Origin of the sequence: Corynebacterium auriscanis, from assembly GCF_030408435.1 — a bacterium.
GTDB lineage: Bacteria > Actinomycetota > Actinomycetes > Mycobacteriales > Mycobacteriaceae > Corynebacterium > Corynebacterium auriscanis.
Window position 1 is genome coordinate 979,211 of sequence record NZ_CP047046.1, and the last position, 115,343, is coordinate 1,094,553.

Consider the following 115,343-nt stretch of genomic DNA (forward strand, 5'->3'; position numbering starts at 1 on the left):
ATGCGGGTGGATGCGGGGCTCAGCAAGCTTTTGGGCCTATCCCGTACGGTGGTAGCGCAGCTTGCCGCAGACAATGACGTACTCATGGACGGAGTGTCTGTTGGCAAATCGGATCGTTTGGTGCCCGGTGCATGGTTGGATATCAACTTGCCGGAGCCTCCCCGGGATTTGGCCAACGAGCCACCACAGTTGGTGGAGGGCATGGACATTTTGTATGCCGACGACGATGTGATTGTGGTCGACAAGCCCGTGGGTGTTGCGGCTCACCCCACCTTGGGTTGGGAGGGGCCCACGGTCACTGCGGGGTTGGCCGCAGCGGGGTTCCGAATTTCTACTTCCGGACCGCCGGAGCGCAAAGGCATCGTGCAGCGTTTGGATGTGGGAACCTCCGGGGCCATGGTCGTGGCAGCTAGTGAACGGGGATACTCCCTTCTGAAACGGGCATTCCGCGATCGTGAAGTGGATAAGACCTATCACGCGCTAGTACAAGGGCACCCGGATCCCACCACGGGCACGATTGATGCTCCCATCGCTAGGCACCCCAGCGCGGGGTGGCGCTTTGCCGTTCGTGATGATGGCAAGCACGCGATCACACACTACGACACGCTAGAGGCGCATCGCCAGGCCAGCTTGCTGAAAATCAAGCTGGAGACAGGGCGCACGCACCAAATTCGTGTGCACTTTTCCTCGTTGCATCATCCCTTGGTGGGGGATCCAATGTACGGATCGGATCCCAAGTTGGCCGAAAGGCTTGGGTTGATCCGCCAGTGGTTGCACGCGGTTGAACTTGGTTTCCCACACCCGTCGGGGCAGTGGATGACCATCCAGTCTCCGTATCCGCAGGACCTAGCAACTGCTTTGGATCGATTGCGAGATGCCAATGACGCATAAACCCGGCAGCCAGGATGCCTATCACTGGCGCCGGTCGCAAGCCATTGTGGTGAATAAGCGCCGTCGCAGGCAGTTGGATTGGGAGGACACGCGTAAACCCGCGTGGGTAGCGTGGCTTTCGGGGGTGTGCACCATCGCGTTGTTGCTGACCTTGTTGGCCTTGGGTGCAACGGAGGATTCCACCGCGCCGATTGCCAACGGGGACCGACTAGGGCCTTTTGATACGTCCCGGATGCAGTACAAACACCAAGCCCAACAAAGGCTGGCTGAAGCACAGGGCGACGAACCCCGCTGGGCCTTGGTCTTGGCAGATAAACCGTGGACGTCCGATTCCATGGCCAAGCTGCTCTCGGATGTTGAAACCTCCCATCAGCGCTTGCGCGTGAGCACTGTGTATGCCGCCGGCTCTGGGTTGTTGGCCGAGGCGGTGGGGGAACCCGCCATTGGACACACGAGGGCAGATGTTTTCGCCAACGTCGCCTTGGACTTAGCCGGTGAGAACCTCCGCGTCGCCAAGCGGGTGGTTTTCGATGCGATGCTGGTCTACGGCAAACCCGACACGCTGCGGGCGTTATCCCAACGAGTGTTCTCCGTGGAGCCGGCGCCAGTGGACGCTGTCTACGGCAAGATCGGGGTGCGTACGCAGGCACTAGATCAGTAGCCGTACGGTAGAACGTAGGTGGGCGTGGTGCTAGAGCCGAGGAGAAGGCTGCAGCCCCGGAGCTTGGAAGATGGTGCCCTGCGGTGAAACGCGATCGGGTGCAGCTACGGGCGCTGAGGAGAAGGCTCCAGCCCCGGAGCTAGGAAGATGGTGCCCTACGGTGAAACGCGATCGGGTGCAGCTACGGGCGCTGAGGACAAGCCGCCAGCCCCGGAGCTTGGAAGATGGTGCCCTGCGGTGAAACGCGATCGGGTGCAGCTACGGGCGTCGGGACGAAAAATAGGGCGCACCGAACAAACAGTGAACTAAACAACGCGGGCAGGGGCCTGCGGTGGGAAAAGGGAGAAGCAACGATGGTGTGGGGATTTGGAGCGTACCTGCTGTGGGGTGTGTTCCCGGCGTTTTTCCCGCTGTTGAAACCCGCGGCGCCGGTGGAGATCTTGGCGCACCGGTTTATCTGGACGCTGGTGTTCATGTCGATCGTGGTGGTGGCCGTGGGTGCGATGAAATCCATGCGGCACATTTCGCGGGACCAGTGGCTGAAGGTCACGTTGGCGGCAGTGTTGATCTCACTGAACTGGGGCTTGTACATCTACGCCGTGAATACCAATCATGTGGCCGATGCAGCACTGGGGTACTTCATCAATCCGCTGGTCACGGTCATGTTGGCCGTGGTTGTGCTGCGGGAATCGCTGCGGCCGATGCAGCTTGTGAGTGTGGCTATCGCCTCGGTGGCGGTGATTATTCTGACTGTGGCTCTGGGCCAGCCTCCGATTATCGCCCTGGGGTTGGCGTTGAGCTTTGGGTTGTATGGTCTAGTCAAGAAGCAGGTGAAACTCAGCCCAATCCAGTCCCTGACCGCGGAAACCCTAGTGTTGGCTCCGGTTGGTTTGGGGTACATCGTTTACTTGCAGTCCCAGGGGCAGAACACATTCGTGCAACACGGCCCAGGGCACGCGGCGCTGTTAATGACTGCCGGAGTGGTGACGGCGGTGCCGCTGCTGCTTTTCTCCAAAGCTGCTCAGGTATTGAGTTTGACTAGTTTAGGCATGATCCAATACATCACCCCGGTGATGCAGATGCTGTGGGCGGTATTCGTCAATCAGGAAGCCATTCCCGCGGCCCGATGGGTGGGCTTTTGCATCATTTGGGTGGCGGTCATCATCTTCATCGTGGATATGATTCGGCACCGCCCACCACGCATTCGGCACCAGCGGATTGCTCGCGGATTGTCACAGGGTAGCGCTGACTGAGCGGGCCTATGCGCCCGTGACGGCACCGCCCACCACGCATTCGGCACCTGTGAATTGTCACAGTTTAGACGAAGCTCTTGCCCTCGCCACGGTACGTCAGCCACGTATCGATAATTTCCCCATTGGAGACCACGAGTACTTGATCCGTCCACTCGCACTGCTCGCCACCTTTGGCGTGGCGCATCCACACGTGGGACCCCAATTGTAGGTTGCGTGCCGCAGGCCCCGTCAGCGGAGTTTGTACTTCGCCAGGCCCCTCCAGCGCTGCCATCTTCAGGTCGCGCGGCCAATCAACTACCGGCAGACGGTCTTTGCCTGTTGGTCCCGACGCCACGCGCCCCCCACCCGCGACCGTGACGGTGTTCGGGCCGGGCCGGCGCACGACGGGCACTACGAACCACTCGGCCGGGGTGGGAGTAAACGTCTTGTAGTTATCGAACAACGCGGGGCCGACCACGCCCGAACCCGCGCCGATTTCCGTTATGACTTCTTCGGAACGGGTGGTTTCGATTGAACCCGTTCCTCCGCCATTGACGAATTCCAGCGCGGGGCGGCCGGTGGCACGCAGTTCCTCTTGGACGATGCGGATCAGAACCTCGCGGCGCTTGGCTAGCTCCTTGACCGACACGGACTTCATGACCGCTACGGCCGGGGAAGTATCGGTGGTTCCAGCGATCTGGCCTTCGTATGCCATCACACCCACGATGTCGAAACCTTGGCGGGCCAAGATGCTGCGTACGAAGGAACGCAGGTGATCGGCAGATCGGATCGGGGAGCGTAGGGCACCGATATGGACGGGGCCGACTTCCAGCGAGGCGTCGAGATCAATACACACCCGCACCGAGCCACGCTCTTGGGGTGGGACTACGGCATCGATGAAGTTGAGGTGCTCCACGGAATCAACCATCAAGGTGATGCAATCGCGAAAGTGCACGTCGCAGAGCAGACGGTGGAGGGATTCCCGGTTGGCGCTGGGGTAGGCCACCAGCACGTCGTCGCACGTACCGCTTTCCACCAGCCACATGGCCTCGTCCAGATTGAACGCTAAGATTCCCTGGTATCCCGGGAGCTCCAACACGCGCCGGATCAGTTCGCGGATACGGATGGACTTGCTGGCCAGGCGGATAGGGGTGCCTTCTGCACGCCGAGTCATGGATTGGGCATTTTCAATGGCCGCATCCAGATCGAGGACTGAAAAAGGGGCGTCCAAGTGGGTAACTGCGGCACGTACGTCTGCTCTCATGACTTTAAGGGTATATCCCTTTACGAGCCGAAATGGGGCGATGGGGAAATTGAAAACGAACGCGCTAGTATGGCCTACCATGAGCGGTTCTTCTTTCGTACATCTGCACAATCACACCGAGTACTCCATGCTCGACGGAATGGCGAAAGTGGACATGCTGGCGGCGGAAGCGAAACGTCAGGGTATGCCCGCTGTCGGTATGACAGACCACGGAAACATGTTCGGCGCCGATGCGTTTTACCGCGCTATGACAGCCGCAGACATCAAGCCCATCATTGGCATTGAGGCCTACATCGCACCGGAATCCCGCTTCAACCAAAGCCGTGTGCGGTGGGGTAGCCCCGAACAAAAGTCCGATGATGTTTCGGCTTCGGGTGCGTACCTGCACCAGACGATGATTGCGGAGAACGCCACGGGTTTGCGAAACCTCTTCTACTTGAGCTCCATGGCCTCTTACGAGGGCCAACTGGGTAAGTGGCCCCGCATGGATGCCGAGCTGATCGCCGAGCACGCCGAGGGCATCATCGCCACCACCGGATGCCCCTCCGGTGACGTGCAAACCCGCCTGCGCCTGGGGCAGTTCGATAAGGCCCTAGAAGCAGCCGCGATGTGGCAGGACATTTATGGGAAGGACAATTTCTTCCTAGAGCTCATGGATCACGGCCTGGAGATTGAGCGCCGCGTGCGCGACGATCTGTTGGAGATCGGGCGCCGCTTGGAGCTGCCGCCACTGGTGACCAATGACTGCCACTACGTGTTGGAATCCCAGGCCGCGGCCCACGAAGTGATGTTGTGCGTGCAGACGGGCTCCACCCTAGACGAACCCACCCTCGATGAAGGCGGTAAGCGCTTTGCCTTCTCGGGTTCCGGGTACTACCTGCGGACCGCGGAGGATCTGCGCGCGCAATGGGACAAAGAAGTGCCTAAGGGCTGCGACAACACCTTGTGGGTTGCTGAGCGCGTGCAGGATTACAGTGAGGTCTGGGACGAACACCCCTTCGATCGCATGCCGATTGCAGATGTGCCAGAGGGTGAAACTCCCACCACCTGGCTGACGCACGAGGTGATGAAGGGCTTGGAAGAACGCTTTCCAGGCAAGCCGGTGCCTACCGATTACATTGACCGCGCGAAGTACGAAATCGAAGTTATCGATATGAAGGGCTACCCTTCGTACTTCCTTATTGTGGCGGAGCTCATCAAGTACGCCCGCAGTGTGGGCATTCGCGTGGGACCTGGCCGTGGTTCTGCTGCGGGTTCCCTAGTGGCATATGCCTTGACGATTACCAATATCGACCCGATGGAACACGGCCTGTTGTTCGAGCGCTTCTTGAACCCGGAGCGCCCATCGGCACCGGATATCGATATCGACTTCGACGATCGTCGCCGTGGCGAGATGATTCGCTATGCCTCGGAACGCTGGGGTGAGGACAAGATCGCGCAGGTGATCACGTTCGGAACGGTGAAGACCAAACAGGCGATTAAGGATTCCGCTCGCGCGCACTATGGGCAAGCCGGTTTCCAGATGGCTGACCGCATTACGAAAACTCTGCCACCGGCAATTATGGCCAAGGATATTCCGCTGTCTGGCATCATGGATCCAGAGCACGAGCGGTATAACGAGGCTGCTGAGGTACGAAGCCTCATCGAAACCGACCCGGACGTCAACAAGATCTATCAAGACGCCCGCGGTTTGGAAGGCGTGGTCCGCCAAGCGGGCGTGCACGCCTGTGCAGTGATTATGTCCAGCGTGCCCCTGCTGGACTGCATCCCCATGTGGAAGCGCAAGCAGGACGGTGCACTGATCACCGGTTGGCCGTATCCAGCGTGCGAGGCCATTGGCTTGCTGAAGATGGACTTCCTGGGTCTGCGCAACCTCACGGTCATTGGCGATGCCTTGGACAACATCAAGTCCAACCGGGATTTCGATCTGGATTTGGAAAACCTATCCACGGAAGACGACCCGACATACGAACTTCTGGCCCGTGGCGAAACCCTCGGCGTGTTCCAGCTGGATTCCGGCGGCATGCAGGAACTGCTCAAGCGGATGAAGCCCACCGGGTTTAATGACATCGTGGCCGCACTGGCGCTGTACCGTCCAGGCCCGATGGGCGTCGGTGCACACTGGGAATACGCCGATCGAAAAAACGGTCGTAAACCCATTGTGCCGATTCACCCGGAGCTGGAAGAACCGCTTAAGGAAATCCTCGAAGAGACTTACGGTCTGATCGTGTACCAGGAGCAGATCATGAAGATCTCCCAGAAAGTCGCGAACTACACCGCCGGTCAAGCAGATGGATTCCGCAAGGCCATGGGTAAAAAGAAGCCTGAGGTGCTGGAAAAGGAGTTCGTGAACTTCGAATCCGGAATGAAAGACAATGGCTTTTCCGATGCCGCCATCAAAACCTTGTGGGATACGATCCTGCCGTTCGCGGGTTACGCGTTCAACAAGTCCCACGCCGCTGGTTACGGGTTGGTGAGTTTCTGGACCGCCTACTTGAAGGCTAATTACGCGCCGGAATACATGGCCGCGCTGTTGACTTCGGTGGCGGACAAGAAAGACAAATCCGCGATCTACCTAGCGGATTGCCGTCACCTGGGGATTCGGGTGCTATCACCGGATGTCAACGAATCCGCGTACACCTTCCAGTCGGTGGGTGCGGACATCCGCTTTGGTCTGGGCGCGGTGCGTAATGTGGGCGAAGAAGTAGTGGAATCCATCATCCGTTCCCGCGAGGATAAAGGCGCATTCAAGGACTTCTCCGACTATTTGGACAAGATTGAGATCGCAGCGGCTTCTAAGCGCGTGACCGAGTCCCTCATTAAGGCCGGTGCCTTCGATTCCCTCGGCCATCCCCGCAAGGGCTTGGTGCTGGTGCACGAGGATGCGGTGGATGCGGTGATCTCTACGAAGAAGGCCGCGGCGAAGGGGCAGTTCGACCTGTTCGCGGGCTTTGGGGATGACGAAACCGTGGGGGATGTCTTCCGTGTGGACGTGCCCGATCAGAACTGGGAGCGCAAACACGAGCTGGCGATGGAACGCGACATGCTGGGCCTGTACGTTTCGGGCCACCCGCTGGATGGCTTCGAGGATGCTCTAGATGCTCAGGTTGATACCCCCATGACCGCGGTGATCTCCGGTGAGTTGCCGCACAACCGGGAGGTCAAGATCGGCGGCATTATTTCCTCGGTGGAGCGACGTGTTGACCGCAACGGTAACCCGTGGGTGATTTGCACGCTGGAAGATCAGCACGGTGCGCAGGCGGAACTATTGGTGTTTGCCAAGACCTACCAAATGGTTGCCCCGCAGATCGTGGAGGACAACATTGTCCTAGCTAAGGCACGAATCTCTTACAAGGATGACCGCATGAGCCTGTTCTGCGAGGATCTCAAATCCGCGGAGCTGTCTGTCGGCGCGGGCAGCGGCGTGCCCCTGCGCTTGAGTATCCGCGTGCACCAGGCAACTCCTGACAACATGGCACGCCTCAAGCGTGTGCTGCGACAGAACAAGGGTGATTCGGACGTGTACCTCACGCTCATCGATGGGGAACAGGAAGTTCAGTTCCTGCTGGGCCCCGAAATGCGCGTAAACAAATGCCCCGCCCTCATGGGCGATCTCAAGGCCACCACGTGGGAGGGAATCTTCGCCTAGACCCTCGGTGATGACAGCTTGGGGAGCGCGGGGGTGTGTGCAGGGGTGTGCTACGTTCCGCGCCGCATGATCCCGCAGGTTCGGGGGAGGTGAGGACGAGGAGCCGCTTAGCGTGCGGCTTCCCCTTCGCCTTCATCTCTTCCGGCTTCCTCATCGCCCCCATAGTTCTCGCCTTCAGCATCGCGTGCATCCACGTCGATGCGCACCTCCCATGGTCCTAATTCTGGACCGTCGGTGGGCAGGCGCGTGGCGTCGGATAAATTGGCCGATACTGTGACCACATAAGCCTCGGTTGCATACCCCATGCGCACCCAGCCTTCGCCGTGAGCGGCCTCGACCACCTCGGCATCGACGATCCCCAGCTGCGCGCGCATGGCAATCAGGTCGCGGTAAGCCTCGGCGATGCGGGCATGGTCGCCGTCGAGCCGTTCTTCCCACTTCAGTTTCGACGCCTCGAAAGTCTCCACCGCCGCGGGATCCGGCACCTCCTCGGGGGCCCAGCCCATACGTGCAAACTCGCGGAGCCGCCCGGCGCGGGTAGCATCGTTGAGTTCCAGGTTTTCATGGTTGACGAAGAACGCGAAAGGCGTGGAGGCGCCCCATTCTTCACCCATGAACAGCATGGGGGTGTATGGGCTGATCAACACGAGAGCGGCCTTGAGAACCTGCTGTGGTCCGGTGAGGTTCATGCTAGGCCGATCGCCTCGGGCACGATTACCGGTTTGGTCGTGAGTGGTGGTGTAGGTCACCAGCTGGTGGCGCTGCACGACCTCAGTATTGCTTTCATGAGTATTGCTTTCATGCTCGGTGGTTTCCCCATCCCCAAAGTGAAGAGCCCGGCCATGCGTGCGTCCGCGGAACGTGGAGTACTTGCCGTCGTGCCAGAACCCGTTCTTCAGGGTTTCCGCCACCACTTCCGCGCTGCCGAAATCTGCGTAGTAGCCATGGGTCTCTCCAGATACCGCTGCGTGGATAGCATGGTGAATATCGTCATCCCACTGGGCAATACCGAACTGCTGGGTGTACTTCGGATCGTTTTGATCGGTTTCTGCAATAACAAAACTCGGCGCCGCGGCATCACGGATCTGTTCGGTGATGCTGTAAGCTCCCGTGTCATCAAACGCATGCACTGCGTCCAACCGCAATCCGTCGATACCGAAATCCTGTGTCCATTGGCGCACAGCTTCCAAGATGTATTTACGTACACCATCGGATCCGTGACCCTGCAGGTTCACGACTTCGCCCCATCCGGTCGAACCACCCGCGGTGTATGGTCCAAACAGGTTCCCGTATGCCCCGTCCGGTCCAAAGTGGTTGTATACGACATCCAAGATGACGGCGAGGCCACGGTCGTGCGCGGCGTCGACAAACCGAACCAGTGCGTCCGGCCCACCGTAAACCTCCGAGACGGCGTGCCAGTAAACCCCGTCGTAACCCCAGTTCCGTGCGCCACCAAACGGCTGCACGGGCATCAACTCCACGGCAGTAACGCCCAACTCGGCCAGGTAATCCAGCTTCTCAATCGCAGAATCCAATGTGCCATCGGGTGTGAACGTGCCCACGTGGAGTTCGTATAGTACCTGCCCGGCCAGTTTGGTGTTGATCGGGGAGCGTGGCTGATCGATCTCCCAATGCTCCGACAACCCGTGAATACCGTCGGGCTGGCGGCGCGAGCATGGATCACCAATGGGATCCCCACCGTCGATACTGAATCCGTAGTGATCACCCACCTGTGGCGCAACGTCGCTGGTGAACCATTCCCCGTCACGGGTCATGGGGTGTTTTTCCCCGTTGACCACCAGCTGCATTTCACCTGCGCGGGGAGCCCATACGCAGTAGGTGTTCTTGTTTGCTGGGGTATCGTGCACGCCTGCAATCATGGCTTCGTCCATAACCCCAACCCTAACTGCGATAATGATTCCATGCCGACCAATACCGAAGACTACCTTTGCCCTGCTGCGCACTCGGGTGACGTGGCTGCGCAGGCCGAGATCGAAATCAAACGCTCCCAATTCATCGGTTTGGCCGCCCGCACACCGACGGAAGAGGCCGCCCGCGATTTCATTGCGCATATACGCTCGCAATACCCCGACGCCCGCCATCATTGCAGCGCGTACATCATTCACCAGGAGGGCGCTCAGCCGGTAGAGCGTTCCAGCGATGATGGCGAACCCTCGGGTACCGCGGGCAAGCCGATGCTCGAGGTCTTGCGCGGTATCGAGGACATCACGGTGGTTGTGGTGCGCTACTTCGGTGGTGTGCTGCTGGGCACCGGCGGGCTTGTTCGTGCGTATCAGGACGGCACTCGGCGGGCTCTCGGGGAGCTTTCTTTGGTTCGACGCCGCCAGCGTCAGCTCTTCCGATTCCAACTCGGCCACGCGGATGCCGGCCGAGTGGAAGCCGATATCCGCGCTGCGGGGTTTGACGTGAAAGACGTGGAGTATGGGACCGAGGTCACCATGTCCGTGGCTTCGGATGACGGAGACGGGTTGGCCAGCAGGGTAGCGGCGCTCACTGGTGGCCAAGTCGAGGTCGAACACCTCGGTTCGGTGTGGGTAGAATCGCCCCATGCTCAATAATCAAAACAACGGTGATATCGTTTCCCAGCGCAAGGCAGAGGTCCGGCAGCGAACCCGCAGCATTCAGATTGCCGGTGGTGTGGTTGTCGCCAGTACTTTAGCGGGTATTTTCCTTGTGAAAACTCCGCTGCTGACGTTCGTCATTCCCCTGCTTGGTCTGCTGTTTGTGCTGTACAACATGTACAAGGTTCGCGAGATCGTGAACCACAAGGATCAGTGGTAAACCGTTGCCGTTGACTGCCGATACGGAAGCGCCCAAGAAGGTGCGCATCGATGCTTGGGTGTGGTCAGTGCGTTTATTTAAGACCCGCTCGCAGGCAGCACAAGCGTGTCGCGCTGGGCACGTAAAGATTAATGGTGAAGCGGTGAAGCCCGCCCAGGCGGTAGAGGTGGGCGATGATGTGCGCGTGTGGGTGAACCACCGGGAGCGGATCGTGAGAGTACGCACACTATCGGCCAAAAGGGTGGGGGCGGATGTCGCTCGTGAGGCCTATGAGGACCACACACCGGAGCAGGTTACGCCCATGATGCCGCGCCGCGATCGGGGTGCGGGGCGGCCAACTAAACGCGAGCGACGTCAGTTGGAGCGCTTTAAGCGGGGGATGCTGTAACTTCTCCGCCCACGGGATCCGGTAAATCCCTTAACAACCGGGCTAATTCTGTGGTTTCTTGTCTTGGGCGCCAATGGAATTACCCGGTAGTGTTTTCTGATCCAGCTTCTGCCAGCGACTACCCAGCCGCCCTGGGCGCGAACCCGCGTTTTCTCCAATGTGTACAGTCTTGCGAATGTGATCCCGACCAAAGGTGTACAGCAACATATCGTCGATGAGGCGCACTTGTCCCGGACGGTACGGGTAATTCATCGCCGCCTGTAGCTTGTCCAAGTTGCGCATCAACGCGCGTAGCTGTTTATAGGTGGTAATTCCGTGGGCGTGCAGCATGTCCACCGCGTAGTTGTAGTACTCCACGCGACTGGTGGGGTACTTATCTCCGGCTATGAGGGTGAGCTCGCGAGGCAAGGTATCAGCGGTGATCTTGTCCTCTTCGCCCTTGGTATCCGTTTGCACGCCACTTTCCATGAATTCGGCAATCTTGTCGAATTGCTCATCCGCTAATTCGATTAATCCCGCCGCCAGCGTGAACGCTCGGTCGACTTCCGGATCGTTGACGTGGTTCTTGTAGCGAATGTCGTGTTCGAACTCTGCCCACGCGTGCTGCAGCACCGTGCGCAGCTGAATCTCCACCAGGCTGTTCCCATCGCGGGCGATCAAGTGCTGCGAGGCATAACCAAACCGGCCTGCACGCGCCGTTTCCGCGGCCTTATCCACTTCTTGCTCAATGGTGAAAACTTCACCGAGAGCTTGCTTGAGCTGGGGGATCTCCGAAGAGTGATAGGCAATCACGCGTACGCCGAGAATGTCGTATGCACTATCCAAATCCACGTATTCGGGATATGCGGAGTTGCGAAGCTTGGCTGCGAAGCTATCCCGGTCTTTCACTCGAACGGCTACCTGGTCAAAGGCCAAGCCGGCATCATCGAGGGCGTCAATAACCTTTTCCCGCAACTTGTTGGCGGCATAGGGGTTATTTAACCGCCATGAGTCGTAGGCAGCGAGGGTTGAATCGTCGTTGCGCTGTGACAAGTGGTTAACCTTTCTGCCCGGGAAACATCACGGTGAACAATGAAACCTCCCCGCGCGTTAACTACCCGCGCGCGTGAGGATCGCCTGCGGGCGGGTTTTAAATAACGTTGATAGCTTCACCGTACCTTCAAACATTCCGCCGCCAAGTTGCTCCTCCCACATACCCTCCGGCAGGGTGACGGTGGTATCCGCCCAATCCGGCAGCGTGCGTGGGCGACGAGTCACCAGTACCATGACGTCTTCACCGCGGAGCATGCCCAATAAATGGCGCTCATACTGGCCCGCGGCCATCACGGGCAGATACTTGGCGTGATCCACTTGGAACTGTTTGCGCACACGTAGTGCGGTCGTCACCAGGTGCATCCGTTCATCATCACGGGAGCGAATATCCCCGCGGCCCACGCGCTCCAGCGCGTCTTCCAATGCACGGAAGTCCACGGGGCGACGGTTATCGGGATCCACCAGGTGATCGGTGAGGATCTCGGTACCTTGGTAAATATCCGGAATGCCGGGGGCCAGCAACTGGAGCACTTTTTTGCTGTTGGCGATGGTGATGGAGGCTTCGTCGATCAGCTCCGCGAATTCTCCTAGTTCATCCGCATAGTTGTCGCATACGTCGTCGATCCACGCATGAATGGAATCCTCGAATTCCTCGTTCACGTCGTACCACGTGGTGTGCACACCAGCTTCCCGCATAGCCTTCATGGCGTAATCGTGTAACCGGGAACGCAGCTGGTCCGTAACCTCCCCGGTGGCAGGCCACACACCGATCATGTTCTGCAAGAGGAAGTGGCAGGTCACACCGTCTGTATAAGGGATTTTTTTCACCAGCGCTGCGAATTCCTCGGGGAATTCGGTCAAGCTACTAATCCGGCTTCGCACGTCCTCACCACGTTTTGTATCGTGCGTGGTCAGCGTGGTCATCGCCTGTGGCCACAACCGTGCACGTTCGGCCTGCAACAAATGGAACTCCGCGGGCGACACTCCGAAACGACCCGGCGCGCCGCCTACTTCCTGCAAGCTAACCAGGCGCGAACCGCGATAAAACGCAGTATCCTCCACACCCTTGGCCATCACAGCGCCACACACCTGCGCGAAGCGCGTGTTTGCCTCGGAGCGGGAAATCAGGGCGGTAGCAACCAGATCCAGGGCATCTTGCCATTCAGGGCGCTGCATCATTTTTTCCGCGATAACTGTGCTGGTGACCCGCGATAAGGATTCGTAATCCGCGCGGTATACCGGCATCGCGGCGATCAACTCTACGAGGACTTCCTGCAGTTCCTCATCCGATACGCTCTCACCCGCGGTGGACCAGTTGTCGGTGCGCACAGCCGCCGCCAAGCGCCGGATTTCCGCTCCCAACTCGTCTGTTGCCGCGACTTTTTTCAGCTGGTTTTCGGCAGCGGCAAAATCTTCGGCATTCCACCTGGTGCCCGTGTGCTGCTCGGCAAGGTCACCCAAGATGGCTTCGGAGGGGCGGTGGACGAACACGCCATCGAATTCCCGCAACGCATCATAGCCCGTGGTGCCATCGACCGTCAGGCGCGGATCCAAGGGCTCATCAACGCCCAGGATTTTCTCCACCAACAACCAGCGGTCTTTCCCGATGAGCTTGCGCAGCTTCTTTAAATACTGGAACGGATTGGCCAAACCATCAGGGTGATCCACGCGCACACCGTCCACCAAGTCGGCAGCCAGCAACTGATTGAGAATGCGGTGCCAGTGCTCGAAGACCACTGGATCTTCCTGTCGGATTCCGGCTAGGCCATTGATACTGAAAAAGCGACGGTAGCTGATGATGCCATCGCGCCAGAACATCAGCTTGTAGTGTTGTCGATCGTGGATGTCCTGCGGCGTGCCGTAGTTCGTGCCCTCAGCGATGGGGAACCGGTGGTCATAATAAACCAGCTCATCACCTTCCACCTGCAGTGCTGCCACATCTTGCGCGCTTCCCAATACGGGCAGACCAATTCGACCGTCGGCGCCATTATCGGCGGAGAAATCGATATCGAAGTAGTTGGCAAACTCGGAATTCTTTCCACGCGCCAGTACATCCCACCACCACGGGTTCAACCGTGGTGTATCCACCCCAACGTGGTTCGGCACGATGTCGATCAGCACCTTCAGGCCCGCGCCGTGGGCTGTCTCAGCCAGTTCGCGGAAGCCCTCTATCCCACCGAGCTCCGGGTTGATCTGCGTGGGATCCGTGACGTCATAGCCGTGGGTCGATTCCACGGGGGCTGTCATGATCGGTGACAGGTACAGGTGAGTCACCCCTAATCGGGCGAGGTAGGGGACGCACGCGGTGGCGTCGGCAAAAGTAAAGGCCTCGGCAGGAGAGTTCCCGGGGCCACGAAGTTGAAGGCGGTAAGTCGCGGACATGTCCCCAAGTCTAGGTGAGTGGTGCGGTGCTCACCGGCCGACAAAACCCCTGAGATAGGGCCAGTGGGCCAATCCAACCGTCTACAGTGGTGGCCAATCGCTGGGGGCACGCACGAATGTCACTGCCGTGAACGTAAAACACGCTGGGCTCGCCGAACAACGTGGAGATAGCGCGGTCTAGATGTTGCGACAGGCTGGGATGAGCCAGCATGACGGACATTGGCATGGGCGTCTGCACGACCCGCAGCTCGATAAGGGCATCATCGACCCACCGATATTGCAGACGCGCCCCGCGTGCAGCCAAAACGTCCTCCAGTTGCGCTTCTACAATCGCGGCGGCTTTGATCCAGCGCTGACTGACGGGTTCGGCCCCTTCCGGCACTTCCACGCTTAAACCCCCGCCGAGTGTCACACGAACAGGGGGAGGAGTAACAGTTGCTGGGTTTCGTCGTGACTTTCAACATGCCTCATTAGACCGGTTAGCCACGCAAAAGGTTCCCCGTGGGAGATTGCGGGGCCACTATCACCGACTGCCCCAGCATGCACGCCCTCGCAGCTACTCAGCACCCACCATCGTCAGGAACTCCTTCAGGGAAACCAGCTGAATCTCTTGGCCCTTGCCAATCAATTCGCGCGCCCGCTTTTCCTTACTGGTTGTCGTCGCCCACTCGCCGATGATCAGCATCGTGGTTTTCTTCGTCACATTCTTGCCGACCTCGCCACCGGCCCCGGCAATCATGTCCCAAATCTGGCCCTTGTCGTATGGCTCCACGTCGCCAGTGACACACACGACCTGGCCGTACACAGGATTGTCGATATCGGCCTGCTCGTTAGTCTCCGGCACTTCATCCGGGGTAGCCACCGCGGCCCACGGTGCCGGTCCGCGTTTGGCTCCACCCGACTTTCCGGACCCCTGCACTGCCGCCTCATCCGCGCCACCGTCGATGTCGAATGCCAACTGCCCCTGCCCGGCTTCTGTCACCCAATCTGCATCGCTGATGGTCGGAGACTGGGCCTGTTGCTCAGGCTTGTCGCTACTCGCTGGATTTTTGTCCGACGCCGCCCCGGACTCCCCAGCCCCTCCGTCCAAGGGGTACCCGGCTTGCACGTTCGTGAGAGCGCGGTCGATGTCCACGAAATCCTGCTCATCGGCGGGAGAAAAATTCAGCGTGGTGGCGTCGGTAAAAAGACCATCCTTACCCACCAGCAATTCGATGAAACCAGGGGAGGTGCCATCGGGGGCTTGCCTGTTCCATCCCAGCAGGTCCTCCACCGCAATGGTTTCGTCCTGCCACAAGCTGGCGCCCAATGGCGAGCGCGTGATGGAGATGCGCTGGGTATCAATGGAAACGTCGGCGCCGCGGGCATGCATGATGGGAAGTCCTTCGCTGGATAGGGGAATTCAACTCAAAGGCAATACCGCTAACCCTAGTGGGTGCCAGCTCCTTCGGGCAGGAGGGGATCGGTCAACGGGCGCTGCAACACGACGATGCTTCGGGCTGCGACCTCCAGATCATCTCCGGGCTGCAAGGTGGTCAGTTCGGGACGACCACCTGCGTCCTCCGCGGTATCGATGACCACGGTCCACACCTGCTCTTCAGCCGGTTCCACGTGCATCACGTTGTGGCGGCGCGGCAAGGTGAACGTAATGGACTCATGGTGCGCGTTGAAGCACAGCAGGAACGAATCGTCTTCCACTTTGCGCCCGTGCTTATCCGGTTCCGCGATGGCCTGACCGTTGAGGTGCACCATGAGGGACTTACCGAACTCCGTGGACCAATCCTCTTCATTCATCAGGCGACCGTCCGGGGTTAACCACGCAATATCGCGTTCGGCTACATCCATACCCAGCGGGCCACCGGCCAGGAAACGACGGCGGCGGAAGACGGGGTGTGCTGCGCGCAACTTGGTGAGGAAACGAGTGAAAGCATGCAGATTCTCATCTGCGTTGTCCCAATCCATCCATGAAATCTCGTTGTCTTGGCAGTACACGTTGTTATTGCCGCCCTGCGTGCGGCCCAGCTCGTCACCGTGAGACAACATGGGGGTTCCCTGGGAAAGAAGCAGGGTTGTCAAAAAGTTCCGCCGCTGCTGATCGCGTAGCTTCAGGATCTCCAGATCATCTGTCTCACCCTCCACACCGCAATTCCAGCTGCGGTTGTGGCTTTCCCCGTCGCGGTTATCTTCCCCGTTGGCCTCGTTGTGTTTCTCGTTATAGGACACAAGGTCGCGCAACGTGAAACCGTCGTGGGCGGTAACGAAGTTGATAGACGCCGAGGGGCGACGACCCGCGTACAGGTCCGACGATCCTGTCAGTCGGGAGGCGAACTCACCCAGCGTGGCCGGCTCACCGCGCCAGAAATCGCGCACCGTATCGCGGTACTTTCCGTTCCACTCTTTCCACAACGCAGGGAAGTTACCAACCTGGTAGCCACCCTCGCCCACATCCCAAGGCTCAGCAATCAGCTTGACCTGGGAAACAGTGGGATCCTGCTGCACCAGATCGAAGAAGGCCGACAGGCGATCCACATCGTGGAATTCGCGCGCCAATGTCGAGGCCAAATCGAAACGGAAACCATCAACATGCATTTCCGTTACCCAGTAGCGCAGCGAATCCATGATCAACTGCAGGGTGTACGGGTGACGTACATTCAATGAGTTTCCGGTGCCCGTGTAGTCCATGTAGTGCGCTTCATCGCCATCGACCAACCGGTAGTACGCCTGGTTATCAATGCCACGGAAAATTTGTGTCGGGCCTTGGTGGTTGCCCTCCGAGGTGTGGTTGTACACCACATCCAAAATGATCTCCATGCCCGCATCGTGGTAACTGCGTACCATCTGCTTAAACTCCGCCACCGCGCCCTCTGCGGAATTGGAAGCTGCATAATCACGGTGCGGCGCGAAGTAACCAAGGGTGTTGTAACCCCAGTAGTTGCGCAGGCCCTCATCCTTGAGGTGGTCATCGTGGACGAACTGGTGAACCGGCATCAGTTCCACCGTGGTGATGCCCAAATCTTTCAGATACTGGATCACACTGTGGTGACCCAACCCGGCGTAGGTGCCACGCAAGTGATCGGGAACATCCGGGTGGGTCATCGTCAGACCCTTCACGTGGGTTTCGTAAATCACCGTATCCGTATCGGCAATATTCGGCCGACGGTCATTGGACCAGTCAAACCATGGGTTGATCACCACGCTGCGCATGGCATGCGGTGCCGAGTCCTCCTGGTTGCGCTCCTCCGGATTGTTGAGGTCATAGCTGAACAGCGAAGGGTGCCCGTCGAACTCCCCATCAAAAGACTTGCCGTAAGGATCCATCAACAACTTCGACGGATCGCAACGTTGCCCCCGTGCGGGATCCCAGGGGCCGTGCACGCGGTAACCATAGCGCTGGCCCGGAACAATGCCAGGCAGGAAGCAGTGCCAAATTCCGGCATCCTGCTCCACCAAACGAATCCGGGTTTCACTGCCGGCATCATCGAACAAGCACAGGTCAACTGCAGTGGCGACCTCACTGAAGAGCGCGAAATTCGTGCCATTTCCGTCGAAGGTCGCGCCGAGGGGGTAGGCCTTACCAGGCCACACTACGAGTGGATCGCCCGGCGCACGCAGACCACTTTTATTTGACAGGCTTAAAGACATGTCTATGAGTCTAACTGCTTGAGACCGTTTAGCACGGCGGAGACATTAACCCCTACATCCTCAGTTTTAATATCAAATTCCACATCCGTAATCCCCGCCTGCAGTGCCGCCTGCCGCGCCTGCAACTCTAAGGCGCAACCCATCACGTAGTGAAAACACACACTGGCTGCCTGCGCTCCCACCAAACTGGAGAGCTCATCGTGGATGTCCCTATCCAATGTTTCCGACGCCACCGCGGCCAGCGTGATCTCTGCCCCATCGCGCACACTGGTCACAGCCTGAAAAAGCTCTTCGCAATACATCCGAGCATCGCCGTGCGCTTCAGGGGTGGAAACCTCGGAGACCAACCGTTGAGCAATTCCACCCAGCAGCGCTTGCTTGTTAGGAAAGTGCCAGTACAGCGCGCCGGGTGCAACTCCTAGCACGGTGGCTAATCGCCGCATGGAAAGATCAGGTAGGCCGTAGGTGCCCAGAATTTCCTCGGCGGCGTTCAGGATCACGTTGCGGTTGAGTTGCACGGTTTTCAGGGTAGTCTTTCTTTTCATGAAGTATCGAAAGTCCCTACTTGCCCTAACATGCGCTCTACCGCTTGTCCTGACGGCCTGTGGTAAAGACGAGGGCGGTAACGACAATGGCGCTGCCACGAACGCTGCTGAGGATTCGTCGGCAGCGGACCCTTCGGCATCCACACCCGGCGGCGATAAGCCGGCAGAATCTAGCGATTCCTCTGGCTCCGCGAAAGCCGATGATAAGGCTGATAAAGACAAAGGACAGCAGGGCCAGGGGAGCGATGCCGATTCCACGAAGGGCGATCGCGATGGGGCCGATAAGCCTGCAGAGGGTAATCGTCCACCGGCACCTGCGGGGGACCGCAATGAAGGTGGCCGGGAGCAGAAGCAGGGAAATCGCGCGTCAGGTGGGGCAAACGGTGGCGATACCCAGGCAATCACCACTTTGGTGCAAGGCATGGGCAAGCAGCGCTCGGCCTACGACTTCCTCAATTACAGCCTGAATAACTCGTGCAAGGCTTATATCGATTCCCAGGGCGGGGAAAAGACCATCCGGTCCAACAACGACACGATTAAGGCCATGGGGCCCGAGGGCAACAAGGCCATTCCGGTACCTAAAATTAGCTCGGTGAAAGAGGTCAACGTCAACGGTGATCGGGCTACAGCTCGCGTGACTGCCAGCTACGGCACCAAGGCACCGCAGACCGAATCGATGAGCTTCGCACGCGAAAACGGTAAGTGGACTCTGTGCCCGAACTAAAACGCGCACGAAAGCTAGCTCCCACGCACAAGCGAAACGTCATCCCCCGAGGCGTAGGCGATGCCGCCCTGGTGGTCGTGGTCTGCTTGCTGACATACACCATCGCCGCGGTGGTGTGGGGATGGACGGTGCCCACTTTGGCTATTGAGGTCATGCCGGACCTCAGCGCTGAAAGTGTTCCCGGGACCGAGGATGCGAAGTTCGAGGCGTTCGGGCGGGCAATCCTTACCACATCGTGCATCGCCTTTGTAGCCTCTATCTGGGCTTTTGCCACCCGGGTGCGCAGTCTGTCCATGATGTTGTGGTTGGGTCTTGTCACGGGCTTTGGATCGTTATGGTTCGTAGTCCTGGGAAACACCGTGGCTCGCGCCACGCATCCCACGCCCGCATCTCACCCAGAACCCGGGCAAACCATCGAGGCATTGAGCCCCATTAGTTTGTCACCGGCCCTCTTGCTGGCGCCAACATTAGCGCTGTTGTTCTACTGGGTGGCATCCAGCTTCGTAGATAGTCGCAAGTTTTAAGCCACCGCACCCCGGGTGGCTACTCACCGGGGCTGGCTGCTCGCTCGCGAACCCGAGCTGCCCACATCTCGGCTTCCTCGGTATCGCCTCGCTCCAGCGCGCAATTGCCCAGCACCGTCAGTAGGTTCTGCTGTGCGTCACCATTCGGCATCTGGTCACACGCGGCCAGTGCGCGCGTGGCCAATTGCGCGGCGAAATCGATCTGCCCTGCCGAAAACGCCGCCCAGCTGGCCGAGGCCGCCCGCTGTAGAGCAATAACTGGGGCGCCGTGCTTGGACACAATGTCAAAACACATGGCGAAATGCCGTGTGATGTCGGGTTCATCAACAGCCATTAACGCAAAATTGCCCAGCATATCGTGGCCCTCGAAGCGTGCGATCTCATCACCGGTCTCCGTTCCCAGCGCAATGACCTGGTGCGCCATGGCTTGTGCCCCCGCGAAATCGCCTGCACCGTGAGCCTGCTGCGCCCGCCACAACAACCGGTCGGCCTGGGTGGGATTGTGCGAGCCGTATGCTTCGGCAATTTCCACATACAACGTCAGCCGGTCGCTGTTCGGGGTCTGCGTCCCCACCTCCACCGTATGCCCCAGCATCGCAGTGGACGCGATGAGTGAGGCGTCGGTCGAAGGTACAGTGCGAAAGCTACCGCCACGCCAGCGTTCCAACCGCTCGGCCAGGTGCGCCAGAGCCTCTTCGCCCGGTTGCAAAAAGCTCAAGCTGGCCCACGCAAGATCGGCCCGTGCAATGTCCTTCGTGCTGGTCCTGGCGCTATTGGGCCCATTCGCTACAGCACTGTCCCCGCGTTCCAGTAATTGCGAGTACGCCACGGCGGCCTCGTAAGTACACCCGGTGTTTTCAGCCACCGCCGCGCGCATCAGCCAGTAGTCGCCCACAACATCGTTGGGCAGCTGTTTTACCACCGCGGCAAGGTAATCGGGGTCCGCCACCCAATGCTTCAGCGCGAACTCATTTGTCAGTTGCCACGTCCGCATCGTGAGATTCTCCGCGGAGGCCGCAGCGCTCGCACGGAGCAGTGATTCTAGGTCTGCACCCATCGGCTAAACTCCTGTTTATCAATCTTTCCAGTTGAAAGTACCAACTCTGTCCATTTCCAACCCCATGGAGGAGGGCCTCCACGCCATGACCTCGCTGAAACTTTCGCGCCTCGACCTTCGCGGAACAACCCCCACAACGGCCTCCCTCCGCCATAGCCTCCCACGTGGTGGGACGGATGTGGATTCAGTGCTACCGGCAGTCGCGCCGGTCGTCGAGGATATCCGCGCTCACGGTGCCGCTGCCGCCCTGCGGTACGGGGAGAAGTTCGACGGTGTAGTGCCTCCTGCGGTGAAGGTCCCCGCTTCAGTTATCGACGCCGCCACGGACGAGCTCGACGAAGCCGTCATGGGGGCGCTGGTGGAAGCGATCCGGCGTGTGCGTGCTTTTCATGCCACCCAAGTTCCCGCCGATCACGAGGAGGAAATCGCCCCCGGCGGAATCGTTGGAGAGCGCTACATTCCAATCCGTCGCGTGGGTCTATACGTGCCCGGCGGCAAAGCTGTGTACCCATCCAGCGTGATCATGAACGTTGTCCCCGCCCAGGAGGCGGGGGTGGAATCGCTCGTGGTGGCGTCCCCCCCACAAGAAACCGGCTGGCCGCACACAACCGTACTCGCCGCGTGCAAGCTGTTGGGAGTAGAAGAAGTGTGGGCTGTCGGTGGAGCCCAGGCCGTGGCCCTCATGGCGTACGGCGATGATGCCGAGCAGTTGGAGCCCGTGGACATGATCACGGGGCCGGGCAACATCTTCGTGACCGCCGCCAAGCGACTGGTACGCAGTGTCGTGGGTATCGATTCGGAGGCGGGACCTACGGAAATCGCCATCGTGGCCGATGACAGCGCGGATGCGGTGGAGGTGGCCTATGACCTGATCAGCCAAGCCGAGCATGACCCTATGGCAGCCAGCGTGCTGATCACCGACTCGCCCCAGCTGGCGGATGCGGTGGAAAAGGAAATCGCACAGCGCTACTCGGTGACGTTGAACGCAGACCGCGTGCGCGAGGCCCTGGAGGGTCAGCAATCCGGCATCGTTGTCGTCGACGATCTTGACATGGCAATTCAGGTAGCCGATGCCTACGCGGCCGAGCATTTGGAGATTCACACTCGCGATGCCGAATCCGTAGCTGCGCGTATCACCAATGCCGGCGCGATCTTCATCGGTCGTTACAGTCCCGTGCCTTTAGGCGACTATGCAGCGGGCTCCAACCACGTGTTGCCGACCTCCGGAACCGCCCGCCACGCATCGGGTTTGTCCACGCACACGTTCCTCAAGGCCGTGCACGTGGTGAACTATTCCAAGCAGGCGCTGGAAGAGGTGGCGGGTACCGTTATCACACTGGCCAATGCCGAGCGATTGCCAGCCCACGGTGAAGCCATCAAAGCGCGCCTGAATTCGAATGCAACCGGGCCGACAATTCCCCAGGGAGTGAACTAAAAGCGCATGACCGATTACCAGCTGTCCGATCTGCCGCTGCGCGACGAACTACGTGGAAAAAGCGCCTATGGTGCGCCGCAGTTGACGGTGACCAACCAGTTGAACACCAACGAGAACCCATATCCACCGGGACCGGCCATCGTGGAGGACCTGGTGGAGGAGGTCCGGAAGCTTTCCGGTTCTCTTAACCGTTACCCTGAGCGCGATGCTCACGACTTGCGGGTGGACTTGGCGCGGTACGTCTCGGCACAAACCGGCGTGGAGGTCACTTACGAGCAGTTATGGGCCGCCAACGGTTCCAACGAGGTGCTACAGCAATTGTTGCAGGCCTTCGGCGGGCCAGGCCGCAAGGCGATGGGTTTTACTCCGAGTTATTCCATGCACCCCATTTTGTGCGCCGGAACCCAGACGGAATTCATCGCCGTGGAGCGCCCCGAGGCCCTAGATTTCGCCATCGACGTGGAGGCCGCTGCCGCAGCCATTGCGGAACACTCGCCGGACGTTATTTTTATTACGACGCCCAACAATCCCACCGGCAACATCACCACCTTGGGTGACATTGACACCTTGGTTCGACTGGCCCCTGGGATCGTCATCGTCGATGAGGCTTACGCGGAATTCTCGCACGAACCCAGCGCCGTGCAACTGCTGCAGAAATACCCTACCAAGCTGGTGGTTTCCCGCACGATGAGCAAAGCCTTCGACTTCGCGGGTGGCCGGCTGGGATACTTTGTGGCGCACCCCGCGTTCGTAGAAGCCGTGATGCTGGTGCGCCTGCCGTATCACCTGTCCACCCTGGGACAGGCGGCCGCGCGGGTGGCGCTGCGCCACAGTGACGACACCCTCGCCACTGTGGAACTGTTGCGTCAACAGCGCGAAGTTGTGGTCGCCGGGCTACGGGAATTGGGGTTGCGCGTCATCGAATCACATTCGAACTTCGTGTTCTTCGGAGTGTTCCAGGACAGCCACGCCACGTGGCAGGAATTCCTGGATCGCGACGTGCTGATCCGCGACGTAGGCGTACCTGGCTGGCTGCGCGCCACCATTGGCCTGCCCGAAGAGAACCAGGCGTTCCTCGAAGCAGCCCGCGAGGTCGTGGAGCAGCGTGGCGTCGAGAATAAAGACCCCCAAGGAGTACAACCATGACACAACGAATTGGCACGGCAAGCCGCACCACCCGCGAGTCGGACATCACAGTCGAATGGAATCTGGACGGAACGGGGAAGACCGATATCTCCACCGGTTTGCCATTCTTCGACCACATGCTGACGGCCCTGGGTGCGCACGGCAGCTTCGACTTGAAGGTGCACGCGACCGGAGACGTGGAAATCGATGCCCACCACACGGTGGAGGACACGGCAATCGTCATGGGCCAAGCCTTGCAGCAAGCCCTGGGGGATAAAGCCGGCATCCGGCGGTTCGGTGATGCATTCATCCCCATGGACGAGTGCTTGGCACATGCGGCAGTAGACGTTTCCGGTCGGCCGTATTACGTTGGCACAGGCGAACCCGAAACCATGGTGACGGCCGTCATCGGCGGGCACTACGCCACGGTCATCAATCAGCACTTCTTTGAATCGCTGGCGTTTAACGCGCGCATTGCACTGCACGTGCGCTGCCTCTACGGGCGCGATCCGCACCACATCACAGAGGCCGAGTTCAAAGCCGTGGCTCGCGCACTACGCGAAGCCGTGGAAGCTGATCCACGCACCACCGGCATCCCATCGACCAAGGGTGCTCTGTAAACAACTCTTAAGGAAAGGACGCGATACCTGTGGCTTTGCTGGCCCGACCCGAAGGCTTATCACCGGAGGACATGGACAAGCTGGATTCGGTGTTCAAAGCTCCAGGTCTGGTCGCTACCCTCATTTCCGTCTTCTGTGCCTTCGGCGGGTGGGCTTTGCTGCTGCCGGTGGTGCCGCTTGCTGTTATCGACGCGGGCGGGTCGGATTCCCTCGCCGGCCTTTCCACCGGTGTGTTCATGGTGGCTACCGTGGTCACGCAGGCTTTCACCCCAGCGATTTTGCGCCGGGTGGGGCACATGCCAGTGATGGCGCTGGCCTCGTTGCTGCTGGGTGCGCCGGCGGCGTTGTATGCGTTGGATATGTCACCGGCAATGGTCTTGGGGGTGGCTGTTGTCCGTGGCATTGGTTTCGGCGCCGTGACGGTCGCCGAGGCTGCGCTGATCGCAGAGTTAGTTCCGCCGCGTTTGGTTGGTCGATCCTCGGGTGTGTTCGGCGCCACGGTGGGGGTAACGCAGCTGGTGGCCTTCCCGTTGGGTATGTGGCTGTACTCCACGGCGGGGTCTTTAGTGTTCGTACTGGCCTTGGTCTATTCGGTCGTGGGGGCGATGGCAGCGATTGGGCTTCCTATTTTGCGACGCCACACGGATCCCGCCGTCGATTCCGAGTCCTTGGACTTCACCCCGCCCGAGCCACGCGCTGCCACGTGGAAGCTGGCCACGGTCCCCGGTTTGTGCATCGCTGTGGCCGCGGCGGGATTCGCAGCCTTCAGCACGTTCATGGCCCCCGCGATCGGGGAGCTCGATGCCGGGGCGGCAGCCACGATCGCGGGCCTGACGTTGTCCGTGATGGGGGGCATGCAGATCATCACGCGTTTGGGGTCCGGCTGGTGGGCTGACCGCGTGGGTGAACCCGGCCACCTGATGGTCGCGGGCCTAGTGTTGTCTTTGCTGGGGCTGGTGGTCGCTGGAGTGGCGATCTCCTGGGAACTGACCGGCTGGAAGATCCTCGTTTCTGCCTTGGGTGCAGCTGCGTTGTTCGGCGCTGGTTTTGGGGTTGCGCAGACGGAGGCACTGTTGATGATGTTCCATCGCCTACCGCGCGAAAAATCCGCGCTGGCCAGTGCGTTATGGAACATGACCTTTGATTCCGGTACGGGTATCGGTGCCACCGTGCTGGGTGTAGTCGCTGGAACTTTCGCTTACCAGGGGGCTTTTTTCGTTGCGGCCGCATTCGTCGTGGTGGGCATCGTGGTGGCCGTGTTGGATCACGTCGTTGGTCGCCACCGAGTCACTGACCACGGCAATGTCCGAGAGCGGTTGCGGCGTGTGGTTCGCCGCTCAGTATCATAAACACCATGACACACCCTGGTTCCCCCGAATCCGCGGCCACTGAGTCCACCGCAGTCCCCACGGTGGCGTTGCTCGATTACGGCAGTGGCAACGTTCGCTCGGCACAACGCGCGGTAGAACGCGCCGGCGCAACGGTATCTGTCACGCGGGACCCGTACGAGGTTCTCGAAGCAGACGGGTTGCTGGTCCCAGGGGTCGGAGCCTTCTCTGCCTGCATGCGCCAGCTCAAGGAAGTCAACGGCGACCGGATGATCGGCCAGCGGCTGGCCGGTGGGCGGCCCGTTCTTGGCATCTGCGTTGGCATGCAAATTCTCTTCGACGCCGGCGTGGAATTCGCCGACCACTCCGACCACGGCAGCACTCCGGGTATGGGCGAGTGGCCCGGCATGGTGACCAAGCTCGAAGCGCGTGTCCTGCCACACATGGGGTGGAACACGGTGCAGGTGGATGACGACAGCCAGATGTTCGCCGGAGGCTTGGATCACGAGCACTTTTATTTTGTGCACTCCTACGCGGCACGCGATTGGGAGCTGTTCACCGATGGGCGCACTGAAGCTCCCAAGGTGCACTGGGCGGAACACGACGGGTGCCGTTTCGTCGCTGCTGTGGAAAACGGGCCGCTGTGGGCTACGCAATTCCATCCGGAGAAATCCGGCGATGCCGGCCTAGGGCTACTCCGGAATTGGGTCGCCACTCTATGAAATATCCATAAATAGATAAGAATCAGATTTTTACACGTTAGGATCACTCCATGTCACAAAACGCGAATACCAAGTTGACCCTGTTGCCCGCTGTCGATGTTGCCGAGGGCCAGGCGGTGCGCCTGACCCAAGGTGCTGCGGGAACCGAAACCAGTTACGGTTCCCCCTTAGAGGCCGCCTTGGAGTGGCAGAATGCCGGCGCCGATTGGATCCACTTGGTGGACTTGGATGCTGCGTTTGGGCGTGGATCCAACTTCGACATCCTCAACGAGGTCACCGGTGCGCTCGATATCGACGTGGAGCTGTCCGGCGGAATCCGCGATGACGAGTCCCTCGAGCGTGCCCTGTCCACCGGGTGCCGGCGCGTCAACATTGGTACCGCAGCCCTCGAGAATCCGCAGTGGTGCGAGGAGATTATTCAGAAGTACGGCGATCGGGTAGCCATCGGCCTGGATACCCGCGAGATTGATGGCGAGTGGCGCCTGCGCGGTCGCGGATGGACGTCCGATGGTGGTGACTTGTGGGAGGTCCTAGAGCGTTTGGATTCCCAAGGTGTCAGCCGCGTAGTGGTTACCGATGTCAGTCGCGACGGTATGCTCAACGGACCGAATATCGACCTTCTGCGCGACGTTTCCGCTGCTACGCAAGCCCCTGTTGTTGCCTCCGGCGGTATCTCCAGCTTGGACGACCTGCGGGCGCTGCGCCAGATCGTGGCGGAGGGCGTGGATTCTGCCATCGTCGGTAAGGCCCTATACGCCGGCAAGTTCACACTGGCTGAGGCGCTGGAGGTCGCTGGGCAATGAGTGGGCTAGATACCCGCGCACTGTTGGCGGTAGCAGAAGCTGCCGTCGACGAAGCGGAATCCACCTTCACCGCCGCAGTCGGTGCTGAACCGGAGATCATTAAATCCCCAGGGGATTTCGCCACGGAGGCCGACCTCACCGTGGAGCGACAGCTGCGCACTCTTTTGACGCAATACACCGGCCTTCCCGTGCACGGTGAAGAATACGGCACAGTACTGCCAGGGGAGCAACCCGTAGAACGTATCCCAGCAGACGATATGGCTGATGGATTGGACGGTCCGCGTCGGCGTCGGAAGAATCACAACGGCACCGAAGAGTTACCGGAAACCTACTGGGTGGTCGACCCGATCGACGGCACGGCCAACTACGCAGTCGGCAACCCGTTTGCCTGCATTTTGGTTTCACTGATCCACCACGGTGATATTCAACTATCTGTGACTGAAATGCCCCTGCTGGGCAAGCGCATTACCGCCCGCCGCGGGCACGGCCTGTTCGTCGATGGTCACCCAGCCCGGTCGATGCCACCCTCCGATCCCGGGGTGACCCAGATTAGTTTCGGTTCTATCTTGTCCCAACGCCGCGGTAACTTGCCCATTTCCTATCGCCAGGACATGCTCAACGAGATCGGAAAGTCCTACCCACGGATGCGCGTGACGGGCTCAGTGGGTATTGACTTGGCCTTCACCGCCGCCGGTGTGTTCGGCGGAACGGTAACTTTCAGCCCGAACCTGTGGGATAACGCCGCGGGCATCCTAGCCGTGCAGGAAAACGGGGGAGTGGCCACCGACTTCGCTGGAAATCCGTGGCGCCCCGGGGTTTCAGGCTTGGTAGCCGGCGAGCCCGAGGTGCATGCCACCCTGATCCAACACATTCAATCCGTTCCCATCGGCACTGCGGCCCGTACGGCCCAGGATGTCATGGACCGAGGAGGCATTCGATGACGTTGACCACCCGCGTGATTCCCTGTCTGGACGTCGACAACGGCCGCGTTGTCAAGGGCGTGAATTTCCAGGGGCTGCGCGATGCCGGCGATCCCGTTGAGCTCGCCGCGCGCTACGACCGCGAGGGAGCCGATGAACTGACGTTTCTGGATGTCTCCGCGTCGAAGGACGGTCGGGGCACCATGTTGGAGGTGGTGCGTCGCACTGCCGAGCAGGTGTTCATTCCGCTAACCGTTGGCGGTGGCGTGCGTTCGGCCGAGGACGTGGACGCACTACTGCGTGCGGGAGCCGATAAAGTCTCGGTCAATTCCTCTGCGGTCGCACGCCCCGAACTGCTCCGCGAGCTGTCCGAGCGCTTCGGTGCTCAGTGCATCGTCTTGTCGGTCGATGCGCGCCGAACTGCTGATGGTTCCTTCGAAGTCACCACCCATGGAGGTACCAAGTCCGCGGGCCTGGATGCCCTGGAATGGGCGAAGAAGGGTGAGGCGTTGGGCGTCGGTGAAATCCTGTTGAACTCCATGGATGGCGATGGCACCAAGTCCGGATTCGATCTCGAGCTGATTGAGGCAGTGCGGGCTCAGGTGAGCATCCCCGTCATCGCCTCCGGCGGCGCAGGCAAGGCCGAGCACTTCCCGCCGGCAGTGCACGCTGGAGCCGATGCTGTACTGGCTGCGTCCATCTTCCACTTCGGAGAGGTCTCCATTCCCGAGGTGAAATCCGCCATGGCAGCAGCGGGGTTGGAGGTTCGACAGTGAGCGACGACTACTCGCTCGACCCCGTGATCGCAGCACGGTTAAAGCGCAACGACGCGGGCCTAGTCCCGGCCGTGGTTCAAGACGTATCCACCGGCGATGTTCTGATGATGGCTTGGATGAACGATACGGCTCTGGCCCGCACACTGGCCACACGCGAAGCCACCTATTGGTCACGCTCCCGCCAGGAATTGTGGATCAAGGGCGCCACCAGTGGCCACACCCAGCTCGTGCACGAAGTTCGTTTGGACTGCGACGGAGACACGGTCTTGTTGAAGGTAGACCAGGTCGGCGCGGCCTGCCATACCGGCGACTGGACTTGTTTCGACGCCGCCCGTCTTGACCAACCCCAAAACCCCGCAGGCGAAAACCAATAGGGCACAATAGACTTCCATGAGCACCAGCACCCACGTGACCAGCCGCGAGCAATTCCGGGTATTGGCGAAAAGCCACCGTGTGGTCCCGGTAGCGCGGAAAGTTCTCGCCGACCAAGACACAGCCCTGTCGGTGTACCGGAAACTCGCCGCGGATCGACCCGGCACGTTCTTGCTGGAATCCGCTGCACACGGGCAGTCGTGGTCGCGTTATTCGTTCATCGGCACGGGCTCGCGTTGTGCGCTGTCGGCGAAAAACGGTGTGGTGCGGTGGCTGGGGGAGCCACCGGTGGACCTGGCCGTGGATGTGGACATAAACCCACTGACAGCCGTTGCGGATGTGCTGCAAGCGCTGCACACTAACCCGCCAGCCGGATTGCCCCCGCTGACGTCCGGTTTGGTGGGTTATATGGGTTACGACATGGTCCGTTACATCGAGGACCTGCCCGATACCTGCACTGATGACCTAAATCTGCCCGATATGGTCCAGTTGCTGGTTGAGGATATGGCCGTCGTGGATCACCACGAGGGCTCGGTGTGGCTCATCGCCAACGTCATCAATTGGGATAACTCCGATAACCGGGTGGATGACGCCTACGACGAAGCCATAGCGCGCATCAACGCAATGACCAGTCGGCTCGCTGGTGGGGTAGAGCGGGGCGTCGATACATTTTCGACGCCTACCCCCTCCCCACGAAGGCAGCGCAACCAGAGCGACCACTTTGCGCGGATCGAGCAGTGCAAGGAACACATCCGGGCAGGTGATGCCTTCCAGATTGTGCTGTCCCAGCGGTTCGAGATGCAAACAACTGTGGCGCCACTGGATGTGTACCGCATGCTGCGCGTGGCTAACCCCAGCCCGTACATGTTCTTGGTCAACGTGCCGAATGACGAATTCACGCAGACAGCTTTCACGATCGTGGGTTCCTCGCCGGAATCCCTAGTGCGCGTGCAAGGCCGCGAGGTGACCACGTTCCCCATTGCGGGTTCGCGACCACGTGGGGCGACGGTGGAGCAGGATATTCAGTACGAAAAGGACCTGGTCAACGACGAAAAGGAGAACTCCGAGCACCTCATGTTGGTGGACTTGGGGCGCAATGACTTGGGCAGGGTGTGTGAACCCGGATCGGTGGAGGTTCACGACTTCCGCCACGTTGAGCGCTACAGCGCGATCATGCACTTGGTCTCCGGTGTGAGCGGTCAGCTGGCTGCGGGAAAAACTGCCGTCGATGCTTTCGCAGCTACGTTCCCAGCGGGCACGTTGTCCGGGGCGCCCAAACCCTCGGCGCTGAGCATCATTGACCGGTTGGAGCAGACGCGTCGTGGTGTGTATGGCGGCACTGTTGGCTACTTTGACTTCACGGGCAATACGGATCAGGCGATTGCCATCCGCACGGGTGTATATAAGGACGGCACGGTGTACGTGCAGGCGGGCGGTGGAATCGTCGCGGATTCGGATCCCTTAGCCGAGGACGAGGAAACTCAAAACAAGGCGGCCGCGGTGCTGCGTGCGGTGGCGGCGGCCGGGACACTCAGCACGGCCGGGACACTCAGCACGGCCGGGACAGCCCAGGCCGAAGAGGGAGACTAGAACACATGAAAAAGAATCGTGCGGCCCTTGTGCTCGTCGGGCTGAGCGCCATCGGATTGTGGGTGGCGGGGCGTCTGAAGTTCCTCACAGCTACGGTCTCCGACGACAAGGCCGGGGATTCCGTGAAAACTCTCGTTGGTTCCGTGTGGGATCCGGCGATGGTTCCGCTGGCGTTGGCGATGATCGCCGCGGTCATCCTAACCCTCGCCGTGGAGCCCGTGATTCGGCGATTTCTCGGTGGTGTGGTCGCGGTACTGGCGGCGGTGGCCAGCTTCCGTTCGGTGACTTTGTTGACTTCCGACGTCGACCTCGCTCGTGCCCGGAACATTCTCGCGTCGGGTTCTGCTACGCAGCGGGCCACGAAGCCCGTGCAAATCTCGGAATGGGCGCAGGTCACCGACGCACAGGTGCATACCATGCCCGTCGTCGTGGCATTGGTGGCCGCCACATTGGGTGTGATCGGTGGTGTGCTGTTGTTGATGCAACCGGGCAAGGCTTCGAAGGGGCACTCCCGGTACGAAACTCCGGAAAACCGCCGTGCGGGGGCGAAGGAAGATCTAGCGGAGAACCCCAATAATTCACGCGCTCTGTGGGATGTCATGGATACGGGGGTGGACCCCACCGACGATGATTCTGACGATTTCACCCCGCCTACGCGAGGTCGATAAGCTATCCCCAGGCTCAAGTAGCTATTAGTAGTAATTCTCGCCACATTTTCATCCGAAGGACGGGGTGACCCACATGTCGACGGTTTTGGATCAGATCATCGCCGGAGTGCTGGAGGATCAGGCCGCCCGCGAGGCCAAGGTGCCATACGCCGAGATCAAAGCTCAGTCTCTAAACGCACCTGCGCCAATTGATGCGTATGCAGCGCTATCGGGTCGCAGCGTGAAGGTCATCGCAGAGGTCAAGCGCGCGAGCCCCTCTAAGGGCAACCTCGCAGACATTCCGGAGCCCGAGGTGCTGGCCAAGGCCTATGCCGATAATGGGGCCGCAGTCATTTCCTGCCTCACGGAAGAGCGCCGTTTTAAAGGCTCACTTGCTGATTTCGATGCCGTTCGAAGCGCAGTTGATATCCCCCTTCTGCGCAAGGACTTCATCGTCAACCCGTATCAGATCCACGAGGCTCGCGCCCACGGTGCTGACATGATTCTGCTGATCGTGGCGGCCCTGGACCAGGATCGGCTCTCAGCTTTGTTGGACCGCACGGAATCCTTGGGTATGACTGCCTTGGTGGAGGTACACACGGAGGAAGAAGCCGAGCGCGCGGTTGCCGCCGGGGCCAAGGTCATTGGTGTGAATGCCCGCAACCTCAAGACACTCGAAGTCGACATGGGTGTGTTTGGCCGTATCGCGCCCGCTTTGCCTTCATCGGTAATCAAGGTCGCGGAATCTGGCGTCAAAGATAAGCATGACCTTTTGGCCTACGCCGGAGCAGGAGCCGACGCCGTGTTGGTAGGCGAGGGGCTGGTCACCGCGAGTATTCCGGGCCAGGCTTGCAAGGAATTGGTCGTGGCTGGTCAGCACCCCTCATGCCCACAGTCCTGAGCTGGGCAAGTAGCATAGTCACTTGTGAGTGACAAAACCCCATTGCCGACAGCGGGCGAAGTTCTAGCTACGCCCACCCATCATGAACCCGACGAGCGTGGTCACTGGGGTGACTTCGGTGGTCGGTACGTTCCCGAGGCCCTGATGGCCGTCATTGACGAGATCACCGATGCCTGGTCCAAGGCGAAGGCCGATCAGGCTTACCTCGATGAACTTGATGAGCTACACCGCACCTACACTGGTCGCCCATCGCCGTTGTACTTCGCGAAGCGCTTTTCCGAGGCCGTAGGCGCGAATGTCTGGTTGAAGCGCGAAGATCTGAACCATACCGGGTCCCACAAGATCAATAACGTGCTGGGGCAGGTCCTGCTGGCCAAGCGCATGGGTAAAACCCAGGTCATTGCTGAAACCGGCGCTGGTCAGCACGGTGTGGCCACCGCCACCGCCTGTGCCCTCATGGGTATTAAATGCCGCATCTATATGGGCGAGGTGGATGCGAACCGTCAGGCTCTAAACATTGCCCGCATGCGCCTGTTGGGTGCGGAAGTAGAAGTGGTCACGATCGGTTCTCGCACCTTGAAGGATGCGATTAACGAGGCCATGCGTTACTGGGTCGCCCACGATGAGGACACCTATTACTGCTTCGGCACCGCCGCCGGCCCGCACCCGTTCCCACAAATGGTTCGCGATTTGCAGCGCATCATTGGTTCGGAGGCACGCCAGCAGATTCTAGAAGAAACCGGCCAGCTGCCCGATACTGTCGTGGCGTGCGTGGGCGGCGGATCTAACGCCATTGGTTTGTTCCACCCCTTTATTAATGACGAGTCCGTGAAGATCGTCGGCGCAGAGGCCGCTGGTGACGGCCTAGATTCCGGCCGCCACGCCGCGCCCATCAACATGGGTGCACAAGGTGTGTTCCAAGGCGCGTTTTCCGACCTCATGCAAAACGAAGACGGGCAGATCATTGAGTCCCATTCCATTTCCGCGGGCTTGGACTACCCGGGCGTCGGCCCAGAGCATTCCCAATTGCACAGCGAAGGCCGAGCCGAGTATCTAGCCATCACCGATGCCGAGGCCATGGATGCGTTCCAACAGTTGTCGCGTACGGAGGGGATTATCCCAGCTATTGAATCGGCGCACGGGGTGGCGGCTGCAGTGAAGGTAGCGGCCCGCGAACCCGGTAGCACCATCATCGTGAACCTGTCTGGACGTGGCGACAAGGATGTCGATACCGCGGCGAAGTGGTTCAACCAGGAAGGGGAGAATTAACCATGACTGAGGTAACCACTGAAGCAGCCCGCCCGGCGCAGCAATCCCGTCTGGCACAGGTGTTCCACCAAGCCAACGAGGGTAACCGCGCTGCGTTCGTAGCCTACATGCCCGCGGGATTCCCGAATGCCGAGGAATCGCGGGAAATCTTCGCGGCCCTAGCCGAGCACGCGGACCTCATTGAGGTTGGCATTCCCTTTACAGATCCCATGATGGACGGTCCCACGATCCAGGCGGCAGCCGATGAGGCCTTGGATAACGGATTCCGCGTGGCCCAGACGTTCGATGCGGTGCGGACTGTCACCGAAGCTGGTGGCCACGCCGTCATCATGAGCTACTGGAATCCCGTGTTGCAATACGGCCCGGAGCGATTCGCGGAGGATTTGGCTGCCACGGGTGGCTTGGGTTCGATCATCCCGGATTTGCTACCGGAGGAAGCTGAGCGCTGGACCAAGGCCTGCGAGAAGCACGGTCTGTCCCCGGTGTACTTGGTTGCTCCCTCAACCACGCCGGAGCGCCTGCAGATGACCGTCAACGCAGGAAACGGTTTTGTTTACGCCGCCTCTCACATGGGTGTCACCGGCGCGCAGGAGGAAGTGTCTTCCCATGCCCGCGAGCTCGTGCAGCGCACCCGTGAGGCCACCGACTTGCCAGTCGCGGTGGGTCTTGGTGTGCGCGACGGCAATCAGGCTGCGAGTATCGCTGCCTTCGCCGATGGTGTTATCGTCGGCTCCGCTTTGATCCAGGCGGTTCAAGCTGGCCGGGATGGCGCTGGTCAAGACAACGGGGCCAACAAGGACCGCATGATTGCCCTAGCCCGTGAACTGCGGGAGGGTTGCCAGCGCTAATGGTTACCACGTACCTCGCTAACATTCCCTCTCCACCACAGGGCGTGTGGCATTTGGGGCCTATCCCGATCCGAGCGTATGCCCTGTGCATCCTCACCGGCGTGGTCGTGGCCTACTTCTGGACGCGCAAGCGTTACGCGGACCGCGGGGGAGATCCCGAACTCGTCGTGGATGCCCTGTTAGTCGCCATCCCCTTCGGCATCATCGGTGCTCGCCTGTACCACGTGATCACCGATCACGAGAAATACTTCGGCCCTGGTCGCGACCCCATCGATGCATTCAAAATCACCAACGGTGGCCTCGGCATCTGGGGCGCCATTGTTCTAGGCAGCCTCGCTGTCTGGTTGCTGTTTAAGTTTAAGAAAGTGCCGCTTTCTCCTTTTGCCGACGCCGTCGCGCCCACCATCGCTCTAGCCCAAGCTATCGGGCGCCTCGGCAACTGGTTTAACCAGGAGCTTTACGGTGGCCCGTCTACCGCACCCTGGGCATTGGAAATCTACCAGCGGGTCGATGGCCGATCCACGGGTCAAGTCCTCGAGGTTGTCCAGCCCACCTTCCTTTACGAGATGCTGTGGAATCTACTCGTCGTTGTGCTCCTCCTAGTGATCGATAGGCACTGGCGAATGGACCGCGGACGGTTGTTTATGTTGTACGTTGCGGCTTACACCTTTGGGCGCTTCTTCATTGAGAACATGCGCACCGATCCCGCTACGACGGTCTTTGGGGATATCCGGATCAACGTTGTGGTGTCCGCAGTTGTCTTCTTAATCGCGATGGGTTTGTTCTTGTTTAATTCCCTTCGCAAGCGCCCCCAGTAGCGGGAGCCCAGAGCGCAGGGTTATTCTCGAGGGCGTGGATAGAAGAACGAAGATCGTATGTACCCTCGGTCCCGCAGTTGCCTCGAAAGAAGGCATCACGGGCCTCGTCAATGCGGGCATGAATGTTGCCCGCCTGAATTTCTCCCACGGTGAGCACGCTGACCACGAGCAGAACTATAAGTGGGTGCGCGAGGCCACCGACGAAACCGGTAACGCAGTCGGCGTTCTCGCTGATCTCCAAGGTCCCAAGATTCGCCTCGGGCGCTTCGCTGAAGGCGCAACTGTCTGGGCTACGGGCGAGACCGTCCGAATTACAGTCGACGACGTACAGGGCACCCACGACCGCGTGTCGACCACGTACAAGGGCTTGGCCCACGATGCTCGTCCCGGTGACCGCCTGCTTGTCGACGATGGCAAGGTCGCCCTCGTCTGCAAGGAAGTCGACGGCAATGACGTGGTCTGCGAGGTCGTTGAAGGCGGCCCCGTCTCCAACAACAAGGGCGTGTCACTGCCCGGCATGAATATCTCCACCCCAGCCCTGAGCGAAAAGGACCGTGAGGACCTGCGCTTCGCCCTCAAGCTGGGCGTGGATTTCATTGCGCTTTCTTTCGTTCGTTCCCCCTCCGATGTTGAGCTCGTCCGCGAAATCATGGACGAGGTTGGCCGGCGCGTGCCGGTTATTGCGAAGTTGGAGAAGCCCGAGGCCGTTGAATCCCTCGAGCCAATCATCCTAGCGTTTGATGCCGTCATGGTCGCCCGCGGTGACCTCGGTGTGGAGGTTCCTTTGGAGGAAGTTCCGCTAGTTCAAAAGCGTGCCATTCAGATCGCGCGCGAGAACGCTAAGCCCGTCATTGTGGCCACGCAGATGCTGGATTCCATGATCGAGAACTCTCGCCCCACTCGTGCGGAGGCCTCCGACGTTGCTAACGCGGTGTTGGATGGCGCCGATGCCGTCATGCTGTCCGGAGAGACCTCGGTGGGCAAGCACCCCATCACCACCGTCGAAACGATGGCGCGCATTGTCTCTGCGGCCGAGGTCGATGGAGAGGTCCCACCGCTGACCCACCGTCCGCGCACTCGGCGGGGCGTCATCTCCTATGCGGCGAAGGACATCGGCGAGCGACTAAATGCGCGTGCCCTCGTGGCGTTTACGTCCTCGGGTGATACCGCCAAGCGAGTGGCTCGTCTGCGTTCGCGCCTGCCGTTGCTGGTGTTCACGCCGTTCCAGGCGGTGCGTTCGCAGTTGGCGTTGACATGGGGTGTGGAGACCTTCCTGACCGACGATGTTTCCACCACTGACGAAATGATGGCCGCTGTCGATCAGGCCTTGCTGGGCATGGCCGAGTACAAGCATGACGACATGATGGTTGTCGTGGCGGGATCCCCTCCGGGAATCTCCGGCAACACCAACATGATTCAGGTGCACCTGCTGGGGCAGGAGCACAAGCGCTAGTCTAGTGCGCCAGGTAGGCCGCCACCGCCGTGATACCGGCTTTCGTGGCGGCTTCTAGTGTTCCCGGGGCCGGCGCAAAGTGCGGGCTGTGGTTGCCTGGGACGTTGCCACTGTTCCAGGTTTTTTCATTTGTGACGCCCACCGTCCAGAACAAATACGGGACTCCAAAGTGGCGGGGGATTTCGGAAAAGTCCTCTGAGGCCGTCCAGCGCTCAGCCGTGACTGACTTCTCGCCGAAGGTGGCGTCGAAATGCGGGCGGACCGTGTCAAAGACATCTTGGTCGTTATCGGTCAGCTCACCGTGCGCGGAGTACTCGATGATGGGGTCGCGTTCGCAACCGGAGGCATAGCATTCGCCGCGGATCACGCGCTCGATAGCTTTGTAGGTTTTGTCGCGCACGCCCGTATCGTAGAACCGACAGTTCAGGACCAGCTTCGCGTGATCGGGGATGGTGTTGTTGGTGTTCCCCGAGCTGAGCGTGCCTACCGTGATGACCGCGAAGTCCTCCGGGGAGACCTCTCGGCCGACGATGCCTTGCAGCCGGACCACGATCATCGCAGCGAGGAAGGTCGGATCTAGTGATTCATGGGGCTGCGATCCGTGGGCAGATTTGCCGAACAGGGTGATCGTGATTGTGTCGCATGCCGCCAGCACAGGGCCGGGGGCGGACATGACGGTGCCCACCGGTCCGGCTACGATGTGCTGGCCTAGGCAGACATCTGGGGTGGGGATCTTGTCTGCCAACCCGTCTTCGATCATCATTCCCGCACCACGGGTGACTTCCTCGGCGGGTTGGAACAGTGCAATGAAAGTACCTTCCCACGCATCCCGGCGGGCATCCATGACTGCGCATACCCCCAGAAGCGCAGAGGTGTGCATGTCGTGGCCACACGCGTGCATCACGCCTTCGTTGGTGGAGGAGTAAGGCAGTCCCGTGTCCTCGGTGACGGGGAGGGCGTCGAAGTCCGCACGCATGAGGATGGTCTTGCCCTCGGGCGCATGTCCATTGCGGAAGATGGCCACGATTCCGTGGCCTCCGATGCCGGTGGTGACGTCACAGTCGAATTCGGCAAGCTTTCGTGCAATGAATGCTGCCGTTTCTTGCTCCTGCAGCGACAGTTCGGGGTGCGCGTGCAGCCATTCATAGCAGCCCTGCTGCCACGTCAAATCCACACCGTGCTGGGTTGCGAGTTCTGTGGGGTTGATGGGGGTTTCTCCTACTCTCTGTAGCTTGATTCTTGGCGGCCTGTTTCTTGGCGGCCTGTTTCCTGACGGTCTACCTAATGGCCGGGTTGTACTTCAACGAGTTTGGCCGCATCGCGCAGTCTTCTCCCAAGGAGATTCCCGGTGCTAGGCGATCTTCTCCCTGGGCTTTCTGGAGGGCCGTGAGCACACGATCCTTCAGTTGCGCGGGGGTGATCGTGTTGATGTAGATCTTCGTGCCACCCTCGAAGCCAGCCATCGTGGATACGCGCCATTTGATAAGGATTCGCCATGGCATCGGAACGTCAACATCCAGGGGGCGGTGCATCCACTCTTCATTGCAGGCAATGTGTGGGCCGGATGCCACATGGCATGCGTGCACAAGATCGGAGACGGCATCCCTTTCGGCGTCGGACATAAGCCACGGTTCCGTAGTACCGGACTTGGAGAAGACCTCCAACGTTGGCCACCGGTGACCGAAGCCGGCAAAGGCGATGGCGTGCTCGTTTTCCGCGATGATGAGGTTGTGCCGCGCTGCGTAGTCCACCGCCCACTCGTTGTACATGTTGGGGTTGCTGCGGACCTGCGCGATCTCGGTTTCATTTTGCAGGCCGTGCTCGTCAATGGCGACCAGTTGCTTGTGGAGGTGGTCGAAGCTGGCACCGGCGGGGGAAAGCCAGTTTTGGAATGCTGCCACGTAACGGACGTAGCGGTTGGCCCGGTACAGCTGATCCATGCCGTCGACGGTGAACGCGAAGAAGTGGCGGTGCGTTTGCCAGTCCATACTGCCGGAGCTCGCGAGTTGGTCGGTGGAGGTTGCGCCCGGGACGAAGTGGTCTCGGGCGATGATGACGTCGTGTCCACCGGCGAACAGTCCGATGCCCTGTTCATTGAGGGTTTGCATGCGGGTGGCCGGGGAGAAGAGCGCGTCGATGGCTTCGGCAGGACGACCTGTAGCGGCCCACTTAGTGCGCAGGATTTTCTCCACGTGGTCCTGGCCGGCTTCCTCCTTGAGGTATTCGGCCATGTGCATGGCTGCAGCGGGGCTGGATCGGTAACCGTAGTTGAGGTTCCAGTAGTCGTAGGTGAGGATCTCGAAGAGGTTGGCCACGCGGCGGAATACAGGGGTTGTCTCCTCTAGTTCGCTGGGCTTGAGCCCGCGGAGGATGCGGGCTTGGCCGTCGGCATCCACAATGAGGCGGGATTTCTCAGGTGGGGTTTCGAGTTTGCGCTTCAGTCCAAATGCGGTCGTGGCATCGCGGTCGGCGATGTCCTGCGGTTCTGGCCGGTGCTCCGCGATGGGGCGGTTGGCGCGGCCGGGCACTGTCCAGACCTCGGTGCCGGAGAAGGGGTTGACCTGCTTGATGGTGCCGTCGGGCAAGGTGGTTAGTGGCGGCACTGGTGCGGGGCGGGGAGAATGCGAACCAATCACAATTCGATAGTAGCGTGCCGTGTAAAACTAAGAGGTATGCCTACCATCGTTTTTCGAATCCTGTCGCCCGCGGACGAGCGCGAGGCCATCGTCCAGGATTTCAATTCTCTTGTGAATGCCACTGAGGGTGCGCTGGGTGCAGAGGTTACCGTCGCCCCTGGTTCCTACGATCCTGAGTTGGCGCGAATCTGGTCGGAGGATTTCTCCGATGATTCCGCCCAAGCCGAGCCTGCCACAATTCGCGTGGTCGTCACGCATAACGAGCTGGGGTCGCTGTCTCACGTAACCATGCTTTTCGCCCAGTTGTTGACAACGTACGACGAGAAACCTCCGGCAGAACCCCTGCTGCGGCAAGTCCAGGACGACGCAGGCCGCCCGCGAGTGCCGTGGCATGTGGAGGTGCAACCCTAACCCGCCCCTTCCTGCATTGCTTTCTTTCGCATTGCTTTATTGCGCAGTCTCTGTGTGTTGTATTCATTCGTCACCCGGACCCGTTCGACTGCACGGTGTTTAAAGGTCGGCCGGCCCAGTGGCCCATCGGGTGTGGTTACTATGACGTGCCCGTCGCCGTGGCTGGTCCAGGTCTCGGAAGCATCACTGTGGATGGTTACATCCCAGTTGCCCGCTGTCTTTAGTCGGTGATGCTTGCCACAGAGTAGATGTAAGTTCGCGGTAGCCGTCGGTCCTCCGTCGGTTGGGTTGTCGTGATCGTATCGTTTCACGTGGTCAACCTGGCATCTATGTGCCGGAACGTCGCAGCCGGGGAATCGGCAGTGTGCGTCTCTGCCGATCACGTTGGCTTTCACGGTGGCGGTGGGGTGGTAGCTCTCATTCGACGCCTCCCCGGCCCCCGCGAGGTGCGTAATGCGGGTCAGCCAGTGCTGGCTGGCCGCGTTTGCCAACCAGTGGCCTTCGCCGAATACCTTATCGAGTGGGAGCCCACCCGTGTTCTGGAATAGGTGAAGCACCACCTCGGCGTCGATGTTGCCTCGGATGAGCTCCAGCAGCGCAGCTCCTTGGGTGATTCCGTGAACTTTGGCGGCATTGCGTACGGCACGCGAGATTTCGATGCCCTCGAGTTTGCCCACTGTGAAGGTGAAAGTGGTGTTGTGTTCACTGCGGTCGTCCACGTGAAAGCTGCCCGCGCCACTTTCATAGTCGTCCGCGGGGGTTGGAGCGTCCTTGTCTGGATCCTCTTCGGGAATGGGGCGCGAAATGGGGTCCAGCTCATCGATGAGTTCGGTGAGTTTGAGGTCAATCCATCGCAGCGTGCGCATTGCTTGATCCCTACGGGTGGGTTGAAGTAGTTCAACCGTGGCGGCGTCGATGAGGTGGCGGCGCTCGGCGCGTACAACTTCAAGGTGTTCGCAGATGCGGTGCATGAGTTGAAGGCAGAAGGCTCCCTCGTCGAACATCGCGGCAACGAGGGGGAAGTGCCGCAGGGTAAGGCCGATGGTCGCGAGCTGGTCGGCGCGGTAGTTTGTCAGGCCGGCGCGCGAGTAGATGCGGGTGTTGTGGTCAGGAATGTAGTCGTCCTCACTGGGGCAGGCCATCCGTACGGCTTGGAGGTGCAGCTTGTTGATCTGCACGAAGGTCTGACTCAGCGGATCTTTTGGATCCAACACTCTCCAAGACGGTTCACAAGAGCATTCGGGAGCGTCCTCGGCGGTGCGGGGGCAGTCGATATCTAATTCGTATTGCTGTTCTAATTCCTTGTGTGGTTCTGGTTGGTTGCCACCGTTTTCGGTAGGTTTTCCCACGTCAGCAGGGGAGCAGGCGGTTCCATTCGATTCTGGGTGATCGTGTGGATTAAAGCCGTCAGCAGCTTGTTCTGCCGGTAGTTCGTGGTTGTTGTGAGGTTGGTGGTCGTGTGGTTCCCCTTGAAACATCATTTCCCCTGATGGTTCGCCCTTTTCTTAAACTAACCATATTTTAGAACACCCATTCGCCTTACGTCAATAGCCCGGCGAAACTTTTTTAGACATTTTTAAGGTGCGGGGAATTGGGAGCAGAGGGTATTGAAACGAGCCGCAGTGGTGTGAAACGAGCCGCAGTGGTGTGAAGCGAGCTGCGAGGGTGTGAAACGAGCTGCGAGGGTGCCCCCAAAAAAAACTACCCACGGGCTGAATACCCTACCGACTGGCCGCGAACTCTGCCCATTGGCCACGCAACCCAGCCGGCCACCCCCAAAAACACCCTACCCGCCGGCCGCGCACCCAGCCGGCCCGTCACCTGGGCCCCCTCAAAAAACCTACAGAATGCTAGACAGGAATTCCTGCGTGCGCCGGTTTTGGGGGTTGCCGATGACTTCCGTAGCCGGGCCGATCTCCTGAATTACACCGGCATCCATGAACGCTACCGTGTCGGCGACTTCGCGGGCGAAGCCCATCTCGTGGGTCACTACCAGCATCGTCATGCCGTCGTTGGCTAGGTCCCGCATCACTCCCAGCACCTCGCCTACGAGCTCGGGGTCCAGGGCGCTCGTGGGTTCGTCAAAGAGCATCAACTTCGGTCGCATCGCCAGCGCACGCGCAATCGCCACGCGCTGCTGCTGACCGCCGGAAAGCTGCACGGGGTACGCCTCTGCTTTGTGTGCCAACCCCACGCGCTCCAGCAGCTGCCGTGCGTAGGCCTCCGCAGTCTCGCGGGATTCGCCCCTCACCTGCATGGGTGCCTCGATGATGTTCTCCAGCACGGTCCGGTGCGTGAAAAGGTTGAAGTGCTGGAACACCATACCGATATCAACGCGCTGTTTCGCGGCGTCCTTCTCGGAAATCTCGTATAGCGTGCCGTTCTTCTCGCGGTAGCCGATCAATTCGCCGTCGACTTCAATGCGACCGGCCGTGGGCTTTTCCAGGTGATTAACGCACCGCAGCAACGTGGACTTGCCGGAACCACTTGGACCGATGAGGCACGTCACCGTCCCCGTGGGTACCTGCAGATCGATGCCCTTGAGTACCTCGATGCGCCCGTAACGCTTCCACAGGTTACGGATATTGATCATCGGGGACTCGCCCGCACGGCTGGCCGCACCCGCACTACTATCTCCATTCACGCTCAGTTCCGCTTTCTCTTGGTTGGTCTTTTGGGGTGTTGACGCCCCCTCGTGCTTGCCCGTCATCGCCATTACCTCGTTCCCACGCTTCCATTGGCGCCGTCCACCGTGACATTGCGTGGTGGGATGCCTTCGGCGTCGGCTAAAGCAGCTAACTGGCGCCCGGTGAGCTGCCGCGACGAACCGCGGGAGAAGTATCGCTCTAAGAAGTACTGGCCGACCATCAGCAGGCTGGTGATAACCAGGTACCACGTGGCTGCAACCAGCAACAGCGGGACGGGCAGGAACAGGATGTTGGAAATGTCGGTGGTGCGCCCGTAGAGCTCGCCTGCGTAGGGAATCGCGATGACCAGGGAGGTGGTCTTTAGTAGGCTGATGAACTCGTTGCCTGTCGGCGGGATGATAATGCGCATCGCCTGTGGCAATACGGTGCGGCGCATGTTCTGCCACCACGTCATGCCCAGTGCCTTGGATGCTTCCGATTGTCCCTCGGGCACCGCTTGGATACCAGCGCGGACGATTTCTGCCATGTAGGCGGCCTCATTTAGGCCCAGACCTACCACTGCCAGCAGGAACATGTTGGTCAGGAATGCCTGTAGGTCAATCTCGGCGAACCCCAGGCTGATGGATTGGTACAGCGACCCAAGCAGTCCCCAGAACACCAGCTGCACATAGATTGGTGTGCCACGGAAGATCCACAGGTACAACCACGCCACTGATTGCAGCACCGGGTTCGGCGACATGCGCAGGACCGCCACGATGGCCCCCAGGATCACGCCGATCAGCATGGAGAACACGGTCAATGCAATCGTGCGCACCGCGGCCACTGCTACGCGCGTATCCAGAACGTACTTGAAGTATGTATCCCAGTGGTATGCATCATTGGTCGCTGCGCCTATGACGAACCACACCAGCAGGGCCAGCAGCACGACGGCCGCCACCCAACGCCATGGGTGTTTCAGCGGTACTGCCTGGATCTCGGAGGGGTGTGTTTTATTCTTCATTGTTGCTTAGCTCCTCCTGGTTGGGTGCTTACGGCCTTTGTGTTCCGACGCCGCGCGCTCCGCGTGGCTATCGGCTTCAGGTTGATCGTGACCTCTTTGACGGCGGTATCCTCGAGTCCCCATGGGGTGAGAATCTTTGTGTATGTGCCGTCCGCAATGAGTTTCTTGAGTGCCGCAGCCATGGCCGGTGCCAGTGGGGAGCCCTTTTTGAAGGCCCATCCGAATGGGGCGGTATCGAAAGCTTCCCCGGCTTGGGCTAGGCGCCCGTTAGAGCGTTTGATGGCGTAGCTGATGATGGGGGAGTCCGAGCTGTAGGCTTCCGCACGTTTCAAGATGGTAGCGGTGGCAGCGGCATCGGCGGTGGCGTAGACCAACTTGGTGATGGCGGGTTTGCCTTGCTTCACGCACTCGTCGGACTTGCCCTGAACCTCATCGGTATCGGAATACGTTCCCTTTTGTACGGCCACGGTCATGCCACAGGCATTAGCGGGATTGACGTTGCCTTCATTTCCGGGCTGGGTCGCCCACGCCACACCGGCATTGAGGAAATCTACGAAGTCGTAGTTTTTCTGGCGTTCCTCAGTATCGGTGAAGGCGGACGCTCCCATATCGATCGAGCCGGCAGAAATTGCCGGCAGGATGAGCGAGAAATCCATCTGGCGGGGTTGCACGTCCAAGCCCAGTACGGCGCCCGCGGCTTTTACCAGGTCCATCTCTACGCCGATGATTGTGCCTTTGGAGTCCTTAAACTCGTTGGGCGCGTAGGGGGTATTGGTAGCGGCGCTGACGGTGCCACGGCTTGCGATTTCCTTGGGTACGAGCTGCGCGAGTTTGGGATCTTTCGCTGGCAGGATCTGCTGCCAGCCCTCGGGGTTCCCAGTTTCTTCGTTGGTCACGCACGCCCCGAGTGTGCTTGCTAGCATCAGCGCAGATAGCGCCTGAGCTGCAACGCGGAGCTTACTTTTAGACATACGGGAAAGTGTATACGAATAAGTGAAAAATATTAGTATCGCGGAGGTTTCCACACCGCTTGGTCGCATGATTGCTACCACAAGCGCGGATCTACTCACCGGATTGTGGTACCCGGAGCACGTGGCTACACGATTCGAAGGCCCAATTGAACAGGTGGGGCGGGGTGGGGCCGTGGTGGCGTCGTTACAAAAAGAACTACAGCGCTACTTTAACGGCGAGCTGAGACAGTTTACCGTGCCAACAGCAATCACCCATAGCCCAGAGGCGCTGGCTCAGCTACCCGGCACCGAACTGCAAAAGGCCGTGTGGTGGCAGGTAGCGCAGGTGGGATTCGGTGAGCTAACGACGTATGGGCAGATCGCGCGGGAAATTGGGCGGCCGGGGGCATCACGGCCGGTGGGGCAAGCGGTGGGGCGCAACCCGATTTCCATTGTCGTGGGATGTCACCGGGTGGTGGGTGCGGGTGGCAAGATCACTGGTTACGCTGGCGGGTTGGAAAGAAAGCGCAAGCTCTTGCACATTGAAGGGCACTCAGGGTACTGATTCTTGGCGTTGGCTCTCGTACGGAACCGGCCTGCCTGCACCTGATAAAGCTAGAGACAGAACCAGAAATAGAGCTAGAGACTGAACCATAAAAAGAGGAAGGCCAAGCACTGATGACCGATCTGCTCAACCGCGTGCAGCTCAACACCCCCGAGCACAAGCTGGTGAAGGAGGGGATAATCAGCGATTATCTTAACCACATCATGAAGGACAATGCCGATAACTCCGAGGGGCAGACTGCCCAATACATTTCTGCATTGCGCGATGCCGATCCCGAGCCCTTTGCCACCGCACTTTGTACCTTGGATGGCCGAATCTACTCGGCGGCCCTTGGGGGTACTTTTAACGACGCCGGCGTGGCAGCCGATCAAGTTGAATTCACGATCCAGTCCATTTCGAAGCCGTTTGTGTATGCGCTGGCCTTACAGGAGCACGGTATCGACGAGCTGGTGAAGGTGGTCGGTATGGAGCCATCGGGAGAGGCCTTTAACGAGTTAAGCCTAGAAGGCGATACCAACCGGCCGGTCAACCCCATGATTAATGCGGGCGCGATTACCGTCAACCAGCTCATTAATGGATCAGAATCGACGGTGGAGGATCGCGTGGCAAAGATCCACGGCTTTATGAATCAACTGGCCGGGCGGGAACTGACGTTAGATAAAAAGACCGCGGAATCCGAGATGGAATCGTCTGACCGCAACCTAGCGCTGGCACACATGCTGCGCAGCTATAACATCATTCAGGATCAAGCTGAGGATGCCGTCAACAGCTACGTGCAGCAATGTTCGATTCTGGTGACTGTCCGGGACCTCGCCGTCATGGGAGCCACACTGGCCTCCGGTGGGGTGCAACCCCTGACGGGCCGGCGCGTGATGGATCAGTCGGTGGCGCGCCAGGTGCAATCGGTGATGGCTTCGGCTGGAATGTACAACGCTGCGGGGCGCTGGATGGCGAGCGTGGGCATCCCCGCGAAGTCCGGTGTGGCCGGTGGTGTGCTGGGCACACTGCCGGGGCAACTGGGGTTGAGTTCGTTTTCTCCGAAGTTGGACGAACACGGCAACAGCGTGCGTGGAGTGCGCGTGTTCCAGCGATTGAGCAACGACATGGGGTTGCACCTTATGGCGCCGGATCCGCGTGGCCGGGCCAGTGTGCGTAGCCTCACCGAGGACTCGCACACGGATGAGACGATCGTCCGTTTGCAGGGCGATATCGACTTCATTGGCGGGGAGCGCCTGTACCGCACGCTTTCCGAGCATGAACTCAAGCACAAGAAGTTGGTGTTCGATATGACCCGCGTGGACGGTGTGAACCCCGTGGGCTGTCGCATGTTGAATAACGGGATCGAGCAATTACGCGAAGAAGGCTACGAGGTGAGGATTGAGGACCCCGAAGGGTGGCTCAAACTCAAGGACGCCTACTTGGCCGGTGACGGGGTGTAGTGGCGGGGTGTAGCGGCGGGGTTAGCCAGCGATGCTCTCCCGCAGCTCAGCCGCAGTGACCACCTTGCCGAAGCTGGGGAAGTCGTGGGTGAGCGCGTGCTCGTGGCGCGCCGGGTTGGGATCGTGCAGGATGTCCCGGACGGCTAGGACGTTGAAGCCCTCGTCGTAGGCGCTGCGGGCGGAGGATTCCACCCCTGCGCCGGTGGCGCCACCCACGAGGGCAACGGTATCCACACCGAGTGCGCGCAGTTGGTCCGCCAGATCGGACTTGGTGAACGCACTCCACGTGCGCTGCTTGTAGATGTGAATATCGGAGGGCTCAACGGGTAGACGGTCATCGAGTTCAGCGAAGTCCTCGGGCAGCTGCTCGGGTTCGGGAATCGGGTTATCCACCTCGCCGGCGGGCAGGCCCGTGGCGTGGAGCCAGACAACGGGTAACTGGGCTTGGTGGAATGCGTTGGCGAGGGCGCTGATATCAGCGATGAACGGATCCACAACCTCGGCTGGTGACCAAGACAGGATGCCCTTTTGGGCGTCTACGACAATAAGTGCGTGCATGGGATGAAGCCTCCTTAAGAATCTTCTTGTCATGTCACGTAACAGCATACGTCCACATTGGATCGCGTGAATTACTGCAGATTTGCTGACCCTATCAATCGGCGTTTTATACAACCTACCAATGGTGAAACAATGCGGATATGCGTAACCTCAGTTGGGTGTCTACCATTCAGCGGACTTACTTCATGGCAGATCGTGGCCCGCGCCCAGTAACGAGAGGCTGGGCCCACCTGGTTGCGGCGTTCTTGGCGACAATAGCGTCAGCAGTTCTCATGACTGTTGCGTGGATGACACTCGCGTGGCGCGAAGCCATCAGCGTGAGTGTGTATTGCGCGGGGCTCATTTCGCTTTTCGCGGTCTCGGGCTTGTATCACCGCTGGCCGTGGAAGTCCCCCGAAACGGTCAGGTGGTGGCGGCGCGCTGACCACGCAATGATCGCGGTATTCATCGCCGCAACGTACACACCGATGTGTGTGATCCTGCTGGATCCGCCGTATTCCATATGGATGCTAGCCGCGGTCTGGTCCGGTGCATTATTGGGTGTGGTCCTGAATCTGGTGTGGATCAATCACCCGCGCTGGTTAGATGTGGTTGTGTACCTGGTTCTGGGATGGAGCATCGTCCCACTGCTGCCAGCACTGACCCGCTCCGTGGACCATACGGTTATTTGGCTGCTGTTTCTCGGTGGCGTGGCCTACTCCGTTGGCGCGATTGTGTATGGCTTCAAATGGCCTGGCCGGAACGCCAGCATCTACGGATACCACGAGCATTTCCACACACTCACCATTGTGGCCGCAGTGCTGCATTTGGTGGCGGTGTGGATGATTGTGGTTTAGGGGTTCCGTGGATAACGGTGCAACGGGGTGGGTACTGGGATTAAGTCAGTGGTTCATGCTCCCCAGGCGCGGAATGCTTTCAGGACAAGCGCGTTATAGCACGTGTTGGGGTTGAGGGGATACTGGGTGTGGTCGGGGTGGCGTCGGAATAGAAACAAGCCTACGGACGCAGAAGTAAACCAGTACAACGATAAGGGTTGTGCCTGCCATGTCGAACAACGCTGCCTCCCACGGTATGGTGTTCGGATCTTCGACGACCGAGAACACCGGCTGCGCGAAGGCGAGGTAAGTGTTTATCGTGTGAATGGCGATGACGGCCTCGAGCCCACCGGTCTTGTGCACCAGCAGCGCGTACAGAACCGCCGAGTATGCGATGGCGACCGTGCCCCAAGAGTTGCAACCGTGCAAGGAGATCCACAGCAACGCGCCGGGTAGGTAGGCGACCCAGGGGGACTTACACCAGCAGCCAAAAATCTGTGGCAGGAAACCGCGCGCGAAGATTTCCTCCGCGGCCGCTTGGAAGGGCACGAGTACGATCACAGCGGCGAGGAGAATGACGTCCTGGTGTTCCGGGGTGCGGGGTTCTAGGCCTTCGCCGGACGCGTAGGCAATGACCTGGCCCACCACAGCGACAGCGAGGGATGTTCCTGCGGCGACGCCAACGATGCCCCACCTCATTCGCCCCACAATGGAGAGTAGGAATCTGGATGGGTAGCCTGCGATGCGCGCAGCAACGAAGCATACCGGAACCATCGAGGCCAGCGATAGGAGCAGGACGATGTTGGATATGGCGTTATTGGGATCCTCGGAGAGGACGGTCGTGTCCACGTCTGCGCCCGCGAGGGCGGTCGCGAGCGTTGCCGCTATGAAGACGAGGATTTGCGCGACGAAGTTTAGAATCAGTGCGAAGGCGAGCGCCCTGATGGGGTGGCGGCGCGAGTGGGACTGATCCTACGGGCGCGGGTGACCCCACTGGTGTGGCGATTTCGGCTGTAGCTTGGTGTGCTTCTGGTGCTTTATCTAGTGTGCCGTCGTCCGTCTTGATGGACAGTGTGAATCGCGGTGAGGGTGGCGGAGACTATATCAAGAATGCCGTCTACGGCTGTGGAGGTGGCATTGCCGGTAAGATTGCTTGGAAGATAATCCCGAATAGTGTGAAGCAGAAGATTTACACCGCTGTGGTTAAGTTCTACTGGGATCACATCCGTAAGAAGTAGAAGGGAGCGCTATAAATGCATAGCTGGGGAGTTTTTGTACTGTTCGCCCTGAGTTTTTTGGCCTGCGCGGGTTTGGCGGCCATTCGTACGCCTGAGGAGCCAGGTCGATCGCGTATTGGGGCTTTTGTAGCCATGCTAATGGCAATTCCTGCTGTTATTGTTCTGGTGTTGATCGCTAAAGACGGCTCAGAACCTGCTTCAATAGGTGAGTTGTTGGGTGTTGTAGGTTATACGTTCGTCGTGTCTGTTTGGGGAAGTTATCTTCTGGAGAAGCGTAAACGCACGTGATTAGCTTTTTTGGGGGAGGGTCATTCTAGGCGCCCGTTGTAGATTTTTACTCAGTACAGTTTTACTGTTGTCTTTATTGGCTCTTCGTGTTTTAGAGTGCGTTGATCTTTCCCTGTAGGCCTCCGGAGTGGGTAAGAGACCGCAAGATATAGTGGTCCAAGTTTCTCAAGCCAAGGGCGATGCCGCGAAGGTGCTCCAGCCTCCCGTTGATCGCCTCGATCGGACCGTTGGATGCACCGATATCGAACTATGCCACAACATCCCGACGCCGACGCCACAAGGTTCGCCCCAATTGGGCTAGCTCCTCTAGCCCTGCTGGCAGCCCTGCACGGATCGAGTTCATTACTTTCGGCATTAACTTCTTACCCTGACTTTTCTTCGGGTGTGCATATGCAGCAATAATGCCCTGGTAGATCTGCCATGTCACCTGCAAGATCACCATCAGCCAATCGACCTGCCACAACACTTCACGACGCTGCCGTTGCCGGGCAGTAAGAAACGCAATCCTTGTCAGCACAGTCTTGCGATTGTTATACAACGGGTCGGTTTTCTTCCCCCGCTCACCGGTAAGCCCACGCTGCAAGCGCTGCCTGGCACCATGTCCAGCAATCTAGCCGGCCCAGATCGTGTAGCCGTTGGGGTGAGATCAACTACAACGGTGACATCGCAGGACGGGGCACCAGGCCTGCGAGAATGCTTCCACACGTGCTCATCGACCCCGAGTATTCTCACTCCCGCGAGATGGAGTGGGATCCCGGTAAACCATCTCGCGGCAGGCTTGAAGGGCGATGTTGTTGACCAACTCCCAGCCCACAGCCCATGCCGTGGCGGTGGCGGACACGCTGATCCGGTCGATGGTACGGCGTTGGAGAATCCACCGCACAACACGTGTGGTCAGTTTCGCGCCGTCATCGGTGCACATCACGCTGGCCTGAAAAATCTTTCGTGTACAAGCACCGGTTAGCACAGATAAACCGGGGGACACGCACATGCTGTCGGGTGGGGAACCCCACGACGGGTAGATCGACAAGCTCATGTGTGACGTGATCACGGAGTTTGCCGTCATGTCCGCATTCTGGGCAGGCGGAACAAACGGCGACGGGATCGGCGTGGATGATCGTGAAATCCCCTGCGTTGGTTGCACCGGTGATGCTCATGCCTCGAATTCTCCGCAACTGATCAGCGAATTGCCTGTACTGTCTACTGTCGTACGCTCCGTGCGTACGCGGGTGATCCCTGCGTGCCTTCTCGGGGAAAACGAAGAAGAGTGAGCTCTGCGCGTATACGGGTGATCCCACCTCTTGCATCTTTGCCTTACATAGTTACGTGTGTTCGGTGTGTACGCGGATCATCCCGCGTGCACGGTACTTTTCTGACGTAAGCTCCTGGGTGTGTTCCATACTCCACCACAGCAGCAGAGTGATCGGGGCACTTGGTTGAAGCCAAGGCCATGACGAATTTGTAGATTCTCAATCCGCTGTCTACTTCTCAGCTGCCCGCTGTTTGTCCATTTCGAGGTAGGCGTTGTAGGCTTCGTCGATCATCGTCTCCAGCGCTGGCACCTGCTCGCCCTCGGGGTAGTACGGTGTGTCCCTGTCCTGATACTTCATTGTCTCGAACAGTGCCCCCGCGAAGACAGTCCACTTCGTTGGCTTGTCCGGCCACACCTCGTCCACTTGCCGGAACGTCTGGTCGCTCACCTGAATGTCCCACGGATCGGTCTTCCACAGCTCCGGGTCGATCCGGTTGGCGTCCTCCAGCTCTTGTTCCATCTGGCGTTGCACCGCAATCTCCGTCAGCTCCGCCAGATACTCTTGGCGTATCTGGTTCTCCGCGTCGATCTGCGCCCGGTTCAGAATCCTGCCCCAGGTCAACCCGTCCGGTTCCCTGCCGTTGTCCTGTGTCCATTTCTGGCGCAACAGATGGGCTACTTCGTCGAGTCTCCTGTCCAGGGCTTGGTCGATCTGCTGGAAGTACTTCTCGGCCTCCTGCGTCGTTGTTGTCGGGTTGGCTGCCCTCATCGTTTGTAGGACGTCGTTGGGTGTAATCACGGATGTCATCTCCTTCGAAGTTGGAAAGCGAATAACCGGGTGGGGTGTTTATTTCGGTGCGGGGGTATTGTAGGGGTTGTCGAAAAGCTGGTTGAGGTCGACTGTGCTGCTGGGTGCTGACGGCATCTCGGTGGGGTAGGTCGTCGTCGGTGAGGGGTGGTTGATGTCGTCGTTGACGAGGGATTCGGAGGCTCCAGCGAACAGGGATCCGATGGTCATGAGGAAAACCCAAGCAAGAATCCAGCCGATGACCGCAAAGGGGAGGCGGATGAGTTTGCGGATGATGCCAGCATCCGATGTGATGACTCCGATGATGACGAGGATGCCGCCGATGATGAGGATGACGTTCCAGAAGCTCGGGGCGTTGAGGAATGAGTGCTGGTATTCGGCGAGGATTGTGGTGGGTGTGGAAGGGGTCATGATAGTGAACTCTTCGATCGTCGTGGCGGGAGATGTTGTATAGGCGGCGCGGGGTACTGCGTGGGGGTCACTGCATTTGCCGGTGGGCGAAACAGAGAGGGGGAACACGAGGGGATGTGTCGCGCGATACCGAGAACTAGCGGGCAGAGTTGTTCGCCTCAGCGATGCGCCGGCGGAGGAATTCGGCACGGGCACTGGTGCCATAACCGTCAGCCTCCATTGCTTTGAGTACAGCTTCGTCGCCGGTGATCTCACCACGGAGAATCAGGCGGATGTCCTCTTCGTCCTGTGGGGTAATGGTGTAACCGGCCATGGTCATTGATGCGCGGACGGCAGCAGCTTTCTGGTCTTCGGTGCGGTGGTCAATGTTCATGGTGTTCTCCTTGGGGTTGATGTGTGACAGACACTAATTCCGGTGTGCGACACCCACCGGACAATATCAACTCGGGTGTTCGAACACCCTGAACGCCCGCGTCACCGGGGCGAGGCGACAAGAGGGGGCAGTGGTACCGGTGCACACCGCGGTCGACATTGGCCGGCACACCACCGACATATGACGCCAACTCGTGCGCCGGCACCACCTCGCTCCCCGTGGGGTTACCTGCAAATTGTGGGCACTGATTTAAGCTGCTTTTTTTAGTTTGTGGCCGTTGTGGAGCGATTGTGCTTCGAAGGCGCACGGGCTGAGATAGCGCAGTGAGGAGTGTCGCCGTTGACGGTTGTAGAACACCTCGATCCAGCGACCAACTTCACGGCGGGCTGGATCCCGGGTATCCCATGGTCGTCGGTCGTAGAACTCAGTTTTTAGCGTCGACCAGAATGACTTGGCCATGGCGTTGTCAAAGCAGACCCCGGTGCGCCCCATCGACTGGGCGATGCCTAGTTCCTGGCAGACATGATAGAGCTGATCACTAGTAAACTGCGTGCCACGATCGGCATGAAACACCAGTCCATCGGGCACCTGACCACGCAAGGTATGGGCCATACGTAGTGCACGTTCGACCACGTCGGTGGTCTGGGTCGGATCCATCGCCCAGCCGAGTACTCGACGCGAGCGCCCATCGCGAACCACACACAAGTACAACCACCCTTCCCGGGTCCGCACATACGTAATATCCGACATCCATACCCGGTTGAGCTCACCGGTATCAAATAATCGTTTCACCCGGTCAGGGATACTATGAGTCGATGCGCCTGGGATAGTGGTCACCGGCACCCATGACCGCGGGGAAATACTAACCGCTTCTGCTTTTGTGCCTTCTTATCAGTACCCATCACTGTCGCGATGTGCCTTTTCTTCCATTCGTAGTAGCCCGACGGTGAAACCTGCAACAACCTGGCCATGCGTCGCACACTGGGGATACGGTCGGTGTTGTTCGTGGTGTGTGCCTTCTTCGCCACCATCATGTCGATGTATTCGAAGCGTTCTACTTTCGTGGTTTCGACGCGAGGAAGGCTGCCGCTTGTGACAAAAACTCGTTGTCTATCTTCAACTCAGCAACCTCTTGACGAAGCCGCTCAAGCTCGGCGCGTTCGTCGACATCTAGATCCCTGGATGTAGGCTCGCTGCGTTGTCGCTGCGCCTTGACTCACTTGCCTCATAGACCAGCGCCCACACTAAGCTCGCGGGCTACTTCTGCAATTGTCCTATCCGTATCGATCACCAACCGCGCGGCCTGATGCCGGTACTCCGCGGTGTACCTCTTCCTCGTAGCCATGATGATGAACATCCTTCCTTAAACGGGTGAAATCCCGCTAACTCGGGTGTCCACTATTCGAGAGTAACCTCACCGTCCGAGTGGGTGATTGTGGGGCGGCGGTGTAGATCTAAGGCTGATATTGGGAGGGCCTGAGGTGAGGGGGTGGAGATGAGTGAGCAGCGATGAGTGAGCGGAGGGTGGCGGCGCTGTTCGCGAGCGAGACCTGATTGTGTACTGAATAGATTTCAATCCGCCGGGGGACGCGATAGATTGGGCTTTGTGTGGGATGCCAAGATGGGCACCGCGTTGCATCATCAAGTGTGTTGACCGTATTTCGTTGGAGAACTTCCCAAAGATCGGAAAAGGAATTCGGCAAAATGAATGAAGGCCAAGCTGGGCACACTGTGGTGCTCACCGCGTATGGACCTTTCGTGCGCGAGCACAATTCCTCGATGGAGGTTGGCCGGCGCGCGGCTACCTTGCTGGAACAGGTCGGCGTGCGGGTCATCTATCGAGAAATCGAAACCAGTTGGACGACGTTCGCGCAGAACTTAGAGGCACTGGTCGATGACTACCACCCGGATGCGATCATCAGTTTGGGCGAGCGCCCCGATGTGACCGAACCGGTCGTGGAATTGGTTGCCAAGAATGAACGGCACAACGACGACATCCACGGCACGCCCGGTGAAGGACCCGTCGTCGACGGAGGGCCGGCGACGAGGAATGCCCCGGAGGAGATGATCCGCGTGCAGCGGTCCGTTCGCGAACACGGTGCACGAATTGGCCTGAGCCATGATGCGGGAGAGTATTTGTGCAACGCCGCGTTGTACACCAACCTCGGATTCTACGAAGCCGGAAAGGTGCGCCACGCTGGATTCATTCACGTGCCCTCGCACGATGAAAACGATCCGCACACTGCTATGGACGCGCAAGCCATCGCGGACTACATTCACCAGTTACTGACGGATGTCTAACACTGACCGAATCCCGTCAAAAACATCGTTGTGATGTGCCTACCGCTGTCCCAGGAGGGAGTTGTCTGACGTTTGTACGTTGTGGCGAGAGGGGTTCGCCGGCACCGCTAAGAGCTAAAGCTCTTGACGATCCTGTTGGTTTCCATTGCCACGCGGGTTACCCGACCGATGAGATCGACGATGTAGCGCGGGTTGTTTACTTCGTCGGCCCAATCGTTCGGGTCGTTGACGATGCCGGAGGCCTTGTCCTTCTTCACCTGGTAACGGTCAATGATCCACGCCAGCGCGCTGCGAGAGCCGAGCATGTACTCATCGGCCTCCGCGGGGATGCCAGCGATAGTTACCTTCGGGCTGTAGATCAGCTTGGTGACGTCGTTAACGCTCTTACCGGTTTCGGGATCCTTGCGTTTTGCCCAGCGTATCTTGGTCACGCGCCAGGTTTCCCGATCGGATTCGTCGCCCTTGACCTGTACGTCCAACGGCCACGGTTCCACGTCTTCGTAGTTGACGTGCAGAGCCATTAATTCGGCACCGGCGGTGGCGAACTTATCGAATTCTGCCCGTGACGATGGCGTGTCAATGTGGGGAAGCATCTTCTTCAGATCCGCCGCGTACGTTGTACGGTACTCCGGATCGTGCAGCTTGCCGTACACGAAATGGAAGATGTCGTCGCCCGTGATATCCGCACCGAGCGCATGCCGGTAGATTTTCTTGATCTCGTCGGTGATGTTATCCACGCGCACATATCCGTCGACAACCTCAGCAATCTTGCCGTACTGGCTCGTTTCGTAGCTCTGCTGAGCAACGTCTCCCTGACCGAACAACCCGCCATCCGCATCGACGGGAGCCCAGGTGAAGCGGGGGAAGAATTGGACTGGGTCAATGAATACACTCAGATTCGGCAGAAGATCGGTACCAATCAGTGAGAAAGGCGTTCGCGTTGATGTTGAACAGACGCCATAGCCGACATTCGGATGGGCCGGGGTCGGGAACATTCTCGGCAGCTGGTACCGACGATGGTTAAACTGCTCGTCAAAGAACACATTCTGTCGGCAGAATGGTCGGTAAAGGCTCACTGAAACAAAACCCTCGTTTTTCAATGGCTGCCGTTGGTTCAACAGATTTTGTAGGCTCGAGGACCATTTACTTTTCTTTGGGTCTACAGAATGTGGATTAGCTTTCAAAAACTCCATAGCATTTTGTTCTGGCGCAATTTCGCGCAATACTTTTTCATAGCTGGTCTTGAGTGTCCCAATTTGGGATCGTAGACCAGCTTTTGAGTATGAATAGACCCAAGCATCTCGATTGGTTTGCAGTCCGGCCGAAAAAGTCGTGAAGAATTTAGTCGAATTTCCTTTCTTCTCGCCGATTACCGGCCAGGTAGCGAAATCTTCGGAGCGTTGATTGACCCAGTCACCATGCTCATTCGGGACGATGGTCTGCCAGTCGATGGAATCGACAGTGGAGGTGTCCACAATGCGCACTTTCTCCTCGGCAGAAAGATAATCACCTATGTCTCTGTAGTGCAGTTGGAAACCAGATTTCGTGGGATCTTTGATACCGATGGTGATCGCGATAGTCGTACGCCCGCCGTCTTCGAAAACATTGCCCGCCTCCTTCCTGCGCTGTTCTCCCGCGGTGCGTGCATTACCCCGCAGGTTGAACACGTACAGATCCGTGAAGTCCTCGGCCATGGAAAGCCGCACGCCGTCGCCGGTGTTGCCATCGATCCACCCACCGTTGGATACGAAGGCGACCACACCTTGGTCTCCAATGCGGTCGGTGGCCCAGCGGAAGGCGCGCAAGTAGGAGTCGTAGAGCGAATTTTTGTTGGTCGCGGTGGACCTGGCTGCGTAGGTTTCCGCGATCTTTTTATCGAGCGTTGGATACTTGAGGTTCGCGTTCAAATCGTTGGCAGACTTCTGGCCAGCGGAGTAAGGAGGATTGCCGATCACTACATTGATTGGGGCTTTCCTCTGCCGTTCAATGGTCTCATTGTTCTCGCGGAAGATTTGCAGGTCAGCGATGTCGCCTTCTTCGTGAATCTGGAAGGTGTCGGCCAAAGCGATGTTGCTGAATGGGACATACTCCGGCTCCAGTTCGCCGTTGCGCTTCGCTTCTTCAGCCCGCAGCGCGTTATAAGTGGTCTCGATATTCACCGCAGAAACGTAGTAAGCCAGCAACATGATCTCCGTAGCGAAAATTTCATTCGCGTACTTGCGGGCCAAGTCTTCCGGCTTAATTAGACCTGATTGCAGCAAACGGACGGTGAACGTGGAAGTGCCAGCGAAAGGGTCAAGGATACACACGCCTTCATCGGTCAGCCCCTTGCCGAAGTGCTTCCGCGAAACATCATCGGCAGCGCGAAGGATGAAGTCCACGATCTCCACCGGGGTGTACACAATCCCAAGGGCTTCGGCCTGCTTCCTGAACGCCTTCTGGAAGAAGCGCTCGTAAAGCTCCTTAATCACTTGCTGCTTGCCAGAAGCGCTATTCACCTCCGAGGCCCGCACACGCACCGAATCGTAGAATTTTTCCAGCGATTCGGTTTCAGTATCCAGATCTTCCTTCTCCAGCACCATCGTCATGCGCTGCATCACTTGCGCAACTGGGTTGTGCTCGGTGAAGTTGTGCCCCTCAAAGAGCGCATCAAATACCGGGGCGGTGATCAGGTGCTGGGACAACATACTGATGGCTTCGGCATCCGTGATTGAATCATTGAGGTTGCCGCGAAGCCCTTCCACAAAGCGGTCGAATTCCTTACGCAGAGTGGGGTTCGCACCATCGACCAGCGCAGAGATTCGCGTAATCTGCGCCTGGGCAATCTTGGCAACATCATCGGCCCAGTCCTCCCAGTACGTGCGGGTTCCCACCTTATCGACCAGCTTCACATGCATGGCCTCTTGCCATTTCTCCAGGGAGAACAAGGCGAACTGTTGCGCGAGGTCACGCTGTTCGGCCTCGGTAGCATCGGGATCCACGGGGCGTGAATCATCGCCGTTGAGCAAGTCCTTAGGTTTTGGAACCGGATTCACTACCAGGGGAAGCTCGCTTGCATCCCCTTCATTCATCGCGATGGAATTGACCTTCGCGTTGAAACGATCGTCATGCGCACGCAGCGCGTTGAGGATCTGCCACACCACCTTGAACCGAGCATTGTCGTTCAGCGCCTGCGAGGGGCTCACATTGGGCGGAACCGCAACGGGCAAAATGATGTAACCGTAGTCCTTGCCATCGGCCTTGCGCATTACACGCCCCACGGATTGCACCACATCCACCATGGAATTACGTGGGTTGAAGAAAATGACCGAATCCAGCCCAGGCACGTCCACACCCTCGGACAGGCAGCGAGCATTAGTTAGTACTCGCGTTTCGCCACCTTCAATGTCGGCTTCCAGCCACGAAATCCGAGACGACCGCTGCATCGCGTTCATCGTCCCGTCTACGTGTTGAGCAGCAACATCCACGTTCACGTTATGCAAATCCACGTGATTCACAGCAGAGCTTTGCATCAACACGTTCTGGTAGGAGCGAATCAGAACCGGGAAAGATTCCGCAATCTGCTTCGAGGCCCGAATGTCCTTCGCGAAAGCAACCGTCCGCAGCATCGGCTTGGCGCCCTTTTCAAACCCAGCCTTCGTTCCCTGCAAACCACCGGACCGTTTCGCCAGCGCAGTCCAAGCGCCGATCATCGCCGAAGCCGTCGTTAGATTGACTGTCTGGCCATCGGCCTGGGCCATTACTTCGGCGGCGACGCCCTCGTCCACCGTCATCACGAGCACCTTGTAGTCCGTCAGCAATCCCTTGTCGACGGCCTCCCCAAAGCCCAACCGGTGAAATTCAGGACCGAAAACTGCTTCGTCGTCCATTGAAGCAAGCTCGGCGGAGTGTTCCTTGGCTTTGCCCTTCACTGACTCATCGAAAAGCCGCGGAGTCGCGGTCATGTACAGGCGCTTGTGGGCCTGGATGTATTCGGCATCGTGGATGCGTACGAAAGCGGAGGCATCCTCACCGGCAAGAGTCACACCTGTCGTGCGGTGGGCCTCATCGCAGATCACCAAATCGAAAGGCTCCAGCCCCTTCTGCTGGGCATCATGGACCGCACCCAACGATTGGTACGTGGAGAACACAACGTGGAGCCCCTTAGCGCGCTTACCAATGGAGAATGCTTCAGTGATCATGTCGCCATTGGTTGAAACGGGCACTTCCAGGTCGTATGGTGCAATGTCCTCAGCTGCTTTGCCGGCTTTAGTATCTGAACACACAGCGAAACTACGTAGTTCGACCGTCGCTTGCGCAGTCCACTCCCGCAAGGTCTGAGACAGCAACGCGATGGAAGGGACAAGGAACAGAACTCGAGCGCGGTCACCGCGAACCGCGGCGAACTGCTCCGCCAAGCGCAATGCGGTGAAGGTTTTACCTGTACCACACGCCATGATCAGCTTGCCGCGGTCGCGGCTTTCGAAACCCTTGAGGACTTTTTCGATAGCTTCGGTTTGGTGCTTACGGGGTTCGAAGGCTTTCTTCTTCGACAGATTGATTTGAATCTCGGAACCAGGGAATGCAACATCCCAATTCACGGGTGCATTGGCAATGTCTGCCATGCCAATGCGGCTGGTTTCGATCATTTGGTTAGCCAGGGCATCTTCCGCGTTCGCTGACCATCGATCGGTCGTGGAGATGATGTAGCGATGTGCGAAGTGTTCACGGCCGTTCTCGGTCTCGAAGGACTTGCCGGAAGCCTCGAAAAACGAGTCGATGTGCTGTTTTTGAATACTCGTGGTGGGTTTGTAGAACTTCGCCTGAATCGCGACCCAGCGGTGATCATCCGCCCGTCGTGCTACCAGATCAATGCCCGTATCTGCTTTGCCCCCGTTGTACCGCCAGTCCTTCCACCGGCACACCTCGTCGAACTGCTCGGCCAAAGTGGGGACCGTTCTAAAGAAGTTGACCATCAGTTTCTCGAAAGCGATTCCGTACTTCGCTTGCGGTTGATTATCGCGGAGTTGAGTGAGAACTTCAGTGAACGTTGCCATGAGGGAAATTATGCCTGCACACATTCCCTCACAGCCGACCGACTGCAATAAAACACGAAACTGGGGGGACCGTGGGTGCGGTCGCCACCCAAGAGGGGCTAGACGTTCGAACGAATTTATCGAACACGAAAGGGAGTGTCGCAGATCGCCTTTAAAGTAACCGTAGGAACAAACCGAGAACGAGGTCCTGGGATTTGCGCGGGGCGTCAGACCAAAAAGTAGTTGGACCAAAACCAAGTCAGATCAAACAATCAAAGCACAAACCCCGAACGCAAATAAGACCACTAGCCCCCAGACCCCAAGCACTAGCACCAGCCCCAAAGAAGGAACCATGCACAACCCGCAGCGCTACGCCGTCATCGACCTGGAAACCACCGGCTTCAGCAAATCCGATCGCGTGATTGAGATCGGTGTGGTTCTGCTGGACCAAGCGGGCAATGTGGAACGAACGTGGGAGACCATCGTGCAACCCAACCGCGATATTCCCAATAGCTTCGTGCATAAACTCACGCCCTCGCACCTGGTGCATGCCCCTCAATTCGAAGACATCGCCGGGGAACTCGCGGAGATCCTTCACGGGCGCACCATCATCGCCCACAACGCGCCCTTCGATATCAGGTTTTTGACTACCGAGTTCGAAAGAATCGGCGTCACACTTCCTGCCTACGGCGCTTGGGTCCACGACACCTTGCCGCTGTGCCGCCAGTGCTTCCCGGAAACCAACGGATCGCTAGACAAGGTCGCCAAGCTTTTGGGCATCACCAACGACCGCCCGCACGCCGCTCTAGCCGATGCGCTGGCGACCGCGGAAATCTATCGCCACCTGCGCAATGACCTCGGCCGGGTGGCTTCCGGCGCCGCAAGTCTCGCCGTGCCACCGACAACTTATCCTCGCCGCGGGCGGGCGATCTCTCGGGACGACGCCACTGGGGCCGCGCCACACGACGGCAGTTGGCTGGCGGGCCTGGCGGCGAAGCTCCCCGGAGGGCGCGGAACAGCGGATTCCGACCGTTACCGCAAGCTGCTCGCAGCGGCACTTGCGGATAGGCACCTGTCAGCCAGCGAGATTAAGCAGTTGGAGGAAAGCGCTGTCCGCGACGGGATATCGCACGATGACATCCTGGCGATTCACGAAGACTTCCTGCGGCAACTGTCGGTAGAAGCGTGGCTGGATGGTGTAGTCACCGAGGAAGAAAAGCACACCCTGCGCACAGTGGCTGGTCAGCTCGGCGTGGACGCGAACCTGACGGAACAGCTCATTGCCACGCCCCAAACCGGCGAACAAACCGTGGGATTGACATTGACGCCGGGCGATCGAGTGACGTTCACCGGGCAACTCGACTTGCCCCGCGGCGAGTGGGAACAGCGCGCGAAGTCGGTGGGACTAGATGTCGGGGGAGTGACGAAGAAGTCCGTCCTTGTGGTTGCCGCTAACCCGGATTCCACCAGCGGGAAAGCGCGGAAGGCCCGCGATCTTGGCGTGCCGATTATCGGTGAGCGCGTGTTCGCGCAGTTGCTTTCCGCTATGGCGGAGGCCGAGACGTCCCCGGAACCCGACATGGATGCTGCTGGGGTGCACAGCGCAGAGCCGAAGAGGACCGCATTGTTCCCATGGCTGCGGGAGGTCGAATTCGAAGAAACCGAAGAATTCGACACCTTGCGAGCCGCGGAGCTGTGGATTGAGCACCATCCGACACGCGCGTTGCATTCCCTTTCGCACGTGTTCGGAGGAGTGCAAGGGGACGAAGCTCGCGGGCAGAACCACGGTGGAATGCTGGAACTGCGTGTAGACACCCCTACGGAACGGCGATGGATGGAACTGTTCGTCAACCCGCTGGATGCGAGTGTGATGGACCTGCGGGGCGTCAAAGGAATGGGGAAGCAGCGCGTAAGAAACGCTGTTGAGCGTGTAGTTCTGGCCGCGATCGACGCCGAAGAAGCGACCGGAGAACATTTGGAAGATGGCGATCGGTTGGGTGCGGGAATGTATGGGGGATTGGCTGATGAATTCTATGACTCCGAAGGGGATGGGGCTGGGGTTGAGTCTGTGACTGGGGCCGAGGCTACGGCTGGGGTTGCGACGCGAAGTGGGCTGCGCAGCGGGGAGATGCTGGCTAGTGTGCCCACGAATGAGGTGCGTTTGTGGTTGGGATGGCTGCAGCTCAGCGGAATGAATGCGGAGGCTGCGGGGAGCGTGGTGCCTACCGCTAACGACTCGCTGGCGGAGTACGTGCCGAACCTGATCGACAGTTGCGGGGAGGTAGATCCGGTAGAGGATGTGTTCCGTGTGGCGGTGGACCCACTGCGTGCGGCAACGCGGGGTGACAACCGGAAGTGGTTGATCCTGATGGAGCGTTGGTTCGGCGCGGCCACGCTCGATGAGCTGGGGCAAAGGATGGGTGTGACTCGCGAGCGCGTGCGTCAGTTAGAAAAGCAGATGGCGGAGCAATTCGAGGCCCATCGGGATTTGTTTGACCTGGTTGTGGCGCGGATTCATCAGTGGATCGCGCCAATCGCCCGGGTGGAGCACGTGCGCAGGGACCTGCCGGCGCTGGCCGCGGTCGCTTTCGGCAGCGACGTGACCTACAACGACGTGTTCATGGCTGTGGGGCGCGTGGAGAACGAGGGACGGGCAACAGCGCCATGGACTGTTGAAGGTGGGTGGATTTGCGAGCCAGATTTTCCGCAGCGGTTGCGCGATGCCGTGGAGGCTACGGCGAATGAGGACGGCATTATTGCCTTGGACGACGCGGCGCGGGCCGTGGGCATCGATCGCGAGACGTTCGAGGAATTCTGCGCGCGCGAGATGATGGCGAAGTGGATGATCCTGGATGATCACGTAGTTGTCCGAACCGGTAACTACCCGGATCGTGCGGTGGCGGTGCTGGCGCTGCAGGGCGAGCCGATGACAGCGGAGGACATGGTGGAGGCCAGTGGTGGCGGCAATGCCCGGAGCGCGGCCAACCAGTTCAGCGTGGATCCGCGATTGGTGAAAGTTACGGCGTCGAAATGGGCGCTCGCGCGGTGGGAACACGAGGAGTTCAGCAGCATCGCAGACTGGATTGGCCAGCGGATCGAGTCCAGCGAGAATACGGTCGAGATTCCCGGGCTCGGCGAAATCCCTGCCGTAGGCGTCGCGGAGCTCATCGCCGAGGCGGAAGCCAAGGAAGTCGCGGAAAGCTCGGTGAAGCTGTACGCCAACGGTAGTGACTACCAAACCATCGATGGAATGGTCATCCGTCGGCCAGCGGAAGAGACTCAACGAGTGTCCCGCGTTCCAGAGGAAACTCGCGACCTCGTGAACATCGATGGTCACTGGCACCAGCTGGTGACGGTGACTCACGATCATCTACGTGGCAGTGGTTCCAGCGTGGGGTCCGGCCTGGCCAATCACTTCGACCTCGGATGGGGGGAGGAGAAGATATTTGAGTCGCGCTTGGGTGACCAGCGGTTGGGTGTGAACAAGCTGGGGCAGACTAACACCTCTACCGTGCGGCGATTCCTCGAAGACCTGGGCGCGCAGGAAGGTGATCGCGTGTTCCTCCGCTTCGGCAACGACGGCACTTTCGACGTGATCCCAGCCCCGGCTGTTCGAATTGGAGCGGCAGCGGGAACGTCGGCGGGATCGGGTGGCTCGGGTGGCTCGGGAGATTCCGTCGACTCGCACGTTGGCAACTCAGGTGTTGGTGATTTGGGTGCTGGTGACTTGGCTGCTGGCGACTTGGGTGCTGGCGAGGCGCACCCACCTATCGCCATTGTTTATGACGCCCTCGGCCTGCCCGCCACCGATTTCCGCGGTTCATCGGAGCAGCTTTTGGAGCCGATCAATGTTGCCCTCGGGTTGCGTCCGGGAGCTCCGCGCCGACGGGCGGTCGCGTTGCTTACGCACCGTCGGCAAGAAGACCTCGCGGACATTGTGCGCGGGCTGAGCTAAAAACGTACTGCTGCAACCCATCGATCATTTTGCGTAAAAGCAAGTGTGTGCCTCCAACCTCGCTATTCTTAGAGCCATGAGCTGGAGTAATGGCGATTGGCAAGCCAAGCAGGAGCAATTCCGTAACGCAGCATACTTAAAAGAAAGCCTGATTCAAGAGGCACAGCAGCTGGCTCACAGTGATGACTTCCGGTCGGCTGGCCCCCGGATGAAGCAACTAAGCGCGGAATTCAAGAACGCCGGTTTTGCGGGCAAAGACGAAAATCAACGCTTGTGGGATGAGTTCTCTCACGCACGTAGCACTTTCTACGAACGCCAGAATCAATACTATGAACAGCGAGATTTAGAAGCTCAAAGGAATGCGTCACAAAAGAGAAGAATCATTTCTGAGCTTCAATCGCTTCTTGGAGCCCAAGACTTTCGCGAGCCCGGCCAGCGGGCGAAATCATTGCATGCAGAATGGAAAGCCATTGGGTTTGCTGGTCATGACGAAAACCAGATGCTGAACGATCAGTATTACTCCATTCGTAATGAATTTTACGAACAATCAAGACTTCACTGGGAACAGCGCTCTATGGAAATGGAGTTGAACAAGAACAACCGGATGCGGCTGGTAGATCAAGCCGAGTTCATAGCCGATCATCCTGACCCGAAAAGTATGAGTGGCGATATGCGGACACTGCTGCAGCAGTGGAGGGAACAGCGCGGTCCGCTCAAAAAAGAAGATCGGGAAGAACTGAACCGGCGGTTCTGGGCGGCCAAAGATCGTTTTTATTCACGCCGCGACGCGCAGTTCACGCAAGGCTAGAATCAGTGGTCGTCCGGAAAAGGGGAGAGGTCCTCGGTGCAAGACGATCCAGCATGGAGGCCGAAAGACAAGATTGATGCCATCAAGCACCTTGAACAAGCCATCCGAGACAAGGAACAGGCTGTTCGACATGCAGATGCGCATTTCGAAAAGGTGCGCTCGCAGGGTCGTAGTTGGCTTCTACCTTCTAAGCAGAATGAACGTATCGCCAAAGCCGAACAATGGCAGCGAATTCATCGCGAGGAATTGGAAAAACTCTACAATCGTCTATACAAACTCCGGAATCAGACATAGTCGCCTTCTTACGATCCACCTGTGCCGGCATTTTTGAGCCGTCATTAGTGCAGGCGGTGGCCATGCAGATTAGTTTTCTATTGGAATGAACTACGGTTAATAGTGATACTTTTTCTCGATCGTTGTTTCCAACGAGGCGTAAATACCAGTCGTGGCGACTAGTATCCGGCTGCGGCACATTGTTGAGAGTCAATGTAACCGTGGCGGCAACCGTATTCGAATTGGAGCTGTCCACTTCCTTTATTTGGCGTGCCGTCTGGAGCAGTGCCGTATCCGCACTTGTATGCGGGGCAAGTCCCGCCGTTAGTGTACGGCACTTCCGATGGATCGAGACCGGCGCCACGTTCTGATTCCATGTATGTGTCAGCCCCTGGCTGGTTGACGCAGAAATCCGTCGCTCGAATTGTTCCGTCGGACATGCGAGATGGGCCCGGCGTGCCTGGTAAGCACTCGATAACGTATGGCTCTTGAGTTGGCGCTGCTGCGGGCGTTTCAGAAGAAGCCTCTGTAGGTACGGGACGCGGGGCGGTAGGTGATGGAGCGGGTTTCAACGGTTGAGTCGTGGTAGATAGAGCCGTAGACGCGCTGGGAGCGTTGCTGGTGGTAGCAGGTGTTGTCGTTGTGGCTTCGTCGCTGCTTGAACATGCACCCAGGGTTAGCAGGGGCATGATGAGTGTGGTTGTGAGTGCCTTGTGAAGTTTCATGTTGCGTTATCCCCATAAGAGACGTGAATAGTGCTGAAAGTGAGCTGGAGTGGTGCCCCAGATGAGACGCGAACTCACTCTCGACCGGCTGCACTCATTCACTGAGAATCCTCCGGATTAGAAAATACCTTAGCTCGAACAGCGAACTAAGGAGGGATAAATGGGGTGTTGATCCCACATAACGGCAGCACCGAAGGCGTGGATTCAAGCCAACTACACCATGACCAAGGGACGGTGTACAGAAGAGAAACGCGGTGCGACAAGGTAGGCTCCATAGAGTTTTAAGGAGGGTGAGCCATCTTGTGGAACAATGCTCAGGTTCTTGTTCTTTTCGCTCGACATAATGAGACATTTGAGGAAGACTTCGTGGGTGTGGCCCTCACCCGTGAACAGGAAAAGGCCATGGGAAAGCATGTTGATTCCGATACCGTCACGTGCTGGACGGAGCGGGTTACGCTGCAGGGCTGGGAAGGGGAGCTGAATGAACACAATTTCCCCCAACCTGTCTTTTTGGTTTTTCGTGCCGGAGCTGCACAAGGCGAGAAACGTAAGGAAGATGGGTTGGACCCAGAGATTCTTGGTGCTTTCGTTTCTCGTGTAGCCGCCGAAGTAAAGGTTGAGTCACTAGAGCGTGCGAACTCGATTAGTATACCTAGCAAGTTTCACATCTGGGAGTTGCAATTCGGTTGGCTCGCAGAACCATACAGGCACAACGGCCCACCGGTTCCGAAGTACTAATGCCCAGGTAGGGACATGGCAACACTTGGCCAGGCCGGTGCGGGGCAAGAGGTTCATTCGTGGGACTCTTTCACCGTCCATCCGGTGGTTAGATAGATTTCGCCAATACCTTGTGCACCTGGAGTGGCATAAGAATTGGGTTCAGTCATTCTAAGCGTAGACCGTGTTCTCTTTGTCTCGATTGCTCCGCATATTGCCGCAGGCTGAGGTAGCACAGCGAGGAATGCGGATGTAACTTATTGTAGCGCCGTGACCATTGTCCTACGAGTAGTCGGGCATGATCAGGGCTGTCGGTGCTGTTATCTTTTAACAGTTCGTCTGGTCTCTGGCACGCTGGTAGGAACAATGTGACAGCCCGACAATCTGGCAGACGCGCCGTTGGGAATGGCTCAGCCCGACCAGATGCCAGACGGCATCATGGCGGCGAGCTGGGCTTAGAAGCTTCCCTCTGATACTTCTTTCCAGTCTGCTTTCTCCCGCTCTGCGTGGGCCAACAAACGCTTCAAACGCGCGTTTTCGTCATGAAGTCGTTGCAGTTCTTTGGCATCACTCTTCGTCTTCGACCCGTGCGTTGCCTGCCATCGGTTCAGAGTCGTTTCGCTAATCCACAGTTCAGTAAGGATCCTAGCCGTTGCCGCCCGTGATTTTTTCAATACACATGCTGCGTCGAGCTTGCGAACAATCTGTTCGAGAGTGTGTTTGTTGAACTCTTCACCATTGCCCCATTCTCCCCACCCGCAGGCAGTGAGTTCAATCGGCAACACTCAAGTCACCTAGACCTAACAAACTAGGGCACTTCATTGGTGCCAATAAATACGTTCAACTTTAGTGCGTGTGCGAGATTACGAAAAAATCCAATTTGACGTTATCTTTCTTTCGTGCGGTGGGCATCTTGCCATCATTTCCAACTCGCCGATATACCATGTCGTGTTTGACGAGTTAGAGCAGTTTTGGGCCCATATGTGTGATGTATTTCATGTGGTATTGGGGATGTGGTGATCGTAATAATGTGCGACTGTCATATTCGTAAGGGGATGTATGTTCCATGACTCAACAAGAGGAGTGAGGTTTGAGAAGGCGAAAGGTTTTCACCACAATCTGGGTGGCTGCGCTAGGGGTGTGTCTAGCCACAGCCCCACAGGTGGCAGCAGCGCCTGTCGGTAGTGCGCAGGGGCCCGAGGATTTATCGGGAGTAGCTGTGCGGTATGTGAAGTCACGAACTCCAGAAGAAGCACAGCGGATTCTCGACCAGCGCAGCAATGGATTCCAACCCTACGCGATTGAAGAGAAATACGGACCGTGCACCTTGTATCCACGTAATGTTCACGTTAGAACGAAGACGGGCGATGGCGACGCAGAGATCATCGGTTTTAAGCCAAAGACTGAATGTAGTCAGCCGGTGGAGTCAATCAAGCATGAAAGTACATTGAAGTATAAGTACTACGCGTGGTGGAGAGACGCACCACTGAAGTTCGGCGTTCCTACCCGAAGCGGTAACAGGGGTGTTGCGCGCCTAGAGCAGAGAAATGTGGAATTCCACTGCAATGGGCTCGTGGATACAACCTTCATCGGGCACACTGTAGGGACAATTGTTGCTAATGGGGAAACCTTTCACGCAGCGGTGAATACCGATGTGTTCCGGAACCGGTGCAGAGTCTAAGAGGGAGTGAGACATCTTGTCGAACAATGCTCAGGTTCTTGTTCTTTTCGCTCGACATAATGAGACATTTGAGGAAGACTTCGTGGGTGTGGCCCTCACCCGTGAACAGGAAAAGGCCATGGGAAAGCATGTTGATTCCGATACCGTCACGTGCTGGACGGAGCGGGTTACGCTGCAGGGCTGGGAAGGGGAATTGAATGAGTGCAACTTCCCTCAGCCTGTCTACCTCCTGTTTGAAGATGGGGTTGGACAAGGTCAGAAGCGTAAAAAAGAGGATTTCGATCCTGAGATTCTAGGAGCGTTCGCTTCCCGTGCAGGCGCTGAGGTGGCGGTTGATGTTTTACGACAGAACCAGGGGAGCTTAAAACCAAGACGCTACTATATCTGGGAGTTGCAGTTCGGTTGGCTCGCAGAACCATACAGGCACAGTGGCCCACCGGTTCCGAAGTACTAATGCCCAGGTAGGGACATGGCAACACTTGGCCGGGCAGGTGCGGGGCAGGAGGTTCCTTCGTGGGACTCTTTCACCGTCCATCCGGTGGTTAGTTAGTTTTCGCCAGTACCTTGTGCACCCACGGAAGCGCCGTATGGATCAGTGAATGCAAATACCCCCGCGCTGAAATGGGGGTTTCAGTAAGCGTTCTGACCTCGGCCTACACGACCCCTTCAGATAGCTATCCCGTGACGAAGTGCCTACCCCAAGTCAAGCGGATTCTCGACCAGCGCAGCAATGGATTCCAACCCTGCGCCATTGAAGTTCGGTGTTCCTACCCGAAGCGGTAATAGGGGTGTTGCGCGCCTAGAGCAGAGAAATGTGGAATTCCACTGCAATGGGCTCGTGGATACAACCTTCATCGGGCACACTGTAGGGACAATTGTTGCTAATGGGGAAACCTTTCACGCAGCGGTGAATACCGATGTGTTCCGGAACCGGTGCAGAGTCTAAGAGGGAGTGAGACATCTTGTCGAACAATGCTCAGGTTCTTGTTCTTTTCGCTCGACATAATGAGACATTTGAGGAAGACTTCGTGGGTGTGGCCCTCACCCGTGAACAGGAAAAGGCCATGGGAAAGCATGTTGATTCCGATACCGTCACGTGCTGGACGGAGCGGGTTACGCTGCAGGGCTGGGAAGGGGAGCTGAATGAACACAATTTCCCCCAACCTGTCTTTTTGGTTTTTCGTGCCGGAGCTGCACAAGGCGAGAAACGTAAGGAAGATGGGTTGGACCCAGAGATTCTTGGTGCTTTCGTTTCTCGTGTAGCCGCCGAAGCAAAGGTTGAGGCACTTAACAAGCAACACTGTCACGGAAGCATGAAAAATTTCGAGGTTTATAAGTTTCACATCTGGGAGTTGCAATTCGGTTGGCTCGCAGAACCATACAGGCACAACGGCCCACCGGTTCCGAAGTACTAATGCCCAGGTAGGGACATGGCAACACTTGGCCAGGGCAGGTGCGGGGCAAGAAGTTGCTTCGTGGATTCTTTCACCGTCCATCCGGTGGTTAGATAGTTTTCGCCAGTACCTTGTGCACCCACGGAAGTGCCGTATGGATCAGTGAGTGCGAATACCCCCGCGCTGACATATGTGGTGCCCCAGGTGAGACTCGAACTCACACTGGACGGGTTTTGAATCCGTTGCCTCTGCCAATTGGGCTACTGGGGCGCGCACCACCACAGTGATGCAAGTGCACCGGACCGAACCGGTGTACCCAGCGAGATTACAACAATGTCATCGAGGAAACAAAATCCAACCCGAACGAGCGGGTGGGCGAGGCGCCCGGGGAGGAGCGCAACTGCGGGGGATGAGGGCGTCGGGAAGAAAAGAAAGAGCCAACGAGCCACCGAAGTGACCACACCTCGGCGATGTCCGAGCCTCCGTTAGAGTAGGGAGCATGACTAAAGGCAAGCTGCTTCTTCTCGATGGCCACTCCCTAGCCTTCCGCGCGTTTTACGCACTTCCCGCCGCGAATTTCTCCACCACCGGCGGCCAGCACACCAATGCGGTGTACGGATTCCTTGGCATGTTCTTGGGGCTCATTGAAAAGGAGCAGCCCACCCACGTGGCAGCCGCCTTCGACCTTTCGGGCCCCACCTTCCGCGAAGAGCACTTTCCGGAGTACAAAGCCCAGCGCCCCTCCACACCACCGGAGTTCAAGGGCCAGATCACGCTGATCCGCAAGGCTCTCGAAGCCCTCGGCATCACCACCCTAGGTAAAGAGGCCTACGAGGCCGATGACATCATCGCGACCCTTGCCACGCGCGGCGACAAAGAGGGCATGCAAACCCTCATCTGCACGGGTGACCGTGATTCCCTCCAATTGGTCAACGAGGACATCACTGTCCTCTACACACTCAAAGGCGTATCGGACCTGCACCGGTTTACCCCCCAGGCCGTTGAAGAAAAATACGGTGTGACCCCGCAACAGTACCCAGATCTCGCGGCCCTGCGCGGTGATACCAGCGATAACATGCCCGGCGTGCCCGGCGTGGGCCCCAAAACTGCCCAGAAGTGGATCACGCAATGGGGCAGCCTGCAGGGGGTAATCGATCACATGGACACGATCAAGGGCAAAGTCGGGGAGAACCTGCGGGCGAACATCGACAACGTCACCCTAGCCCGCGAGATCACCGAAATGGTGCGTGACCTCGACCTCGTGGACGACCTCGACGACCTACGCCCCAAGCACATCGAAGCCAGCGAAGCACTGGCGATCTTCGAGGAGCTGCAGTTCGGCACCAACCTGCGCAGCCGCACCTTCCGCATCCTCGGTGTGGAGTTCGAGGACACCACGGTCTTGCCCATCACCCGCGAACACCTCGACCGCGGAAAACTCGCCCAATGGCTGAAGAAGCGAGCCACGGGAACCTCCCGGGCGCTCGCCGTCGACATCGACGGTGAACGACTGACGGTCCTCGATGGGGACCACGTGGGCGTCGAGCTAGATTTGGCGGACCTGGACCCTAAGGACGAGAAAGCCGTACGAACCTGGCTGGCCGACCCCGCTGCGCCCAAGTGGTTCCACGATGCCAAGAAAGCATTCCACCAGCTGGCGGCACAAGGGTTGGAACTCGACGGGGTGGAGCACGATGCTTCCATTGCCGCGTACCTCTTGCGCCCCGACGTGCGGATCTCCGACCTCGGCGACATTCTGCAAAGCCAAGCCGGCCGCGAACTGCCCCCGAAGGCCGACGGGTTTGATCGCGCCCAGGCCGTCCGTGATCTCGTGAAAGTTCTGACGGAAAAGCTGGCCATCGCCAGCCAGGAGGAGCTGTATTACGACCTCGAGGTCCCGCTGTGCCTGATCCTGGCGCGGATGGAGCACGAAGGCATTGCAGTGGACGGCGAGCAGCTGCAGGAACTTTCCGATGACTATGCAGCCAAAATCGACGAAGAAGTCGCAGCCGCCCGCGAGCTGGCGGGGGATTCCAAGCTGAACCTCTCAAGCCCCAAGCAGTTGCAAAAGGTGTTGTTCGACGACTTCGACCTGCCCAAGACCAAGAAGACCAAGACCGGGTACTCCACCGCCGCGGCTGAACTGGAGAAGCTCGCCGCCCAGAGCAACCACCCGTTCCTCGCGCACCTCATGGCGCACCGCGAATACCAGAAGATGAAAACCACCATCGACGGGCTCATTGAGGCCATCGCCGATGACGGGCGGATTCACACCACGTTCAACCAAAAGGGAGCGGCGACTGGGCGCCTGTCTTCCTCCGAACCGAACCTGCAGAACATCCCCGTGCGTACCGAGGCTGGCCGGCGGATCCGAGCGGCCTTCCACGCCGATTGGGGCGAGGCCCTGCTGACGGCCGACTACTCGCAGATTGAGATGCGTGTGATGGCCCACCTGTCGCAGGATGAAGGCCTGATCGAGGCCTACAAGTCCGGCGAGGACCTGCACAATTACGTCGGTTCCCGCGTGTTCGACGTGCCCGTGGACCAAGTCACCCCGGAGCTCCGCCGCCGCGTGAAAGCCCTGAGCTACGGCCTCGTCTACGGCCTCAGCGCGTTCGGGCTGTCCCAGCAGTTGGGGATCTCCGCCGGCGAGGCCAAGGTCATCATGGAAAACTACTTCACCCGCTTCGGCGGGGTGAAGCGCTACTTGGACGAAGTTGTAGAACAGGCCCGAACTACCGGTTATACGGAAACTCTTTATGGACGACGCCGCTATCTTCCCGAACTCAACTCCTCCAACCGGGTCGCGAGGGAGAATGCCGAACGCGCTGCGTTGAATGCCCCGATCCAGGGAACAGCAGCCGACATCATCAAGTTGGCGATGCTTCGCGTGGACCGCGCGATTCGGGAGCAGGAATTGAAGTCCCGCGTTCTGCTGCAAGTGCACGATGAGCTAGTGGTGGAGGTCGCCAAGGGCGAATTGGACAAAGTGGGTGAACTCATGCAGCGCGAGATGGATGCGGCAGCGCGCCTGCGGGTGCCGCTCGAGATCAGCGCGGGGCACGGCACAAACTGGGACGCGGCTGGCCACTAGGGTGGCAGGTCGCTGCCAATGCGTCAACGGGCCTGCGAGGGGTGTCCACGAAGGGGGTGCCGCCTGCTGCACAGTTCGCCGACTACTGTGCTGCCTGCCGACTACTGCATAGTTCACCGGCTACTGTGCTGCCTGCCGGCTGTCGCGCTGCCTGCCGACAACTGCGCTGCCTGCCAACTACCGCGCAATGCTGCCCTCCCTGCGGTCGGCAGCGTGGTCGTACACGTGATCGTCGGGCGTGTCTTGGCCAAACTTCCGCTCGACGAAAAGCATCACCAGGACGGCTAGTGCGCCCACGGCCATGAGCCCCACGTGGGTCCAGAGGTCACCGTTGGGGGATTGCAGCGTGGCGTCGGAATCCTGCCAAGGCCACAGCGCCCGCAAAGAGCCCAACATCAGGCCAGCCATCACTGACAGTGTCATAGTGCGGTGGCGGGTGAGGAGCTTTTCCAGAGAACGAACGAAAAGCACAATGCCGGTCAGCGCGCCGGCGGCAAAAACGGCGATATAAGTGAGATCGCGGTCCGATACGGCGGCCAGAGTGGCGCTATACAAACCTACCGCCAGCAGGAAGAACGAGCCCGATACACCCGGAAGAACCAATGCGCAGATCGCTACTGCGGCCGCGCAGTAGACGATCAGCAAGTTCGGATCAGATTGGGGTGCGGACGTGATACCCGTGAGCAAAAACGTAGCAACGGCCGCGACGAGGGCGGCGATAGTTGCCGGCAGGTACATGGGCTTGAGGCAATGGGACACGATCTGGCGCAGTGGCGCGATCATCGTCAACGGCACCGAAATGGAGACCAAGACCATGCCGAAGAACAAGGCGCGTGACGCCGATGGGTGATCGGTGACGAAGCTCTCCATCACGCCGGACATCGTGACAACAACTGCGCCCATGCCGAGCAGCAACGGGATAAGTAGGAGCCAATCGAGGCGACCGAAGAGGCGCATGGCCTCCGGGCGATTACTGGGCAGAGTTTTGGCGGCGTCCAAAAAACGGTTAGCGTTGAACAGTACGCGTTCGTAGATGCCGGTGACGAGGGCGATGGTGCCGCCGGATACGCCGGGAACGAGCTCTGCCATTCCTACGAGGCCGCCGCGGATAAGGTTTGCGATTATTTCGAAAATCTTCATCGCATTGAACTTTAGGCACTTTTTCGACAGATGGCCAAAAGTGATAGCGCGGTTCGGATAGCCTGTTTGCGCATGTCGACAGCCTTGTGTACTCTAATCACCGTTGTGTGTCTGGTGAGGGTGATCACGTCACCACTTCACGTCATGAACTCCGAACGGGCCTCATGTTACTCGAGTTAATCGTGTGACAGCTGGGTTTAGGTAAATGGCGGGGAGTGGGCGGGATAATCCACGCTAAGACTGCAGGTCAGGCGGAAAAATCCGCTTGGCGAAGAACTGTCCATCCCTATATTTGATCCGTTTCGGAGAATTTAACCGTATGCCCACCAACAACGTCCCTCAGGTAGCCATCAACGATATTGGCTCCGCTGAGGATTTCCTCGCCGCTGTCGATTCCACCATCAAGTACTTCAACGATGGTGACATTGTCGAAGGCACCGTCGTCAAGGTTGATCACGATGAAGTCCTGCTGGACATCGGATACAAGACCGAGGGCGTAATCCCTTCCCGTGAACTGTCCATCAAGCACGATGTCGACCCAGGCGAGGTCGTTGAGGTCGGCGACGAGATCGACGCACTTGTTCTCACCAAGGAGGACAAGGAAGGCCGCCTCATCCTGTCCAAGAAGCGTGCTCAGTACGAGCGCGCCTGGGGCGCTATCGAGGAGCTCAAGGAGAAGGACGAGCCCGTTACCGGCACCGTTATCGAGGTCGTCAAGGGCGGCCTGATCCTGGATATCGGCCTGCGCGGCTTCCTGCCCGCTTCCCTCGTCGAGATGCGTCGCGTTCGCGATCTGCAGCCTTACATCGGCCAGGAGATCGAGGCAAAGATCATCGAACTGGACAAGCACCGCAACAACGTTGTGCTGTCCCGTCGCGCATGGCTCGAGCAGACCCAGTCCGAGGTTCGCTCCGAGTTCCTGCACCAGCTGCAGAAGGGCCAGGTCCGCAAGGGTGTCGTATCCTCCATCGTCAACTTCGGTGCATTCGTTGACTTGGGTGGCGTAGACGGCCTGGTTCACGTTTCTGAGCTGTCTTGGAAGCACATCGACCACCCATCTGAGGTAGTTGCCGTCGGCGACGAAGTCACAGTTGAGGTTCTGGACGTCGACTTGGACCGCGAGCGCGTTTCCCTGTCCCTGAAGGCAACTCAGGAAGACCCATGGCGCGTATTTGCCCGTACCCACGCGATCGGTCAGATCGTTCCGGGCAAGGTCACCAAGCTGGTTCCATTCGGTGCGTTCGTTCGCGTCGAAGAGGGCATCGAGGGCCTGGTTCACATCTCCGAGTTGGCAGAGCGCCACGTCGAGGTTCCAGATCAGGTTGTTGGTGTTGGCCAGGACGCAATGGTCAAGGTCATCGACATCGACCTCGAGCGTCGTCGTATCTCCCTGTCCCTCAAGCAGGCTGACGAGGATTACACCGAGGAGTTCGACCCATCCAAGTACGGTATGGCCGATTCCTACGACGAGCAGGGCAACTACATCTTCCCAGAGGGCTTCGACCCAGAGACCAATGAATGGCTCGAGGGCTTCGATGCTCAGCGGCAGGAGTGGGAGTCCCGCTACGCAGAGGCAGAGCGCCGTCACCGTCTGCACACCGCTCAAATCGAGCGTAACCGTGCCGCTGCTGCTGAGGCTGCAGCCAACGGTGAGGGCGGATACTCCTCCGAGACCGCTGCAACCGAGACCGCTGCAGCTACTGAAGCTCCATCCGACGCCGGAACCCTGGCTTCCGATGAGCAGCTGGCGGCTCTGCGCGAGAAGCTCGCCGGCGGCGCTGAGTAAGAACCCAGCGGCGCTGAGTAAAAACCCAGCGGGGTTGAGTAGGAACCCCGCCCTTTTGGGAGTGGCCTAGACTCCGAGTAGGTCGCGATTCTGTTCAGCGCCCTGCAGTATTGAGCAACTAGTATTAGCTAGGCTCTAGAATCTGAAAGCACCCACCTTGTGTGGGTGCTTTTGGCATTGTCGATGCGGCGATAGCCTAACTCAGGCAAAGGGAAAGTCCTCAATTGATGGCCATCAATTGAGGACTTTTTCAGGCAGCACGCCTTCGACCCGAAACCGCGCTCCGCTCTACGTTCTTTGGGGAAACACGCGCTCCAGGAGTTACAGTGCTTCGTAGCGCCCCACAGCGTGGATCTTATCCAGCTTGTTTGCACTGCGTACCTGTAGGTCCCATGCGCCACCGTTGTTCTCGGTGAACACCGCAACCTTTGCCGGCAAGATCACTGGCTTCGCGAACTGCACAGTGAAGCGGCCCGCCTTCGGCAGCTGACCCTCCAGCACGCGCAGCATCGTCGCCGCGGTCCACATGCCGTGCGCGATGGTCTTCGGGAAACCGAAGGCCTTAGCACCCACGCTAGAAACGTGGATCGGGTTCTTGTCGCCCGAGGCCTCCGCGTACTCCTTGATGTCCGAGGGCGTCACACGGATAGTAGCCGTCGGGCGTGGCTCCTCCAGTTCACCTGGCTGTGGCAGCACGTAGCCGTTGGTTGGCTCTTCCTTCGCGTCCTTGAGCTTCTTGCCCAGCGCCAGCATGGTGGAGGTCTGTTTCCAGACTTCTTCGCCTGCGACGGACACAGTGGTTTCCATGTCCAACAGAACACCCTTGTGGTGCGGACGAACGCCAGCGGTGTGCACGCGGAAATCCAGCTCATCCTCCACGGTCAGGGGGCGAGTCTGCTCAATCACGTTGGTTAGGTGGACCAACCCAACAGCGTTAACAGGGAAGTCCTTCGCCCCGAAGACCTTCATCATCAGCGGGAAGCCCAGTACATAGGGGTACGTGATAGGTAGCTCATTGGTCAGGCGCAGACCCGTAGCAGCGTTGTATTCCGCCAAATGCGCAACATCCACCTTTACCCCCTTGACCTCGTAACCGGTCTGGGGAGTGGAGTTCACATTGCGCTTAGCACCTACAACTGGCAGCAGATCCTTTGCCGCGCTGCGGTACTCTTCCATGAGCACCGGGATCTTCGGCAGCTGCTTGTACGTCACATTCTGGTTCGCTTGAGTCATTAAAACGCTCCTTTAAGCGTGATGCTCCGGAACAAAAACCCGAAGCGTGATTCCGCTGATATCGCTTAGGCACCCATCATCGCCTGGCCGCACACGCGGACCACGTTGCCGGTGACGGCCTGGGATGCTGGGGAGGCGAAGTATGCGATTGCTTCGGCGACGTCCACGGTCTCGCCGCCCTGCTGCAAAGAGCTCAGCAGACGGCCACCCACGCGGGTGCCGAATGGAATAGCGGCGGTCATCTGGGTTTCGATGAAGCCCGGGGCAACAGCGTTCACGGTGATGCCCTTAGTCGCTAGCTTTTCGGACAGGGAATCGACGAGGCCGATCACGCCGGCCTTGGTAGCGCCGTAGTTGGTCTGGCCGCGGTTGCCGGCAATACCTGCGATCGACGCCACGCCGACCACACGACCGTTGTCAGCCAGGCCACCGTTTTCCAGCAGCTTCTCGGTGATGCGTACTGGAGCGACCAAGTTAACGGCCACAACGGAATCCCAGCGGCCCTCATCCATGTTGGCTAGCAGCTTATCGCGGGTGATACCAGCGTTGTGGACGATGATGTCGATTGGGCCGCCGTGTCGTGCCTCAGCGTGCTCCTTCAACTTGTCAGCTGCATCGGCGGCAGTGACATCCAGTGGCAAAGCAGTGCCGCCAACCTTGTTAGCGGTCTCCGTCAAGCCCTCGCCAGCTGCTGGGATGTCCACGCAGATGACCTTTGCACCATCGCGAGCCAGAACTTCCGCAATGGTTGCGCCAATGCCACGAGCGGCACCGGTAACCACGGCGATCTTGCCCGTGGATGGTTTTTCCCAATCAGCCGGCGCGGTAGCGCCGGACTCGTCAACGCGGATGACCTGGGCGTCGACGAAGGCAGATTTACCGGAAAGCACGAAGCGCAGGGTGGATTCCAAACCAGCCAAGGTGTCGTCAATCTTGGGGGAGACGTAAACCAGCTGAACCGTGGCGCCTCGCAGCAGCTCCTTACCCACAGAACGAGTGAAGCCCTCCAGAGCGCGCTGGGCGATGCGTTCGTCGGTATCTTCAACGAGTTCAGGGGTGGTGCCGATGACCAGCAACCGAGCGCAGGGCTGCAGCTGGCGCATCACGGGGTGGAAGAAATCGTAAAGCTGGCGAAGGTCTTCGGGGTTCTTGATGCCGGTGGCGTCGAACACCAAGCCCGCGTATTTGTTGTCGCCGACGGTGGTGGTGATTTTGTAGTCATCGGCGAGGATCTGCTGGATCTGGTTGACCAGTCGTCCGGAACCGCCTAGCAGAACACGGCCGTCGAGCGCTGGCTCACCTGGTACGTAACGGCGCAGCTTGGTTGGAACGGGAATACCGACCTGCTTGGCGATGGTCTTTCCGGCATTCGAGTTGATGAACTTCAGATAAGCATCAGGGTTGGAAGACAATTCCTGTGACTCCTTTGTGACTAGCATTATTCCCAAACCGCCTTCGCGGTCTCCGGGAACTGTGTATGTTCTCATGTATAACCCTACGGTGGTTTTCGTCACCGTGTGGCGAATTGACCACGAAACCCCATTTTTAATTGGAGTGAAAGAACTATGACTGCAGGTACCCCACGTAAGGTCGCCATCCTCGGCGGCAACCGCATCCCATTTGCGCGTTCCAACAAGGAGTACGCAAATGCATCCAATCAAGATATGTTGACTGCTGCGCTCGACGGCCTCGTCGCACGCTACGGTCTGCAGGGCGAAGAGCTCGGCTTGGTTGTCGCCGGCGCCGTGCTGAAGCACGCCCGTGATTTCAACCTCACTCGCGAGACCGTCATGGGTTCCGCGCTGTCTAACTACACCCCGGCTTTCGATCTTCAGCTCGCCTGCGGTACCGGTTTGGCAGCGCTGGTGCAGGTTGCAGACGCCATCTCTTTGGGCCGTATCGAGGCTGGTATCGCTGGCGGTGTGGATACTACTTCCGACGCCCCGCTGGCAGTGAATGACACTCTGCGCAAGACTCTCATCAAGATCAACAACGCGAAGACCACCGGTGAACGTCTGAAGTTGGCCGGTTCCATCCGCCCGGCTCAGCTGGCTCCGGAGCAGCCTTCCAACGGTGAACCACGTACGGGCTTGTCCATGGGCGACCACGCTGCGATCACCGCTCGCGAGTTCAACCTGACCCGCGAGGAGCAGGACCAGCTGGCAATGGAATCCCACCAAAAGCTGGCGAAGGCATACGAGGAGGGCTTCTTCGAGGACCTCATTACCCCATTCTTGGGCGTGCAGCGCGATACCAACTTGCGCCCGGATTCCAACATGGAAAAACTGGGCAAGCTCAAGCCTGTTTTCGGCAAGCGCGATGCAATCGAACACGGCACCAAGGCCACCATGACCGCTGGTAACTCCACCCCGCTGACCGACGGTGCTTCCGTTGTGCTGGCAGCCTCCGAGGATTGGGCAAAGGAGCACAACATTCCAGTGCGTGCTTACTTAGTTGATTCCGAGGTTGCATCTGTGGACTTCCTGCAGGGCCACGATGGTATGACCCCTGACGGTCTGCTGATGTCCCCAACCTACGCAGTTCCACGCATGCTGGAGCGCAACGGTCTGACCTTGCAAGACTTCGACTTCTACGAGATCCACGAGGCATTTGCGTCTCAGACCATCGCCACCCTCAAGGCGTGGGAATCCGAGGAGTACTGCCGCGAGCGTCTGGGCCTAGACAAGCCTCTGGGATCCATCGACCGTGCCAAGCTCAACGTGAAGGGATCCTCGTTGGCGGCAGGTCACCCATTCGCCGCTACCGGTGGTCGTATCATCGCCACCACCGCCAAGCTGCTGGAAGAAAAGGGCAGTGGCCGCGCGCTAATCTCCATCTGTGCTGCAGGTGGCCAGGGCGTTGTAGCTATCCTGGAGCGCTAGAAGCCCAGGCACTGCGTGGGCGCGTGATTAGTGCTGCGAACTTAAGCACAGCCAGCGCCTGCCCCTCTACAGTGGCGCACAAGGCGGTGCTCCGCGTGGCGCACCCCACGGTGTAAACACACGAAAGTCCCCGGCGGCGAAAGCTGCCGGGGACTAAGCGTGTGCTGGCTACGACACGTTAAAACACCTTCGTGAGGTCCGTCTTGTACACCACTGGGTTGTAATCCTTCCACGTTGTAGCAACCCAGTACAGGTTGTTATCAACCTGGTGCGGGAACATGAAAGCCCCGTACAGATCGCCTAACTCCACGCGGGAAACAAGAGTTTTCGGCGCAGTCCATGGCCCCTCGGGCTTGTCTGCCTTGCGGACCACTACCCCCTGGGGAGCCTCATACATAGCCAACCAGGCTTTTTGCTTGGGGTGGTACATCACAGAAAGCTCGGACACCCTTCCATCAAGTACGGGAGCAGCATCCGCCATTGACCGGGTCCAACCGCGTCCGTTGAAGAATTCGGCGTCGGATTGAGAAGAAGCGCCAGGGAAGAGGGCGAAAGAGTTTTTAGGGAAACGAGCCAGCCGTGCCTGGCCAGAGCGACCATTCGGGGTGCCGTAAACGTAGATGTACGAATCACTGCTGCCTGCCGGAGGCTTGGCGAAAGCGGTCATCTGGAAGTTCTCCGCACCCGCAGTGTGAGCGGGGAGCTTCGGCAGTCGGGAATCCTTGGATGGGTTGGTGTTGGTGCGCTTGGACCCCTCTATCACAGACCAGTTTTTCCCGCCGTCAGTGGATTGCGCGGTGGCTGCGTAGTTGGTGATCCACTGCCCGGGCGTGGTCCACTTCTTCACCGACATGAAGTCCACGTACTGTGTGCCATCTACCTCTATACCGGCAGTGGGGATGACGGTCATTTCCACGCCGTCGACTTTGAGAGAACGCGGGAGGAACTCCGACGAACGAGACGCATTGACTGGCTTGGTCAAGTTGATGCCGTTGGAGGGATCCTGGTCATCGGACTCGTAAATGGCATTCGAATGCCAGCCGTTGTTGTTCGCCCCACAGCTGAAAGAATCGCCGAATGCGGCTAGGGTGCGACCGTCACCAGCATCCCACATGAAGCCCAAGTCGGTGCTAGCCAAGCCGAACTTGGACAGCTGATCGGGGCCGTTGGGGCCGGTCAAAATATGCATGGCCTGGGTGTTGCCTTTCAATGTAGGCAAACCGATGGGGATCCCACCCAGCCACGATGGCGAACTGGAACTGCCCAGGGCGCTGGGGCCAGAAAGCGCGGCTATGGCATCCGACGTGGTCGGGGTGTACTTCGAGCATGGCCCCGCCTGGGCAACACCGCTGGAAACCACCGTGCCCATGAGTAGGGAAGCGGCGGTCGCGCCTAAGGAAAGGACGGCTACTCCGGGACGGAACCGGCGCGCGCCCCGCGAAGCGCGTGCAACGGTAGCGCGAGTATCACTATCGAAGTCTTGAAAAGTCATAGACCTGATTGAACCACATGCCTGTCGGGAAAGTGATGTAACTTAAACCGCATGATCACGTTGAAGAGTTTTTCCGTTGCCGGAGCGACCGCTGCCGTCACCCTCACTGCGGGGTTAGTTGCCGGCGCCGCGCCCGCATCTGCTGAAACCGCACAGCCTCTGCCTCAGTTCACGCTGCCGTCGATGGGTTCGGCGTCATTCCTTCTGAGCAGCCCTTCCACCTGCGAAAAACTGCAAAACCAATCCGCCGAGATTCAGACGGAGTGGCAGAAGGCCGTCGCCGCTGGGGAAATCTACAAGGCCGATCAGTTGCGTGTGGATTTCACCAATACGATGGCTTCTTGGTCACAGTGCATGCTGGCCGCAAATAAGTGGTTCTTCAATCCGCTTGGTTCCTAGCGGTATTCAAGGTTGTCCCACTGGACTCGCCTGCGGCGAGTCCAGTGCACTAGTCATTCACTTTAGGAGTACGTTTCCCATGCTCAAGATAGGACTCACCGGTGGCATCGGCTCCGGCAAGTCGACGGCTGCTTCCCGGTTGCAGCAGTTGGGGGCCACTATTATCGACGCCGACCACGTCGCCCGCGAGATCGTAGAACCTGGGCAACCGGCCTTGGCGGAACTTGTGGAGGCCTTCGATGGGATCTTGAACCAGGACGGTTCGCTCAACCGAGCGGAGCTGGCACGCCAAGCCTTCGCTACTCCGGAGGCCACGGAAAAGCTCAACTCCATTACCCACCCCCGCATCAGGCAGCGCACGCAGCAACTGTTCGCGGAAGCCGAAGCATCTGGAGTGGAAGTCGTGGTCTACGACATGCCGTTGCTCATTGAAAATGGGGAGTACCGGCACATGGATCACGTACTCGTGGTGGATGCTCCGGATGACGTGCGCGTGGAAAGGCTCGTGAACTACAGGGGGTTGGAAGAGAGCGATGCGCGGCGTCGAATAGCAGTCCAGATTGACCGCGATACCCGGTTGCAGGCGGCGGATACGGTGCTGGACAACGGCGGTGACCGAGAAACGCTGATCGCGCAGGTCGACACATTCTGGGAGACCATTTCGCGCTAGTGTAGGGCTCATGGCTTTTGCAGCAGAACGCCCTGAGTTGTCCTATTCCGAGTTCCGTCCCGTGGGGGAGGTGGAACGCACCGCGGGCCAGTTTGAGGTCATCAGTGAATACAAGCCCGCCGGCGACCAGCCCCACGCCATCGCCGAGCTGGCGGAGCGGTTGGACCGCGGTGAACGCGATGTGGTTCTCATGGGTGCGACCGGCACTGGTAAATCTGCAACGGCAGCGTGGTTGATCGAGAAGGTGCAGCGGCCCACCTTGGTGATGGCGCCGAATAAGACGTTGGCTGCCCAGCTGGCCAACGAGTTGCGCAGTCTGCTGCCTAACAACGCGGTGGAATACTTCGTTTCTTACTACGACTACTACCAACCCGAGGCGTATATCGCGCAGACCGATACCTACATTGAAAAGGACTCGTCCATTAACGAGGACGTGGAGCGGTTGCGCCACTCGGCTACATCCAACCTGCTATCGCGCCGTGACGTGGTGGTGGTGAGCTCCGTGTCCTGCATCTATGGCCTGGGTACGCCACAGTCCTACCTAGATAGGTCCGTCATGTTGAAAGTGGGTGAGGAAATCGACCGGGATCAGTTCCTGCGCCTGCTGGTAGACATTCAATACACACGCAACGATATGTCCTTCACCCGCGGCGCATTCCGTGTGAAGGGCGATACCGTGGACATCATTCCGGCGTACGAGGAGCTGGCCGTGCGCGTGGAATTCTTCGGCGACGAGATCGACGCACTGTACTATATCCACCCCCTGACCGGCGACGTGATCCGAGAGGTCGACGAGCTGCGCATTTTCCCGGCAACTCACTACGTAGCGGGCCCGGAGCGCATGGAAAAGGCCATCGCGGCGATCAAGGAGGAACTTGAGCAGCGCCTAGGAGAGCTGGAGAATCGCGGTAAGTTGCTGGAAGCGCAACGGTTGCGGATGCGTACGGAATACGACCTGGAGATGATTCAACAGGTGGGGTTTACCAGTGGCATCGAGAACTACTCGCGCCATATCGACGGCCGACCCGCGGGTAGTGCCCCGGCCACGCTGATCGACTATTTCCCCGAGGACTTTTTGACCATTATCGATGAGTCCCACGTGACGGTCCCGCAGATCGGTGGCATGTTCGAAGGCGATATGTCCCGCAAGCGCAACCTAGTCGAGCATGGATTTCGCCTGCCGAGCGCGCTGGACAACCGCCCGTTGACGTGGGAGGAGTTCGACGATCGCAAGGGCCAGTGCGTGTACATGTCCGCCACGCCCGGTGATTACGAAATTGCCGCCGCCGGTGGCGAATTCGTTGAACAGGTCATTCGCCCCACGGGCTTGGTGGATCCAAAGGTCGAGGTGCGGCCGACGAAGGGGCAGATCGACGATCTGATCGAACAGATCCGCCAACGCACAGAAAAGAACGAGCGCGTATTGGTGACCACCCTGACCAAGCGCATGGCGGAGGACCTCACGGACTACCTGCTGGAACATGGAGTGAAGGTCCGCTACATGCACTCCGATATCGACACGCTCAAACGTGTGGAGTTGCTGCGCCAGCTGCGGTTGGGCGAATACGACGTGCTGGTCGGCATCAACCTGTTGCGTGAGGGCCTGGATTTGCCGGAGGTATCCCTTGTGGCAATTCTCGATGCGGACAAAGAGGGATTCCTGCGCTCCACGCGTTCGTTGATCCAGACGATCGGTCGCGCTGCCCGTAACGTGTCCGGCGAAGTGATCATGTACGCGGACAAAGTTACCGACTCCATGCAGTACGCCATCGATGAGACCGAGCGGCGTCGAGCCAAACAAATCGAGTACAACAAAGAACATGGCATCGATCCGCAACCACTGCGAAAGAAGATTGCCGACATTCTGGATCAGGTCGCTGAATTGGAAGGCAAGCAAGCAGCAGATGACGCGGCTGCTTCCCTTTCATCCGACGCCGCCGTGGCCTCCCCGGGTATCGACCGTGAGCAGGCGGGGGATATGGCCCGGCCACAGTTGGAAAAGCTCATCAGTGATTTGACCGAACAGATGAAGGCGGCGGCGCGTGAATTGAAGTTTGAGTTAGCTGGCCGATTGCGCGATGAGATCCAAGATTTGAAGAAGGAACTGCGGGGCATGAAGGAAGCCGGGCTGTAATCCTGGGCCCAGCGGCGCACGCACTGTCCTGTGCGCATCAGACGGTAGGATTGAGCCGGTAAGACAGTTGTAGGAGAGTGGATGTATAACACAATCTTGGTTGGAACTGACGGTTCGAAATCGTCGTTTTTGGCGGTTCGGCGGGCAGCGGGCATTGCGCATGCAGTGGGTGCCCGGTTGGTACTGGCCAGTGCGTACTACAAGGCCAGTGCGGATGCGATGGCGGCTTCGCGCGGTGAAAGCCGTACCGTGGTGGGGGACGATGTGGCCGAAGAAATCCTAGGGGATGCGAAGGCCGTGGCCATGGAAGAGGGTGTGTCCGAGCCCAAGCTGGTTCTGCAGGAAGGCAGTCCCGTGGAAGCCCTGATCGCGGTGGCGACAAAGGAACAGGCGGACCTGCTGGTGGTTGGCAACCGCGGGATTAACTCCCTCACAGGGCGCTTGCTGGGAAGCGTGCCCGCCGATGCGGCGCGCCAGGCACAGTGTGACGTGATGATTGTGCACACGGTGGACTGAGGGGCGCAGGGGCTGATCTAGGTTTTAATTCTGGGCGAATGGCGCCACCGGTGATGTTTGGAATTGCCGCTTTCCTGAATGGGTGTGTGCCGTCGGCCGTGCCCGGTGTGAGCACAACCGGCGATGTTTGGAATCGCCGCTTTCCTGAATGGGGCTGCATAGACTTGTGCGGTCGATATGCCCTATAAAACAACTGCTGTATTACGCCTAGCTTCATTGGCGAGGCATAATGCAGCAGTTGTTTTGTCTTCTAGTTGTCAGATTGTCTTCTAATTGTCAGAGTTATGGGCCTTTCGCCTGAGCATCACAAGAGCACCGAGGAGGACCAAAGCGGATCCCACTAACAACGCCACAGCAATTGATGCACCCGTGACAGGGAGCGCGCCATCCCGACTGCCTTCGGCATCGTTAGGGTTTTGGGGAGGTTGCCCTGGGGCCGTTGGTGGGGTGCTTTCACCCGCTGGCGGTGTGTCTCCTGGGGGAGTGTGGGGAGGAGTACTCGGAGTGGCCGGCGGCGTGTTCCCCGGAGGGGAAAGCGGGGTGGAGCTAGGCGGCTTCGTTGGAGGAGTAGGCGGGGCCTCATGGGGCGCCGGTTTGGTATTCACTTCAACGTTGTACTGCCATGATCCAGATTGGCCAATAGGAACTGTGATCAGGAATGGATCGGCAGTTCTATAGTCGAGCCCTGGATTTGGACCTGGCATTTCCGTGATGAGGTAAAGACCTACGGGCAGATCATGAAAGACAGCGGTGCCGCGTGCGTTTGTGAAAGCCGTGTAGGTTTCTTCGAAGCCACAAGCCTTCGCCCCAGTGACCGTCATGTCGGTGACGGTGGAAAAGAAATCTTTGGAGGTAGGGTCGGCGCACCGCACCCGCTGAGCCTGAAACTCAATTCCGGAGATTGGACCAAAGGGCTTTTGATCTTTCCGAGAATCGAACCAATTGGGCTCGCCTTTATGAATGGTTAGAGTACCCAGCGCATTCACGTCAAAATCAGGACGGGTAGATGGTTTAGCATCACCGATGATTGTTTTAGCAGTGGCGATGCTCGCGACGAGAGGAGCGGGGCTTAGAGCCGTGGTGAATACCAGACTTGAAGCGATGACAGCGCGCCTGACCGTCGTGCGAATCGCTGTAGGGCGGCTATTGCGAGAATTAACCATTTTCATAATTCCACTCACTTGCTTTCTAAGCTTTCTACCTTGCGCTTTTCTCGTCGAATCCACCACACAAGGATGGTGATGATTGCTAGGGCCAGCGCCATCAGGCCCCACATCCAAGGTTGAATTTTCCATCCCTTGTTGCTGAACGCTTCTTCGTCAGACGGATCCAATGGAACGCGCTTGGCATGGACGAGCAGGCGGTGGGTGTTCACACCATATGGGGTGCACGTGACGAGGGTTAACAGGTCTTGTCCAGGCTTGGCTTTTAATCCATCGATTTGATCGGGTAACACAACTTCTGTGTCGAAAACCTGGTACTTTAGCTTTTCTCCGAATGTGGACACATAGATTGCGTCACCCTTTTTTACATCGATGAGGTTGTCAAAGAGAGTTGCGTTGGAAAGGCCAGTGTGACCAGTGATGACCGAGTGGAACCCTTTACCGCCCACTGGGAGCGCAGAACCATAGAGGTGGCCAAGGCCCTTCTGAAGTACTTCATCCGTTGTCCCGTGGTAAACGGGCAGCTGGCTTTCAATGGACGGGATGGAGACAATGCTCATGGCCGACTGTCCGGATAGTTGCGCGAGGTAGTCCCGGTATTCCGTATTGTCCTCGTTAACACGTGCAAGCCATGGATCAAGGATTGGCCCGTTTGTGTGTTGTTTGTTGTATTCCCGAGCCTTTTCAACAGCTTCAGAAAGCTTGTGGGGATCCGCTTGCTGGATATCTTCTTGGTAACGTTGGCTGATTCTATGCTGTTGAAAGTTATTCCATTGGGAAGCGTAGACCGGATAGAGCATCACGAGCATACCCACGATGATGACAAGTAAAGGCAGGAATGTCTTGCGAAACACCGATGGAGGCTTACCGTGGGAATTCCTCTGATGCTGCGGCTTCGCGGTGTTAATACTCATGCACATTCCTGTTACTTGTTCGCAAGTGATGCTCTACGGTTAAGGAGTTTTAGCCCCGCAAAAGCGAGGGCAATGATGTGGTGCGTTATCAGCACCCGCACCACATCATTGGGAGTTAGTTACTGCGACGGGAGTTGCGGACAGCCCAGAAAGCTCCGCCGCCGATGATGGCCAGGCCTGCCAAAACCAGACCGATGAAACCTGCGCCACCGGTGTTGGGTAGACGGTTGGAATCGGTGTAGTTCTTCACTTCGGCCGTGTACTTGATCGACTCTGGTTGACCCTCTTGGTATTGATCCTTGCGCAGTTCGAAGTGAATCAATTGATCATTGCCGACGTATCCTTCCGGAGCCTTGGTTTCTTTCAGGCAGTAGTCGGATTGCTTTTCTGTGTTGTCGGCAAAGTCGGTGACGTGGATGCCCTTGATGGAGACCAGACCTTGGTCGTTGGTGGTGAACGTCTTTTCGCCGTTGATGGTGAGGGCGTCATCCCCAACTTGCTGGTAACCCCCGTTACCTGCCTGGCACTTAACTACTTGGAACTCGGCACCTTGGAGGTTCTGGTTGGAGTCACCGTCCACCTTGCGGACTACTACCTGGCCCCAGTAGGTGTGTACCTCGTTGGACTTCTTCTCGGTGTCACTTTCGCTGGAACCGTTGTTGACGATCAGCGTGGCGTCGTTGGGAACGTGCTCAACGAATTTAGTGGTCTTGGTGGTGATGCTGGTGAAGACCTTCTGATTGGACTTTCCCACGAGTTTTCCACGACCGGTTTCCGTGAACACGACCTCAATCTGCTGACCAGACTTGGTTACGTTGTAGTCCGTACCAGCCTGCAGTGGGGTAGCGGATTCCTCGTCGGTTCCAAGAGATACGGTGACGTTTGCGCCTGCCGCATCAAGAGCTTCGTTGAGGGTATCGCGCACGATGTACTTCGTGATGGTTTCACCAGTCGGAATACCCGAGCTGATGGTGTACTTGTACTCCTCACCGCTCTGCTTGTCTTGGTCTTCTACCTTCTTTTCGACCGTGACCTCAGAGTTCTTTGGGTAGGCGTGGACGTTGTAGATCCAGCCGGTGTTGTCCGGATTTGTCATTGGGACGTAAACTAGGAAGGGGGCACCAGGCACCAGACCCGAGTTTTCTGGTACTTCGGTTTCGGTTACCTTGTACAGTCCCTTTGCAAGGTTTGCGAAGTTCGCTTCGCCCGACTGGTTTGTCGTCTGCTCCTGCGAGTACGCGCCCTGGCCAGCCCAAGCCGTGGCGGCAGAAGCGTCCTTGATACCGGCTGCTGCTTCCCAGTCGGCGGCTGTGTTCAACGGCCGAACCAGTTCGACCTTGTATTTAATACCGATACCGGGAGTACCAGTGGGGGATTGAATCTCGGTTCCGTCGCCCTGGGCTCCTTCAGCGCCAATGCGCTTGTGAATCGTGAGGGACAGGGCTTGAGAATTGTCAATACTGGAGACTGACTGAGCCTGTGCTGCCGGTAGGGTGCCTTGGGGGGGCAATTCCAGAAGCAATTGGGGCCAGAGCGAGTACCGCAGCCGCGCTAAAAGACAGCGTCCGCTTTGCGATCAGGGTTGTCATGGTGGAAATTCCTTTCAAAGAGGGGGGTGAAGTGAATGTTTAAGATGCACGTAGACGTGGAGGCATGGGCCCGGCTCGGCACCTCAGAGTGTTGATTGTGGTACGAAGCATTACTGTCCTTATGCAGTCTTACGGCGGAGAAGGAGCGAGCACAGGCCTAAAGCGGCTAGAGCCAGGCCGGCCAAGGCGTTTCGGTAGTAACCGTCGCTACCGGTTTTAGGTAGGTTTCCCTTATGAACATTCGAGACACTCATATATGCAATTGTTGGAGATGCATTGCCGGACTGAGTCGACTCGACAGCGAGAGAATCAGATAGGATCTCAACACGCGCAGGGTCACGGTCCGTGGCTCCTTCGGACAAACGGAACTTCACAGGAGAAGGCAGTAACATAAAGTCCGCTGGAGACCGGTTTTCCACCAAAAAATATTGAGTGTCTGGCTTCAGTACGGCTGTGTAGAAGCCATCTTGATCTGCGGCGCTCAAAGGCTTAACCACTGCACCCAAGGTTCCATTCGAATTGACGGCATGGATCGTAAATTGGGCGCCTGTGAGCGGAGTAGTGCTACCGTCGGCGTTCAGCTTCTTCACCTTTAGGGTGACGTCGCGGTCGTTGGTGACCGGCGCACAGGCATCGTCCTTCTTCTGCCCACCATCCCACGTGAGATCTGCGTTATTAAACAGGCCGTTGTCTGATTTTCCATCAACACATTGGGCAGTAGTTTCTTGGCTCACATCCTTTGAGGGAGGATTGTAGTTGACCTCGACCCGGTATCGGTGAGTGGTTCCAGGTGCAATTGGTATATCCCGCGCCAGTTCCCACGGTCCCGTGCCAGGTAGGATTTTTGAACCTTGGGTGATCTGTGCAGAGGACACTTTGCCTCCTACAACATTTACTAGCTTCGAGAAGCGAGGAGTATCGGAAAGTGTGTAGGTTCGCTGGGTTCCGTCCTTTGGGTTCGAAACAACAATCTCGTAGCTGATCGTACGGGTGCCGTTTGGCCCGGGTGCGGCCGAATCTTTCGCATCGATCACGCCGTTGTTGTCAACATCAACCACATCTTTACGGATGTCCAAGGAACAACCACCATCAGAGGCCGTGTTGTTCGCAGTTTTGTCATCGCCCTCGTTACCTAACACGCTGGCGGTGTTTTCCACGCAGCCATTGATAGAAGACGCGACGTCGGCCTGGAGGGTAAGAGTAGCGTTTTCGCCCCTCCGCAGTGGGCCGTGAAGTGCAACCACTTGCTGTCCATTGACTTGTGGCTGGAGGTTGCTACTCACCCATCCTGCCGTTGTCTGGGTGATCCTCACATTGCGGTAGCTATTGGGAACCAGATCGTCAACGTTGAAACCGGATGATCCGCACGGTCCTAAATTAGTTACCTTAATTTCCCATGTGGCTACGTTATTGCGAATTTCTTTAAGAAACTTTTCCACTTTGAGATCTGTCTTGGGAATTACCAGTGCATTGGAGGCCGCATCATTGGACTGCGACGTTGGGACGGGAACCTTGTTGACTAGCTCTGCCCGGAAGCCGGATGTATCCTCAATGACCTTCACCTGGAAACCGGTGAGCTGCCCATTGAGTCCAAAACCCAGGTTGCCATTTGGGTATGTCCACGTGGTGCCGTAGATTCCCGAAGGGACTCGATTGCCCAAAGGGTCGGTTAGCCGTGAAAGATCGGTTTGCTGCCGAACGCCGGTACGCACATTGACACGTTCCAGAATGCTTGAACCATTTTGGATTCCGTAGACCCAATCGCTTGTCGTTCCGTCTGGTCGGACCAAGTATGTGTAGTCGTTGGAGTTGAGTTCAGTCCCGGTTCGTCGCGCGGCCGTCTTTGAGTAGCCTGTTGCTCCCCAGCTCAGCGTGTACATGTTTTTCGTTCCCGATTGGGATGAGTTGGAGAATACGTAGGTACCGTCCGACAGGATGGTTCCGGAGGTAATTCCTCCCCATAGATCATTGGGCCACGTTCCAACGCGTTGAGACTGAATACCGTTGATTTTTCCTAAGTCTTGAACTGCTCCGTTGACTGGAGAAATCTTCAGTAGATGGCCAGCGGGGTACCGAGGATCCTCGTCGTAGGTCTGGGTATTGCTAGACGTGGAAGCAATAGTTTTGATACGGCCTTGGCTCACTGCGTACAGGTAGCCATCCTTTGGGTTGTAAGCAAGTGCGTTATAGACCCAGTTCGTTTCCGGCCCAACGGCCGTGAACTTGGTGGAACCGTATTCCTGAGTGAACAGTTGGGTGGTGTTGCGTTCATTGAAGGTCTGCCCAGGATTGGAGTGGGCAGATCGGCCCACCCACACTGTGCCACCTGTCGCAGCACATACACCGGTTCCTACATCGGGATCAGAACCGCCGTCTGTCGGAGGAGTGACGTCAGTGCCAGTCTTCACGCCGTCAACGAAGATCGTGGCGCGGGTCGGGCTAGTGGGAATTCTACTGGGGTTACGTTCCGACCACAGCCAGTTGACATCCACTTGGGTGTTCGCTGGGATTTCAAGCGGAGTTGGTTGGCCGCTTGGGCCTGTGAAACTAAGGCTGAAACAATCCCTAGTGCTGGTAGCGCCTTCATACGTTTTTTGGAATTGCAGCTTGTAACCCCCAGCGAGAGGGAATTCTTGACCGATTGGTAGCCCCTGGCTGTCATACAGAATGGTCTTTGATGCTGCAGTTGTATCGATGATCCCCGCGATCTTTAGCGTGGGTGCCTCAGAAACGTTGATGAGGGAAAAGTTGAACGACGTGGTTGCGCCATCGTCGTAGCAGTAACGGATCTTAGAGATTGCAGCACCGGTTGTTCCTCCGATGAGGAAGCTGTCGCTGCCCACAGAAGAGCTTTGCGTTTGCGTGGACTTCACGGGTGTGGCGAAATCGTGAGTCGGGGAGACTAAGGGGCCTGGGCTATTTCCCCAGTTTCCAACCGTGCCAGCTACCAGTGCGTACGGCGTGGCCATACGCGGTTGGAGACGGGGGACTGCGGGGGCTTTTTCAGATGGTTCCACTTCACTGGTGTTTTCTTGGGCCGACGCCACAAGCGGCGCATTAGCGAGAGAACCGAGGCCAAAGGTCATGGTGAGGGAGATAGCGATTGCCGCGCTGCACGCCCGAACCCTTGCCCGAAAAGTCATAATGTAACCACTCGATTCCGTCATTGATCCCACTTATGGGGATGCCTTCACTTTGTGATTAATCAGACTACGGCGCGAAAGTTATAGATCATAACTATTAAAGTTTCGTTTGCGGGATGAAATAAGTAAACAAGATGCTTATTTTTCAATAAATGCGCAGGATTTGTCCTCTTTTTTGAAAACCGACATCGATAGCGCGGTGTCGGTTTCGCTACCCCCTTAGTTAACCTCTAATGTAACCTGAGTCTCACGCTCAAGATGCGAAACGCGCCGAAGTATGCATCACCCGGCAATGAGTAGTTAATTCGTTTAGTGTGACTACAGGAAATACCGTTCTGACCACGGCACATCGCGGTCGTGCACCACACTCAACCCCTGCGTTGCGCGCGTCATCGCAACATAAATGTCGTTTAAGCCCTGGGGGGAAGCGGAGGCGATGGACCCCGGCTCCACCAACACAACCTCGTCGAACTCCAGGCCCTTCGCCTCGGTGACGTCAACGGCGACGATGCGATGCCCCGACTCTGGAAGTTGGGCAGCGCCTTCTGCATCCATCTCTTCAAGAACGGTATTCACTGTGGCGCTGACCTCGGCGTCGTCCTTAGAAAAGATCACTCCCACCAAGCCATCGCCGGCAGCGGTGCGCGCTCCAGTGAGCGCCGCGCGCAGCTGGCCAAGGGGGAAGTGGCGGATACCAGTTCCGCTATCCCGCAGGGGTGTCGCGCCCACCTGGTCCGGTGCAATGCTAGGGAGCAACTCATTCGCCACCTCCGCAATGTCACGCGGGGTGCGGTAGTTCACGGTCAACTCGTGCAACTGCCAACGATCGCCCACGAACGGTCTCAGCGTGGCTTCCCACGTATCCACCCCGCTGGGGTTCGACGTTTGTGCAGGATCCCCCACGATCGTCATCCACTTGTTCGGACTGCGCCGGAAAATCATGCGCCACGCCATAGCTGATAATTCTTGGGCCTCATCCACGATGACGTGGCCGAAGGCCCAGCGTTGGTCCGCCGCTGCCCGTTGAGCGGTAGAGCGCAGATCCCGTTCCTGCTGGCGCTGCGCCAGCATCTCCGCATCCAGCACGTCATAGGCCATCAGGATCTCGGGCGCAAACCCATCATCCAGATCTTGCGAAGCCGAACCGGTCAAAATATCCAGGGCCTCCTGGGCCTCGGAAATCTTGTCCAGCCAAGCCTCGCGCTCGGCGGCCTCCCGCTCCTCATCGTCGATCAACCCCAGCATATCGGCCAATTCATCCAACAGAGGAGCATCTGCATCGGTCCATACTGGCTGACCATCCGCCCCCAAGCGACGGCAACGAAGGCCGTCCAGGGTGGCGTCGTCATAATCAAAAGCGGCGACCTCCGGGTGGGCAAAAAGCTCGGCCAACACCTGGCCGGGAGTCAACATCGGCCACACATCGTCAATGATGTCCTGAAGGTGGGGATCCGCCGCCAGATCATCGTGCAGCTGAGCGCGATCGCCCGCGGACAACAAGTTGGCACCGCCTAGAGGATCGTCGCCAATTTTGCGCGCCAAGGTATCGGCGACCGCTCGCGTGAGGTGCTCGGCAAACAGCGCACGAGCCTTGTTGTGCGGGCGACGGGAACGGCGGGCCTTCGTGCGCGCAGCGCGGATCATCGCAGGCGTGAGCTGCAGCGGCACCCCGTCGTGGGTCAGCTCAATCGGTGCCTCCGGCACGGTCTGCCACGATTTCACCGCCTCGCGCAGAATCGTGACCATCTCGATGGAACCCTTGATTTCACGCGCCAGCAACGACCGCTCGGGCACCGTCTGCACCCCAGGCAGCAGCGAACCGGGAGTTGCCAAAACCACACCGGTCTCACCCAGCGAAGGCAGCACCTGCGAGATGTATTCCAAGAACCGCTTGTTTGGCCCGATGATCAGTACACCTGTGTGCCGCAGTTGCTCGCGCCATGTGTACAGCAGAAACGCTGCCCGGTGCAGAGCCACCGCAGTTTTTCCCGTCCCCGGCGCCCCTTGCACCACGGTCACCCCGCGATGTTCCGAACGGATGATCCGGTCTTGCTCCCCAGCAATCGTTTCCACGATATCCCGCATGTGCTGGGTGCGGGCCCGGTTGACCGCGTGAAGTAGCGCTTTTTCGGTCGTCACCCCTCCTGTATCGACGCCCACAAGGCCCGTGGCCTCACCATCCCCAGGCGCAGACAGCACCTCGTCGGCAACAGTGGTGATTGTTCGCCCGCGCGTGGTGATATGCCGACGAACCTGCACGCCATCGGGGTGCAGGGTGGTGGCTAGGTAAAAAGGGCGGGCCATTGGCGCGCGCCAGTCCATGAGCAAGGTGCGCATCGCCGCATCGGAATCGTGGATGCCGATGCGGCCGATGTACCTGCGGTCCACACCCGTGCGCCCTGGCACGGGATTCTCAGGATCCGGATCAGTCACATCGATGCGACCGAACATCAGGCCGATCTCCGCCGCCGACAGTTCGTCAAGGCGTTGATCGATATCCCTGGCCTCGCGGTCACGCATCATCAGACCTTGGGGATCATCGATATCTGCCTCGAGGCGGACTGCCTTGAGCTTGCTTTCCAACCGGGCGCGACTGGAATCGACCTTGCCAAGCAGAAAGTCGAGGTAAGCCTGCTCTGCAGCTACCTCGACCGAGTTATGTGAATCTGGCAAAGTTTAGAACTTCTTGGCGGACTTCTTTGCCTTCTTCTGGGCCTTCTTCGCAGCCTTTTTGGCTTCCTTGCTCTGCTTTGCGGAAAAGTCAGAAGCGAACTCAACAGCCTGATCGCGGTAGTTCAGGGCGTTGTCCTTCAGGTCGTTCGCGGTGCTCTTCCAGTCATCGGAGTGTTCGTCAACGTATTCGCTCACGGCCTCAGAAACCTGTCCTGCCACGTCCTTGGTCTTCTCGAACAAGTTCTGAGCCTGATCGGAAGCGGTGGCAGCGAACTGCTTGCCCTGATCCTGGGCGTTGGCGATCATCTTTTCCTGCTCGGACTTGCCCGGCATCGCTTTCTGTACGCGCCAAGCCAAACCTGGCTTACCGGCGGTGTCCGCGCTGGTGATGAACAGGCCACCCAGTAGTGCGGCATCAGTCAGCAGGCCACGCTTCTTGCTTTCCTTATCGGAGGAATTCTGAGCAGACCAGAATGCATGACGGTGCAACGTGGTGGGGACCTGGATGGCCGCTAGGGTGGTGGCTGCCAGGCGAGGAGCCTTACCGGTAGCCAGGGCTGCAGATGCCAGAACTTTGGCCCCACCGAGGATGCGCGCGTTGGTTTCAGCATCCCTTGGGATGTACATGGAAATGTTCGGAGGAAGAACTGCGCGCAGCTGACCGGAAATCGCGGCCGCTTCCTCGGAGTACTTCTTCGAGTCCTTCACCATCTGCGCGCCATCAACGGCGAAGGCAGACGCGAGCAGCGGACGTGCGAGAGTGCGGATCATTTTTTTTAGATCTCTCCTTGAATACATTTAGTGGTGTTAATGGATCACAGTTTAGCGAAAGTGACAGACACGCGTTAGGGGAACAGGTAGGTCCGACTGGAAAACGCCAGCTCAACTGACCCCCGAGCCCGCCGATTACCAACCGCGAGCGCGCCACTCATCGACCTTGGGCTTTTCTTCACCCACTGTGGTGGAATCGCCGTGACCGGGGTAGATGATCGTGTTGGCGGACAGCGAGAAAATCCTCGAGTTCACATCGTCCAGCAGTTGCTGAAAGTCTTCCTCGTTGGAGGTTTTACCCACCCCACCAGGGAAAACGCTGTCACCTACCCACGCACATGGGGAGGACGATGCGGCGTCGGGTAAAGAACCCAGAACGGCCAGGCCGCCCGGGGTGTGGCCGCGGAGCTCAACGACCTGCAACCCCAAACTGTTCAACGCACCGGAGGCTAACCGCAGGTTTTCCGCCACCCCGTCGTCGGTGCCATAAGTTTCATCGGCTGGCGCGGGAATCGCCTCGGCATCCTTGCGCGGTGCGTGATGACGTGCTCCGGTCGCTGCGAGCACTTCGGTCAGCGCGCGGGTGTGGTCGGCATGTTGGTGGGTGGTGAGGACATCTTTAATCTCGACGCCCAGCTCATCCGCAATCGCCAACAAATGGGCCGCATCATCAGCAGCATCGATTAGCAGTGCTTGGCCATCGCGGGCAATGAACCAGCAGTTGTTGTCCATCGACCCGACGGTCGTGTGTACAACGGTGAAATCGGTTCCCTCCACCACCTCAGTATCACGAGGTTCGGTCAGAGCGCCGAAATGGGTAACGTGGTTCAGTGTTGGTTTAGTCATAGCCCCCACCGTAGCGAAGAGTGCGCAACCCGGGGGACGTGGCGTAAAATTCGAATGTATCGTCGAAAATGTATCATCGACAATGGCAGATTCCGTCGTTGTTACCAGGAGGGCTCACATAGTGGCTGAACGATTAATTGTCCGCGGCGCGCAGGAACATAACCTCAAGGGCGTGGATATCGACTTGCCGCGCGACAAAATGATCGTATTCACGGGGCTGTCCGGTTCTGGCAAGTCCTCGCTGGCCTTCGACACCATCTTCGCTGAAGGGCAGCGCCGGTATGTCGAATCGCTGAGTTCGTATGCGCGCATGTTCCTAGGCCGGATGGACAAACCCGATGTGGAGATGATCGAGGGGCTGTCACCCGCGGTTTCCATCGACCAGAAATCCACGAACCGCAACCCGCGTTCGACTGTGGGTACCGTCACGGAAATCTTTGACTACCTGCGTCTGCTTTACGCGCGCACGGGTACACCCCACTGCCCGGAGTGTGGCGAAGTCATCCAGCGCCAAACCCCACAGGAGATCGTGGATCAGGTGCTGGAGATGGAAGAGGGGCTAAAGTTCCAGGTTCTGGCCCCCGTCGTGCGTACCCGCAAGGGTGAATTCGTGGATCTTTTCGAGGACCTGGCATCCCAGGGTTATTCCCGTGTGCAGGTGGACGGTGAGGTGCACCAGCTGTCCAACCCACCCAAGCTGGAAAAGCAAGTTAAGCACGATATCTCGGTAGTAGTTGACCGCCTGCAGGTGAAAGCAGCCCAGCGCCAGCGCCTCACCGATTCCGTTGAAACAGCGCTGAAACTGGCCGACGGTATTGTGGCCCTGGATTTTGTGGGCTTGCCCGATGATGATAAGTTTCGAGTGCGCCGTTTTTCCGAGAAGATGGCCTGCCCTAACGGCCACCCGGTTGCGCTGGAGGAAATGGAACCGCGCACGTTTTCCTTCAACTCCCCATACGGTGCCTGCCCGGCCTGTGACGGTTTGGGAACCAAGTTGGAAGTTGACGAGATGCTGGTCATCCCCGATGAGGATGCCCCGTTGCGCTCTGCGATCGCCCCCTGGTCCAGTTCCCCGAACAGCAAATACTTCGAAAAACTGCTGACGGCCCTAGCTGCCGAGTTGGATGTTGACCTCAACACCCCGTGGAACCAGCTGACGAAGAAGGAACAAAAGGCCGTGCTGCGCGGCCACTCCACACCGCTGAATGTGAGCTACAAGAATCGCTACGGGCGCGCCCGCAAGTACAACGCCCCGTTCGAGGGCGTCATGCCGTTCCTATCCCGCCGGCTGGAGCAGACCGATTCCGAGAGTCAAAAGGAGCGCTACCGTAGCTACATGCGCGAGGTGCCCTGCAGTACATGCAAGGGTTCCCGCCTCAAGCCCGAAGTGTTGGCGGTTACCATCGCCGCAGGGCAGCAACAGCTTTCCATCGCAGACCTTTCGGACCTCTCTATTTCCGACGCCTCCACGTTCCTCAACAACCTCACCCTCAGTAAGCGCGAAGAAATGATCGCCGGCGCGGTCCTCCGGGAAGTGCAGGCCCGTTTGAAGTTCCTACTCGATGTGGGATTGAACTACCTGTCCATGTCTCGTTCCGCAGGAACGCTGTCCGGTGGAGAGGCGCAGCGCATTCGCTTGGCCACGCAAATCGGATCCGGGTTGGCCGGTGTGCTGTATGTGCTAGATGAGCCCTCTATCGGGTTGCACCAGCGCGACAATGAACGGCTAATCAGCACGTTGCAGCATTTGCGCGACCTCGGCAACACCCTCATTGTGGTGGAGCACGATGAGGATACGATTCGCACCGCCGACTGGTTGGTGGATATCGGTCCGCGCGCTGGCGAGTACGGCGGCGAAATTGTGTACCAGGGTGAGCCCGCAGGGATTGAAAAGGTTAAAGAATCGCTCACCGGTGCGTACCTTTCCGGGGAGCGCGTTCTGGCGGTACCGGAGCAGCGGCGACCCGTCGATAAGCAGCGCATGCTCACCGTGCACGGGGCGCAGGAAAACAACCTGAAGAACGTGGACGTCACACTACCGCTGGGTGTATTGACCTGCGTTACGGGTGTGTCGGGTTCGGGGAAGTCCTCCCTGATCAACGGGATCCTGGCCAAGGTTTTGAGCAACCAGCTCAACCGTTCGCGCGTGGTGCCGGGGCGTCATAAAAAAGTCACCGGATTGGAACACCTCGACAAGCTGGTGCAGGTCGACCAGTCGCCAATTGGCCGCACACCGCGCTCGAACCCGGCCACCTACACGGGAGTGTTCGACAAGGTCCGCAAGCTGTTCGCCGAAACCACCGAGGCCAAGGTCCGTGGTTACGGCCCAGGTCGATTCTCCTTCAACGTCAAAGGTGGGCGGTGTGAAGCCTGTCACGGTGACGGTACGTTGAAGATCGAAATGAACTTCCTGCCGGATGTGTACGTACCGTGCGAGGTGTGCCACGGTGCCCGCTACAACCGTGAAACCCTAGAAGTGCAATATAAGGGTAAGAACATCGCCGAAGTGTTGGATATGCCCATCACCGAGGCCGCTGAGTTCTTCGCGCCCGTGACATCTATCGCCCGCTACCTCGACACGTTGGTGGACGTGGGCTTGGGGTACGTGCGATTGGGGCAGGCCGCCACCACGCTGTCCGGTGGCGAAGCCCAGCGCGTGAAACTGGCTGCGGAACTGCAGAAGCGTTCCAATGGTCGGACCATCTACATTCTCGATGAGCCGACGACGGGCCTGCACTTCGAAGACATCCGCAAGCTCATGCTTGTCATCCAGGGCCTAGTCGATAAGGGCAATAGCGTGCTGATCATTGAGCACAACCTGGACGTGATCAAGGCAGCGGACTGGATTGTCGACATGGGGCCCGAGGGTGGTTCTGGCGGCGGCACCGTTGTCGCGGAGGGGACGCCGGAACAAGTGGCTGAGGTGGGGGAGTCCCACACCGGTCGCTACCTGGCAAAGATGCTCTAAAGGGACTGGGCCTCAAATTTCCCGCGCCTTTTCCCTTCGCGATTTGGTGGACAGGCGAAATGTTGTTACACTGTTCATCACTACCGTCTGAAAAACGCTGGTGTGCACAACAGGTGCACATTAGTGTCAGCAGACTGCAAGTGGAGTTTCCCTCCCACCTAGCGACCGTCTTTGGATTGGGCGCGGGTTCAAATGAGTCACCTTGTGTGGACCAGCGGGGCGTCGGTTAAAAAACGACGTGCTACCCACAGCTAGCGTGACCGTTTATTGGGGGATAGGGGAACCTCGCGTGCAGCATCGGTACAAGACTTTAACCACTGCTACTGAGGAGTTCACATTAGCGCTGAAGCTCGCATCAACGACCGAATTCGAGTCCCTGAGGTCCGACTCGTCGGTCCCGGAGGAGAACAGGTCGGAATCGTCAAGACAGACGATGCCCGCAAGCTGGCCTATGAAGCAGACCTCGACCTAGTTGAGGTTGCGCCGAACGCCAAGCCGCCCGTGGCCAAAATCATGGACTACGGCAAGTTCAAGTACGAGCAGGCTCAGAAGGCCCGCGAGTCTCGTAAGAACCAGCAGCAGACCGTGGTGAAGGAACAGAAGTTCCGCCCGAAGATCGATGATCACGATTACGAAACCAAGAAGAACAACGTAATCCGATTCCTCGAAAAGGGGTCCAAAGTCAAGGTCACCATCATGTTCCGCGGTCGCGAGCAGTCGCGTCCGGAGCTGGGCTTCCGTTTGCTGGAGCGGTTGGCCACCGACGTCGAAGAATACGGCCAGGTGGAAACTCGCGCCAAGCAAGATGGACGCAACATGACCATGGTCATTGGACCGCTCCGCAAGGGCAAAAAGTAAAGCCAAAATACTAACTAGAGGAGCTCTCTCATGAAGCAGAAGACTCACAAGGGTGCTGCCAAGCGCATCAAGATCACCGGTTCCGGCAAGCTGCGCCGCGAGCAGGCCAACCGTCGCCACCTGCTGGAGGGCAAGCCTTCCCGTCGCACCCGCCGCCTGAAGGGCACCGAGGACGTTTCCCCCGCTGATACCAAGCGCATGAAGCGACTGCTAGGCAAGGCATAAGGTTTTCCGTCGTTCGGATAACTACTTCAGCCTTTCCTACCTTTTACAACTCATAACACCCAAAACTAAGTAAAGGACGTATCACCGTGGCACGTGTCAAGCGCTCTGTGAACGCAAAGAAGAAGCGTCGCGAAGTACTCAATTCCGCCAAGGGCTACCGTGGTCAGCGCTCCCGCCTGTACCGCAAGGCCAAGGAGCAGATGCTCCACTCCAAGACTTACGAGTTCCGCGATCGCCGCGCTCGTAAGGGTGATTTCCGTAAGCTGTGGATCCAGCGCATCAACGCTGCCGCCCGCATGAACGACATCACCTACAACCGTCTGATCCAGGGGCTGCGTCTGGCTGAGATCGAGGTTGACCGCAAGATGCTGGCTGAGCTGGCTGTTAACGACTTCGACGCTTTCTCCACCCTGTGCGAGGCTGCCAAGGCCGCTTTGCCAGAGGACGTGAACGCACCAGCTGCTTCCTAGTCAGCACCCTAGATTCTCATCCTAGAGTCTTAGGGCAAACTTCACTGACTTAGCTCGTCGCGCCTTATATCGAGCATCCAACACCTGATCCCGCCGCGGTGGGGTCGGGTGTTTTTTCGTGCCCTGTGCCTGGGTTAACGGGTAGGGGCTGGGGAAAGGGGTAGGGCCGGGGAAGGGGCAGGGTCGGGAAAAGGGTGGCTGGGCTGGGGAAAGGGGGCTGGGGAAAGGGCGCTGGGTTATCAGGCTGGCCCGGGTTAACGGGCAGGGCCGGGGAAACGGGTAACGTTGAAAATCAGGCGCCAACTATCATCGGCAAGCACACGCGAACGGAAGAGTAGGAGACGATTGTGAGCCACCCATTTAATGGTGAACCTACGCCTAATTATTCTGGCGATTCTAATCCCTACCGGGCACATTCCCACTCCGGGATGCCCACGCATCCTCATTCCGGGATGCTCGAATACAGTAGCCCGGATCTGTATCGGACGGGCGGTGTTACGCCTGCTTCTCATTTCGGCACTGGTTATGGTTACGGGGTCCCGAGCCAGGTGCCGCCTGGCTATAACCAGAAAAACTGGGTCGTGGCCCTGTTGCTCGCATTTTTCCTTGGCTCGTTCGGTGCACACAATTTCTACCTAGGCCGTACTGGTCGGGGGTCCATCCAGCTTGCGATGACCTTACTCTCGTGGCTCACCGTAATTATTTTGATTGGGTTCGTAGGATTGGCCATCGTTGGAATCTGGGTCTTCGTGGACTTCTTATTGATCTTGACGGGTAGCGGCGGGTATGACCGCGATTCAAACGGGTTTCCCTTGGAACGCTAGTCCCGCGTCGCTGTCCGTCTCCGTACCCTCGGTACAGTTAGAGTTATGTCTGAGCAGGAGATCTTTACCGAACGCACCCCACGAATTGTTGCCGCGGCGAAATTGCACCGCGCCGCCGCGCGCCGGAAGGCTGGTCGATTCTTGGCCGAGGGAGAAAATGCTGTCACGTCGGCCCTCCAACACGGTTCGGTCATTGAAGTCTTTGTTACTGAGTCTGCTGCTCAACGCTTTTCTTCTTTGCTCGACGCCACCCCCTCCGCGCCTATTAATTTCATTTCACCCCGCGCGGCCGACCACCTCGCGGAAACCGTCACGTCCACGGGTTTGTTCGCGCTGTGTAACTCTCAACTCGCGGACTTGGATGCGGTACTGGCTTCCGCGAAAAATAACTTGCCGTTGATCTCGGTTCCCGTGGAAACCGCTGAACCGGGCAATGCCGGCACCATCATCCGTGTCTCCGATGCGCTGGGCGCCGCTGGCGTGATTTTCGCGGGGCAGTCAGTCGATCCTCAAGGCGGGAAAGCGGTTCGGGCTTCTGCGGGTAGTCTTTTCCACCTGCCCGTGGCCCGCGAAGCAGGTGTGGCCGAAGTGATCGATCGGCTTCACGAGGACGGCTTCACTGTCATGGCCACGGCAATGGATGGTGACGTTTCTTTGGATGAGGCCGTGGCGGCTGATCCTGGGGAGCAGCCCATTCTGGCGCAACCCACCGCGTGGCTCTTTGGCAACGAGGCCCATGGGCTGGGTCATTGGCAGGATTTGGCCGACTTGCGGGTCAGCATCCCAATGCGAGGCCGCGCCGAGTCTATGAACTTGGCCACAGCAGCATCAATTTGCCTCTACGAGTCCGCTACAGCGTTAGCGCGACTTAGTGGCGAGAGTCGCGCGCACGGTTCATAATTGACGCGAAGTTTCTACCCGGTAGCTCTTAATCAGAGAAAGGCGTTGCAGCCTTGGGTGCAATTAAAACCCTCATCGCTAAGCGCAGGGTTTTAGCAACGATCGTCACCCCAATGGGCCGGAGCCTGGACCGTACACGGTTTTGGTAGTTGATGATTCCACAGCCCAGGTCATGGCCATGTCCAGTGGATCTCCAGGTCCTCCAAAGGCTAAAACGGTGAGCTTCATTATCGCGCTCCACGATTCGTGGACAGCGAAGGCGGGCCAGCACGTGACGATAAGTATCAACGCGCAACAAGCGTGGTGGCCTAGTGATACCGGCCTGCCGATAGGGGCCATGCGTGCGAATCAACAGACCATGCAGGAAATGCTTGTTGAATAGTGTTAGCGAGTGTTGAGAATACTTCGCTCGGGGTCAAGGTTCTGTACAGCAGGCGCAGCTCGGGGGGGCAGGTGGCTCGCGCGCTGGGTTTCGTGCCGGCCCGCGCGCTGGGCCTCGTGCTGGTGTTCCCGCGTTGGGTTTCGTGTGGGGTGGTGGGTGCAGGTGGGTCGCGTGCCAGTGTTCGCTCGCTGGGCCTCGTGCCGGTGTTCCCGCGTTGGGCCGCGTGCCAGTGTTTTCGCGCTGGGCCGCGTGTCGGTGTTCTTGCGTTGAGCAATGAATGTGCAGCAGAAGTCGCACAAAAACGCGTGGAAGGGTCAGGCGGTGAATGCAACATCTTCGGATGGGTCGAGGTTAAAGAATACTTCCCTCGGGGTCAGCCCATCTAGCACCACCCGTGGAGTGTCGTTGATGAGGTCTTCATATTCCTGGAGTTGCTCATGGGTCACCGTGGCAAGATCGGTGCCTTTCGGAATGAATCGGCGTAGCTCGGCATTAATATTCTCGTTACTCGGCCGCTGCCATGGGGAGTGCGGATCGCAGAAGTAGAGCTTCAACCCCTCAAAATGCTCGGCCAGCTGACCACTGACAGCCATTTCCGCGCCCTGATCCCAGGTCAGGGTCTGGACGCGACGGTCTGGGGCGATAGCCATCTGGTTGATCTGCCCGAGCATGTCTTTCAACGCGGTGACCACGGTCTGGGACGTGTGATCGGTGGTTAACAACCTGGCCATGAACAACCGGCTATGCCGTTCTATCAAGGTGATGATCGCGTGCTTTCCACCCTGAGCGCCTCACACGAGGTCACCTTCCCAATGTCCTGGCACCGCCCGGTCAGCAGCGTGTGGTGGGCGGGTGGAGTATTGTCGCGCCATGAACCCATGGTTTCGCCCCACGTCCGCGAGTCGGTAGCTTCGAGCGGGGTCGTCGTCCTGTGCGACCTGATCGAAAGGGCGTAGTCGACGGTTAACTCATGGCGTAGCCCACCAGCTGCTTGGACGTAGAGGGCTTGGTACATCGTTTCGTGTGACAAGGTCAACTCCTGATGAATGCCGGATAAACGTTTCAGCCTAGCTACGATACGTTTCGGTGAGACCTGCCGGTTCAAGCAGTCGAATGACGATACGTCGTAACGTGGTATGAGCATCAAGTTTTCGCGGTTTCGGGCGTTTGGCTGCATCGATGCTGCGTTGCTGGGCTATCAGTGGGTGATACACCCCGTCGATACTGTTGCGGGTTACCTCGCGGCTGATCACGCTGGGATGCCTGCCGAGTTGTCGGGCGGTGCGGCGGATGGAATAACTCTGATCTAGGCAAAACTTGATGTAGACCCTGTCGAACGCGGTTAAGCGCATACCCCGGCCGACTTTGACTGTCGCTGGCTGATAATTCACCACCACGGGGTCTACTGACAACACAATGGGTTGATCACGGTTACTTGTCGACGATACCGACGGGCGGGACACAGGCATGACAGAATTATGTACCCACCGGTACACGGTAACTGGGTGGACACCAGTTCTGGCGGCAATATCGTGATCACTTCGCCCAGCACATGCTAAGAACATGACCATCATCTGGGTGGTTGTCTTGTGGGTGGCAAGACCACCACCACGTCCCCGCGCAAGGCGCGCACCTTGGCTTGTGATGTAGTCCCGCAACGCACGGTCGGTACAGCCGGTGGCTTGGGCTGCGTGCAGTGCGCTGTAGCGGTGGTTGGCGATCAGGTCGAAAGCAGCAACAACAGCAGGATCGGGAGTGTAGGACATCATCAACACCTCATGAACAAATCAGGGTGTTGCATTCACCACTAGACCCCACCCGTCATTTTGTCGGAGTTCTGCTGCACATTGTGTGAACTGGTGTGTGTGGGGTGTGTGGGGTGTGTGTGATCTGGTGTGTGTGGGGTGGTGGGTGCAGGAGTCTCTCCGCGCGTTGGCTCTTGTGTCGGTGTTCTTGCGCTGAGCAATGAATGTGCAGCAGAAGTCGAACAAAAACGCGTGATTGTGTCGGAGTTCTGCTGCACATTGTGTGAACTGGTGTGTGTGGGGTGGTGTGTGTGGTGGTGGGTGCGGGGGGATCTTGAGTTGGGTCTCGTGCGGGAGGGGATTTTGTGTTGGGTCTCGTGCGGGAGGGGTTCTCGCGCTGGATTTCGTGCCGGTGTTCCCGCGTTGGGTTTCGTGTGGGGTGGTGGGTGCAGGTGGGTCGCGTGCCAGTGTTTTCGCGCTGAGCAATGAATGTGCAGCAGAAGTCGAACAAAAACGCGTGATTGTGTCGGAGTTCTGCTGCACATTGTGTGAACTGGTGTGTGTGATCTGGTGTGTGTGGGGTGGTGGGTGCAGGTGGCTTCCGCGCTGGGTCTCGTGCGGGAGGGGATCGCGCGCTGGGCCTCGTGCTGGTGTTCCCGCGTTAGGTTTCGTGTGGGAGGGGATCGCGCGTTGGCTGTTGTGTCGGTGTTCTTGCGTTGAGCAATGAATGTGCAGCAGAAGTCGAACAAAAACGCGTGATTGTGTCGGAGTTCTGCTGCACATTGTGTGAACTGGTGTGTGTGATCTGGTGTGTGTGGGGTGGTGGGTGCAGGTGGCTTCCGCGCTGGGTCTCGTGCGGGAGGGGATCGCGCGCTGGGCCTCGTGCTGGTGTTCCCGCGTTAGGTTTCGTGTGGGAGGGGATCGCGCGTTGGCTGTTGTGTCGGTGTTCTTGCGTTGAGCAATGAATGTGCAGCAGAAGTCGAACAAAAACGCGTGATTGTGTCGGAGTTCTGCTGCACATTGTGTGAACTGGTGTGTGTGATCTGGTGTGTGTGGGGTGGTGGGTGCAGGTGGCTTCCGCGCTGGGCCGCGTGCCAGTATTCCCGCGCTGGCCCTCGTGCCGGCGTTCTTGCGGTGGGTTTCGTGCCGGTGTTCTTGCACTGGACCCGAACGCGTCCACGCCGATCGTTATCGGGGGTAGAAGTACTTTAGATCCATCAATTTGCCTCTACGAGTCCGCTTAAGCACTAGCGAAGGCAGTGGATTGCTAAGCTACTAGGCGTTGACTATTGGCGCGCAGCGCGCGGCGTCGATATAAAAAGAAAAGCAACGACAGTTCCCGTTTGATCAGTTTGAGGTGCACATTGTCAGAGAGCACACCCGCACAGCCATTAACCGAGGCCAGCATGCAGGCTGCCGCAGATGCTGCTGAAAAGGCTTTTGCGGAAGCTAGTAATTTAGAGGAACTGGCGGTTGTACGTCGGGAGCACTTGGGGGAGGATGCCCCGATCCCTGCGGCCCGGCGCAGCCTGGGGTCCCTGCCAAAAGACCAGCGCAAGGATGCAGGCCGGATCGTGAACATCGCACGTGGCCGCGTAGAGAAGCGATTTGCAGAGGTCAAGGCTGAACTGGAGCGCAAGCGCAACCAAGAAGTACTGCGGGCGGAGCGCATTGACGTTACGCAGCCCACCACACGTGGCCAAGTGGGCGCCCAGCACCCCATCACGATCCTGTCCGAGCAGATCGCGGACATCTTTGTGGGCATGGGTTGGGAAATCGCCGATGGCCCGGAGGTCGAGGCGGAGTACTTCAACTTCGATTCCTTAAACTTCATCCCCGATCACCCTGCGCGTACTCTGCAAGATACGTTCCACATTGCACCGGCAGGATCCCGCCAAGTGCTACGTACCCACACTTCACCGGTGCAGATGCGTACGATGCTTTCGCGTGATGTGCCGATTTATATTGCCTGCCCGGGGCGAGTTTTCCGCACGGACGAGCTGGATGCGACCCACACGCCCGTGTTCCACCAGATCGAAGGCCTAGCTGTGGATAAGGGCCTTACGATGGCGCACCTCAAGGGCACCCTAGATCACCTAGCCCAGACCCTGTTCGGCCCAGAAACCAAGACTCGCATTCGCCCGAATTATTTCCCGTTCACCGAGCCCTCTGCCGAGGTGGACGTGTGGTTCCCCAATAAGAAGGGGGGCGCAGGCTGGATCGAGTGGGGTGGCTGCGGGATGGTCAACCCCAACGTCTTGACGGCTGCGGGCATTGATCCGGAAGAATACTCCGGCTTCGCATTCGGCATGGGTATCGAGCGCACCCTGCAGTTCCGCAACGGTTTGCCCGATATGCGCGACATGGTGGAAGGCGATGTGCGTTTCACTCTCCCATTTGGCGTACGGGGATAGCGAACCCGGCACACAGCGACTCGCCGAAATAGCGAACCCGGCACACAGCGACTCGCCGAAATAGCGAACCCGTCAGAAAAGCAGACTAGACAAACAACATCTTCAAGCTGGAGTACCCACCACAATGCTAATTTCCCAATCTTGGCTAACCCGCATTCTCGCCACCGCCAATCCCGGCTGGTCAGTCAGCCCCGAGGAATTCGACGCGGGCTTCGTGCGCGTAGGGTTTGAAACCGAGGGCTACGAGGCTATCCCGACCACGACGGGCCCGTTGGTATTCGGCCGTGTGGAAAAGATCGAGGAGCTGGAAGGGTTTAAAAAGCCCATTCGTTACTGCGATGTCAATGTAGGCCAAGCCAATGGCACCGGCGAGTTGCAGCACATCATCTGTGGCGCCCGGAACTTCGCTGAAAATGACATTGTGGTTGTGGCGCTGCCGGGGACCGTGTTGCCCGGTAATTTCGAAATTTCCGCACGCAAGACGTACGGCAAGGTTTCCGAGGGCATGATCTGCTCGGCCATGGAAGTGGGCCTGGCTCAGGTGCAAAACCCGGGCATCATGACCGTCTCCGAGGCGGAGATGCAGGCACACGGTGCGTCCATTGGGGATGATGCGCGCTCCTTCCTAGGCTTGGACGACACGGTATTTGAGGTCAACATCACTCCCGACCGCGGATATGCACTGTCAGCTCGCGGGTTGACGCGCGAGCTGGCATCCAGCTTTAACCTGCAGTTCCGCGATCCGGCGAAAGACCCCGCAGCGGCTGCCCTAGCCGACGATCTGTTTGCCGGTCTGCCGGGAACAGACGGTGAAGTTCACGAGTTGCACGTGGACGAGGCAACCAAGTGTTCCAAGTTCGCCCTGCGCAAGGTCACAGGCGTTGACCCGAAGGCCGAATCCCCCATGTGGTTGCAGCGCGAGTTGATGTTGTGTGGTCAGCGGCCTATCAACGTGCCAACGGATGTCACCAACTACGTGATGTTCCTGTTGGGACAACCCATGCACGCCTTCGATGCGAACAAGATCACCGGGCCACTGCACGTCCGCCTGGCTAATGCGGGGGAGAAGCTCACCACGTTGGACGACGTGGAGCGCACGCTGGTTGCCGAAGATGTGGTCATCTGCGATGAAAGCGGCATCCAATCGCTGGCCGGAGTGATGGGCGGCAGCACGTCGGAGATTTCTGATTCCACCACCGACGTGTTGTTCGAAGCTGCCCACTGGGACCAAATCACGGTTGCTCGTACGTGTCGACGCCACAAGCTCAGCTCCGAAGCTTCCCGCCGGTTTGAACGCGGAACCGACCCAGCGGTGATCGAAGAAGCCCTAGACATGGCGGTGGCCCTCTTACGCCAGATCGCTGGGGGAACGGTTGTCGAGGGAATCACCCGCGTGGGTGAAGTTCCCGCAATGAACCCCATCGTTATCCACACCTCCCGGCCGGGCAAGGTGGCTGGCAAGGTGTACCCCGATGGGACGACCATCTCTCGTCTGCGTGAAGTGGGCTGCACTGTGGAGGAAACCGGGGAACGCGATGCCAACGGCGCGCGCGAGATCACGGTTGTCCCACCAACGTGGCGCCCAGATCTCACGATGCCCGCTGACCTCGTTGAGGAAGTCCTGCGCTTGGAAGGTCTGGAGGGTATCCCATCCATCGTTCCCACCTCACCCTCTGGCCGTGGCCTCACCCCACGTCAGCGCATGCGCCGCAATGTGGGCCGGGCTATGGCATGGTCCGGTTTCGCGGAGATCCTGCCGACCCCATTCATCGCCAACGACGTCTTTGACGTGTGGGAACTGGCGGAGGATGATCCACGCCGCCGCACTGTCAAGGTGTTGAACCCTCTGGAAAATGACTATGCGCAGCTGGGAACAACCTTGTTGCCGTCCATGATTGAATCGTTGCGCCGCAACGTCACCCGTGGCCAGCGTGATGTGGCGCTGTACGGTGTGGAACAGACCAGTCAGGTGCGCGAGGGTTCGGGTGGTATTTCTCCGATGCCTTCGGTCAAGGCTCGCCCCAGCGAAGAGGAAATCGAGCAGTTGCTGGATTCCATTCCGCTTCAGGAGCTGCACGTGGCGATGATTGCGACGGGTAACCGGCAGTGGCAGGGTACGTGGGGCCAAGCCCTGTTGTTCGAAGCCACCGATGCCGTGGAGGCGGCGCGCATTGTGGGTCGCGCTGCGGGCGTGGAATTCACTTTCCGCAATGCCGAGTATCTGCCGTGGCACCCTGGGCGTTGCGCGGAGATCTTGGTCGGGGACGTGGTCGTAGGCCATGCCGGCGAGCTTCACCCGCAGGTGTGTGAGCGCGCTGAGTTGCCGCCACGCACTATTGCAATGGAGATCAACTTGGATGCCTTGCCGCTCGAGGAGAGGTTCCCTCGTCCGTTGTTGAGCTCTTACCCCGCCGTGCTTCAGGATGTGGCAGTTGTGGTCGACGCTGACGTGCCGTCCACCGAGGTGGAGGCTGCGCTCCGGGATGGTGCTGGGGAGCTGTTGGAGGAGATTCGCCTGTTCGATGTCTACACTTCCGAGGCGTTGGGTGCGGACAAGCGCTCCCTGACGTTCTCCCTGCGCTTCCGTGCAGCCGATCGCACGCTCACCGAGGAAGAAGCTTCGCAGTCCCGTGAGGCTGCGGTCGCGGAGGCCGCCAGTCGCGTGGGTGCAGAGCTGCGCGGATAAGCCTTCGGCCGCGCTGAACGTGAGTGTTCGTTCGTGGCTGTGAGCGGATGAGCATTCGCGGGCGCTCTCGGTGAACAGCGCAAAAGTATGAATAAATCACGCAATTCTGCATAATTTGCATTTGGTAGTTTATTCGGGCATAATTATCCGCATGCTTAAAATCGCAGTCGCTGGAGCCAGTGGATACGCAGGGAGCGAAGCTCTTCGTCTCCTGCTCAACCACCCCGGATTCGGAACCGATTTCACCATCGGTTCCCTTACTGGGGGATCGAATGCTGGGCGCCGATTCGGTGAGCTCGTCGGCCACCTCCCACAGCTGGCTGATAGGCAGTTGGAGGAAACTACCGCAGATATCCTTGCGGGTAATGATGTGGTTATCCTAGCCCTCCCACACGGTGTTTCTTCCTCGTTGGACCTACCGGAAACCGTGAAGGTCGTCGATTGCGGTGCTGATTATCGGCTGCGTAACGCCAACGACTGGGTCCGGTACTACGGCACTGACCATCCGGGAACGAAGCCCTATGGCATCCCGGAAATGCCCGGCCATCGCGAGGATATTGCGCAGGCCAACTATGTAGCTATTCCCGGTTGTTTCCCGACCGGAGCGACCTTGGCAGCTATGCCCGGTATCGTTTCCGGTTTGATGTCTCCGCAGGTCAGTGTGGTTTCTATCACTGGTACTAGCGGTGCTGGTAAGAAAGCTGCGGTGAACCTCCTAGGGTCTGAAACCCAGGGCAACCTGCGCGCCTACGGTGTGGGCACGCACCGCCATACTCCGGAAATTACGCAGAACCTCCGGGAACTGCTCACCGATACAGACGGCGTGCACGTTACATTCACCCCGGTCCTTGCACCATTGACCCGTGGCATTCTCACGACGGTCACGGCCCCCGCCCGTGGTCGTGCGGAGGACCTGCGCCGAGCGTACGAAGACTTCTGCGCCAATGAGCCATTTCTGAACCTCCTTCCGGAGGGGCAGCAGCCAGAGACTAAAAACGTTCAAGGTTCTAATATGGCTCACCTTCAGGTGCAGGTTAACGACGGCATGGTTGTGGCCACCTCCGCGATTGACAACCTCACTAAGGGCACCGCTGGCGCCGCTATTCAATGTCTCAACCTCATGCTGAACTGGGATGAAACCGCGGGATTGCCGCAGACGGGAATGTAACCGATGACTTCTTCTCCATTGTCCGACCCTCAGGGGCCCACTTCGCACGCGGGCGGTGCCGCGTCCTCCGAGGGCACCCCTGTTGATAACAGCCCTGTTGATAAGAGCACTGCTGTCAATGGTCCTATTGATAACAGCGCTGTTGATAAGAGCGCTACTGTCAATGGCCCCATTGATAACAGCCTTGCTGATAACAGCCCTATCGATCACGGCAGCGCCCCTGATTCCACCCGCACCACAGCACCGATGGGCGTGACCGTTCCACAGGGTTTCCGCGCCGCGTCCACCACGGCGGGAATTAAGCCATCGGGCAATCCCGATATGGCCCTCATCGTTAACGATGGTCCAGAGTTCCATGCCGCGGCCATGTTTACGCGTAACAAGGTGACCGCGTCCCCCGTGCGCTACACCAAGCAGCACAACGATGGGCAGTTCAAAGCCGTTATCGTCAACGCCGGCAATGCGAACGCGTGCAATGGCGCCCAAGGCGATCGCGATGCGGCCCAGATGGCGGCGGAGGCGGCTGCGGCGGTGGGGGTGGACCCACACGATGTTGCGGTGTGTTCCACCGGGCTGATCGGTGACCTGCTGCCGATGGACAAGGTTAGCAGTGGCATCGCCCAGCTAGCGGAAAATCTTTCAGATGACGTTAACGCTGGTGAGGGCGCTGCAGAAGCCATCATGACCACCGACTTGGTCACGAAACAGTCCGTGTACCACGGTGACGGGTGGTCCATTGGCGCCATGGGCAAGGGGGTGGGCATGATGGCTCCTTCTCTGGCTACCATGCTGGTTTTCTTGACTACTGACGCCAAGCTCAGCGGACCCAACAGCGCTCACAAAGCACTCAGTAGCGCGACGGCGACGACCTTTGACTGCATCGATGTGGATGGTTCTACCTCCACGAATGACACGGTCGTATTACTGGCGAACGGCGCGTCCGGGGTTACCCCAGACGAAGAGGAATTCGTTGCCGCTGTGCACCAAGTGTGCCTGGATATTGCGATGCAGTTGCAAGCGGATGCCGAGGGCGTGACCAAACGCGTATCCATCACCGTCACGGGTGCAGCAACGGACGCCGAAGCCAAGGATGCCGCCCGGGTCGTTGGTCGCGATAACCTATTCAAATGTGCGATGTTCGGTTCGGACCCGAACTGGGGCCGTGTGCTGGCCGCAGTTGGTATGGCTCCGGTGGAAATGGATCCGAATGCAATCAGTGTGAGCTTCAATGGGCAGCCGGTATGTGTCAATGCCACCGGTGCGCCAGGCGCTCGCGAAGTGGACCTTTCCGGGGCGGATGTGGCCGTAGAGGTCGATCTAGGTGTGGGGGATGGCACCGCCACGGTGTGGACCACGGACCTGTCTCATTCTTATGTAGAGATCAACTCGGCGTATTCCTCTTAACAGGGTGCGTGCAATCGACACTAGTAACAGTGGGAAGGAAAACGAGCCACCATGGCTGAGATCCACAACAGCGTAGACACAACGGGGTTGACCCCTGAGCTGCGCAGCCACGTGCTGGCAGAAGCACTACCGTGGCTACTGCACTTCCGCGACAAGATCGTGGTGGTGAAGTATGGCGGTAACGCCATGATCGACGAGAACCTCAAGCGCGCTTTTGCCGCCGACATGGTTTTCCTCCGCGCAGTAGGTGCTCGCCCCGTCGTAGTGCACGGCGGTGGGCCCCAGATTAATGCGATGCTGAACAAGGTGGGCTTGGAAGGCGAGTTCCGCGGTGGTTTCCGCGTCACGACCCCCGAGGTCATGGAATATGTCCGCATGGTGTTATTTGGCAAGGTCGGTCGTGAACTGGTGGGCTTGATCAATGAACACGGCCCCTACGCTGTGGGTGCCTCCGGCGAGGATGCCGGATTGTTTACAGCCGTCAAACGCCACCACGTTGTGGACGGGGAAGAGGTGGATCTGGGCCAAGTGGGCGCTATTGCGCACGTCAATGCCAGCAGCCTGGTGGATCTCATCGATGCCGGCAGGATTCCCGTGGTCTCCACTATTGCGCCAGATGCAAACGGGGAGATTTATAACATCAATGCCGATACCGCCGCCGGCGCGCTTGCTGCGGCTCTCGGTGCTGAACGATTGGTCATGTTGACCAACGTCCAAGGGTTGTACACGGACTGGCCCAACAAGGACTCATTGGTATCCCGCTTGACCCCCGAAGAGCTCGCCGAACTGTTGCCCGGACTGGATGCTGGCATGGTTCCCAAGATGGAAGCCTGCCTGGATGCGATGAAGGGCGGAGTGAAAGCCGCACACGTCATCGACGGTCGCATCGAGCATTCCGTATTGCTGGAGCTGATGACCGAAGGCGGTATCGGAACGATGGTCACGGACGATAGCTGGAGCCCCGAGGGGCTGGATACCCTCACACGCACTGAGGAAGCAGGATCATGAACGCCACCAACCACAACTCACTTCACACCCCTAACCCCAACTTAAACTCGGTTGGAGCAGGCGGCGGTGCGGCTGCGGATTCCACGTCGTGGCAGCAGCACTGGCAAGCCGACCTCATGGATACCTATGGCACCCCACAGCGTCAACTGGTCAGTGGCTCCGGTGCCCACGTCACGGATTCCGAGGGCAATACCTACCTCGATTTGCTGGCGGGCATTGCCGTGACCGCGCTGGGGCACGGCCACCCGGCGATGGTCGATGCAGTCACCAAGCAAATATCGACTCTCGTGCATACTTCCAACGTGTGGGCACACCCGCAGGTACTGGAGCTGGCTACACAGCTGAAGTTGATCGTGGCGGAGGGATTTACCGAGGGAGGTGAGGGACCCGCCAAGGAATCTAATGAGAGATGTGCGACAGGCGAATCCCACCCTGCCCCCAACAAGCTCGAGGACATTCAGGCTGCCAAGGTGTTCTTCTGTAACTCGGGAGCGGAGGCCAATGAGGCGGCGTTCAAGATCGCCCGTGCCACCGGGAGACCCACGATTCTGGCCGCTGAACGCGGTTTCCACGGGCGGACCATGGGCTCGCTGGCGCTCACGGGACAACCCGATAAGCGTGCACCTTTTGAGCCCATGCCAGCTGGGGTGAAGTTCTACACCTACGGTGATATCGAGTCCGTACGTGCTTTAGCGGATGAGAACACCGCCGCGATCTTCCTAGAATCCATACAAGGAGAAACTGGCGTGATTCCAGCACCCGCTGGGTTCCTCGCCGACCTCCGCGCACTGTGTGACGAACTGGGCATACTCCTAGTCATTGATGAAGTTCAAGCGGGTATGGGCCGCACCGGACAATGGTTCGGGTTCCACCACGACGGGGTGCTACCCGATGTCATCACCATGGCCAAGGGCCTCGGCGGCGGATTGCCCATCGGTGCGGTGATGGCCATGCCACGCGCCCAACTACTGACTAAAGGCAAGCACGGCACAACCTTCGGTGGAAACCCCGTGGTGGCCGCCGCAGCCAATGCCGTGATCCGTACCATCAAGGACGAGAACCTTTTGGATAACGTCAACCGACAAGGCGAGGCCCTCGCCTCCGCGTTGGTAACAGACCCCAGCGTGGTAGAAGTGCGAGGACGCGGGCTGATGCTGGGCGTGGTCCTCGACGAGGATTTGCGTGTGGATCCGCTGGATTTCGGCCTCATTCTCAACCGCCCCAGCCCGAACGTGCTGAGAATTGTGCCCCCACTGAATCTCACGGCGGAGGATGCCCAGGAAGGCGTCGAGAAACTAAAAAAGATGCTGCAAGCCCACCGGGACGCGCCCAAGACAAACCCCTAGCCCCGGCTTACAACGAAGAAAACCCAAGGAAGCAACCACCATGGTTAAACACTTTTTCGCCGATGATGACCTCACACCCGCCGAGCAGGCTGAGGTGCTGGCGCTGGCCGAAGAACTCAAGGCCGACCGCTTCAACAACCAATACCGCGACCTGTTGGATCGGCGCAGCGTGGCGGTACTGTTTGACAAAACCTCGACACGCACCCGCTTTTCTTTCGACGCCGGCGTGACCGAACTCGGTGGCAACCCAATCGTCGTAGAAACCGGGGCATCGCAGATGGGGAAGGGGGAGACCGTCCAAGATACGGGTGCGGTCTTGTCCCGCTTCGTACACGCGATTGTGTGGCGCACGGGCGCACAAAAGAATCTGGAGGAGATGGCGGAGACAGCGACGGCGCCGATCGTCAATGCCCTGTCCGACGATTTCCACCCCTGCCAGATCCTCGCGGACCTGCAGACCATCAAGGAGCACAAGGGTGAGCTCCAGGGGCTGAAGGCCGTGTACTTCGGCGATGGGGCGAACAACATGGCTAATTCCTACATGCTAGGATTCGCCACCGCTGGGATTGATGTGATCATCTGCGCACCGAAGGGGTTCCAACCGGAACCACAATTCGTAGAGCGGGCACGCAAGCGTGCAGCAGAAACCGGTGCCACCATTGAGATCACTGATGCGGTCGACGCTGCAGGTGCCGACGTGGTGATTACCGATACATGGCTGTCCATGGGGCAAGATCCCGACGAGGACCGCAGCGTGCTGCGCAAGTATCAAGTCAATCAAGCGTTGATGGATACGGCGGCGAAAGATGCGATTTTCATGCACTGCCTGCCGGCGTACCGCGGAAACGAGGTGACAGCGGATGTCATCGACGGGGAGCAGTCGGTGGTATTCGACGAGGCGGAAAACCGTCTGCACGCACAGAAGGCGCTGTTGGTATGGCTGCTGCGTTAACACGAACCGCCCGCCAAGACATGATCGGGCGCATCATCGGGGCCGAAAAGGTATCCAGTCAACGCGAATTGCTGGACATGTTGCTGGTGCGGGGAATCGACATTACCCAGGCCACGCTGTCACGGGATCTGGTGGATCTGGGTGCGAAGAAGATCCGCTCGGGCGGGGAAGTCTACTATTCACTGTCGACGGACGTGCGTATCGATGGCCCCGATAAACTACGGCGGGTATTGGCCGAATTGTTGGTGGAACGAGACTGGTCCGGCAATATAGCTGTGTTGCGTACCCCGCCTGGGGCTGCGCAGTATTTGGCAAGCATATTGGACCGCACTGAGATCGGCCGGGTTGTGGCTACGATCGCGGGCGATGACACGGTATTTGTGCTGGCTAGGGAGCCATTGACTGGTGAAGAACTGGCGGAATACTTCTACCAGTTATCCCTCAGTTAGGCCGTGGGTCGGTTGTCTGAACGGCCGACTACACTAGATACGGTTAAATGAATAATTCCCAAATGGAAGAATAGAAGGAAGGTCACAAAGACATGAAGGATCGCGTAGTTCTCGCTTACTCCGGTGGGCTGGATACCACCGTCGCCATCAGCTGGATCGCCAAGGAACGCAACGCAGAAGTTATCGCCGTTTCCATCGACCTAGGCCAGGGCGGCGAGGACATGGAGACCGTACGCCAGCGCGCACTGGGTGCAGGCGCAGTCGAATCCGTTGTGGTGGATGCCCGCGACGAATTCGCGGAAGAGTACTGCCTGCCAACCATCAAGGCCAACGGCATGTACATGAAGGAGTACCCACTGGTCTCCGCGATCTCTCGCCCACTCATCGTGAAGCATATGGCCGAGGCCGCCAAGGAACA

99 protein-coding genes, 1 tRNA gene and 3 pseudogenes (2 of these 103 running past the window's edge) are annotated in these 115,343 nt (G+C 58.6%); 62 read left to right on the forward strand and 41 right to left on the reverse strand.

Going from position 1 to position 115,343, the window contains the following annotated elements:
- From CAURIC_RS04070 to rarD, 3 genes are all read left to right on the forward strand, one after another.
- A protein-coding gene (locus CAURIC_RS04070) for an RluA family pseudouridine synthase (protein ID WP_282938054.1) crosses the window boundary here: on the forward strand, nt 1-891 show its 3' portion. The gene continues 90 nt to the left of window position 1, outside the view; 891 of the gene's 981 nt are visible here — the last part of the coding sequence; its start codon lies off the left edge, out of view; the stop codon is at nt 889-891.
- Entirely contained in the window at nt 881-1,552 is a 672-nt protein-coding gene (locus tag CAURIC_RS04075) for a hypothetical protein (RefSeq protein WP_290183372.1), read from the forward strand. Before CAURIC_RS04070 ends, CAURIC_RS04075 begins: the two co-directional genes overlap by 11 nt.
- Nucleotides 1,553-1,905: 353 nt before the next feature.
- Nucleotides 1,906-2,805, forward strand: coding sequence for an EamA family transporter RarD (gene rarD / locus CAURIC_RS04080; RefSeq protein WP_035113393.1), 900 nt, complete (start codon nt 1,906-1,908; stop codon nt 2,803-2,805).
- A gap of 64 nt (nt 2,806-2,869) precedes the next feature.
- On the opposite strand, the gene CAURIC_RS04085 is transcribed toward rarD, so the two are convergent.
- The gene (locus CAURIC_RS04085) at nt 2,870-4,048 is read right to left on the reverse strand and encodes an amino acid deaminase/aldolase (protein WP_035113392.1); all 1,179 of its coding nucleotides are present in this window, start codon (nt 4,046-4,048) and stop codon (nt 2,870-2,872) included.
- A gap of 79 nt (nt 4,049-4,127) precedes the next feature.
- On the opposite strand from CAURIC_RS04085, the gene dnaE reads away from it, so the two are divergent.
- On the forward strand, nt 4,128-7,697 hold the full coding sequence (gene dnaE / locus CAURIC_RS04090) for a DNA polymerase III subunit alpha (RefSeq protein ID WP_035113391.1): 3,570 nt from the start codon (nt 4,128-4,130) through the stop codon (nt 7,695-7,697).
- A gap of 107 nt (nt 7,698-7,804) precedes the next feature.
- Here dnaE and treZ read toward each other — a convergent pair whose 3' ends face one another.
- Nucleotides 7,805-9,589, reverse strand: a complete 1,785-nt coding sequence (gene treZ, locus CAURIC_RS04095) for a malto-oligosyltrehalose trehalohydrolase (protein ID WP_235700679.1) — start codon at nt 9,587-9,589, stop codon at nt 7,805-7,807.
- A gap of 30 nt (nt 9,590-9,619) precedes the next feature.
- Between treZ and CAURIC_RS04100 the strand changes: the two genes are divergently transcribed.
- From CAURIC_RS04100 to CAURIC_RS04110, 3 genes are read left to right on the forward strand one after another with little or no spacing between them, the layout of a single operon-like run.
- The gene (locus CAURIC_RS04100) at nt 9,620-10,276 is read left to right on the forward strand and encodes an IMPACT family protein (protein ID WP_035113390.1); all 657 of its coding nucleotides are present in this window, start codon (nt 9,620-9,622) and stop codon (nt 10,274-10,276) included.
- Complete coding sequence (locus tag CAURIC_RS04105) at nt 10,266-10,499, forward strand: hypothetical protein (RefSeq protein ID WP_035113389.1); 234 nt, start codon at nt 10,266-10,268, stop codon at nt 10,497-10,499. The genes CAURIC_RS04100 and CAURIC_RS04105 overlap by 11 nt, the downstream gene beginning before the upstream one ends.
- Nucleotides 10,500-10,509: 10 nt before the next feature.
- Nucleotides 10,510-10,887, forward strand: coding sequence for an RNA-binding S4 domain-containing protein (locus CAURIC_RS04110; protein ID WP_035113495.1), 378 nt, complete (start codon nt 10,510-10,512; stop codon nt 10,885-10,887).
- Nucleotides 10,888-10,929: 42 nt separating this feature from the next.
- Here CAURIC_RS04110 and CAURIC_RS04115 read toward each other — a convergent pair whose 3' ends face one another.
- From CAURIC_RS04115 to CAURIC_RS04140, 6 genes are all read right to left on the reverse strand, one after another.
- Entirely contained in the window at nt 10,930-11,919 is a 990-nt protein-coding gene (locus CAURIC_RS04115; protein ID WP_035113388.1) for a GTP pyrophosphokinase, read from the reverse strand.
- Nucleotides 11,920-11,976: 57 nt separating this feature from the next.
- The gene (gene treY, locus CAURIC_RS04120) at nt 11,977-14,301 is read right to left on the reverse strand and encodes a malto-oligosyltrehalose synthase (protein WP_290183373.1); all 2,325 of its coding nucleotides are present in this window, start codon (nt 14,299-14,301) and stop codon (nt 11,977-11,979) included.
- A 10-nt stretch (nt 14,302-14,311) separates the two neighbouring features.
- Nucleotides 14,312-14,689 carry a hypothetical protein gene (locus tag CAURIC_RS04125; protein ID WP_035113386.1) on the reverse strand — a complete coding sequence of 126 codons (378 nt, stop codon included), beginning with the start codon at nt 14,687-14,689 and terminating at the stop codon, nt 14,312-14,314.
- 168 nt (nt 14,690-14,857) lie between these two features.
- Nucleotides 14,858-15,673: a BRCT domain-containing protein gene (locus tag CAURIC_RS04130; RefSeq protein ID WP_035113385.1), complete on the reverse strand. Its 816-nt coding sequence runs from the start codon at nt 15,671-15,673 to the stop codon at nt 14,858-14,860.
- Between the two features lie 56 nt (nt 15,674-15,729).
- Nucleotides 15,730-17,943, reverse strand: coding sequence for a glycogen debranching protein GlgX (gene glgX / locus CAURIC_RS04135; RefSeq protein WP_052094871.1), 2,214 nt, complete (start codon nt 17,941-17,943; stop codon nt 15,730-15,732).
- A gap of 2 nt (nt 17,944-17,945) precedes the next feature.
- A complete protein-coding gene (locus CAURIC_RS04140; RefSeq protein WP_052094870.1) occupies nt 17,946-18,488 on the reverse strand; it encodes a TetR family transcriptional regulator in 543 nt (180 codons plus the stop codon).
- On the opposite strand from CAURIC_RS04140, the gene CAURIC_RS04145 reads away from it, so the two are divergent.
- Nucleotides 18,487-19,212, forward strand: a complete 726-nt coding sequence (locus tag CAURIC_RS04145; protein WP_290183374.1) for an Rv0361 family membrane protein — start codon at nt 18,487-18,489, stop codon at nt 19,210-19,212. The two genes, CAURIC_RS04140 and CAURIC_RS04145, sit on opposite strands and share 2 nt — an antisense overlap.
- Nucleotides 19,200-19,736, forward strand: coding sequence for a hypothetical protein (locus CAURIC_RS04150; protein ID WP_035113383.1), 537 nt, complete (start codon nt 19,200-19,202; stop codon nt 19,734-19,736). Before CAURIC_RS04145 ends, CAURIC_RS04150 begins: the two co-directional genes overlap by 13 nt.
- Nucleotides 19,737-19,755: 19 nt before the next feature.
- Here CAURIC_RS04150 and CAURIC_RS04155 read toward each other — a convergent pair whose 3' ends face one another.
- A complete protein-coding gene (locus CAURIC_RS04155; RefSeq protein ID WP_035113382.1) occupies nt 19,756-20,793 on the reverse strand; it encodes a hypothetical protein in 1,038 nt (345 codons plus the stop codon).
- An 85-nt stretch (nt 20,794-20,878) separates the two neighbouring features.
- On the opposite strand from CAURIC_RS04155, the gene hisD reads away from it, so the two are divergent.
- From hisD to pyk, 16 genes are all read left to right on the forward strand, one after another.
- Complete coding sequence (hisD, locus tag CAURIC_RS04160) at nt 20,879-22,228, forward strand: histidinol dehydrogenase (protein ID WP_290183375.1); 1,350 nt, start codon at nt 20,879-20,881, stop codon at nt 22,226-22,228.
- A gap of 6 nt (nt 22,229-22,234) precedes the next feature.
- Nucleotides 22,235-23,374 (forward strand): histidinol-phosphate transaminase, encoded by a 1,140-nt coding sequence (locus CAURIC_RS04165; RefSeq protein WP_035113381.1) that lies wholly within the window; start codon nt 22,235-22,237, stop codon nt 23,372-23,374.
- Nucleotides 23,371-23,973, forward strand: a complete 603-nt coding sequence (hisB, locus tag CAURIC_RS04170; protein ID WP_035113380.1) for an imidazoleglycerol-phosphate dehydratase HisB — start codon at nt 23,371-23,373, stop codon at nt 23,971-23,973. The genes CAURIC_RS04165 and hisB overlap by 4 nt, the downstream gene beginning before the upstream one ends.
- A gap of 29 nt (nt 23,974-24,002) precedes the next feature.
- A complete protein-coding gene (locus CAURIC_RS04175; RefSeq protein WP_235700678.1) occupies nt 24,003-25,322 on the forward strand; it encodes an MFS transporter in 1,320 nt (439 codons plus the stop codon).
- A gap of 5 nt (nt 25,323-25,327) precedes the next feature.
- Nucleotides 25,328-26,023, forward strand: coding sequence for an imidazole glycerol phosphate synthase subunit HisH (gene hisH / locus CAURIC_RS04180; RefSeq protein WP_052094869.1), 696 nt, complete (start codon nt 25,328-25,330; stop codon nt 26,021-26,023).
- A gap of 50 nt (nt 26,024-26,073) precedes the next feature.
- Complete coding sequence (priA, locus tag CAURIC_RS04185; RefSeq protein WP_035113379.1) at nt 26,074-26,826, forward strand: bifunctional 1-(5-phosphoribosyl)-5-((5-phosphoribosylamino)methylideneamino)imidazole-4-carboxamide isomerase/phosphoribosylanthranilate isomerase PriA; 753 nt, start codon at nt 26,074-26,076, stop codon at nt 26,824-26,826.
- Complete coding sequence (locus tag CAURIC_RS04190) at nt 26,823-27,767, forward strand: inositol monophosphatase family protein (protein WP_035113378.1); 945 nt, start codon at nt 26,823-26,825, stop codon at nt 27,765-27,767. The genes priA and CAURIC_RS04190 overlap by 4 nt, the downstream gene beginning before the upstream one ends.
- Nucleotides 27,764-28,522 carry an imidazole glycerol phosphate synthase subunit HisF gene (gene hisF / locus CAURIC_RS04195; RefSeq protein WP_035113377.1) on the forward strand — a complete coding sequence of 253 codons (759 nt, stop codon included), beginning with the start codon at nt 27,764-27,766 and terminating at the stop codon, nt 28,520-28,522. The genes CAURIC_RS04190 and hisF overlap by 4 nt, the downstream gene beginning before the upstream one ends.
- On the forward strand, nt 28,519-28,896 hold the full coding sequence (gene hisI, locus CAURIC_RS04200) for a phosphoribosyl-AMP cyclohydrolase (RefSeq protein ID WP_035113376.1): 378 nt from the start codon (nt 28,519-28,521) through the stop codon (nt 28,894-28,896). The genes hisF and hisI overlap by 4 nt, the downstream gene beginning before the upstream one ends.
- A gap of 16 nt (nt 28,897-28,912) precedes the next feature.
- Nucleotides 28,913-30,484, forward strand: a complete 1,572-nt coding sequence (locus CAURIC_RS04205) for an anthranilate synthase component I (RefSeq protein ID WP_070434742.1) — start codon at nt 28,913-28,915, stop codon at nt 30,482-30,484.
- Between the two features lie 5 nt (nt 30,485-30,489).
- On the forward strand, nt 30,490-31,152 hold the full coding sequence (locus tag CAURIC_RS04210; RefSeq protein ID WP_035113375.1) for a TIGR02234 family membrane protein: 663 nt from the start codon (nt 30,490-30,492) through the stop codon (nt 31,150-31,152).
- A gap of 73 nt (nt 31,153-31,225) precedes the next feature.
- A complete protein-coding gene (trpC, locus tag CAURIC_RS04215) occupies nt 31,226-32,032 on the forward strand; it encodes an indole-3-glycerol phosphate synthase TrpC (protein WP_035113374.1) in 807 nt (268 codons plus the stop codon).
- A 24-nt stretch (nt 32,033-32,056) separates the two neighbouring features.
- A complete protein-coding gene (gene trpB / locus CAURIC_RS04220) occupies nt 32,057-33,301 on the forward strand; it encodes a tryptophan synthase subunit beta (protein WP_070434741.1) in 1,245 nt (414 codons plus the stop codon).
- A gap of 2 nt (nt 33,302-33,303) precedes the next feature.
- Nucleotides 33,304-34,149, forward strand: coding sequence for a tryptophan synthase subunit alpha (trpA, locus tag CAURIC_RS04225; protein ID WP_052094868.1), 846 nt, complete (start codon nt 33,304-33,306; stop codon nt 34,147-34,149).
- Nucleotides 34,149-34,967 (forward strand): prolipoprotein diacylglyceryl transferase, encoded by an 819-nt coding sequence (lgt, locus tag CAURIC_RS04230; protein WP_035113373.1) that lies wholly within the window; start codon nt 34,149-34,151, stop codon nt 34,965-34,967. Before trpA ends, lgt begins: the two co-directional genes overlap by 1 nt.
- A 34-nt stretch (nt 34,968-35,001) precedes the next feature.
- On the forward strand, nt 35,002-36,420 hold the full coding sequence (pyk, locus tag CAURIC_RS04235; RefSeq protein ID WP_070434738.1) for a pyruvate kinase: 1,419 nt from the start codon (nt 35,002-35,004) through the stop codon (nt 36,418-36,420).
- Nucleotide 36,421: 1 nt separating this feature from the next.
- Here pyk and CAURIC_RS04240 read toward each other — a convergent pair whose 3' ends face one another.
- Complete coding sequence (locus CAURIC_RS04240; RefSeq protein ID WP_035113372.1) at nt 36,422-37,627, reverse strand: amidohydrolase; 1,206 nt, start codon at nt 37,625-37,627, stop codon at nt 36,422-36,424.
- A gap of 70 nt (nt 37,628-37,697) precedes the next feature.
- On the reverse strand, nt 37,698-39,056 hold the full coding sequence (locus CAURIC_RS04245) for a DUF4921 family protein (protein ID WP_035113371.1): 1,359 nt from the start codon (nt 39,054-39,056) through the stop codon (nt 37,698-37,700).
- A gap of 36 nt (nt 39,057-39,092) precedes the next feature.
- Here CAURIC_RS04245 and CAURIC_RS04250 point away from each other — a divergent pair, with 36 nt between their 5' ends.
- Entirely contained in the window at nt 39,093-39,467 is a 375-nt protein-coding gene (locus CAURIC_RS04250; RefSeq protein WP_035113370.1) for a hypothetical protein, read from the forward strand.
- On the opposite strand, the gene CAURIC_RS04255 is transcribed toward CAURIC_RS04250, so the two are convergent.
- The 4 genes from CAURIC_RS04255 to CAURIC_RS04270 all read right to left on the reverse strand — a co-directional run bounded on the left by CAURIC_RS04255 (nt 39,464) and on the right by CAURIC_RS04270 (nt 44,086).
- Nucleotides 39,464-40,948: an HNH endonuclease signature motif containing protein gene (locus CAURIC_RS04255; RefSeq protein ID WP_052094862.1), complete on the reverse strand. Its 1,485-nt coding sequence runs from the start codon at nt 40,946-40,948 to the stop codon at nt 39,464-39,466. The two genes, CAURIC_RS04250 and CAURIC_RS04255, sit on opposite strands and share 4 nt — an antisense overlap.
- Before the next feature lie 359 nt (nt 40,949-41,307).
- A complete protein-coding gene (locus tag CAURIC_RS04260) occupies nt 41,308-42,060 on the reverse strand; it encodes an amino acid ABC transporter ATP-binding protein (protein WP_035113487.1) in 753 nt (250 codons plus the stop codon).
- Between the two features lie 122 nt (nt 42,061-42,182).
- Nucleotides 42,183-43,115, reverse strand: coding sequence for an amino acid ABC transporter permease (locus tag CAURIC_RS04265; protein ID WP_035113369.1), 933 nt, complete (start codon nt 43,113-43,115; stop codon nt 42,183-42,185).
- Nucleotides 43,112-44,086: an ABC transporter substrate-binding protein gene (locus CAURIC_RS04270; protein WP_052094860.1), complete on the reverse strand. Its 975-nt coding sequence runs from the start codon at nt 44,084-44,086 to the stop codon at nt 43,112-43,114. Before CAURIC_RS04270 ends, CAURIC_RS04265 begins: the two co-directional genes overlap by 4 nt.
- A gap of 22 nt (nt 44,087-44,108) precedes the next feature.
- Between CAURIC_RS04270 and CAURIC_RS04275 the strand changes: the two genes are divergently transcribed.
- Nucleotides 44,109-44,630, forward strand: coding sequence for a methylated-DNA--[protein]-cysteine S-methyltransferase (locus tag CAURIC_RS04275; protein ID WP_035113368.1), 522 nt, complete (start codon nt 44,109-44,111; stop codon nt 44,628-44,630).
- A 113-nt stretch (nt 44,631-44,743) separates the two neighbouring features.
- Entirely contained in the window at nt 44,744-46,069 is a 1,326-nt protein-coding gene (locus CAURIC_RS04280) for a glutaminase (RefSeq protein WP_084588095.1), read from the forward strand.
- A gap of 21 nt (nt 46,070-46,090) precedes the next feature.
- Here the strand turns inward: CAURIC_RS04280 and CAURIC_RS04285 are convergent, their stop codons facing one another.
- A complete protein-coding gene (locus CAURIC_RS04285; RefSeq protein ID WP_052094858.1) occupies nt 46,091-46,627 on the reverse strand; it encodes a cysteine hydrolase family protein in 537 nt (178 codons plus the stop codon).
- A gap of 140 nt (nt 46,628-46,767) precedes the next feature.
- Here CAURIC_RS04285 and trhA point away from each other — a divergent pair, with 140 nt between their 5' ends.
- Nucleotides 46,768-47,463: a PAQR family membrane homeostasis protein TrhA gene (trhA, locus tag CAURIC_RS04290; protein ID WP_035113367.1), complete on the forward strand. Its 696-nt coding sequence runs from the start codon at nt 46,768-46,770 to the stop codon at nt 47,461-47,463.
- A gap of 93 nt (nt 47,464-47,556) precedes the next feature.
- On the opposite strand, the gene CAURIC_RS04295 is transcribed toward trhA, so the two are convergent.
- On the reverse strand, nt 47,557-48,291 hold the full coding sequence (locus CAURIC_RS04295) for a CPBP family intramembrane glutamic endopeptidase (RefSeq protein WP_156963384.1): 735 nt from the start codon (nt 48,289-48,291) through the stop codon (nt 47,557-47,559).
- A 197-nt stretch (nt 48,292-48,488) separates the two neighbouring features.
- Here CAURIC_RS04295 and CAURIC_RS04300 point away from each other — a divergent pair, with 197 nt between their 5' ends.
- Together CAURIC_RS04300 and CAURIC_RS04305 are read left to right on the forward strand one after the other, a co-directional pair.
- Nucleotides 48,489-48,680 carry a hypothetical protein gene (locus CAURIC_RS04300; RefSeq protein ID WP_290183376.1) on the forward strand — a complete coding sequence of 64 codons (192 nt, stop codon included), beginning with the start codon at nt 48,489-48,491 and terminating at the stop codon, nt 48,678-48,680.
- Between the two features lie 15 nt (nt 48,681-48,695).
- Nucleotides 48,696-48,968: a hypothetical protein gene (locus CAURIC_RS04305; protein ID WP_052094856.1), complete on the forward strand. Its 273-nt coding sequence runs from the start codon at nt 48,696-48,698 to the stop codon at nt 48,966-48,968.
- 91 nt (nt 48,969-49,059) lie between these two features.
- Here the strand turns inward: CAURIC_RS04305 and CAURIC_RS04310 are convergent.
- A pseudogene (locus tag CAURIC_RS04310) lies at nt 49,060-50,125 on the reverse strand (transposase).
- Here CAURIC_RS04310 and CAURIC_RS11090 point away from each other — a divergent pair.
- Entirely contained in the window at nt 50,033-50,239 is a 207-nt protein-coding gene (locus CAURIC_RS11090) for a hypothetical protein (protein ID WP_172644032.1), read from the forward strand. The pseudogene CAURIC_RS04310 and the gene CAURIC_RS11090 sit on opposite strands and share 93 nt — an antisense overlap.
- Before the next feature lie 210 nt (nt 50,240-50,449).
- Here the strand turns inward: CAURIC_RS11090 and CAURIC_RS04315 are convergent, their stop codons facing one another.
- The 5 genes and pseudogenes from CAURIC_RS04315 to CAURIC_RS11095 all read right to left on the reverse strand — a co-directional run bounded on the left by CAURIC_RS04315 (nt 50,450) and on the right by CAURIC_RS11095 (nt 53,157).
- Nucleotides 50,450-51,019 carry a hypothetical protein gene (locus tag CAURIC_RS04315; protein ID WP_035113364.1) on the reverse strand — a complete coding sequence of 190 codons (570 nt, stop codon included), beginning with the start codon at nt 51,017-51,019 and terminating at the stop codon, nt 50,450-50,452.
- Nucleotides 51,020-51,067: 48 nt separating this feature from the next.
- Nucleotides 51,068-51,439: a hypothetical protein gene (locus CAURIC_RS04320; RefSeq protein WP_035113363.1), complete on the reverse strand. Its 372-nt coding sequence runs from the start codon at nt 51,437-51,439 to the stop codon at nt 51,068-51,070.
- 136 nt (nt 51,440-51,575) lie between these two features.
- A complete protein-coding gene (locus CAURIC_RS04325; protein WP_035113362.1) occupies nt 51,576-51,812 on the reverse strand; it encodes an antitoxin VbhA family protein in 237 nt (78 codons plus the stop codon).
- A 294-nt stretch (nt 51,813-52,106) separates the two neighbouring features.
- Nucleotides 52,107-52,903: pseudogene (locus tag CAURIC_RS11030) on the reverse strand (IS3 family transposase); the annotation flags it as partial.
- Between the two features lie 134 nt (nt 52,904-53,037).
- On the reverse strand, nt 53,038-53,157 hold the full coding sequence (locus tag CAURIC_RS11095) for a transposase (protein ID WP_282938103.1): 120 nt from the start codon (nt 53,155-53,157) through the stop codon (nt 53,038-53,040).
- Between the two features lie 359 nt (nt 53,158-53,516).
- On the opposite strand from CAURIC_RS11095, the gene CAURIC_RS04340 reads away from it, so the two are divergent.
- Nucleotides 53,517-54,113, forward strand: a complete 597-nt coding sequence (locus tag CAURIC_RS04340) for a pyroglutamyl-peptidase I family protein (RefSeq protein ID WP_052094852.1) — start codon at nt 53,517-53,519, stop codon at nt 54,111-54,113.
- Between the two features lie 107 nt (nt 54,114-54,220).
- Here CAURIC_RS04340 and CAURIC_RS04345 read toward each other — a convergent pair whose 3' ends face one another.
- A complete protein-coding gene (locus CAURIC_RS04345; protein ID WP_290183377.1) occupies nt 54,221-59,149 on the reverse strand; it encodes a DEAD/DEAH box helicase in 4,929 nt (1,642 codons plus the stop codon).
- A gap of 331 nt (nt 59,150-59,480) precedes the next feature.
- On the opposite strand from CAURIC_RS04345, the gene CAURIC_RS04350 reads away from it, so the two are divergent.
- The 3 genes from CAURIC_RS04350 (at nt 59,481) to CAURIC_RS04360 (ending at nt 64,185) form a co-directional block, all read left to right on the forward strand.
- Nucleotides 59,481-63,083, forward strand: coding sequence for an exonuclease domain-containing protein (locus tag CAURIC_RS04350; RefSeq protein ID WP_035113360.1), 3,603 nt, complete (start codon nt 59,481-59,483; stop codon nt 63,081-63,083).
- A gap of 76 nt (nt 63,084-63,159) precedes the next feature.
- Entirely contained in the window at nt 63,160-63,891 is a 732-nt protein-coding gene (locus CAURIC_RS04355) for a DUF349 domain-containing protein (RefSeq protein WP_035113359.1), read from the forward strand.
- A gap of 36 nt (nt 63,892-63,927) precedes the next feature.
- A complete protein-coding gene (locus tag CAURIC_RS04360; protein WP_035113358.1) occupies nt 63,928-64,185 on the forward strand; it encodes a hypothetical protein in 258 nt (85 codons plus the stop codon).
- A gap of 158 nt (nt 64,186-64,343) precedes the next feature.
- On the opposite strand, the gene CAURIC_RS04365 is transcribed toward CAURIC_RS04360, so the two are convergent.
- Nucleotides 64,344-64,604: a hypothetical protein gene (locus CAURIC_RS04365; RefSeq protein ID WP_235700677.1), complete on the reverse strand. Its 261-nt coding sequence runs from the start codon at nt 64,602-64,604 to the stop codon at nt 64,344-64,346.
- A gap of 585 nt (nt 64,605-65,189) precedes the next feature.
- Between CAURIC_RS04365 and CAURIC_RS04370 the strand changes: the two genes are divergently transcribed.
- Nucleotides 65,190-65,627, forward strand: a complete 438-nt coding sequence (locus CAURIC_RS04370) for a hypothetical protein (protein ID WP_290183378.1) — start codon at nt 65,190-65,192, stop codon at nt 65,625-65,627.
- A 145-nt stretch (nt 65,628-65,772) separates the two neighbouring features.
- Here CAURIC_RS04370 and CAURIC_RS11035 read toward each other — a convergent pair whose 3' ends face one another.
- Both CAURIC_RS11035 and CAURIC_RS04375 read right to left on the reverse strand, forming a co-directional pair.
- Entirely contained in the window at nt 65,773-65,973 is a 201-nt protein-coding gene (locus CAURIC_RS11035; RefSeq protein WP_168156006.1) for an integrase core domain-containing protein, read from the reverse strand.
- A gap of 88 nt (nt 65,974-66,061) precedes the next feature.
- Nucleotides 66,062-66,391 (reverse strand): hypothetical protein, encoded by a 330-nt coding sequence (locus CAURIC_RS04375; RefSeq protein ID WP_083284348.1) that lies wholly within the window; start codon nt 66,389-66,391, stop codon nt 66,062-66,064.
- 912 nt (nt 66,392-67,303) lie between these two features.
- Here CAURIC_RS04375 and CAURIC_RS04380 point away from each other — a divergent pair.
- Both CAURIC_RS04380 and CAURIC_RS04385 read left to right on the forward strand, forming a co-directional pair.
- Nucleotides 67,304-67,741, forward strand: a complete 438-nt coding sequence (locus tag CAURIC_RS04380) for a hypothetical protein (RefSeq protein WP_070433613.1) — start codon at nt 67,304-67,306, stop codon at nt 67,739-67,741.
- A 508-nt stretch (nt 67,742-68,249) separates the two neighbouring features.
- The gene (locus CAURIC_RS04385; protein ID WP_290183379.1) at nt 68,250-68,702 is read left to right on the forward strand and encodes a hypothetical protein; all 453 of its coding nucleotides are present in this window, start codon (nt 68,250-68,252) and stop codon (nt 68,700-68,702) included.
- Nucleotides 68,703-68,874: 172 nt separating this feature from the next.
- On the opposite strand, the gene CAURIC_RS04390 is transcribed toward CAURIC_RS04385, so the two are convergent.
- A tRNA-Leu gene (locus CAURIC_RS04390) sits at nt 68,875-68,951 on the reverse strand.
- 229 nt (nt 68,952-69,180) lie between these two features.
- On the opposite strand from CAURIC_RS04390, the gene polA reads away from it, so the two are divergent.
- Nucleotides 69,181-71,775 (forward strand): DNA polymerase I, encoded by a 2,595-nt coding sequence (gene polA / locus CAURIC_RS04395; protein ID WP_290183380.1) that lies wholly within the window; start codon nt 69,181-69,183, stop codon nt 71,773-71,775.
- Nucleotides 71,776-71,952: 177 nt separating this feature from the next.
- Here polA and CAURIC_RS04400 read toward each other — a convergent pair whose 3' ends face one another.
- Entirely contained in the window at nt 71,953-72,915 is a 963-nt protein-coding gene (locus tag CAURIC_RS04400; protein WP_035113356.1) for a DUF368 domain-containing protein, read from the reverse strand.
- A gap of 319 nt (nt 72,916-73,234) precedes the next feature.
- On the opposite strand from CAURIC_RS04400, the gene rpsA reads away from it, so the two are divergent.
- Entirely contained in the window at nt 73,235-74,701 is a 1,467-nt protein-coding gene (rpsA, locus tag CAURIC_RS04405; RefSeq protein WP_035113355.1) for a 30S ribosomal protein S1, read from the forward strand.
- Nucleotides 74,702-75,022: 321 nt separating this feature from the next.
- On the opposite strand, the gene CAURIC_RS04410 is transcribed toward rpsA, so the two are convergent.
- Together CAURIC_RS04410 and CAURIC_RS04415 are read right to left on the reverse strand one after the other, a co-directional pair.
- On the reverse strand, nt 75,023-75,934 hold the full coding sequence (locus CAURIC_RS04410) for a MaoC/PaaZ C-terminal domain-containing protein (RefSeq protein WP_035113354.1): 912 nt from the start codon (nt 75,932-75,934) through the stop codon (nt 75,023-75,025).
- A gap of 65 nt (nt 75,935-75,999) precedes the next feature.
- Nucleotides 76,000-77,373 carry a 3-oxoacyl-ACP reductase gene (locus CAURIC_RS04415; protein WP_052094850.1) on the reverse strand — a complete coding sequence of 458 codons (1,374 nt, stop codon included), beginning with the start codon at nt 77,371-77,373 and terminating at the stop codon, nt 76,000-76,002.
- Nucleotides 77,374-77,499: 126 nt separating this feature from the next.
- On the opposite strand from CAURIC_RS04415, the gene CAURIC_RS04420 reads away from it, so the two are divergent.
- A complete protein-coding gene (locus CAURIC_RS04420) occupies nt 77,500-78,816 on the forward strand; it encodes an acetyl-CoA C-acetyltransferase (RefSeq protein WP_035113353.1) in 1,317 nt (438 codons plus the stop codon).
- Nucleotides 78,817-78,994: 178 nt separating this feature from the next.
- Here CAURIC_RS04420 and CAURIC_RS04425 read toward each other — a convergent pair whose 3' ends face one another.
- Nucleotides 78,995-80,308: a glycoside hydrolase family 183 protein gene (locus CAURIC_RS04425; protein ID WP_052094849.1), complete on the reverse strand. Its 1,314-nt coding sequence runs from the start codon at nt 80,306-80,308 to the stop codon at nt 78,995-78,997.
- Between the two features lie 51 nt (nt 80,309-80,359).
- Between CAURIC_RS04425 and CAURIC_RS04430 the strand changes: the two genes are divergently transcribed.
- The 4 genes from CAURIC_RS04430 (at nt 80,360) to CAURIC_RS04445 (ending at nt 84,027) form a co-directional block, all read left to right on the forward strand.
- A complete protein-coding gene (locus CAURIC_RS04430; protein WP_052094846.1) occupies nt 80,360-80,707 on the forward strand; it encodes a hypothetical protein in 348 nt (115 codons plus the stop codon).
- A gap of 79 nt (nt 80,708-80,786) precedes the next feature.
- Nucleotides 80,787-81,377 carry a dephospho-CoA kinase gene (coaE, locus tag CAURIC_RS04435; RefSeq protein ID WP_035113352.1) on the forward strand — a complete coding sequence of 197 codons (591 nt, stop codon included), beginning with the start codon at nt 80,787-80,789 and terminating at the stop codon, nt 81,375-81,377.
- A gap of 10 nt (nt 81,378-81,387) precedes the next feature.
- A complete protein-coding gene (uvrB, locus tag CAURIC_RS04440; protein ID WP_290183381.1) occupies nt 81,388-83,511 on the forward strand; it encodes an excinuclease ABC subunit UvrB in 2,124 nt (707 codons plus the stop codon).
- 81 nt (nt 83,512-83,592) lie between these two features.
- Complete coding sequence (locus tag CAURIC_RS04445) at nt 83,593-84,027, forward strand: universal stress protein (RefSeq protein WP_035113350.1); 435 nt, start codon at nt 83,593-83,595, stop codon at nt 84,025-84,027.
- A gap of 269 nt (nt 84,028-84,296) precedes the next feature.
- Here the strand turns inward: CAURIC_RS04445 and CAURIC_RS11040 are convergent, their stop codons facing one another.
- The 7 genes from CAURIC_RS11040 to CAURIC_RS04475 form a co-directional block, all read right to left on the reverse strand.
- On the reverse strand, nt 84,297-85,322 hold the full coding sequence (locus CAURIC_RS11040) for a pilin N-terminal domain-containing protein (protein WP_353959093.1): 1,026 nt from the start codon (nt 85,320-85,322) through the stop codon (nt 84,297-84,299).
- The gene (locus tag CAURIC_RS04450) at nt 85,205-86,104 is read right to left on the reverse strand and encodes a class C sortase (protein WP_035113349.1); all 900 of its coding nucleotides are present in this window, start codon (nt 86,102-86,104) and stop codon (nt 85,205-85,207) included. Before CAURIC_RS04450 ends, CAURIC_RS11040 begins: the two co-directional genes overlap by 118 nt.
- Before the next feature lie 115 nt (nt 86,105-86,219).
- Nucleotides 86,220-87,614 carry a SpaH/EbpB family LPXTG-anchored major pilin gene (locus CAURIC_RS04455; protein ID WP_235700675.1) on the reverse strand — a complete coding sequence of 465 codons (1,395 nt, stop codon included), beginning with the start codon at nt 87,612-87,614 and terminating at the stop codon, nt 86,220-86,222.
- A gap of 198 nt (nt 87,615-87,812) precedes the next feature.
- Nucleotides 87,813-90,779, reverse strand: coding sequence for a DUF6923 family protein (locus CAURIC_RS04460; protein ID WP_156963376.1), 2,967 nt, complete (start codon nt 90,777-90,779; stop codon nt 87,813-87,815).
- A gap of 375 nt (nt 90,780-91,154) precedes the next feature.
- Entirely contained in the window at nt 91,155-93,509 is a 2,355-nt protein-coding gene (locus tag CAURIC_RS04465; protein WP_290183382.1) for a HelD family protein, read from the reverse strand.
- A 3-nt stretch (nt 93,510-93,512) separates the two neighbouring features.
- Nucleotides 93,513-94,280 carry a DoxX family protein gene (locus CAURIC_RS04470; protein ID WP_035113348.1) on the reverse strand — a complete coding sequence of 256 codons (768 nt, stop codon included), beginning with the start codon at nt 94,278-94,280 and terminating at the stop codon, nt 93,513-93,515.
- 135 nt (nt 94,281-94,415) lie between these two features.
- On the reverse strand, nt 94,416-95,126 hold the full coding sequence (locus tag CAURIC_RS04475; protein ID WP_052094842.1) for an MBL fold metallo-hydrolase: 711 nt from the start codon (nt 95,124-95,126) through the stop codon (nt 94,416-94,418).
- Between the two features lie 121 nt (nt 95,127-95,247).
- Between CAURIC_RS04475 and uvrA the strand changes: the two genes are divergently transcribed.
- From uvrA to CAURIC_RS04510, 7 genes are all read left to right on the forward strand, one after another.
- Nucleotides 95,248-98,094 carry an excinuclease ABC subunit UvrA gene (gene uvrA / locus CAURIC_RS04480; protein ID WP_290183383.1) on the forward strand — a complete coding sequence of 949 codons (2,847 nt, stop codon included), beginning with the start codon at nt 95,248-95,250 and terminating at the stop codon, nt 98,092-98,094.
- Between the two features lie 336 nt (nt 98,095-98,430).
- Nucleotides 98,431-98,952 carry a translation initiation factor IF-3 gene (gene infC, locus CAURIC_RS04485; protein ID WP_083283854.1) on the forward strand — a complete coding sequence of 174 codons (522 nt, stop codon included), beginning with the start codon at nt 98,431-98,433 and terminating at the stop codon, nt 98,950-98,952.
- A gap of 30 nt (nt 98,953-98,982) precedes the next feature.
- Nucleotides 98,983-99,177, forward strand: coding sequence for a 50S ribosomal protein L35 (gene rpmI, locus CAURIC_RS04490; RefSeq protein WP_013888305.1), 195 nt, complete (start codon nt 98,983-98,985; stop codon nt 99,175-99,177).
- A gap of 86 nt (nt 99,178-99,263) precedes the next feature.
- The gene (gene rplT, locus CAURIC_RS04495) at nt 99,264-99,647 is read left to right on the forward strand and encodes a 50S ribosomal protein L20 (protein WP_035113345.1); all 384 of its coding nucleotides are present in this window, start codon (nt 99,264-99,266) and stop codon (nt 99,645-99,647) included.
- 452 nt (nt 99,648-100,099) lie between these two features.
- Nucleotides 100,100-100,471: a TM2 domain-containing protein gene (locus CAURIC_RS04500; protein ID WP_268871046.1), complete on the forward strand. Its 372-nt coding sequence runs from the start codon at nt 100,100-100,102 to the stop codon at nt 100,469-100,471.
- A gap of 45 nt (nt 100,472-100,516) precedes the next feature.
- Nucleotides 100,517-101,371 (forward strand): TrmH family RNA methyltransferase, encoded by an 855-nt coding sequence (locus CAURIC_RS04505; protein ID WP_035113344.1) that lies wholly within the window; start codon nt 100,517-100,519, stop codon nt 101,369-101,371.
- A 178-nt stretch (nt 101,372-101,549) separates the two neighbouring features.
- The gene (locus CAURIC_RS04510) at nt 101,550-101,753 is read left to right on the forward strand and encodes a hypothetical protein (RefSeq protein WP_290183384.1); all 204 of its coding nucleotides are present in this window, start codon (nt 101,550-101,552) and stop codon (nt 101,751-101,753) included.
- A gap of 314 nt (nt 101,754-102,067) precedes the next feature.
- On the opposite strand, the pseudogene CAURIC_RS04515 reads toward CAURIC_RS04510, so the two are convergent.
- Both CAURIC_RS04515 and CAURIC_RS04520 read right to left on the reverse strand, forming a co-directional pair.
- Nucleotides 102,068-102,526 (reverse strand): annotated as a pseudogene (locus CAURIC_RS04515) (IS30 family transposase); the annotation flags it as partial.
- A 294-nt stretch (nt 102,527-102,820) separates the two neighbouring features.
- On the reverse strand, nt 102,821-103,522 hold the full coding sequence (locus CAURIC_RS04520) for a helix-turn-helix domain-containing protein (RefSeq protein ID WP_201448030.1): 702 nt from the start codon (nt 103,520-103,522) through the stop codon (nt 102,821-102,823).
- A gap of 1,382 nt (nt 103,523-104,904) precedes the next feature.
- Here CAURIC_RS04520 and pheS point away from each other — a divergent pair.
- The 9 genes from pheS to CAURIC_RS04565 all read left to right on the forward strand — a co-directional run.
- The gene (pheS, locus tag CAURIC_RS04525; RefSeq protein ID WP_282940837.1) at nt 104,905-105,912 is read left to right on the forward strand and encodes a phenylalanine--tRNA ligase subunit alpha; all 1,008 of its coding nucleotides are present in this window, start codon (nt 104,905-104,907) and stop codon (nt 105,910-105,912) included.
- Nucleotides 105,913-106,036: 124 nt separating this feature from the next.
- Complete coding sequence (pheT, locus tag CAURIC_RS04530; protein ID WP_282940814.1) at nt 106,037-108,598, forward strand: phenylalanine--tRNA ligase subunit beta; 2,562 nt, start codon at nt 106,037-106,039, stop codon at nt 108,596-108,598.
- A gap of 151 nt (nt 108,599-108,749) precedes the next feature.
- Nucleotides 108,750-109,766, forward strand: a complete 1,017-nt coding sequence (gene argC / locus CAURIC_RS04535; protein ID WP_282940816.1) for an N-acetyl-gamma-glutamyl-phosphate reductase — start codon at nt 108,750-108,752, stop codon at nt 109,764-109,766.
- Nucleotides 109,767-110,012: 246 nt separating this feature from the next.
- A complete protein-coding gene (gene argJ / locus CAURIC_RS04540) occupies nt 110,013-111,170 on the forward strand; it encodes a bifunctional glutamate N-acetyltransferase/amino-acid acetyltransferase ArgJ (RefSeq protein WP_035113187.1) in 1,158 nt (385 codons plus the stop codon).
- 51 nt (nt 111,171-111,221) lie between these two features.
- A complete protein-coding gene (gene argB / locus CAURIC_RS04545; protein ID WP_265915394.1) occupies nt 111,222-112,178 on the forward strand; it encodes an acetylglutamate kinase in 957 nt (318 codons plus the stop codon).
- Nucleotides 112,175-113,524, forward strand: coding sequence for an acetylornithine transaminase (locus tag CAURIC_RS04550; protein ID WP_290183385.1), 1,350 nt, complete (start codon nt 112,175-112,177; stop codon nt 113,522-113,524). Before argB ends, CAURIC_RS04550 begins: the two co-directional genes overlap by 4 nt.
- A 40-nt stretch (nt 113,525-113,564) precedes the next feature.
- Nucleotides 113,565-114,476, forward strand: coding sequence for an ornithine carbamoyltransferase (gene argF, locus CAURIC_RS04555; RefSeq protein WP_035113122.1), 912 nt, complete (start codon nt 113,565-113,567; stop codon nt 114,474-114,476).
- Entirely contained in the window at nt 114,461-114,925 is a 465-nt protein-coding gene (gene argR, locus CAURIC_RS04560) for an arginine repressor (RefSeq protein ID WP_035113121.1), read from the forward strand. The genes argF and argR overlap by 16 nt, the downstream gene beginning before the upstream one ends.
- 92 nt (nt 114,926-115,017) lie before the next feature.
- Nucleotides 115,018-115,343, forward strand: partial view of an argininosuccinate synthase gene (locus CAURIC_RS04565; protein ID WP_035113120.1) — the 5' end (the start) only. Its footprint extends 871 nt past the window's final position; the window shows 326 of its 1,197 coding nt (coding positions 1-326); the start codon lies at nt 115,018-115,020; the stop codon falls past the right edge of the window.

What these genes read in the sequence shown, in the direction of transcription:
- hisD (WP_290183375.1), top strand. Translation starts at nt 20,879, where the DNA reads ATGACCTCGCTGAAACTTTCGCGCCTCGACCTTCGCGGAACAACCCCC.
- polA (WP_290183380.1), top strand. Translation starts at nt 69,181, where the DNA reads ATGACTAAAGGCAAGCTGCTTCTTCTCGATGGCCACTCCCTAGCCTTC.
- CAURIC_RS04450 (WP_035113349.1), bottom strand. Translation starts at nt 86,104, where the DNA reads ATGAGTATTAACACCGCGAAGCCGCAGCATCAGAGGAATTCCCACGGT.
- CAURIC_RS04340 (WP_052094852.1), top strand. Translation starts at nt 53,517, where the DNA reads ATGAATGAAGGCCAAGCTGGGCACACTGTGGTGCTCACCGCGTATGGA.
- CAURIC_RS04500 (WP_268871046.1), top strand. Translation starts at nt 100,100, where the DNA reads ATGCTCGAATACAGTAGCCCGGATCTGTATCGGACGGGCGGTGTTACG.
- trpC (WP_035113374.1), top strand. Translation starts at nt 31,226, where the DNA reads ATGTCGACGGTTTTGGATCAGATCATCGCCGGAGTGCTGGAGGATCAG.
- CAURIC_RS04140 (WP_052094870.1), bottom strand. Translation starts at nt 18,488, where the DNA reads ATGAAAAGAAAGACTACCCTGAAAACCGTGCAACTCAACCGCAACGTG.
- CAURIC_RS04250 (WP_035113370.1), top strand. Translation starts at nt 39,093, where the DNA reads ATGCCTACCATCGTTTTTCGAATCCTGTCGCCCGCGGACGAGCGCGAG.
- CAURIC_RS04425 (WP_052094849.1), bottom strand. Translation starts at nt 80,308, where the DNA reads ATGACTTTTCAAGACTTCGATAGTGATACTCGCGCTACCGTTGCACGC.
- CAURIC_RS04260 (WP_035113487.1), bottom strand. Translation starts at nt 42,060, where the DNA reads ATGATCAATATCCGTAACCTGTGGAAGCGTTACGGGCGCATCGAGGTA.
- rpsA (WP_035113355.1), top strand. Translation starts at nt 73,235, where the DNA reads ATGCCCACCAACAACGTCCCTCAGGTAGCCATCAACGATATTGGCTCC.
- uvrB (WP_290183381.1), top strand. Translation starts at nt 81,388, where the DNA reads ATGGCTTTTGCAGCAGAACGCCCTGAGTTGTCCTATTCCGAGTTCCGT.
- coaE (WP_035113352.1), top strand. Translation starts at nt 80,787, where the DNA reads ATGCTCAAGATAGGACTCACCGGTGGCATCGGCTCCGGCAAGTCGACG.
- treZ (WP_235700679.1), bottom strand. Translation starts at nt 9,589, where the DNA reads ATGGACGAAGCCATGATTGCAGGCGTGCACGATACCCCAGCAAACAAG.
- CAURIC_RS04365 (WP_235700677.1), bottom strand. Translation starts at nt 64,604, where the DNA reads ATGTCCGACGGAACAATTCGAGCGACGGATTTCTGCGTCAACCAGCCA.
- CAURIC_RS11090 (WP_172644032.1), top strand. Translation starts at nt 50,033, where the DNA reads ATGTCCGCATTCTGGGCAGGCGGAACAAACGGCGACGGGATCGGCGTG.
- CAURIC_RS04460 (WP_156963376.1), bottom strand. Translation starts at nt 90,779, where the DNA reads ATGACCTTTGGCCTCGGTTCTCTCGCTAATGCGCCGCTTGTGGCGTCG.
- CAURIC_RS04130 (WP_035113385.1), bottom strand. Translation starts at nt 15,673, where the DNA reads ATGCATGCCCGCGGCGCCGACGTTTCCATTGATACCCAGCGCATCTCC.
- CAURIC_RS04265 (WP_035113369.1), bottom strand. Translation starts at nt 43,115, where the DNA reads ATGAAGAATAAAACACACCCCTCCGAGATCCAGGCAGTACCGCTGAAA.
- glgX (WP_052094871.1), bottom strand. Translation starts at nt 17,943, where the DNA reads ATGTCTTTAAGCCTGTCAAATAAAAGTGGTCTGCGTGCGCCGGGCGAT.
- CAURIC_RS04105 (WP_035113389.1), top strand. Translation starts at nt 10,266, where the DNA reads ATGCTCAATAATCAAAACAACGGTGATATCGTTTCCCAGCGCAAGGCA.
- CAURIC_RS04325 (WP_035113362.1), bottom strand. Translation starts at nt 51,812, where the DNA reads ATGAACATTGACCACCGCACCGAAGACCAGAAAGCTGCTGCCGTCCGC.
- argF (WP_035113122.1), top strand. Translation starts at nt 113,565, where the DNA reads ATGGTTAAACACTTTTTCGCCGATGATGACCTCACACCCGCCGAGCAG.
- pheS (WP_282940837.1), top strand. Translation starts at nt 104,905, where the DNA reads ATGCAGGCTGCCGCAGATGCTGCTGAAAAGGCTTTTGCGGAAGCTAGT.
- CAURIC_RS04430 (WP_052094846.1), top strand. Translation starts at nt 80,360, where the DNA reads ATGATCACGTTGAAGAGTTTTTCCGTTGCCGGAGCGACCGCTGCCGTC.
- CAURIC_RS04155 (WP_035113382.1), bottom strand. Translation starts at nt 20,793, where the DNA reads ATGGGTGCAGACCTAGAATCACTGCTCCGTGCGAGCGCTGCGGCCTCC.
- CAURIC_RS04320 (WP_035113363.1), bottom strand. Translation starts at nt 51,439, where the DNA reads ATGACCCCTTCCACACCCACCACAATCCTCGCCGAATACCAGCACTCA.
- CAURIC_RS04270 (WP_052094860.1), bottom strand. Translation starts at nt 44,086, where the DNA reads ATGTCTAAAAGTAAGCTCCGCGTTGCAGCTCAGGCGCTATCTGCGCTG.
- CAURIC_RS04075 (WP_290183372.1), top strand. Translation starts at nt 881, where the DNA reads ATGACGCATAAACCCGGCAGCCAGGATGCCTATCACTGGCGCCGGTCG.
- argJ (WP_035113187.1), top strand. Translation starts at nt 110,013, where the DNA reads ATGGGCGTGACCGTTCCACAGGGTTTCCGCGCCGCGTCCACCACGGCG.
- argR (WP_035113121.1), top strand. Translation starts at nt 114,461, where the DNA reads ATGGCTGCTGCGTTAACACGAACCGCCCGCCAAGACATGATCGGGCGC.
- CAURIC_RS04415 (WP_052094850.1), bottom strand. Translation starts at nt 77,373, where the DNA reads ATGCTAGTCACAAAGGAGTCACAGGAATTGTCTTCCAACCCTGATGCT.
- CAURIC_RS04355 (WP_035113359.1), top strand. Translation starts at nt 63,160, where the DNA reads ATGAGCTGGAGTAATGGCGATTGGCAAGCCAAGCAGGAGCAATTCCGT.
- hisB (WP_035113380.1), top strand. Translation starts at nt 23,371, where the DNA reads ATGACACAACGAATTGGCACGGCAAGCCGCACCACCCGCGAGTCGGAC.
- CAURIC_RS04445 (WP_035113350.1), top strand. Translation starts at nt 83,593, where the DNA reads ATGTATAACACAATCTTGGTTGGAACTGACGGTTCGAAATCGTCGTTT.
- CAURIC_RS04085 (WP_035113392.1), bottom strand. Translation starts at nt 4,048, where the DNA reads ATGAGAGCAGACGTACGTGCCGCAGTTACCCACTTGGACGCCCCTTTT.
- CAURIC_RS04550 (WP_290183385.1), top strand. Translation starts at nt 112,175, where the DNA reads ATGAACGCCACCAACCACAACTCACTTCACACCCCTAACCCCAACTTA.
- CAURIC_RS04470 (WP_035113348.1), bottom strand. Translation starts at nt 94,280, where the DNA reads ATGATCCGCACTCTCGCACGTCCGCTGCTCGCGTCTGCCTTCGCCGTT.
- dnaE (WP_035113391.1), top strand. Translation starts at nt 4,128, where the DNA reads ATGAGCGGTTCTTCTTTCGTACATCTGCACAATCACACCGAGTACTCC.
- CAURIC_RS04305 (WP_052094856.1), top strand. Translation starts at nt 48,696, where the DNA reads ATGCATAGCTGGGGAGTTTTTGTACTGTTCGCCCTGAGTTTTTTGGCC.
- CAURIC_RS04505 (WP_035113344.1), top strand. Translation starts at nt 100,517, where the DNA reads ATGTCTGAGCAGGAGATCTTTACCGAACGCACCCCACGAATTGTTGCC.
- hisF (WP_035113377.1), top strand. Translation starts at nt 27,764, where the DNA reads ATGACGTTGACCACCCGCGTGATTCCCTGTCTGGACGTCGACAACGGC.
- CAURIC_RS04145 (WP_290183374.1), top strand. Translation starts at nt 18,487, where the DNA reads ATGAAGTATCGAAAGTCCCTACTTGCCCTAACATGCGCTCTACCGCTT.
- CAURIC_RS04100 (WP_035113390.1), top strand. Translation starts at nt 9,620, where the DNA reads ATGCCGACCAATACCGAAGACTACCTTTGCCCTGCTGCGCACTCGGGT.
- trhA (WP_035113367.1), top strand. Translation starts at nt 46,768, where the DNA reads ATGCGTAACCTCAGTTGGGTGTCTACCATTCAGCGGACTTACTTCATG.
- CAURIC_RS04255 (WP_052094862.1), bottom strand. Translation starts at nt 40,948, where the DNA reads ATGATGTTTCAAGGGGAACCACACGACCACCAACCTCACAACAACCAC.
- CAURIC_RS04205 (WP_070434742.1), top strand. Translation starts at nt 28,913, where the DNA reads ATGAGCACCAGCACCCACGTGACCAGCCGCGAGCAATTCCGGGTATTG.
- CAURIC_RS04520 (WP_201448030.1), bottom strand. Translation starts at nt 103,522, where the DNA reads ATGATGTCCTACACTCCCGATCCTGCTGTTGTTGCTGCTTTCGACCTG.
- CAURIC_RS04345 (WP_290183377.1), bottom strand. Translation starts at nt 59,149, where the DNA reads ATGGCAACGTTCACTGAAGTTCTCACTCAACTCCGCGATAATCAACCG.
- lgt (WP_035113373.1), top strand. Translation starts at nt 34,149, where the DNA reads ATGGTTACCACGTACCTCGCTAACATTCCCTCTCCACCACAGGGCGTG.
- CAURIC_RS04420 (WP_035113353.1), top strand. Translation starts at nt 77,500, where the DNA reads ATGACTGCAGGTACCCCACGTAAGGTCGCCATCCTCGGCGGCAACCGC.
- CAURIC_RS04410 (WP_035113354.1), bottom strand. Translation starts at nt 75,934, where the DNA reads ATGACTCAAGCGAACCAGAATGTGACGTACAAGCAGCTGCCGAAGATC.
- CAURIC_RS04210 (WP_035113375.1), top strand. Translation starts at nt 30,490, where the DNA reads ATGAAAAAGAATCGTGCGGCCCTTGTGCTCGTCGGGCTGAGCGCCATC.
- CAURIC_RS04475 (WP_052094842.1), bottom strand. Translation starts at nt 95,126, where the DNA reads ATGACTAAACCAACACTGAACCACGTTACCCATTTCGGCGCTCTGACC.
- argC (WP_282940816.1), top strand. Translation starts at nt 108,750, where the DNA reads ATGCTTAAAATCGCAGTCGCTGGAGCCAGTGGATACGCAGGGAGCGAA.
- CAURIC_RS04280 (WP_084588095.1), top strand. Translation starts at nt 44,744, where the DNA reads ATGACCGATCTGCTCAACCGCGTGCAGCTCAACACCCCCGAGCACAAG.
- CAURIC_RS04400 (WP_035113356.1), bottom strand. Translation starts at nt 72,915, where the DNA reads ATGAAGATTTTCGAAATAATCGCAAACCTTATCCGCGGCGGCCTCGTA.
- rarD (WP_035113393.1), top strand. Translation starts at nt 1,906, where the DNA reads ATGGTGTGGGGATTTGGAGCGTACCTGCTGTGGGGTGTGTTCCCGGCG.
- rpmI (WP_013888305.1), top strand. Translation starts at nt 98,983, where the DNA reads ATGAAGCAGAAGACTCACAAGGGTGCTGCCAAGCGCATCAAGATCACC.
- CAURIC_RS11095 (WP_282938103.1), bottom strand. Translation starts at nt 53,157, where the DNA reads ATGGCTACGAGGAAGAGGTACACCGCGGAGTACCGGCATCAGGCCGCG.
- treY (WP_290183373.1), bottom strand. Translation starts at nt 14,301, where the DNA reads ATGTCCGCGACTTACCGCCTTCAACTTCGTGGCCCCGGGAACTCTCCT.
- CAURIC_RS04285 (WP_052094858.1), bottom strand. Translation starts at nt 46,627, where the DNA reads ATGCACGCACTTATTGTCGTAGACGCCCAAAAGGGCATCCTGTCTTGG.
- CAURIC_RS04165 (WP_035113381.1), top strand. Translation starts at nt 22,235, where the DNA reads ATGACCGATTACCAGCTGTCCGATCTGCCGCTGCGCGACGAACTACGT.
- priA (WP_035113379.1), top strand. Translation starts at nt 26,074, where the DNA reads ATGTCACAAAACGCGAATACCAAGTTGACCCTGTTGCCCGCTGTCGAT.
- pheT (WP_282940814.1), top strand. Translation starts at nt 106,037, where the DNA reads ATGCTAATTTCCCAATCTTGGCTAACCCGCATTCTCGCCACCGCCAAT.
- CAURIC_RS04350 (WP_035113360.1), top strand. Translation starts at nt 59,481, where the DNA reads ATGCACAACCCGCAGCGCTACGCCGTCATCGACCTGGAAACCACCGGC.
- CAURIC_RS11040 (WP_353959093.1), bottom strand. Translation starts at nt 85,322, where the DNA reads ATGGAAAATTCAACCTTGGATGTGGGGCCTGATGGCGCTGGCCCTAGC.
- trpA (WP_052094868.1), top strand. Translation starts at nt 33,304, where the DNA reads ATGACTGAGGTAACCACTGAAGCAGCCCGCCCGGCGCAGCAATCCCGT.
- argB (WP_265915394.1), top strand. Translation starts at nt 111,222, where the DNA reads ATGGCTGAGATCCACAACAGCGTAGACACAACGGGGTTGACCCCTGAG.
- CAURIC_RS04510 (WP_290183384.1), top strand. Translation starts at nt 101,550, where the DNA reads ATGTCCAGTGGATCTCCAGGTCCTCCAAAGGCTAAAACGGTGAGCTTC.
- hisH (WP_052094869.1), top strand. Translation starts at nt 25,328, where the DNA reads ATGACACACCCTGGTTCCCCCGAATCCGCGGCCACTGAGTCCACCGCA.
- CAURIC_RS04190 (WP_035113378.1), top strand. Translation starts at nt 26,823, where the DNA reads ATGAGTGGGCTAGATACCCGCGCACTGTTGGCGGTAGCAGAAGCTGCC.